This window comes from Niabella aurantiaca DSM 17617 (assembly GCF_000374125.1).
Lineage (GTDB): Bacteria > Bacteroidota > Bacteroidia > Chitinophagales > Chitinophagaceae > Niabella > Niabella aurantiaca.
Genome location: NZ_KB893645.1, coordinates 228,547 through 343,889, shown reverse-complemented (window position 1 = coordinate 343,889; position 115,343 = coordinate 228,547). Strand labels below are relative to the sequence as shown.

Sequence of the window (115,343 nt, the reverse complement as noted above, 5' to 3'; positions counted from 1 at the left end):
ACGGAAGGGGAAGACGGCGGCAGCCCCTCGGTGGCCAGTGTAGCCAGCTTCCTGGTCAATATGCTGAAACCCTCGGTAAAGGTACACGGCCAATGGGCCAGCAATGCCGGCACGCCCATTATGCACCTGCCGGGCATTGTACTGCACCTGATCCCGCTTACCAAACCCTTTACCACTTCAGAAATGTGGATGGGCAGCAGCACGGTGCTGGCAGACGGGGGCCCCTACGCTACCCAGTTCCACCCCTCCCTTTCCTGTAACCTGGTAGGGTTTCCATCCCTGCCCCGGAAGAACAAAATACCGCGGCTGAAATTTCCGCTGATGCTGCCTACATCCATCCTGCTCTGCATCTTTGCCGGCAACGGAAGGGTGCTGGCCGGCGGGCCTCCCACCATTGATCTCTTTCAGCTGATGATCAAATTAGGATTAAAAGGATTGAGCAAGGCCCGCAAAAAAAAAACCAAGGCTCCGGATACCAAAAGCCCGGAACTGGGGCATGCGCAACCCGCAAAAAAATGCGACGGGGTCAGCGAGCCGGTCGACATGGCCACGGGAAAAGTATATCATACCAATACCGATTTTGAATTGCCCGGCCCCATTCCTTTGCAGTGGAACCGCACCTATTACAGCAATGCCGAAGTAGCCGGACCTCTTGGATATAACTGGCACCACAGCTACAATATGGGATTATATGATATGGACAACGGCTATTTTACCCTCCGGTTGAGTGACGGAAGAGAAGTGGCCCTGCCCAAAATCCATCCCGGCGAAGTGCACTTCAACAGAAAAGAGCAGCTCTTCTTTCAAAACGACAAAGAAGGCTGGTTTGTAACCGATGCCGGGCAGCGGCAGTACCGGTTCAACGGTCCGGTGAACGCAGATGGTTTTCATACCTTATCCTCCGTATCGGACCCGTCGGGGTTCAGCATCAGCTTCCTCTATGATCTTAAAGGTTGCCTGAAGCGGATCATTGACAGCCGCAACCAGGTGCTGCAGGTAGAAAATGATGCGTTGGGGCATATCACCCGCATCTTTACGATCGTGGATGACCGGGAGATCAGCTTCATCCGCTATGAATATGATGCAGCAGGAAACATCGCAGGGACCTTTGATGCAACCGGTGCCGAAAAGCATTTTTATTATGAAGGGCACTTGCTGGTAAAGCTCACCAATCAAAACGGAATGAGCTTTTACTGGGAATACGAGGGCAAGGGAAACGATGCCAAATGCATCCATGTATGGGGCGATGAAGGCGTGCTGGAATACTGGACCGAGTACCAGGAGGGCATCAGCATTACCCGCAACAGCCTGGGCTATACCAGTACCTACTATCATGACAACCGGTTCCTGAACTACAAGATCGTAGATGAGAACGGAGGGATCACGCGGAGGTCATACAACGAATATGAAGAACCGGAAGTAGTGGTAAACCCGGAGGGCGGGGCAGCGCAATACCGGTATAACAAATATGGCAAACCCCTGCGCATTGTTAATGAGAACGGGAATGACACCTCCTTCAGCTACGATGATCAGCAGCGCCTCAAAAGCGTTGTAACCCCGGGAGGAAGCTCCCGTATTTTTACATATGACGAAAAGGGCCGGATCACCAGCAGCCGGAACGCAGACGGGCTTACCATCGAATACGAATACGAAGGGCTTTATTTAAGACGGATCATTGATCCCAAAAAAAGGCCGGTTACGCTTTCTTACGACCAGCAGCACAACCTGACTGCGATCCATTATGCCAACGGGTTAAAACAGCAGTGGAGCTATGATGCCCTGGGATATGTAACGAGGCATACAGACATACGGGGCAATACCACCGAATACCGGAATGATGATGGTGGCAATGTACTTTATATAAAAGAGCCCGATGGCAATGAGCACCATTTCAGCTATGACACCAGTGGCAACCTGATCCATGCCAGGGACCGTACCCGGCAGGTGCATTTTGAATATGGACCACTGGGCGTACTGCGGAAACACATCCAGAACAACCGTACCATCCAGTTCAATTACGATACCGAGCTGCAGCTCAAAAGCATTGCCAATGAAGGCGGGGAACTGTACAAGTTCGGACTGGACGGGCTGGGGAACGTAGTGAATGAATGGGGGTTTGACGGGCTGCACCGCCGCTATCTGCGGGATGCCAACGGGCGGGTAACACGGGTGCTGCGGCCGGAGGAGCGCTGGACCAGCTATGATTACGACAGTGCGGGCAATATTGTAAAAGAAGAGCACAGCGATGGCACTATGGCCGCCTATAAGTATAACCCGGACGGATTGCTGGTGGAAGCGTTCAACGAGCACAGCCATATCCAACTGCAACACGACCGGGCGGGGCGCGTTATCAAAGAGACACAGGGCGGTTACAGCGTTACAAAAAAATATGACCGGTATGGTAACTGCATACATACGGGCAGCAGCCTGGGGGCCGATATCCGGACGGAGTATGACGAAGAAGACTGGATCGCCCGGATCAGCGCCACCTCCCGTCCTCATCAGGGCCCCGATGCCGACAGCGACGGGACGCCCGGCTGGGCCGCCACCTTCCACCGCGACAGTAGCGGCCTGGAACTGCACCGGGAGCTGAGCAGCCAGGTTTCCGTAAAAACGGAACGCGACCGGCTGGGGCGCGTTACCCGTCGCAGCATCGGCGCACAAAATGTAGAACAGAGCCGCACCCGCTACGACTGGGGTACGGGCAATAAGCTTAACCGCATGGTAAACGAACTTTCCCGGACCAATAGCTTATTTGATTACGACGCATTCGACAACCTCATCAGCGCAACTTATGAGGATAAAGACGGCACCACAGAAACCATTTACCGCATTCCCGACAAAATAGGCAACCTGTTCAGGACCCGCGACCGCAGCGACCGCAAATACAGCAAGGGCGGCCGTTTGCAGGAAGACGGCCGGTATACCTATCATTACGACGGAGAAGGCAATCTCATTTTCAAGGAGTTTAAACACAACGAAAACCCTTCCGCAACGGTGCATACGGCCTATGCCAAAGAACAGGGCATCAGCTTGAAGCACAGCGGTACCGGCTGGATCTATGAATGGGCGGGCAATGGCACCCTCCGGAAAGTGATCAACCCGGGCGGCCTGGAAATCGAATTTTATTATGATCCGCTGGGCAGAAGGATCGCCAAGATGCTGCCGGATAAAAACGCGCGTTTTTTTGAGGAAGACCGCAGCACCGTAACCCGCTGGGTCTGGGATGGCAATGTGCCCCTGCACGAGTGGAGCTACCGGGGGGCCTACCCGCCTAAAAGGTCTATTGATGCGGACGGAACGATCAGCGAAGAAAAAGAACCCGTCGAAAACCTGGTTACCTGGGTGTATGAAGAAGGCATGTTTGTGCCATCTGCAAAAATTATGGAGGAAGAAAGTTACACTTTATTGTCTGACTATATAGGCCGGCCCACCCACTGTTATGATAACAAGGGAAATATCGTCTGGCAATATGAATATGATATTTATGGGAGTCCGGTAAAACTGAAAGGTAAAAAGAATTTTATACCTTTCCGGCAGCTGGGGCAATATGAAGATGAAGAACTGGAAGGATTATATTATAACAGGTTCAGATACTATGACAGCTCCGGTGGCGGGTATATCAGTCAGGATCCGGTCGGTTTAATGGCGGGTCTGAAATTGTATTCTTATGTGAAGAATCCCGCAAACTATGTTGATACGCTGGGCCTGCATGAAGCAATCGGCATTTTAAATGGAAAACCGGTTTTGACAAAGAACGGGAGCTACTCATGGATCAGCACTCCCGGATCTTCAAAAGCTCCGTTTAATGGTTATGGAGCTGCCGGGCACAGTGAAGCAAAAATGCTTGAACGCTTAGAAACCACTCTTGGGAAAAAAGGATTGCAGGGAGGTCATCTTGAGATTATTTCAATGGGACAAATGACAAAAGGAGGAAAATCGACGCTGTCAACACTGCCGCCATGCCCGAGGTGCATGCAGGGATTGGAAGCCTTTGCAACAAGAAATGAAATCAACATCACTTATAAATGGGAAGGAGGAGAACAGAAATTCCAGGGACATTAATACTATGGTAACGATAGAAACTATTCAGCAGAAAATTCAGGAAATTTCAAATAGCGGGAAATTCAGTTTTACATTTAACAAGACCATTTCAACGGATGCGTTAAAACTATTTGAAGAAAAAAACAATGTCCTTCTTCCTGATGATTACAAGTCGTTTTTAACCAACATCGGTAATGGCGGCCCGGGGCCAAACTATGGCATTTTAAGTTTTGATGAATCATTAATCGATTTCAAGCTGGATAGCAAACCCCGGATAGATATACAGCGTCCGTTTGCTTATCATCAAAAATGGAATGCGGATTGGATCTCCCGATTTGACTGGGATGATGACAGACCCGAGCTAACTATTGTTAATGAATATATGGACGTGGGGCATATATCCGGGTGCCTTCAGATTTCCCATTACGGGCATGGGTGTACAAATTTGCTGGTCGTAAACGGAGCATGCTCCGGTCAAGTCTGGTTTGATGCCCGGGCCGATTATGGAGGGATAGAACCGGAGCAGGATCCAAACGGGAACACGTATTCTTTTTTTACCTGGTATGATGCGTGGTTAAGCTCCCTGTAAAAAGGATGCCTGGAGTAACGGAACTGCACCGGTTCGCTCCTGCACATTGTCTTGCTGCAGACCTGCGCAAGGTGTGGAAATGTAAGCAGCTGCCTTTCAGGCCTCTTCCGGAAGCGTTTCTTTTGCGATCCGCTTCCAGTTATTAAATACTGGTTTCGCGCAGCTCAAACCGGAGCTTTTGTTCCGGCACCCATTCCAGGATCGTCTGCCGGATCACTCCTTTATCGGAAATGCATTCCCGGGTAGCACCAACGCCCTCACCATTACCGGCCAACCGGCATTCAACCGGCTTGGGAAGTCCAAAAAGAAAATAGCAGGGCTTCCGGTCGTCCATTCTTGAATGAAACAGCAGTGGCCATAACTGAGCCGGGGTAGCATTAAATTTCCTGTAGGTCTTCAGTTGCATTGATTAGAGCAATTTATGATATCATCGGTCATTGCCGGTGTCGGACGCAGGCCGCATTTTTTGTACTATCTATTTTGTAATTAAAATTTCTAATTACAATTTCTTAATTACAAAAATTCCGCTTCACACAGGTCCTCTTGCATCTTGCCTTGCAGCAGGCCGGTGCAAGGTGGCCGCAGGCTTCACATTGCAAATATCAAATTGCTGACTTCCGCCTAAACCTTCGCCTCCTTCTCCTTCACCACTACCAGGTCCGCCAGCTCCACCTGCATGGGCAGCAGCCCGATCTTTACCACCGCCCGTTTGCTTTTGATCTCGAGCACTTCGCCCACCTGGTGATTCCGTTTCATCTTTACCTTATCTCCCACTTTTATTTCTCCGCCAACCTCCTGGTATTTGGATTCGAGCTTTTTCTGGATCTTGCCGGCCGCCTTCTTTTCATTCTTATTAAAAAGAAGCGCATGGATCTGTTTGATCAGCTTTTGCTTGTCCTCCTCCTTCTTCCATTCGACCGTGATCTGTTTGAGCTTGCGTTCCGTATCCTTGAGGTAGGCGATCCGTTCCTCGGATATTTTATTCTGCTCCCGCAGCAGGTTCATCTGCTGGCGGTGTTTTTCCTTATCCATCACCCGTTCCATTTCCTTTTTCAGGCGTTCATTCTCTTTGATCAGCCGCTCCAGCTCCTGGTCCTTCTTCGTCAGGTCGCGCAGGTTCTGCTCCGTTTTGTTCAGCAGTTTATCCAGCCGGTACTGGTCATCGTCCACCATCTGCCGGGCCTGGTTGATCAGGCGTTTATCCAAACCGATCCGCTCTGCGATCGAAAAGGTATAAGAGCTTCCCGGCCGTCCAACTACCAGCCGAAACATCGGCAACAGGTTCTTTTCGTCAAAGGCCATAGCACCGTTTACAATACCGTGCGTTTTCCCTGCCATCACTTTCAGGTTGAGGTAATGGGTGGTTACAATACCGTAGGAATGCTTCTTCAGCAGCTCCAGCAGGATCACTTCCGCAAAAGCCCCGCCCAGGTTGGGATCACTGCCGCTTCCCAGCTCATCAATAAAGAACAGCGTTTTCCCATTGGCATGTTCCATAAAATATTTCATATGGATCAGGTGGCTGCTGTAGGTACTGAGCTCAAACTCCAGGCTTTGGGTGTCCCCGATATGGATCATCAGCTGTTTAAATACTCCAAACTCACTGTTGGGATGCACCGGCACCAGCAATCCGCTTTGCACCATCATCTGCAGCAGTCCCACCGTTTTCATGGTAACGGTCTTTCCGCCGGCGTTCGGTCCGCTCACCACCAGTATCCGCCGGCTTTCATCCAGGGCAATGGATACCGGGAAGGTTTGCTTACCGGAGCGTTTGTTATATAAGTACAATAAGGGGTGGTAGGCATTTACCAGGTGTACCTGCGCCTTGTCTGCCACCACGGGGAATTCACCGTTGATGTCGCCCGCAAATTTTGCCTTGGCCCGTATAAAATCATATTCCCCCAATACCGTATGCCATGTGTTCAGCAGGGGGGCATGGGTGGATAAGGTTGCGGTAAGCTGCCGCAGAATCCGGTCAACCTCTTTTCGTTCTTCATGCTCCAGGTCGGTCACCTCGTTATTGAGGTGCATGGTCTCCTCCGGCTCAATAAAGGCTGTTTTTCGGCTGTCGCTTTCGCCATGAAGGATGCCCTTAACTGCCCGCTTCTGCTCGGCAAATACCGCGATCACACGGCGGCCGTTCATAAAGCTTTCCTCGATCTCCGCCAGGTAGCCCTGCTTGTTGAGCTTTGCAACGATCCTGTCAAAAATACGCCGGAGCTCTATGCGTTTTCGGTACAGGCTGATCCGGATGTCCTTTAAGGCAGGCGATGCGCTGTCCTTTACCTGGCCGATCTCATCCACCACTTCGTCGATCAGGCTGATGATGGCCTTTTCATAGTACGTATCCTTTATTACCCGGTACAGGCATTCATAGGCTTCTTTGCGTTCTGCATCAAACCAGCGGAAGATCTTTTCAATGCTCTCCGCCAGTTTCCGGATCTGCAGCAGCTGCTCCCCCGTAAGCAGCGCACCGGGAATGGCTAGCAGCTTCAGCTCTTTTGCCAGGTTCAGGATATAGTCATTGGGAAAATAGACCGCGTTCTGCAGCAGCTGTTTAAACTCGTGCGACTGCTTCAGCTCCTCATCAATAAACCGCTTATGGGTGTGAATGCGCAGTTCCGCTGCCTTACGCTGCGCATAGTCCGTTTCACAATGCTTTGCCAGCAGTTCCCTGATCTTATCAAACTCTAATTGTATGTACGCCGATTCCGGGTATAATTTCATAAATGTGCATTCCGATTTTCAAGCCTGCAAAGATACGAAGAGGAAATACTAAATACTAAATTCCAAAAAACAAAAATGCCGCTGTACACGGCTTGCAGTCGCACATAATTATAACCACTCAGCGTAACTTTCAGTCTCGCATGAAGATTAAACCAGTTGCATTCCAAATTGTCGCCCTTCAAATAAATGCAAGGTCTCCCTGAACTTGTTTCAGCATCTATTCGGCATCAATGCATGGTTCAGGATGACCCAAAGCAGGCTTGTCATTGCGCCATTGATTTTGTGTTCACAAATGGAAAACTCAGCATGACTGCGGCAATTTGGAATGCTCCCCATTAAACTTTCTCCCGCCTTTCCGTGTTATTACATTGTATTTTACCACCTGAATTTGTAATTTACAGCGTGTAAATAAACTATCTCTACTTGAAAACAATCATTCCCATATTATTATTGACCGCGCTGGCGGCAACAGCCTGTGCGCAGAAAAAAAAGGAGCCCGTGGTTTTTACAGGGCCGGCAGCAAAATCTTCTACAATGACCCAACAAACAGACACAGCTACCTTTGCAAACGGGTGCTTCTGGTGCACAGAAGCGATTTTCCAGGATGTCAAAGGCGTTTCATCCGTTACCAGCGGCTATACAGACGGCCATACAAAAAACCCGACCTATAAGGAAGTATGCACCGGCAATACCGGTCATGCAGAAGCCCTGCAGATCGTTTATGACCCCTCGGTCATTTCTTTCGACGAGCTGCTGGAGATTTTCTGGAAAACCCACGACCCCACCACGCTGAACCGGCAGGGCGCGGACGTTGGCACGCAGTACCGCAGCGGGATCTATTACCACAATACCGCCCAGAGGGAAAAGGCAGCGCATTATAAAACAGCACTGGATCAAAGCGGGGCTTTTGACAACCCGATCGTTACAGAAATAAAACCATTCAGTGTGTTTTATCCCGCCGAAGATTACCACCAGGCATATTTTAACAATAATGAAGGCAAAAATCCTTATTGCTCCATGGTGATCCGCCCCAAAGTGGACAAATTCCGTAAAGTATTCAAAGACAAGCTGAAATAGCAGTTAGAAATAAGATAGGAGATTTCAGATAGGAGATCTGAGCATTGACCTGCGTATAAAGATCTCCTTGCTCGGTTCCCAACGCTCCAGACCTCAATATAAAACAAACGTTAATTGTTGTGTGATGCCGTAAAAAGCACATACCTTTGCGCCTTCCAAAAAAAGGAGACAACAATGCTGGACTTAACAAATTTTGATCAGAACTGTGTTGCCAACCCTAATAACAACATCTTTGGGCTACCCAGTACTGAAGAAAATGCCGATCTGATCATCATCAACGTTCCCTGGGAAGTAACCGTAAGTTATGGAGCCGGGACGGCAAGAGCCCCCGAAACCATCTTAAAGGCCAGCATGCAGGTGGACCTGTATGACCCGGATTTCCCCGACGCCTGGAAAAGAGGATATTACCTGTTGCCCACAGACAGGAATGTGTTGTTGAAGAGCGATTTTTTGCGCAAGGAGGCAGAACTGTACATTGACTATATCTCCAAAGGTGAAGAACTGGGTAAGAACCAGTTCATGTGCCGCACGATCAAAGAAGTGAACGAAGGCGGAACCTACCTCAATAACTGGGTATATGACCAGGCCAGGAACCTTCTGGACAACAACAAGCTGGTTGGGCTGCTGGGAGGCGATCACAGTACGCCGCTGGGCTTATTGAAAGCACTGGCAGAAAAACACGGTGAATTCGGGATCCTGCAGGTGGATGCGCATTGCGATCTGCGCAAAGCCTACGAAGGATTTGTGTATTCCCATGCCAGCATTATGTACAATGCATTGAACGAGATCCCGCAGATCAAAAATATTGTGCAGGTAGGCGTCAGGGACCTGGGACAGGATGAATGGGAATACATCCGGAACAGCAACTACCGGGTGATCACCTATTTTGACCAGGAGATCAAAGAACGGCAATTTGAAGGCGATACGTTCAAAAACATCGCCGATGAGATCATCAGCAAGCTGCCGCAAAAGGTCCATATCAGTTTCGATATCGACGGACTGGATCCTAAGCTATGCCCCGATACCGGTACGCCGGTTCCCGGCGGATTTGAACTGGACCGCATGTTTTACCTCTTCAAAAAAATTGTGGAGAGCGGCCGGCAGCTGATCGGGTTTGACCTGGTGGAAGTAGGCACCGGCGAAACCGACTGGAACGCCAATGTAGGCGCACGTGCACTGTATAAGCTGTGCAACATTCTTGCGGGAAGCAATCAATAGATCCGGCGCATTTTCTGCGGGATCAAAATCAGGCATTATTGAATCATCAGGAACCACATAACAAACCGGCTGTAACATCCGCAGAAACAGGCCCGGAGTATCACTTTGTCATTCCCAACACACGCAGGCTTATCTACCAGGTTTTTGCCTATGGCATTATTTTCCTGAACCTGCTGGGACAACTGCTGATGGATTACCGGCGCAACAGCCCCAATCTGAAGATCAGCATCCTGGTATGTGCTGCACTCTTCGTATTGCTGATCCTCTGGGATATTTACCGCTTAAGAAAAAAGAACACCCTGCAATCGCTGGGCATCATCCTGCTGATCCTCGGGTTCCGCTGGTATCAATATGCGCTGGGCTGGGGATTCGTCATTAATGTAGCGCTGTGGTTCCTCTACCTGATAGCACGCCGGAAGCTGGTGATCACGGTTTCCACACAGGAGATCCGGTACCCCTCCTACCCTGTAAAAAAGATCGCCTGGGACGAAATCAGCAACCTGGTGCTCAAGGACGATATCCTGACCATTGACCTCCGGAACAATAAAATATACCAGCATTTGGTAAAAGATGCCGATCAGGAGGTGGATGAAGCAGAATTTAACGACTTTTGCAGGAAGCAGATGGAGCGTTGAAAATTTGAAGATTTGAAAATGTGAGAGCGCCGGCTATTGAATATTAATTGTTGTATACGCTGTATCCAGGATTATACAACAGAAATCCAGTATCAGATCAGAAATGAAAAATCGGGAATTAGAAACATCGCCTTACCTGTTATACTCTGATGGCAACGGGAATATTTTTGAAGATACCAGCCTGTATGCGGTGGGCCGCAGCGGATGGGACGCCCTGCCCGTACCTGTGGAGGAATGGATCGAATTGCCGGAAGGGGGCTCACTTTACGAATTGCCCCAACGCACAGGGATCGGGATCGACGTTCACACCGGCGAACTGCGGCTATGCGAAAAAGGCTGGGCAGTAGCGGCTTTTATTCCGCCTGCGCACACGGGTTTTTATATCGCCGCCTATGAAACCCGGCCCGGAGCCCCCACCCTTCCGCTGTTTTGCTATACCGCCGTTGCGTGGCAGCACAACCGGTTTTACGTGCCCGCGGTGCGCATAGAACAGGACATCCGGCAGGAGTGTGCCGGCTTTGATGCCGACAAGGTAACAACGGGAGTGGAACATCTTACCAGGGCCTATCCGCATAACCGCCTGGTAAACCACCTTGCGCATAACTGCGCGCTGACCTATCATTGCCCCGCCGCAAGAAATTATTTTATCGGCCGCTGGGAATGCCCCGTGCCCGCCTCGCCTGCGTGCAACGCCAATTGCGTGGGATGTATCTCCCTGCAGCCGGACGAAGAGACCATTGTTTCTACCCAGGACCGCCTGCAGTTCAAGCCTACGGTCGAAGAGATCGTGGAATTTACCGTGCCGCACCTGGAAACCGCGCCTTACCCGCTGATCAGCTTCGGACAGGGCTGCGAGGGTGAGCCCCTGCTGATGTGGGAAACGCTGGAGAAAGCGATCATCGAAATCCGCAAGCATACCTCAAAGGGCAGCATCAATATCAACACCAACGGATCGAAGCCGGATGCCGTGAAGCGTCTCTGCGAAGCGGGGCTGACCTCCATCCGGGTAAGTACCAACAGCGCCCGCAGCGAGGTCTACATGCCCTACTACCGCCCCAATAATTACCAGTTCGAAGACATTGTGGAGAGCCTGAAAGTAGTGAACGGTTTTGGTGGCTGGACCTCCATCAACTATTTTGTATTTCCGGGAATGACGGACAGCGTTGCAGAATACGAAGCCCTGCGGAAACTGATCCGCGAAACGGACCTCAAAATGATCCAGTGGCGCAATTTTAACATCGACCCCGACTGGTACCTCGGAAAGATCGGGGTAAGCGAAACCGGCGAGTTCATGGGCGTAAAACAGCTGATGGAGCTGATCCGGGAAGAATTCCCCAATTTAAAATACGGGTATTACAACCCACCCATGGAGCGGATCAAAGGGAAATACGAAGCAGACTTTGCGCATTACTGATCCGTATTCATTGTTTCAAATGAGCGAGCCGGTTTCCCGCAAAGATGCAAAGGAACGCAGCGCCTGGCTGATTGCTGGTAGTTAAAGACGGAAGGCTAACAAGATCATTCATCTTCGGTTCCGGTGACCAAACAAGATCCCCATTTTCCGCAGCGATGCAAAGGAGCAGCGGACGCGGCAGTTTCCTCCAAACCTGATGGCTGATCGCTGAAAGCTCAATTCTCAACTCTAAATCCTCAATCCTGCTCAACACAGCCACTACATATAAATATCCTGATGCTTTACCAGCCAGGGAACGGCGATGGTAGCAAATACGCCGGAAATGACCACAATGCCCAGCAGAAGATGTTGAAACTGGGTGGTGACAGCAGGGTCGGGCGACCGCTGCACCTGTAAGGTACCATAAATACAAAGCGCGGTAAATAAAGCAGAGAGTACGATGTAGATCCGGTCGCCTTTTTTAAAGCACCGGTCAATTGCCGCAAACACGATCCCTGCCAGCGGAAGCGCAAAGAGGGTAGCAAAAATAATGGTTGATACATTCACCAGCTCATGCAGCGGGAATGTGGTGGACTGCCGGAACAGCACGTCATAAATAAGATTAAATACGGTGGCAATATAGCCCGCAAACAAACCTGCCATCAGCGGTCTATAAATGTGACTGTTGTAATTTTTTGTTTCCATTTTGCAAAAGTATGATATAAATCACACTTTTAAAAACCAATTCCTTTATTAAAACAGTCTGGTGCCCGGAGGCCGTGAAAGTGTTGCTGCTATTCCGTTTTTGACCGGACCAGCTTCTCCAGTTTCCTTTCATTCAGAAGGGCAATATTTTTCCCGCTTGTTTTTATCAGCTTTTCCGCTTCCAGCTCGCTGGTCATCCGGGAGATCGTTTCGTAAGTGGTTCCTACATAAGAAGCAATATCCTGCCGGGTAAGCCTGATATCAATGAACCCCTGCTCGTTAATGCCGAAGCTCTCTTTCAGCATCAGGAGGGCTTCGGCGATCCTTCCTTTCACCTCCATATGCGCCATATTGCGCACGCGTTTTTCCGTTGCCTCCAGCTCGTTTGCATAAAAGTCCATCAGCACATAGGTAAGCCGGGGATTTACCTGCAAGGTGGCTTCAAAAAAACGGATGCCGATGTACATCAGTACGGTGTCCTCCAGTGCCGTGGCCGATACGGGGTACACTTTTTCCTTTCCCAGCCCCCGGTACCCAAGCATATCCCCGCTTTTTGCAAAACGGATGATCAGCTCCTTCTCCCTCTCCCAGCGCTGATGGATCTTTATTTTCCCTGCATTGATAAAAAACACCCCTTTTACAGTATCATTCTCTGAAAAAACGGCCTGCCCTTTTTTTACAACAAGCAGTTCCCTGTTGATGTCGATCACCGTTCGCCATTCCGCTATGCAATGGCGGTAAAGAATATTATTGCCGGAATGCGGCAGCTGTTTTTCGTTCATTCTGTGCTCAAAAATAAAAAAATACCATCAAGAATATACCGGGTTGTCTCACAACACTTTCTCCCGGACCGCGGCCGTATTCCCGCGCACTGCCGGTATTTTTTGATCTTTTTTGCTTAAAATTATGATTTATGTCATAATTTTGCAGCCTCTTTTTATATAGATACAATATGAGCATTCCAATTTCGACCTCCCTGCAATCTACACTGGCATCTGAACACATGGAGCACCGGCCGTCAACAAGAAAAAACCGGCTGGTATTTATTTCCCTGCTGGCAGTGGGTATCGGCATGCTCATCAGCGTGGTTGCCAAACTGTTGATCAGCCTGATCAACCTGGTGACCAACATCTCCTTTTTTGGCAGTTTTTCGCTGGCGCACGCTACACCCCAGGAGCATCATCTGGGTCCTCTTGTCATCATTGTGCCGGTGATCGGTGGGCTTATTGTGGGGCTTATGGCGCTGTATGGCTCCCGGGCCATCAGAGGCCACGGCATTCCCGAAGCAATGGAGCAGATCCTTACCAACAACAGCAAAATAAAACCCACCATCACCTACCTGAAGCCCCTGTCCTCCGCCATCGCCATCGGCACGGGGGGGCCATTTGGAGCAGAGGGCCCCATCATTGCTACCGGCGGAGCGCTGGGATCCACACTCGGACAGCTGCTGAAGATCTCCCACCAGGAGCGGAAAGTGCTGCTGGCAGCCGGCGCCACGGCGGGCATGTCTGCCATATTCGGATGCCCCATCGCAGCCATCTTCCTGGCCATCGAGCTGCTGCTGTTCGAATTTTCAGCCGCTGCCATTTTCCCGGTTGCCCTTGCCTGCATCACCGGTGCTGCGGGTCATCATTTTTTATTCAGCAGCGCGCCCGTCTTTGCAATAGATCATGTGATCGGCACCCCCTCAAACACGGCATTGTTCCTCTATAGCGTTGAAGGGATACTGATCGGCCTGCTTTCGGTAGCCGTTACAAAGATCGTTTACTGGCTGGAAGAGCTTTTTGAGCACCTTCCCATCCACTGGATGTGGTGGCCGGCGATCGGTGGTCTGGCTGTAGGCATTATCGGTTACTTTCACCCCAATACGTTAGGAGTAGGTTATAACAATATTACCGATGTGCTTTCCGGAAGCTTATCGCTGAAGGTGATCGGCCTGCTTTTCCTGTTCAAATTCCTTTCCTGGGCCATTGCCTTATCGAGCGGAACATCCGGCGGTACCCTTGCACCGCTGCTCACGATCGGCGGAGCCGCAGGGGCCCTTACCGGCCTTGCTTTACAACATTTCTTTCCCCAGCTCGACATCTCCGTTTCCCTTTCTGCACTCATCGGCATGTCGGCCATGTTTGCGGGCGCCTCCCGGGCGCTGCTGACTTCGATCCTCTTTGCGTTGGAAACCACCGGGCAGGTGAATGCGTTACTGGCGCTGCTGGCGGCCTGTTCCATTGCTTATTTCATTTCGCTTTACCTGATGGAGCATACCATCATGACCGAAAAGATCGCGCGCCGTGGTGTAAAAACGCCTGTTACCTATACCCCCGATGTACTGGAACACTACCAGGTAAAAGAAGTCATGAGCAACGAAGCCTTGCTGATCAGCGACGAAAACCCGATCGCGGATGTTAAAAAATGGCTCGATCAGCATCAGGACGACCATGCCAACTACTTTATTGTTACGGGAACGGACAATACCCTGAAGGGGGTGGTGAGCTCCTCCAGCCTGCGCAGCGAGCACCACGACCAGGAAAAATATATCGGCTCCCTCATCAAACGGAAATCTGCATGGGTGCGTACCAATGATCCGCTGAAAACTGCCGTGGAGATCATGCTTCAGTTTGATATGGACCTGCTTCCGGTAGTGGATAACAAACAGGAAGTGGTAGGAACCATCAACTATAAGAACATTATGACCGCCTACAAAAACGTTCAGAATGCCACGGAGCATAAACAGATCCATATTTCATTAAAAAGGCAGACGTTAAAACTCCTTGCCAAAGGAAACCGGCTCATCTACAGGAGCCAGCACCGGCAAAACAGCGGCAACCAATAGCGCATTGGGGCCGTATCAGAAGTTTTTACTTTGTCATGCCGTCCCGATCGCAATCGTATGGCCATAAGCCTTTGGACTAAAAAGGTCTGCTCTTTTGATAGCAGGCCCCTATTGGATTCCCGGAACCATCCGTTTCATGATGAAATAAACGAGGCTGGCCGGCAACTGCAAACTTCCGTTCGCGGTACAGAAGGAGCACAAGGAACAGAGCACAGCAAGCCTGTCCGGCCGGGTCATCGGGCGGACTCGGACCACAAGTTGACGGCGATGGTGCGGATACTGAACGAGGCGCAGACCGTAAATTGTATCTCCGCAACCATTTGGGATGATATACATTTTAATACCGGCCCACTATGACGTTCCAGTCAGATCGCTTTCTCCAGGCACCAGGCGCTCATTCCACATTCGCACATTTCCACATTTTCACATTCGAAATTGTATTCTGTGGCATAAAGTTTGACCGGTAACTATATCTTATCCATTGATAATGCGCTCCGGCCAATACGATCCTTGCCAGCTGCACATCAAAATAAAACAGGGCTTTATGATCCGTATCTTTCTTCACACATTCCGTTTCCTTCCCGCCGCGCTTATCTGCTTCCTGGTGGCCTGCTCCGCTTCCCAAACAGCGCAGCGTACCGGTGATGGCGCTTTCAGCAGCCGGGAATTTCTGAAACAGATCAATGCAGTAAGGGCAAAAGGGTGCAATTGTGGCGGAAGGAAGTATGCAGCCGTACCGGCACTGAGCTGGAACGATAAGCTGGAAAACACTGCGGCCGCCCACAGCAGCTATATGTTGCGGACGGGCCGGCTTTCGCATACCGGGCGCAACGGGGCTTCGCCCGAAAAGAGAGTATCGGCCTCCGGTTACCGCTGGCGTTATGTGGCTGAAAACATTGCCATGGGGCCGCAAAGCATCCGGGAAGTAGTGCAAACCTGGCTCCAGAGTCCGGCACATTGCCGGAACATAATGAGCCGCAGCGCGACCGAGATCGGTGCCGCCCGCTCCGGAGCCTATTGGACATTGGTGCTGGCCACTCCTGATTAACCGGTAAACCACCAACCGCTTTACAATGCCCGGTATCCACGCAACGAATGGGCTTGTAAAGAATTACCGCCCCTTCACAGGCTGCCCTTTAGTATTTTAAAATATACCGGTCCCGGAGGTCTCGGCTCCTTCCGGTTCCTCTGCCGGCGGAGCAGCGCCGGAATACCATGTTTTATATACGTCGAAAAGGAATCGCATCCGGCGGTAAGATACGGTGCGCTTTGAACCGCAGTCCTGATAGCCGTCAGCGTACCTGCTGTATGCTGTCAGGCACAACAAAAAGCCCCGTTCTGCGTGTACAGAACGGGGCTCCGTTTCAACCCTGCCGTCAGGCAGATCTTAAACCAGCTCGGCCCTTCTTTTCCCTTTTGTGTGCGCGCTGCTGTCGCGCTCTGTTTCACAACATTTTTCAAACCGGGTAGCGGTCCACACATGATCCAGCTCCACACTATCCATCCCGGAGTAGCCCTGGTCGGTAAGCCGGCACCAGCTGCGATCCCTGTTCAAATCGGTTACGATCTTAGAAGTAGATTTCGGATGCGCCACCCAAAACTTCGTATTATCTTTCAATGAAGGCATCACCTCATTCAAAATGCCATTCAGCTGATTTTCATTCACAGCAAATACCAGTGCAAAATCAAGCTTTCTTGATTTTAACAAAGGGGTCATGTTTTTTGCGAATGATAATTTACTGAATTGTTTTTCGATGGATGAGGGAAGTCCTTGAATTAAGAGATTTTTTTCTTCTGCGTACTGCAATTTTTCGAACACTGTTTGAGTCATAAGAACTTGAAGGGGTTTATTAAAAAAATCTGACTTAAATACTCAATTAGCAAACAAGCTTCATCAATTAAAGTGCAAAAGTACGAAAAATTAGCATTGGGGACAAGCTTTTAATATAAAAGCCCCTACCTGCAACCAGGTAAGGGCCTTACACATTAATATTATATATACTTTATTTTCCTACGGGACGGTAATATTTCATTGCTTCCGGCATAAATTTCCGCAATTGCTCAATCCTTCTTTCCGGACCGGGGTGCGTGCTCAGAAACTCCGGCGGCCGGCTTCCCTGCGCCTGGGCCTGCATCCGCTGCCACAGCCCGATCGCTTCTTCCGGGTTATACCCGGCCATGGCAGCCCAGATCATTCCATAATGGTCCGCCTCCAGCTCCTGCTTGCGCGAAAAAGCCAGTATGCCTACCTGGGATCCGAGACCAACGGCCGTACCAAATACCTGCCGCATACCATTGGATGTTTTATTGGCCATAAAAGCATCCAGGATATTGGTACCATATTGAGCGGCAATGGTCTGACTCATCCGTTCATTGGTATGCCCAAACAGCGCGTGGCTTACCTCATGCCCCATTACGTTGGCCAGCGCGGCCTCGTTCTGTGTGATGGGCAACAACCCGGTATATACCACAATTTTTCCTCCCGGCATGCACCAGGCATTGGCTTCATTGCTTTGTACCAGTCTTGTTTCCCATTTATATCCGCTCAGGTCTCCGCTTAAATTATTTTGTTTGTAAAAGGTATTTACCGCATTAATGATCCGCTGGCCTACCCGGTTCACCATTTCCGCATCCCGGTTATTAGAGCTGGCAACCACCTTATTGGATGAAAGAAAGGTCTGGTACTCGGACACCGCCATCTGCTGCAGTTCAGCTTCCGGTAATAATTTCATCTGGCTGCGGCCTGTAATGGCATTGGTAGAGCAACCCGCCCCCACAGCAGCTACAACCAGCATAAAGAATAAGTTCTTGATCATAGTAATGGATTTTAATTTGCTTATAAACAATCTTTATACCAAAGTCGAAAAGTAATCAGCTGTTAGCTACCAGTTATCAGCTATTAATCATTAGTTGCTGGCTATTGGCTGTCAATGTCCTGAAATTTGGTTTCGATTTTTAGCTTTTGAAGTTTGATGATGCCCTTAGGATTTAAGTTATCAACCCGGCCGCTGATTTCCTGTCCGATTGCTGCTGACGCTGAAGGCCGACTGCTGCCGGCTACCGGTTGCGCTGTTTGCGCCGGTCCCTGTTCTTAAAAATAGGCACCTTGTTTTCCGCACCCTTAAGGATACGGCCGATGTTCTTTTGATGGGTCAGGATCACCAGCAGGGCTACTGCAACGGCAAAAACCCTGTAAAAATGATTGTCTACATTAAAGATAATCAGTATAAAAACGGGAAAGGCGAGGCTGGCCAATATAGAACTCAGCGAAACAAAACGTGTCAGGTACAATACCAGTATAAAGATACCCGAGCAGGCCAGCGCCGTCCAGGGGCTAATGCCGATCACCAGGCCAAACAGGGTAGCAACGCCCTTGCCCCCCCTGAAATTGGCCCATACCGGAAATATATGCCCCAGCACGGCGGCGATCCCGAATATGAGCTGGATATTTAGAAATGCAATATCATTATTGGCATATTCCGGAAGGAACAATGCCAGCTTTACAGCAAGAAATCCTTTCAGTGAGTCGCAGATCATCACAAACGATCCCCATCTGGGGCCCAATACCCTGAAAGTGTTGGTGGCACCGGCGTTGCCGCTGCCATAATCCCGTATATCAATTCCAAAAAAACCTTTGCTTACCCATACAGCGGTAGGAATGCTGCCTAGACAATATGCCAGTAAAAAGAGTAGTACATAATTCATGTATATCCCAACTAAATGAAGTACAAAAATAGCAATAAAAAACCAACCGTCATTTAATAAATCCTTAACGCAGCAGGCGCGCTTTTACACAAGAAACCGCAGGCATAACCAATTATCTTTCAAGAACCTGCCATCAGGGATCAGCGCACATTCCACCGCCCTGTTCACAATACCGGCTTCATCGGCCAGCAATAATCCGCTCAGGAGCAGCACGCCGCCGGGTGCCAGCTGCGCCTTCAGCTGCGGCAGGGTTTCCATCAGTACATTCCTGTTGATGTTGGCCAGGATCACATCAAAAATTTCCTCCTGCCCGGCGCTTCCCGATTGTTGCAAACGGATGCCGGGGCAATGGTTGATCTCAAAATTCTCCCGGGCGTTCTCAATGCTCCATTCATCGATATCTGTGGCGAGAACTGCGGCAGCTCCCTGTTTACAGGCCAGTATCGCCAGGATGCCGGTGCCGGTGCCAAAATCAAAAACGCGTTTGCCGGCAAAAGAGATATCCCGCATCTGCTGCATCATCAGCCAGGTGGTAGCATGATGCCCGGTACCAAAGCTCATTTTAGGATTGATCACAATTTCCTGCTCCACATTTTCAAATGGCTGGTGGAACGATGCCCGCACCGCCACAAAACCATCAACAACCACCGGATCAAAATTGGATTCCCATAAGGCATTCCAGTTCTGCGGTTCCAGCTCCTCCATTTTATACCCGACATTCAAGGGAACGGTAATGGCGTCCAGTTCTGCTGTGGTGATGCCCGTATTGCTAAAGAACGCTTTTAAAAGATGATCGCCCTCTTCAAAACCGTCTGCCCTGTCGGCAAGCCCTGCGATCAGCAATTCTGAGATGGCTTCCGTAGTATGTAAAAAGACGACTTCTGTATATTTTCCTCCCGATCCCATCTGCATTCTTTCTTTAAAGCTTAATAATCAAAGCAAGCCAAGGTATATCAAATTCACTGCATCTGCAAATTCTTTTCGTGCTCGTATGCCCGGAAACTTCTACGCCTTTACCGGTGTCTGCCCGGACAAAAAAAAGTTATTCCCGGAAATCGAACAACTCATATTATCAATATCTTTATGAACTAACGATCAATTTATCACCTATTCTGCAAGCATATGACCAATCAGGCGCACGGGTTAAAAAGAACGCTCAACTCCACGATGCTGTGGGGGCTCGGAGTGGGTTATGTTATTTCGGGAATGTATTTCGGATGGAACCTGGGTCTTGAAAAAGGCGGCACCCTGGGCATGGGGATCGCCACCCTGTTCATCGCGTTCATGTATGTTGCCTTTACGTTCAGCTACACCGAGCTTGCCTGTGCCATTCCCAAAGCCGGCGGAGCTTTTGACTATGCCGACCGTACCCTGGGAAAGGACCTCGCCTTTTTTGCCGGCATGGCACAAAATATTGAATTCATCTTTGCGCCACCCGCGATCGCCTTTGCCATCGGTGCTTATTTTAATCTGTTCTTTCCCCAGCTTCCGGTGCTGTCCATTGCCATTGCCGTGTACATTATTTTTACGGCGCTGAACATTTCCGGTGTAAAAGCGGCCGCCACTTTTGAGCTGGTGATCACCATTATGGCCGTGGCCGAGCTGCTGCTGTTTGCCGGCATTACGCTGCCGCATTTTGACGCGGACCATCTCAAAAGAAATGCGCTGCCCGCAGGATGGGCCGGCATCTTCCCCAGCATTCCTTTTGCCATCTGGTTTTTCCTGGGCATCGAGGGCATCGCCAATGTGGCCGAAGAAACCAAAAACCCGCAAAGGACCATTTTAAAAGGATTTGGTTCGGCCATCCTCACGCTCGTTGTGCTGTGCGCTTTTACCTTTATCAGCTCCGTGGGTGTTGCCGGCTGGGAAGCCGTGGTGTACACGAAGGAGGGCAGCACTTCCGACTCTCCGCTTCCGCTGGCACTGTCGCATATTGTTACCAACAATGCGTTCCTTTACCATATGCTGATCACCGTTGGACTATTCGGGCTGGTGGCTTCTTTTCACGGCATCATCCTGGCGGCAGGCCGTTCTTCATTTGAGTTTGGCAGGGCCCGTTTTGCCCCGCAATGGCTGGGTAAAGTGAACCGCCGGTTTCAGACCCCGGCCAATGCCCTGGTAGCCAATATGGTGGTGGGCATCATTGCACTGCTTACCGGCAAAACCGGCGAGATCATCATCCTCTCCGTCTTTGGCGCGCTTACGCTGTACATTATTTCCATGATCGCGGTGATCCGGCTCCGCCGGAAAGAGCCTTCGCTGGAACGCCCCTTCAAAGTACCGTTTTATCCTTTGTTCCCCTTTATCGCACTGATCCTGGCCGGCGTCTCTTTCATTGCCGTGATCATTTACAATTTTAAACTCGGGTTGGTGTACCTGGGGCTGCTGCTCATTTGTTATCTCCTGTTCAGTCTCTTCTATAAGAAAGCGCTATGACTACAAAAGAAATCTTACAGTACGTTAAGGACCACGAATCCGGAAAGGTAAAGATCGCCTATGTGGATATAGACGGCATTCTCCGGGGAAAATACATTGCAGCAAAAAAATTCCTGGGCATTGCAGAAAAAGGAACATCCTTTTGTGATGTGATCTTTGGCTGGGATTCCGGCGATGCGTCCTACACCAATTGCAGCTATACCGGCTGGCATACCGGCTACCCCGATGCGCCTGCCCGGATCGATCTCGGCACGTTCCGCAGGATCCCCTGGGAGAACGGGCTTCCTTTTTTTCTGGGAGAGATCATCGACAGCAAAGGCGCACCGGCCTGCGTATGTCCCCGGCAGCTGCTGAAAAAAGTGCTCCGGGATGCGGTGCAGCAGGGATTTACGCCCTATGCGGCCCAGGAGTTTGAATGGTACAATTTTGCAGAAACGCCGCAGACCGTTGCAGACAAAGGTTTTCAGCAACTGACGCCGCTGACGCCGGGAATGTTCGGCTACTCGATCCTGCGGAGCTCCCTGAACAACCGGTTCTTTACCGCACTGTTTGACCAGCTGCGTGACTTTGATGTTCCCATCGAGGGCATTCATACCGAAACAGGACCCGGCACCTACGAAGCCGCTATCGAATACTCCGACCTGCTTACTGCTGCAGACCGCGCCGTACTTTTTAAAACCGCGGTAAAGGAGATCGCGTATCAGCAGGGCATTATGGCTACCTTCATGGCCAAGATCCATGAAAGCCTTCCCGGCTGTGGAGGACATATCCATCAAAGCCTGCGGGATAAAACAGGCAAAAAGAATGTGTTTTACAACGGAAAAGACAAACAACAGATCAGCAATACCCTCCGGCACTATATAGCCGGGCAGCTGCATTGCCTGCCGCAGATCCTGCCCATGTTTGCCCCTACCGTCAACAGCTATAAACGGCTGGTAGAAGGCGCCTGGGCTCCTACCACCATCACCTGGGGCATCGACAACCGCACTGTAGCCCTTCGGGTGCTGCAGCAAAATGAGAGCGCCTGCCGGCTGGAAACAAGGGTTGTGGGCGCCGATGCCAATCCCTACCTGGCCATGGCGGGTGCCATTGCATCCGGTCTTTACGGGATCCGGCACAAACTGGAACTTCAGGATGCCGTAACCGGTAATGGCTATACCGATGAATCGCATGGCACGTTGCCCCGTACCCTGGAGCAGGCTACCGCAGCGATGAAAGCATCCGCTGCCGCCCGGGAACTGTTTGGAGAAGCATTCACCGGCCACTTCGTTGCCACCCGTGAGTGGGAATGGAAACAACATTTAAAAACGGTGACCGACTGGGAAATGAAACGGTATTTTGAGATCATTTAAAGAGGTTGATTACAAAAGAAAAGCGGAACATGTTTCAGAAATTGGGCGGTGGCCATTAACACTATAAAGGCATTGAGATCCATTTCAGCCGCTGGGGGCATTTCCAGGCAGCGAAAGACGCCGGGAGCAGCCCGGTTATCTGGAATTTTAATATTACACACGCCTTTCGGCTACGCTGCCAACGACAGATTACGTTCTATGTTGAAAAATAATTATGCGTCCGTCATGCAACTCGTTGCAGCATCCAACCATTATTCGCACAAATCCCAAGGCAGGAAAAGACCCTGAAATAAATTCAGGGAGACGATAAACGTGACGGTCATCGTCTTCCTTTTTTTGCTATATAAAATAAAAAAAATAGCATGCGGAAAACCTTGCCCATTCACCCATCCTTTTTAACCGTCATACAACTGATTTTATAATTAATTTTACCATATGGCATTTGACAAAATCTATCAATACAATTTCCCCACCACGATCCGGTTTGGTGCCGGATCCAGCAAGGAGCTGGGCGACTATTTAAAAAAGAATGTCCTGGCCCGTGCGCTGGTCGTAACAGACCCTGTGATCGCACAGCTGGATTTTTTTAAAAAGATCGTGGCAACCCTCCGGGCGGGGGGCGCTTCGGTGGAGGTTTTTCACGACATTCATAAGAACCCCGTAAAATCGGATGTATACAAAGGAACAGATCTGTACGATGCCACTGGTCGGGACGCCGTCATTGGCATCGGAGGCGGTGCAGCGCTGGATGTGGCCCGGGCCATCGTGCTGCGGGTACATCACCGCGAAGACCTGTTTAAATACGATGATCTTATAGGTGGCGACGTGTATGTGACCAATGAAGTACCGCATTTTATCACCATTCCTACCACCGCGGGTACCGGCAGCGAGGTAGGACGCAGCGCCATCATTGCCGACGACGAAACCCATCAAAAGAAGATCCTGTTCTCGCCCAAACTGCTGGCAAAAATGGTCTTTGCCGATCCCCTGCTGACGATGGACATTCCACCCGCCATTACTGCAGCAACGGGTATGGATGCGCTCACACATAACCTGGAAGCCTACCTCGTTAATATGGAGCATCCCATGTGCGACGGCATTGCCCTGCAGGGTATTTCGCTGATCGGCGAATCCATTGCAATCGCGGTCAACAACCCGGACCTGGAATCCAGGAGCAAAATGCTCATCGCCTCCCTGATGGGCGCCGTAGCTTTTCAGAAGGGATTGGGTGTGGTACACTCGCTGGCGCACCCACTATCATCCCTGCTGGATACCCACCATGGCCTGGCCAATGCTGTAAACCTGCCCTATGGCATGCGGTTCAATATAGAAGGACAGGAACAGAAGTTTAAAAAAATTGCCGGCGCGCTGAACCTGGCAGGAACAGATGGCGCCGGCGTGGTAGATCATTTGTTTGAGCTGAATACCGCCATTAACATCCCCCACCGCCTGTCGGCGATCGGTGTTAAGGAAGCGCATGTGGAAACACTGGCCGATCTTGCCATCGCAGATTTTGCACATCCCAATAACCCCAAACCCGTTTCCAGGGAAAATTTTAAACAGCTCTACTCAGAAGCATTGTAAACACATGAAGATCGGATTAACATATACCGGCTCGGAACCCAAACAGGCCCATTATACCCGGTGGATCAAGGGTCCGGATGCCATCGAAGTGATCACGCTTTCTGCGGAAACCGGCAACCTGGATGCGATGACGGATTGCGACGGTATCGTACTTTCCGGCGGTATCGATATTGCACCGGAATATTATTCCGGAAAAGCCGGATATCCCAACGCCCCCGACCGGTTTAACGAAGAGCGGGATGCGTTTGAAACCGCGGTTTTCCGGCAGGCGCAGGAAAAGGGCCTCCCGGTGCTGGGCATTTGCCGGGGCATGCAGCTGATCAATTGCATTTATGGCGGTACGCTGGTACAGGACCTCGGCGAAAAAAATGAAGTGCACAGGGTGGCCAATAACCTGGATAAGGTGCACGGCATCCATATTAAGCCGGACAGCATCCTGCACCAGGCCATCGGCAGCGGGCAATGCGCCGTGAACAGCGCGCACCACCAGGCCATCGGCAATATCGGCGATGGACTGCAGATCACCGCTACTGCCCCGGATGGCGTTGCTGAAGCAATTGAACGCAGCCAGGCAACCGGCCACCCGTTCCTGCTGTGTGTGCAGTGGCACCCCGAGCGGATGCACCATTTCGGATTGGAGCAAACCGCTCCTTCAAAAAGCATACGGGAAAAATTTTTGGAAGCCGTACAAAGCAAATAATACATGGATGTAATCAATCCCGCCACCGAAGAGCGGATCGCCACGCTTACAGAAGATATTGCAGCAACCCTGCAGGAGAAATGGCAGCAGCTGAAGGCCGCCCAGCCGGCCTGGCAGGCCCGCCCCCTTGAAGAACGGATCACGGTGGTAAAAAGATTCAGCGAACTGCTGGAAACAAACAAAACACAGCTGGCACAGATACTGACCAGTGAAGTGGGAAAACCGGTTACTCAATCGGCAAACGAGGTCAGCGGCGCCATCGGGCGGATCAGCTGGCTTGCAGGAAATGCGGCAAAATACCTGGCGGATGAGATCATGGGCGAAACGCCGGATCTTGAAGAGCGCATAGCCTATGAGCCCCTGGGCGTGATCGCAAATATCTCTGCCTGGAATTACCCCTACCTGGTGGGGGTAAATGTATTTGTACCCGCCCTGCTGGCAGGCAATGCCGTACTGTACAAACCTTCGGAATACGCCTCCCTTACGGGGTTGCAAATAGAGCGGTTGTGGAAAGAAGCCGGGCTGGATGCCCACCTGTTCTTAACCGCCATCGGCACGGGCAATGTAGGCGCCGCACTTTTAGAAATGCCCTTTGACGGTTATTTCTTTACCGGCAGCTACAAAACCGGCCATTTCATTTACAATAAAGTGGCGGCAAAGATGGTGCCCTGCCAGTGCGAACTGGGAGGCAAGGACCCCCTGTATGTGGCAGACGATGTTACGGATATCATCGCTGTAGCCGCAGCCACTGCAGACGGCGCCTTCTACAACAACGGCCAAAGCTGCTGCTCGGTGGAGCGGATCTATGTACATGAAAACAAATACGACGCCTATATAGAGGCATTTGTAAATGAAGTACGCTCCTGGAAAACAGGCGCGCCAACAGAAGAAGGTATTTATTTTGGCCCGCTTACCCGCAAGGAGCAGATCGGCGTACTCGAAAACCAGATCGCCGATGCCGTGCGGAAAGGGGCACAAATCCGCACCGGCGGCAACAGGGTCGATGGTAAGGGGTACTACTTTCAACCCACGGTGCTTACGGATGTCAATGCCGGTATGCTGGTCATGAAAGAAGAATCCTTCGGACCGGTTATCGGGATCATGAAGGTAAAAAACGATGCAGAAGCGATCGCGCAAATGAAGGATACCGAATATGGTCTTACTGCGTCTGTGTACAGCAGCGGCCAGGCCAGAGCCGAAAGCATCCTGCAGCAGGTGAATGCGGGAACGGGGTACTGGAACTGCTGCGACCGGGTGAGTGCCGCCCTGCCCTGGAGCGGCCGTAAGCATTCGGGCTTTGGCACCACGCTCTCCCACTCCGGGTTGCGGGCTTTTACCAAAGCCAAGGCCTATCACCTCAGGAAGCACTCATAACTGACGAAATACAACGCGTGTTCCCATGTTGTACTACCCGGGCATCAGCACTTCTTCCTGTTAAAACGGATCCAAAAAGCAAAATAAAGGCGCAGTGCTGCAGCTTTCCCATGACAAAAATGAACCGGGTACTCCTGCGATCGCTTTCAGAACGAAAAAATTTTCGATTGTTAAGTATGGAGCATTACAGGGATGCTTTCCGCTGATTATCCCGGGAACATACGCTTTAAGCAGGGGTGAGTTATTCGCAGGGGGCTTCTTTTACAAAAGCAGTTCACCATCAGCTGTCGTCTATAAGAGCCGGCTTAGGGTGTAGATCAATAACCCCACGATGCCGCCCACCAGGGTACCATTGATGCGGATGAACTGAAGGTCCTTTCCCACCTCCAGCTCCAGCTTGTTGCTCAGCTCCTTCCCTTCCCAGTTACCTACCGTATTGCTGATCAATGCGCCGGCCTGCTTCGTATTGCGCAGGATATAATAGTACGCGTTATAACGGATCCAGTTGTCGATCTTCGCACGCATCTCCGCATCCTGCTGCAGCTGAACAGCAAGCTCTTCAACCGATCTTTTAAAGTACCGGCGCAATGCCGAATCCTCCGATGAAAGATCCTGGAGCACCTGTGCCTGTAACCGCTTCCAGATATCCCCAGCATACTGTTCCAGCTTTTGTCGGGTCAGCAGGTCGTTCTTCAGCGACTCCAGGTCGCGCTGCCATTCCGGGCTTGTTTTTAAGGTTTCAGTAAAAGCCAGCAATTGTTTATTAAAATCCTTGCGGATCCGGTGCTGCGGATCTTTTCCGATCTCCTGTAAATATGCAGCGATGCCGCTGGTGAGTTTGGCTGCGATATAATTATTTACGAACCCCGGGATCAGGAAATGACTCTGCTCCTTTACCCGTTGCTTCACCAGCGCTTCGTTTTCGATCACATAGTTCCGTACTTTTTCCAGCACAAAATTCAGCACCCGCTCATGGTCGCCCCGTTCCACGATCAGCCCCAGCCCGTTCGCCACCACCTCATTCAACCGCACTCCATCCAGCAGCTCGCCCGCCTTCCGGGCAATAAACCCGGTGATCATCGGGGCATCGGAAGTTTCCACCATCCGCTTCAGCAACCGGGATGCCTCGGCAACCAGCAGCTGCACATTTTGCGGCTTCATCAGCCATGTGGCTGCAACCGCGCTCAGCTCAAGCCGGTCGATATAGGGACGCAGGGTCTTTGCATTCAAAAAATTGGATACCACAAAATTCCCCAGGTTGTCCCCGATGCTTTTCTTGCTGTTCTCGATCAGGTTCGTATGCGGAATGGGCAATCCCATCGGGTGATGGAACAACGCCGTTACGGCAAACCAGTCGGCCAGCGCGCCCACCATTGCTGCCTCCGCAAAGGCCTTCACATACCCGATCCAGGTATCCGTCCGCGTTTTCAGCAGGTACACACAACCCAGGAATACCAGCGTCATCAACAAAAAAAGGCCGGTAGCCAACGCTTTGTGTTTCTTCAACTGCACGGCTTTCACCGCATCTGCAGATCTTATTTCATTATTCATCTTTCATTTTATTGAAACGTTGAGATTTGAGATTCGAGATAAGCGATGCCAGATCCGTAACGCCGAATACTCAATTCCGGTTCTCCGAAAATATAAAAAATTATGCTGTCACTCATTTATGAATGCTAATTTTGCCCGTCTATGAATTACAAGAAAGAGGCCAGAAATACATTACTGCTCGCATTTCCCATTATCCTTGGCGAAATTGCGCAGATCTCCTTACACCTTGTAGACACCGCCATGATCGGAGCGCTGGGTTATAAAGAGCTCGCAGCTGCAGCATTGGTACTCAACGTCATCAACATTCCCTTTGTATTGGGCATCGGGGTTACGATTTCGGTGGCACAAATGGTATCACTGGCGCATGGGAAGTACGACCGGCAGCTGATCTCCCACTATCTTTACAACGGCTTCATTCTTTGCACCATTGCGGCCTTCGTCATTGCCGCAGCATTGATTGGCGGAACAGAGATCCTCTACCATCTTGACCAGGATCCGGAAGTAGTGGCTTTTGCCGCCCCGTTGATGCGGGTTATGGGGATCTCTATCATTCCCATGATCCTCTTTATGACGCTGAAACAATTTGCAGACGGCCTTCAGTACACCAAAACGGCCATGGTATTGTCCCTGGCAGCCATCCCCATCAATGCCTTTTTGAACTGGGTATTCATTTACGGGCACTGGGGCCTTCCGGAGTTTGGCCTGATCGGTGCGGGTTATGCCACGCTGATCACCCGTACCGCCATCTTCGCTGCGCTGGCCGTTGTGGTACTGAAGCACCGGGTATTCCGGCCATATATAGCAGTAGCAAGGAACCAGTGGAAACTGAGCCGCACCACTTTCCGGCAGCTGTTGAAGATCGGGATCCCCAGCAGTCTGCAGATCGGCATGGAAGCCGGCGCCTTCGCAGTTTCGGGGATATTGATGGGGACCATCCATGCCACTACCCAGGCTGCACACCAGATCGCGCTGAGCTGCGCCTCCTTCACTTTTATGATATCGATGGGGCTTTCACAGGCCGGCTCCATCCGCGTCAGCACGGCCTTCGGAGCAAAGGATATGAAGCGCATCTCCGTTATTGGTAAAAGCACCATTATGCTCGCGCTCATTTATGGCTCCTTCTGCTGCCTGCTGTTCATTTTGCTGCGCAACCAGCTGCCGCACCTGTTTAATAACAACACAGAAGTACTGTCGCTCGCCGCTACCTTCTTATTGCTGGCGGCCATTTTCCAGATCTCTGATTCCATCCAGGCCATCAGTGCGGGTTTGTTACGGGGCATCAAGGATGTAAACGTTCCTACCATTTTTATAGCCATTGCCTATTGGGTATTGGGCATTCCCGTGGGCTGCCTGCTGGCCTTTCATTTCGACCTGGGCGGTGTAGGCATCTGGCTGGGGCTGATCGTAGGCCTTACGGTTTCCGCATTGTTTTTATCCCTGCGGTTTCTGAAGAAAACAAAAGGACGGCTGACTGCTTAGCCTCCGCATGCAGGGGAAACAGGAATTTGAAAATCTGAAGATGTGGAAATCAGGGATCCGCTATCCTTCCATGGTCGTTCCTCCGGGACAACATACAGCTGTCAGTTTTCAACTTATCCGATCAGCGACTGGGAGCCCGGTAAATGGCAAAGTCAATGGTCAATAGACATATGCGTATGAAACCGGATCTAATGTGGTACATTGAACCTGGAACAAAATAACGGTTTTCAGGTGATAGCGCTAACCCGCGAGCGATGAACCGTTTTATATACCTGCAAAATTTCTTAGCAGGTCTCCCGCAGGGGACCAGGCATTCTTAATCATCATCGTCATCCCCTTTTTTCTTCTCGGGGAATTTCAGGAAAGCAGCCCGCACCGGGGAAGGTGCCGGAGTACCCTTAATGCCCATCCAGAGGATATCGTTAAATACCAGGTCGGGAACCGCATCTTCTTTCGACCAGTCAAATTGCTCGCTCCATGCGGCCAGCTTTCCTTTGGAAGGATTGCGTTCAGACAGGTTTACATTCGCCGGAAGATGATCAAATGCAGTAAGATCGGGGGCAGCTGTAAAGCAGCGCCACATGGGCGTTGCAGCGGCATCATATTGTGTCATGGGTGGCATTCCCAGGATCAGCTCGATGGTGCGCAGCATACCGGTGGTCGAATACATCGTATGGTCTACCGACCGCCGCTTTACATACGGACTGATCACGTAAGCAGTACTGCGGTGCGCATCCACATGATCCGGCCCGTTTTGCGCATCGTCTTCCAGGATAAAGATGGCGCACTCTTTCCAGATGGGACTTTTGCTGATGTAATCCACAAACATTCCCACGGCCAGGTCATTGTCTGCCACATGCGCAAAGGGCGTTTTGCGGCCGGCCCGCATTCCTTCCGTATGATCGTTTCCAAAGCGGATGGTCGTTAACTGCGGCAGCGCATCCGCGGCCAGCAGCGAATCAAAATCATGTTTCCATTGCCGGAAGCGGGTTGTGTCGGCAACGCTCAGGTCATAACCGGTATATCCCGGGGCAAAACGGCCGTTGAGCACATCCAGCTTCCCTTTACCATTATCCACAAATTCACCGTATGTACGGAAAGATACCTTGTGCCGGGCTGCATGATCCCAGATAAAGCCATCGCGGTTGTTGGCGATCTTACGTTCTCCTTCCCCGCCATAAGTACCCCCGCGGCTGCCGTAGCTCGATGGCCAGGTCTTTTCCAGGTAGTCGGTAGCATAGGCTCCCATGCTCCAGTTATGCCCGTCGGCACTCACTTCCGCATCTACATAAAAATTATCAAGCAACACAAAGTCCTTTACAATTTTGTGCTGGTTCGGCGTGATCCTTTCACCAAACAGGCACAAGCCGCTGTCGCCGTTCCCTCGCCGGATATCACCCAGCACCTGGTCATAGGTGCGGTTCTCCTTGATCACGTAAAATACATACTTGATGGGGGAAGGCGCTCCTACCTGCATGGGCACCGGGTTCCCTTTTTCTCCCTGAACCTGCAGTTCTTTATCCTTTGAATAAGGTGTATTCTGATAAACCGCCCGTGAATAGGCGGCCAGCTGCTGCGGCGTGGGGGCGCTGATAAAGCTCAGTGTACCATGAAACAACCCCGCGATGTATTGTACTTTTGCCGGGCGGCTGCTGTCGCCTGCATGCCGCAGCACTACTTCTTTTTTATTTACCGGGTTGGGACCATAAGGGTTGGCCATTGAAGACATGCCCTTGCCATTGGTAACCAGCACCTGCTTTCCGACCACTTTCACATTGGTAGGATACCAGCCTACGGGGATAAATCCCCTGGAGACGGATTTTGAAGGGACGGATACATCAAATACAGCCAGGCAATTGTTATCAGCATTGGCCACATAAAGGGTCTTTTCATCCGCTGAAAGCGCCACACCATTGCTGGTTGAGCCGCTGGGCGCATTGGGATAAAGAGCCGCATTCAGGGTTTCGATCACCTTGTTGGTTCCCGTATGGATCACCGATACGGAGTTATCATTGGCATTGGCCACATAAAGCAGCTGGCCGTTTTTACTGATACAGATCTCATTGGGATGGTCGCCGGTGGCGATGGCGGCCGTGATCTTTGCCGCGGCAACATCCCATACCAGCAGTTTACGCCCGCCCCAAACGCTTATGTACAACCGCTTCCGGTCGGGAGAAAGCTTGCAGGTATACGCTTCCGATCCCAGGCTTGTTTTGCTCTTTATTTTTTTGGTGGCCAAGTCAAACACATACAGACTGCTGTCTTCCCGGGTAACCACATACAGCTGGTTGCTGGTTTTATCATCCACATCCAAACCGGCGGTGCCGATGCGGTCGGGCCATTTCTCACCCAGTACAAACGAATCTTTTAAGGCCAGCCGGTTCTTTTGTATCGCATACCGTTTCACCACATTATCGTGCCCGCCGGAGGCATAGAGGTAGCGGTCGTTGCTGCTAAAAGCCAGCCCGTACCAGGATCTGGCGATCACGATGCTGTCCAATCTTTTCTTTGCTACAAGGTCCACCAGGTCGATCGTCTGCGTGCTCTGGCCATTATTGGTAACCGCTGCCAGGCGCCGGTTATTGCTGATCACCAGGTTCAGCGGAAGATCTCCCAGGGGCAGCTGGGTTCCGGCCGGGGTCAGCGACCAGCCATTGGGGAGTAAGATCCTGTTATGCGCAGGTCCGGGTTGCGAAAAACCGGGAATCACCGCTGTGGCCAGCAAGACCGTTGTAATGAGGCGATAAACGACGTTCATGTTGCAAAATAATCGTTTTTGCTCCTCACTGCCGAGGGGCACTTCAATAAATAAGGTAAAGTTAATATGGGAATTGAGGAATTTGAAGATATGGAAATGAAGGACCCGCTATCATTCCATGGTCGTTCTTCCGGAGCAAAATACAGTTATCAGTTTTCATCCAATCAGTGACTAAGGGACCGGTGATGGCAATGGGCAACAGATATGCGAGTATGAAACCGGATCCAACCTGGAACAAAATAACAGCTTTCAGCGACCGGGGGCAGTAAATTGTTTGCATATCTGCAAAATTCCGCTAACATCCTGTCTGCCGCGGCCGGCCCAGGGCCCTCGGTGGCCAGTGATCAGCCATCATTTGAATGCCAGCACATCAACCTTTCAACAATACTCAGTCACATCAACCACATTCAACCCGCCAGCGGCCAGTGAAAAGGATCCTTCTAAACCTGAAACCTGCTCTAACCTGACAAAATGACCTTAATACCTCCGTGGTATCGCATTTGATGTAGAAGGTAAAAATTTCTACAAACTATGATACAAGAAAAAGGCTCCATTTCCATTCATACGGAGAACATTTTCCCCATTATTAAGAAATTCCTCTATTCTGACCATGAGATCTTTCTGCGCGAACTGGTTTCCAATGCCGTAGACGCCATTCAAAAAGCAAAGCGCCTGGCATCACTGGGTCAGTTCAACGGTGAGATCGGCACACCGCTGGTGGAAGTAACTCTGGATAAAGAGGCAAAAACCATCACGATCTCAGACAACGGGATCGGAATGACCGCGGAAGAGATCAAAAAATACATCAACCAGATAGCTTTTTCCGGGGCTGAAGAGTTCATGGAAAAGTTCAAAGAAGCAAAAGATGCCTCCGAGATCATCGGCCGGTTCGGATTGGGTTTCTATTCGGCATTTATGGTGGCTGACCGGGTGGAGATCCAGACCCTGAGCTTTCAACCCGGAGCCGAGCCCGCAAAATGGTCCTGCGATGGCAGCACCGAATTTGAGATCAGTGAGGGCAGCCGCACAACCCGGGGTACCGATGTGATCCTTTATATCAATGATGAAAACCAGGAGTTCCTGGAAGATCACCGCATTGAAAATATTTTAAATAAATATGCGAAATTCCTTCCCGTGCCGGTTCAGTTCGGCACCAGAACAGAAAGTGAGCCCGATGGTGAAGACGAGGAAGGAAAACCGAAATACAAAAACGTCGAGGTACCCAATATCATCAATACCGGTGTACCTATCTGGACGAAACCACCCAGTGAATTAAAAGACGAGGACTACCTGAATTTTTACAGGGAGCTGTACCCCATGAGCGAGGATCCTTTGTTCTGGATCCACCTGAATGTGGACTACCCGTTCAACCTGACCGGTGTATTGTATTTCCCCAAGATCAAAAATGACATCGAGCTACAGCGCAATAAGATCAAGCTGTACAGCCGCCAGGTATTCATTACAGACGAGGTGAAGGATATTGTTCCTGAATTCCTGATGCTCTTGCACGGGGTGATCGATTCACCGGATATCCCGCTGAATGTATCCCGCTCCTTTCTGCAGTCCGATGGCAATGTAAAAAAGATCAATACCTACATCACCAAAAAAGTGGCCGATAAGCTGGCGGAGCTGTTTAAGAACGATCGTAAAAGCTACGAAGAAAAATGGAACGATATCGGCGTGTTTGTAAAATACGGCGCCATCAGCGAACCTAAATTCTGGGAACGTGCCAAAGATTTTGTACTGCTGGGCAATACCCAAAAAGGACTTTATACACTCAATGAATATAAAGACACGGTAACCCCCGCACAAAAGGACAAGGACGATAACCTGGTGTATCTATATACCCCGAATGCGGAAAAGCAGGACGGCTATATACAGGCTGCAAATAAAAAGGGATACGACGTACTGCTGATGGACAGTCCGTTGGACAATCACTTTATCAGTCATCTTGAAAGGGACCTTGAAAAGACCCAGATCAAACGGGTGGATGCCGATGTGCTGGAAAAGCTGATCGACAAAGGCGAGGAGATCACCAGCAACCTGTCTGAAGACCAGAGCAAAGAGATCAAAGAGGTCTTTGAAAAAGCCATTACCAAACCGGGCATGGACGTAAGCGTGGAAACCCTTTCTGCGGAGGCCATGCCGGTAACAGTGACCATGGATGAATTTATGCGCCGCATGAAGGATATGGCAGCCATGGGCGGTGGCGGCATGAACTTTTACGGGGCTATGCCCGACAAGTATAAAGTGGCCATTAATGCCAACCATCCGCTGGCCACAAGGATCCTGGCAGAGACCAACGCTGATGCAAGGCAGGCCCTGGCAAGGCAGGCTTTTGACCTGGCACTCCTGGCGCAGGGAATGCTCACCGGAGCCGATCTTACTTCCTTTGTAGAAAGAAGCGTGAAGATGATTTAGGGAAACTGCATTTTATAAAATAAAAAGCGGAGCACAAAATAGATGCTCCGCTTTTTTATTCCGGTAACGATATCATTACGAACGCCTGAACGCCTATTTTGACGGCACAATACGCAACTCATCCACCAATTTGCCCCCCAGGTCAAAAATGCGGAAACGAGCCTCCGTATCAGTAACACCCGCCCTGATAATGTTATTATTGGAGTTCACAATTACCGGAAACCGGATGGCTTCCGAAGCCTGCTGGATCCTGTGCCGGTGCTCGTGTGCGCTCAGCATTACCTGGATGGCCTCATTGAGGATGGGCACCCATTTTTTTGTGATCTCCAGGTTGCCATGCCAGCCGTTGGCGGGCGGAATATGACAGATGGCAATCTTGTAGGTGGCGTTCCTGAATGCATAAAACACGGCCGCAAGAAAAAGCAGGCAAAGCCCCATCTTCGCCGGAAAGCTCCCGGCCCGTAGTTGTACCATTTTCATAAACATCCTTTCAATTTTTCAAAAATACCACCCGCAGGGTCGCAATAAATCTGCGCTCCCAGGGCTAAAAATCCATGCATTCTCCCCGGAGGAAGCGAGGGCACAGCAGATCATAAAACAAACTTTTCGAGCAATTGCTTCGCCAGCTCATTTGTTGTTTCTGCCATACCGGGGTGTACTTTTGAACATTGAATGAGCGTGCTCCGGGTGGCCGTCAGCCAACGGAAACGCGAAGCTGCATCCAGGAGGGCGATCCCCGATCTTGAACGACGCTCGCCGGCAGCGATCTCGCAAAATGCCCGCAGGTTGTCCCTGATGCCTTCCGCATCCGCTTCGGGATTCAGGCACTTCAGTTTTTTCAGATCCAGGGAAACCGCCGTTTCCAGAAAGCGCGTTTTTTTACAAAAAACGATCACCCCCACGTTGATGAATTCTTCGCGTTCCACGCGGGGCACCACGCGGATCACCGCATACTCATATACCAGCAGCTCTTGCATCCAGTGCCGTTTTTAAGAAGGTGGAAGAATTTTTTAAACGCCAGGAGAGGAACTGCCGGTACACTTCGCGCGCCGCTTCCGGATCGCCCAGCGTTTCTTCATACATCAGCCATTCCATGGGTACCCGGTTCACCATCTCATGCAGCAGCTGATCGGTCAGTATATTTTTACAAAATGCATCCGCCTCTTCCAGCATGGAAGCACTTTTTAATAAGACATGATCTTTTATCAATGGGAAGGTGCTCTTCATCTGTGCCGGCCAGCTTTCCCAGTTGTGATGAAAATAGAGGCAGGCGCCATGATCGATCAGCCAGAGCTCCCGGTGCCATAGCAGCATGTTCGTATTCCGTACCGTACGGTCCATATTGGTGAGGAAGGCGTCCAGCCATACAATTTTAGACGCCAGCAGCGGGTCTGCTTCTGTAACCGCCGGATCAAACGTAACCGAACCACTCAGGTAATGTAAACCCAGGTTCCATCCCTGGCTGGCTTTCAGCAGATCCTGGATCTCTTCATCCCCCTCCGTACGCCCAAAGGCTTCATCCAGATATGCAAATACCAGCTCCGGCACTTTCAGCTGCAGCGCACGCGCCACCTCCCCGCCGATGAACTCGGCCACCAGCGCCTTTATACCCTGCCCGGCCCCTCTGAACTTTAACACATATAAAAAGCCATCATCTGCCTCCGCTATCGCAGGCAGCGACCCACCCTCTCTTAACGGGGTTATATACCGGGTAACTTTTACCGAACGGATCTCGGACATATCCTTATTCAATTTGGATCCAAATGTAGGCAATCTCTTCCATACGTTTGAGAACAGCAGCACATAGTTCAGCGCTGCTTCCGGGTTCAAACCGTTGCAGATGGCCGCCGGGCGATCCGGGCCGGTGCCAACCTGCGCAAAGGCGCCCGTTTATTCATACTGCGTTTCAGCAAATCGACCTGGAATATCTTTGCTGAACTGTTGCGCCCGGATCCTGCACCGCGTTATACTACTAAAAGCACGCATCTATAAATTATGAAAAAAGCATACCTGCCGGTCCTTGTCATTGCTTTTTGCTGCACCCTGATGGCCTGCAACAAAAAGAGCCATCCCTCAAGAGAAACACTTACCAAAAACAATGTGCCTACCCAATACCAGGGGCTCCTGATGCCGGGCGCATTGCATCTGAAGAACGATTCGGTATCAATGGCGCTATATCCTTCCGCTTCCCTGTATTACCTTGATCTAAGACTGAAAGGCAGCGGCGGGTATTATGTGCTGTTAAAACAAGCAGAGCAAACCAACACCCCGGTGCGTGCCTGGGTCTTTAAAGAAAATAAAAGCCCTGTAGAAGTGGCTAAGATTGAACCGGCCTCAAAGGAGGAAGTGGAGCAATGGAATAAAGCGTGGGTTCATCCATAACCCATCATTAATGTTGCTGCAGCGGCAGGGATCAGCCGTCAGAGATGAGAATTGAGATTTGAGCTATCCGTGTCTTGTGTCCGGGCTGTAAGACATTGCTGATAGCTATAAAAACTGAAGGCCGAAAACCAATGGCCTGCCGGTTCTTTCTTATATTTATAGCCCAGCAGCGCATGAAACTTCTCTTTGATCATATCGAACAATATTACCCCCTAAGCCCGGCTGCCCGGGAAGCGCTTGCCGAAAATTTTGAAGAACAGGTCCTGGCCAAAAACAAATACCTGGTTACAGAAGGCAAGGTATGCAAGCACCTTTACTTCCTGCAGCAGGGTGCACTCCGGGGATACATTCACGTGGACGGGAAGGAGATCACCAACTGGTTCGGCTTTGAGGAGAATTTCATTACTTCCTTCTACAGTTTTATAACGCAGCAGCCCAGTGTGGAAAACATCCAGTTGCTGGAGGGGAGCATTTTATGGGGCATTACCAAAGAGCAGCTCACCCGTTTGTTCAACACCCATCACGAGATCGAGCGCCTGGTGCGGATCATCTATGAAAAATACTATATCCGCCTGGAAGAGCGTTACGTGAATGCCCAGTTGCGGACCGCTACCGAACGCTATGCGCACCTGATCCGGGAGGCCCCACACATCCTTGAGCGGGTACCGCTTGGCCAGATCTCTTCCTACCTCGGCATCAGCCCGGAAACATTAAGCAGGATCCGTAGCCATTTTAACAATACCAGTGCGGCTTCTTGACAATTGTCAAAAAAAGACATCCGGGGCAACCATAGATTTGTATTCATAAAATAAAAAGTTATGAGACAAATGCAACAACCATCCAACGCTTTTATTGCCGCTTCCTGGTTTGCCTTATTCACCGGGATCACTGCCTATGTCATCGGCTTGTGGAATGCTGAAATGGAATTAAACGAGAAGGGATATTATTTTACGGTACTGATGTTTGGTCTTTTCTCCGTCATGTCGGTACAAAAGGCGGTGCGCGATCAGCTGGAGGGCATTCCCGTCACCAACCTCTACTATGGCATCGCCTGGTTCACCACCATCCTGTCGATCATTTTGCTGACGGTAGGGCTGTGGAACGCAACGCTTACAAAGAGCGAAAAGGGCTTCTATGCCATGTCGTTTACCCTGAGCCTGTTTGCGGCTATTGCTGTGCAAAAGAATACGCGTGACAGCAGGCTGGCTGCCCCGGATGAATCAAAATCCGGCAGTGTTGATACCCCTGTTTTTTCAAGGAGCGATCCTTTTTGACCTTTTTTTAAAACACCGATCACCATGCATAAAAAAGGTCGTAACCGGGGTTACGACCTTTTTCCCTACAAATTCTGTTTTTAGAAGAACACACCCAGGCGAAGCGCCCAGCGGTTCAACGCCACTTTATCATCTTTCCAGTCTTTATTTTTCGTTATATCGGTGAAGCCATTTTCGAAGCCCACCCCGAAGTACAGGTCTGTTTTTTGTGCAAGCCGGTATTCTCCACCCGCGCCTACCAGCAATCCCATATTCAGTTTGTTGGTCTTGTTCATGGCATTGATGTTTTCTTCCGAAGTATTTCCATAAGAGTAGTCCAGACGCGAGCCGATCAATGCACCCATATAGGTACCAAACTGGCCCCACCAGCGGAACCCGTTGTTCTCATTCGATTTCAGCTTTACACTCAATGGAATTTGCAGGTACTGCAGTTTAAGTTTGTAGCTCTGCTCTGCTCCTACGGCTTCATCCCTGTAAAGCCCTTTGCCCGCATCCTTATACAGCAGCGAAGAAGATGCATGCTGTACTTCCAGGCCGGTTGCAAAAGCCCCGCGGCTGTCTGAAAACTGGATATCCGCCATCAAACCATAGTTCACACCAAAGCCGGAACCGTCTTTTTCAATACCGTTTTCCAGGGGACGCAGTGTGTTTACAAAAACCGGATCAATCTTAAACCCGAGACGGACATCTCTTCCGTAGAACCCGCGCTGCGCAAAAAGGGTCGCCCCCGTTACCAGGCAGATCATCGTTAGCAATAAGGATTTTTTCATTTTAAAAAATTTGCGCAAAGGTAATCATCCCGTATAATATGAACAAATTGTTACGATATACCGGACACCCAACATTGGAATAATGTGAAAATGTGGAAATGCATATTAAACCCAGGCACATCAACCTCCATAAACAACTTTTAACCGCACTAAACCAGAAACCGGCCCTGTTCTGCAAGCAATGATACCCGCACGGATCGAATATATACTGATAACAGGGATAAACTTCAAACCTGGAACATTGCCTTTAGACAATATTCACTTCCGGATACAGCTCCACTCCATACTTTTTAAAAACGGTATCGATCACCAGCTTGCAGATCTCCAGGATCTCCGGACCCGTGGCATCTTTATAATTAACAAGCACCAGGGCCTGCTTTTCATGCACCCCCGCATCGCCGTTGCGATAACCTTTTAAACCGGCATGCTCAATCAGCCAGCCGGCTGCCAGCTTCATGGATCCATCCTCATTTTCGTAAGCTACCAGGTCCGGGAACGCCGCTTTCAGCAACATATATTTTTCTTTGTCCACAACGGGGTTCTTAAAAAAACTGCCGGCATTCCCGATCACGGCCGGATCCGGGAGTTTGGAGGACCGGATGTTGATAACCGCCCGGGCTATGGCCCGGATAGAAAGCTCCGAAATACGGAGCCGTTCCAGCTCCTGTCTGATAGCACCATATTCTATATGGAAGACCGGATTGGTACGAAGGCGGTAGGTTACATCGGTGATCACAAACTGATCCCGGTACACATTTTTAAATACACTTTCGCGGTAACCGAATGCACATTCCTCATTGGTAAACGTTCTGGTATATCCCTCATACCGGTGCACCGCGGTAAGCCCATGGAACACATCCCGGACCTCCACCCCATAGGCCCCGATATTCTGCATGGGAGACGCCCCCACACAACCCGGGATCAGCGCCAAATTTTCTATACCGGCATACTGGTGCTCCAGGCAATGCAATACAAACTGGTGCCACACCTCCCCTGCACTTACTTTTACGTTTACAAAATCTTCACCGGTTTCCAGCACCTCGTATCCCAGCAATTCATTTTTGATCACCAACCCATCATAATTCTCCCGCAACAAAATATTGCTGCCCCCACCTATGATCAGTGAGGGAGTCTCTTCCCGTTTGGCCCATGCCAATGCCTCCTGCAGCTCCGGCACCGAGGCCACCCGGGTAAAATACCGGGCGCTTGCCCGGATGCCAAAACTGTTGTATGGTTTTAAAGAAATATTATCCAGAATTTCCATAGCTTTAAAGTATTGCAAAGTAACATTATTCTTTCTATGGGAAAAAAAACCGCGGCAATCGTCGGTTCCGGCGGGCTCATTGGATCGCGATTGCTTCAATATTTATCAGAAGACCCTGAGTACGGCATCATAAAGACACTGGTGCGTTGGCCCGCAACATCCCGGCTTCCCAAACAGGAGGAAAAGCTGGTCGACTTCAGCGATGCAGAATCCATACTGCTGGCGCTTATTGATGTAGATGTTGTATTCTGCGCCATCGGCACCACCCTGAAAAAAGTAGGCGGCGATAAAAAGCGTTACTGGCAGATCGATCATGATATCCCGCTGCGGGTATGCCGGATGGCGTTGGAAATGGGTTGCAGGGAAATGGTACTGGTTTCCGCCATTGGTGCCGGCAGCAACAGCAGCAACTTTTATTTACAACTGAAAGGAAGGACCGAAGAAGACCTGATCGCTACCGGCATGCCCAGCCTGCACATCATGCAGCCCAGCCTGCTACTGGGCGACCGAAAAGAAAAACGGCGCATGGAAGCCATCAGCCAGCGAATCATGAAGCCGGCATCTGCGCTGCTTTCCGGCTCCTGGTCAAAATACAGGGCGATCGATGCCGGCGATGTTGCCAATGCCATGATCGAAGCCGTGCATACCGGCCAACCCGGCGTTTTCCGTTACACATGGAAGGAAATGATGGAACTTTCAGACCGCTACACTTCAGACCGTTAAAGCCCCCGTAGCCCGGCTTCCCATAACGGGATACAGCAACAACAGCAATACCCCGATCAAAAGGGAAAACACCATATAGCTGACTGATAAACCGCTTACATCGTAAATATTCAAAACACCTGCCAGGGCATAGCTGGCAAATGATGTAACGATATAGCTGCCGCCGCTGGTGACCCCTCCGGACATACCCGCCATCGCCGGAAACCGCGTCAGGCAATAAGTAAAATAACAATTGTAAAGATACCCTATCTGAAAATGCAACAGCGCCACAAATACCATCATAAAAATAACATGATGAAAACGGAGCGCGATGCAGTACATAGCAATGGCCATCCCCAGTTGCACCAGCAGCCCGTTCCTCAGTTTCCGGAACAGCGGTTTCCGCAACAGCCATTTGCTGAACAATCCTCCTGCGAGCAGCGCCAGGCCGGATACCAGCGCGCCGTAGCCGGTTTGTACCGCCGTATAATGGAAAACATTCTCAATAATGAACGGCGCCGCCATATTGAATACAATGACCATGGAATAACTCAGCCCCAGTACAAGAATACCGTAGCTAAAGTCCCGGGCGGCCAGCATTTGCCGGTAGCTGCCTACGAGCATCGCCAGGCGGAACGGGCGCCGTTCCTTCAAGGTTTCACCGCTGAAGCATGCCTCCAGTATCAGCAACACCAGCCCGTAAATTGCCAGGAAATAAAAATTGGCCCTCCATCCGAAAAAATGCTCCAGGTAGCCGCCTAAAAAGGGTGCCAGTATGGGCGCTGCGGACCAAACAATTGAAAGCAGGCTGGTATAGTGCTTTTGTTTTTCCCCCTCAAATACATCGATAAAAAAAGAGCGCTTGGCCACCATGATCACTGCAATCAAAAAACCCTGGATGGCCCGCAGCACAAGCAGCCAGTCCATACGGTCCAGCTGCGTGATCAAAAAACTGGTCAGCACAAAAAGTGCCAGCGCCGTCATCCCGGGCCGGTATCTTCCAAAGCTGTCCACAAGGCCTCCCACAAAAAGCTGGGAAATGCCATAGCTGACCAGGTACACCGTCATTGTTAAGCGGACGTTTGCTGCCGTGGTCTGTAATCCTTCCACCATCTGGGGAAAAGAGGGAATATAAATATCCAGCGCGAGCCCCGATATGGGGATCAATAAAAACGCCAGAACGGTGGATATGCCTGTTTGCCTATTGGTCTGCTGCATAGCTGATGCTTTTAATCGAAGCGGCAAAGCTACCGGACCAGCGCCCTTTTACGGGTACCCGATTCAAACAATTTTATACAAAAATCAAACATGAACAAAAAAAGCGCTCCGGTACCGGCCCGGGCTTTCGCCGGTATGCTTCCGGAAGAACTGCGAAAAATGCTGAACGTATTCAAAACCCAGGCTATTTCCGATTGCTGAAATATTCCAGTCGGAATTCTTCAGGAGATCCATGGCTTCTTCGAGGATGCGTTCCCGGATGATATGGCTGGTAGATTTACCGGTCAGCTTCCGCACTGTATGGTTCAGATGATTCACATGCACGTGTAGCAGCGCTGCAAAATCACCGGGATTTCTGAGGCGGAGCAGGGTATCCGGAGCGTCAACAGGGAACTGCCCGTTCAGCAGCTGAAGAAAACCGGATACCAGGCGGTCCGGCCGTTCCGATTTGTCGTCGCTCAGGGTACGCGCTTTCTGAAACCGGATCACGGTGTTGAAGATCAATCGCAAAAAACTCAGCATCAGCTCCTTTTTATACGGCAACGTGCTGCAGTACTCCCTTTCCATCAATTGAAAATAACCGAAAAGCGTATGGTATTCATCACCCGATAATAACAGGAACGGGAACAACCGGTCGCTGAGCATTGTCTGTACCTTTTTGAATTCCCGTTTCAGATCTGAAGTAAGATACTGCTCATTAAAAATGCTGAGATAGCCTCCCTGGGCTTCGCGATAGGTATCAAACCCCATTTTAATATCCGGATCCGTAAAGCAGATCACCGGCTGATCAATGGTCACTTCTCCCGCATCCGCACGGAACACCGCCCCGCCTGTTGAAAGGCAGATCTTATAATAATCCCTGCGGTGAAAGGGCAAGGAGCGCAGACTGTTCTGTCGCTTCAGCACATTAAAATGCTGCGACCTCCCATCCGACCTCAGCAGTTCCTCCGGTACCGACCGGCCGGTGGACTTATAATACTGTACAATGGTTTCCAGGAATTCCATATTACAAATGTACAAAATTCAAATATCACTGTATTCGCCAGGTGTATCCCGCTTTTCATCGGTGCGCAGGTTTTCCTGCCGATTTCCCGGGTACATACAAACGATCCGGGCTCTTCACCACGGCTTTGTCCTGATCACAAAGGGAACACTGGCACCCGGCTTATCATTTTTGCGGATCTGCGCTGGCGCATCTCCCACACTGTTAAAAAAAACAGCATATGCCCCGAATTTTGTAAATTACTGTATGAATTGGGATGTACAAACCTTTTCGGCTGCCGCTCTTGGTATCGCACTGGCCGCATGTTGCGGTTTCAGGGTCTTTGTCCCCATGCTCGTTGCGGGCCTTGCGGGCCGGTTTGAGCTGTTCCATTTTTCTGAAAGCTTTGTATGGCTTTCCTCTATGCCGGCACTGATCGCCCTGGGTATTGCCACCGTTTTTGAGATCGCGGGCTATTACATTCCTTTTATTGACAACATCCTCGACACGATCGCAGCACCGCTGGCTGCTGTTGCGGGTACCTTACTGGCCACTTCGGTGATCCCTATTGATAACGATTGGATGCGATGGATCATTGGTATTGTTGCCGGAGGCGGAGGCGCGGGGCTGATCGCCTCCGGAACCGGGCTGCTGCGGCTGCTCAGCAGTAAAACAACACTTGGAACCGGGAACAATGTAGTGGCTACCGGAGAAAATGCCGCCGCCATCGGAGGATCGGTCCTGAGCTTCCTGATACCCGTGATCATGGCGGTCTTATTTGTCCTGTTCTTTATCTGGATCATTAAAAAAATGATCCGCAAAATGCGGGGCCACCCTTCAGCCGCTCAAGGGCATTGATGCCGCTATGGCACGTACTACTTCCCGTTTTCCCGGAGGTCCCTTGAGTTTTTGTACCACAAAGCCTGCCTCCTTCAGGGTTTTGCGTACCACCGATTTGGAGCAATAGGTCACCAATACGCCGCCCTCTTTCATATGCTCCCTTATTTTTTTAAATACACCGATCGTCCAGAGCTCGGGTTGATCACCGGGTGCAAACGCATCAAAAAAGCAGATATCGTATTCGCGGCCGGGCTGATACTCCCGCAGGTCTGCCCGGATCTTTTGCAGCAGCAGCCCTTCCCCGATCCGCACTTCCGCATTCCAGGGGGCCGTCATCAATTGCTCATATAAGCCCGGGGCATGGGTAAGCGTACCATAGTTGAGCCGGCCATAAACAGCCGCCGCAAGCGGATAGCGGTCAACACCGGTATAATGCATATCCACATTCCGCCCCTTCAGTGTCAATGCAGTCAGCAGCGCATTCAACCCCGTACCAAAGCCCACTTCAAGAATACTGAGCCCTGCGGGCCGGTGCCCCTCCAGATAATATTTCAGCCCGTTTTCAATGAAGACCTGCATGGACTCTGTAAACGCGCCCCGGGTAGAATGAAAAGAGATATCTGTGCCGCTGATCCCCACACTATCCGAACCATCGTCTGAATGAATGATATGATAGTCCGGCCGCATTATTTTTTGCTGATTTGCAGCACAACCACTTTCCCGTCCATTGTGGTTACGGCTATTTTCCGGTCGCTGATGAACTGCAGGTCGTGCACCAGGCAATTGGCCACTTTATGCACCCATACCGTTGCGCCGGTCTTCCGGTCAAAGGCGGCGATCACACCTTTATCACTGAACGCATATACCCGGCCCTTCCGCTCGGTGATCTTTGAAGGGTTCAATTCATAGTTGAACACATTATCCGTTTTCCATACAATAACAGCACTGTCTGCCTTCGTATCCACACCCACCAGGTGCCCCTGCATGGTCTTGGCAAAAACAACCTTTTTATCTGCAGACAGGCCCATCGATTCCCGTACCCGGTGATCATTCCAGCGGTGTTTCCAGATCAGCCTGCCGGTAGCGGCATCCAGCGCGGTCATATACTGATCCGGTGCCACCATAAAAATACGGCCAAAAGCAGTGACCGGCAGACAGGATGCGGGTGAAAGCATCCGGTTGCCATAGCCATTGTGAAAGACCCAATCCGCTTTTCCGGTCTTACTGTTGAGCGCATACAATTCATTGCCCCAGCTGCCAAAGACCAGTTTGCCTTCTGTATAAAGGGGCATTGCTTTTACGAAATTCCTTACGCTGTCATATTCCCATATTATTTTTCCATCCGCCAACCGGAGCGCCCTGAATTTTCCTTCTGAAGATCCTACAAAGACCGTCCCGTTCCTGATAACGGGCGTGGCCACGATCGATTTTGCAGTAGGTGTTGACCAGAGCAGGGCCCCGCTGCCGGCATCCAGGCAATAGATGGTGCCGTCTGTTGAAGGGATCACCACCCGGTCCTTTTCGATGGCGGGCGCCGCATAGATCTTGCCGCCCGTCTCAAACTGCCATACCACCCGGTTTGCATCGGGATCAAGGGCAAGCACCCTGCCGCGGCTATCGGGCGTGATGATCCGGTTCCGATACAACACAAAGCCATTACCAATATCCGAGGAGTCCTGGTAGCGCCAGATCTCTTTTACCTGCGGATAGCTTTGGTTGATGGTATAAGAAGGGCGGGGCCAGCTCCGGGTATCTGCATCCAGGTGATGATCTTTTAATACCACGGTTACCCACTCTTTTTTTGTTTGCACACCAGGTTTGCGTTCCCGGTAAACAGCACGTCCATTGTCGATGGTGATCACATTATATCCACCGATGCTGTCCTTCGCTCTCAGATTGGAGCGCCCCATTACACCGGGAATGCCTTCAAAATCATACTGCCGGTTCTGATGCCCGTGGCCGCACATATACAATTGGATATTGTGTTTCTTTAGCCGGTCGGCGATCTCATACCAGTTATTCAATCCCGAATCCAGCGGGTAATGATCTACAAATACGATCGGCTCCCTTTCGGGGATGGTGGCCAGCACGGAATCCAGCCATACGATATTTCCATAAGGCACCTGGCCCGGGCTCATCTTCATATTGGGTCCGCAATTGGCGCCCAGGAAATGGATGCCGCCGTAATTAAAGGCAAATACTTCATTGCCAAATATGCGGTTAAAGGTATTGGTACCGCTTTCTGACCAGTTGTCATCATGGTTGCCGGGTATGATGTACCAGGGTTTGTTCAGCGAATCGAGGAGCTGCTTTGCCAGCTTTATCTCCGCATCGGACCCAAACTCGGTAATATCCCCGGAAGCGATCACAAACCGGATATCCGGATTGGCGTTGATATCCCGTATGGTCCTCCGCAGATCCTCATCAGCATTATGGGAACCAATGTGCAGGTCGGAGATCTGGGCAAATTGAAAAGAAGATTGGGCTAAAGTCAGTTTTGCAAAAAAGCAGAGCAAGCCGATATAAAGAATCCGTTTCATGGGGGAAAGATAGACAAGATATCTTTACCGGCAAATCCATCCTTCAAAAACCGGCATCAATTTTTAGTTAAGGGGAAGAAAGATTTCAACGCTGTTGCGTAACATTCTCTTGTGGTTTTTGGGCAACAGAGCCACCTGGGAAGTGGAGCTGCATGCGCATAAAAAACAGGTTCAGGCAACTGAATTTCAGCAACCGGAACCTGTTCGTGGAGGCGAGGGGAGTCGAACCCCTGTCCAAACATATCCTCCAAAAGTCTTCTACATGCTTATTCCCTGTATTATTTGTCGGCGCAGCACCGGAAAAGGACAAACCAATGAAACGCTTAGCTGAATGAGTCTTTTGCTGCCGGCACAGCCTGAGGCAACAGCATCCTGTTTTTGTTTGATGAGTCGGCGGCGGAGCGTGGTAACAGAACAACCGGCTCAACGCGGCCCTAATGACTACTTAATCACTGATTAGGCAGCCATGGCATACTGAGTATTGCCATTTAAAATTTGAGTATTCAGATTAACGGGCTAATTACACAACGCCCGGCATGCTTCTACCCTCAAAGATCTACGCTGTCAAAACCAAGCGCCCCCTTATAGTTTTAAGCTATCTGGCTTCAGCCCTCAGCTGCCAGGCCTGGTTACCTGCTTCCGGTTTCCCGGAAATAAAAATCAGCATACAAAGATACGGATTAAATCGGAGACTTGTAGTGCCGGATCGGGAGGTCGGGAGGGCACGGAGCCCGGTACGACCTGCACCAATACGGTGATCCCTCAAAAGCGGAACCGGCCCCTATTTAAACAGCCGGAAAATATCCAGCCCCAGCGCATAAGCCATCAACCCGAGCAAGAGCACCATACCTGCCATCTGCGCATACTCCATAAACTTATCGCCTGGCTTCCGCCCGGTGATCATCTCGTAAAGCGTAAACAACGCATGACCGCCATCCAGGGCCGGTATGGGCAGCACATTCATAAAGGCGAGGATAATGGAAAACAGCCCGGTCATGGTCCAGAACCGCTCCCAGTCCCAGGATCCGCCAAATGTTTTACCAATGCTGATGACACTGCCCAGGTTATCGCTTACTGCATGCTCCTTGGAAGTGAACAGCAGCTTGATGCCGTCAATATATTCCAGCAGCCGGTTGACACCGTATTTCACACCCGCGGGGATGGACTCCAGGAAGCCGTATTCTTTCTTTTCAAATGTGATAAACTTTAAGGCCGATTGGATGCTATATCCCACTTTCCCGGCATCATTAAGTTTGGCTCCCACCTGTACTGTGTCTGTATGATTGCGAAGCACGGTAAGGGTAACAGCCTGATTTTTGTAGTTTCTTACCTGTTTTGCAAAGTCACTATAGTACAATGCCGGCGTACCGTTAATACCGATGATACGGTCGCCTTTGAGTAACCGGCCGGAAGTAAATTTAGCAACGGACCCGTCTACACTGTCTACCACATTCGGGAACCGAACAGAAACAAAGTTCTTCAGCTGGTTCCGGCTGAGCTCTTTTAAAAACCCCGGAGGAAAATTGATAACGGTATCCCTGCCATCCCGTTTTACGCTTAATGCATTCTTTTCATTTAACAGCAGCCGCTTTGGAAGATCGTAAAAATCGGTCAGTTCCTGGTTGTTCACTTTGGTGATCAGATCTCCATCCCGCAGGCCAACCTTCAACGCCATGGAATCGGCGGCAATACCATATTTCATATTGGCCACCGGCAGCTTCTCTTCTCCCCATACAAAAAGGATCATGGCAAAGATGATGAGCGCCAGTACAAAGTTGATGATCACCCCTGCCAGCATGATGATCAGACGCTGCCAGGCTGGCTTTGAACGGAACTCCCAGGGCTGGGCGGGCTGCTTCATGGCCTCTTTATCCATGCTCTCATCGATCATCCCGCTGATTTTTACATACCCCCCCAACGGTACCCAGCCGACCCCGTATTCGGTTTCTCCTATTTTCTTTTTCCAGAGCGAGAACCAGGGATTGAAGAAGAGATAAAATTTTTCAACGCGGCATCCAAACCATTTGGCAGTAATAAAATGCCCGAACTCGTGCAAAGCAATCAGGATGGAGAAAGATAAAATAAACTGACCTACGTTCGCACCAAAGGCTGACCAGTTAAATGCTAATAAAACCATGTATTAATAAGATATATATTTTATCAAGATGACAAAGATAGGAGGATAAAGTTCTAAATTCTAAGTCCAAAATTCTAAATCCTAAATTCCAGATATTCCTCGGACAATCCGCAGCGGCCTATAACCGGATGATATCAGCGGCCAGCGTGCGTGCTTCCGCATCGCTTTCAAAATAGTCAGACAATGCCGGTTTCTGCACATAGGCTACCTGGCTCATCACTTTTTCGATGACATCCGTCATCTCCAGGAAACCGATCCTGTTTTTCAGGAATGCATATACGGCAATTTCATTTGCGGCATTCATGACACAGGGAAGATTTCCTCCCGCTTCCAGTGCTTCCATGGCAAGTGCCAGGTTACGGAATGTTTTCAGGTCCGGTTCTTCAAAGGAGAACGTATTCATCCGTTTAAAATCAAACCGTGGATGGTCATTCAGGATGCGGGACGGAAATCCCAGCGCATACTGAATGGGCAACCGCATATCCGGCAACCCGAGCTGGGCTTTAATGCTGCCGTCTTCAAACTGTACCATGCTGTGGATGGCACTCTGCGGATGGATCAGCACATCGATCTGGTCCGGCTTTAAATTGAACAGCCATTTTGCCTCGATCATTTCAAGGCCTTTGTTCATGAGCGTGGCGGAGTCTATTGAAATTTTGGCTCCCATCTCCCAGTTGGGATGCTGCAGGGCGTGCTCCCGCTTAACATTTACCAGGTAATTTGGTTTACGCCCTATGAATGGCCCCCCGGATGCCGTGAGGTACACTTTTTCAATTTTATTACGGGTTTCCCCGATCAGGCACTGAAAGATCGCTGAATGCTCAGAGTCTACCGGTATAATGGGCACCCGGTTCTCCACCGCCATATTCATTACAATATCACCCGCTACCACCAGTGTCTCTTTATTGGCCAGGGCGATCGCCTTGCTGTTTTCGATGGCTTTGATGGTAGGTTTAAACCCGGCAAAACCCACAATGGCTGCCAGCATCAGGTCATACACATCCATGCCTGCCACCTCTTCGAGCGCATCTTCCCCTGCAAATACCTTTATATCCGTTTTAGCCAGCGCGTCTTTTACAAGGCCATATTTGCGCTCATCACCGATCACAACTATATTCGGATTGAACGTCAATGCCTGTTCAATCAGCAACTGGTCATTCGAAAACGCCGTTAATACCTCAACAGAAAACAGATCCGGGTTCTTTTCAATCACTTCGAGCGCCTGCTTTCCGATAGAGCCGGTTGAGCCAAAAATGGCGATTCGTTTTATCATACGTTCATCTCCCATTACTTTGTAGTGTTCCTGTCTAAAAAGGGGCTAAGATAGGGGCTGTTTCAGGAATAAAAAAATGCTTAATTCTTCACCCATTGTGTAAGGCCTTCTGCGATTTTCCGGTCGTTGCTCAGACGGGGTACTTTATTTTGCCCGCCCAGCTTCCCGATCGAACGCATATAGTCGATAAAGCCATTTTTCCGGACGGGGGTAATGATCAGCTGCTGCAGGATATTCCCCGAAACCAGGTCGTCATAATAGGCGTTCTTCTCCCGGAGGTACTGATCTACCTTTTCCGAAAAGCGGTGCATATCCTCCGGCTCATGCTCAAATTCAACAAACCACTGATGGTACGATTGTCCGGCATCGGTGCTTACATAAGGGGCCACGGTAAATTCTGTGATGTTTACATTGTCTTCCTTTGCCGCCTTTAACAGGCTGTATTCCACCTCTTCCCCGATCACATGCTCTCCAAAGGCCGAGATAAAGTGCTTGGTGCGGCCGGTCACCACCAGGCGATAAGGGTCCACCGACACAAACTTCACCATATCCCCGATGTCATATCCCCACAGGCCGGCATTATTGTTGATGATCAGTGCATAATTCACCCCGGTGGTCACTTCTCCAAGCGACAGCCGCTTCGGATTTTCTTTGCCGATCTCCTCCGCCGGGATGAACTCAAAAAAGATCCCGCTATCGGTATTGAGCAGCAGCCCCGGTTCGGTTTGAGTATCCTGGAAGGCAAAAAAGCCCTCTGATGCCGGGAAGGTCTCAATGCCATCTACCTTTCGCCCGATGCTTTGAAACAGCTTTGCCTGGTAGGGCTCAAAATTAACGCCTCCGTAGACCATCACCGAAAAATTCGGGAACAGCTCCCCTACGGGCTTACCCGACCGCCGGATCAGTTCATCAAAATACATCTGCATCCAGGGTGGAATTCCGCTGATGAGCGTCATATTCTGCTGGATGGTTTCCTCAACAATTTTCCCCAATTTGGTTTCCCAGTCTTCAATACAATTGGTTTCGTATTCCGGAAGCTGGTTTTTGCGCAAATAACGGGGCACATGGTGGTTCACGATCCCGCTGAGACGGCCGGTAGGAATGCCTCCCACCCGCTCAAGAACCGGCGAACCGCTTAAAAAGATCAGTTTGCCATCTGCAAAGGCCGTATTACCGGTCTCCGCCATATAGCATAACAGGGCATTCCGGGCTCCGTTAATGTGGTTACTGATCGATTCTTTGGAGATGGGGATGTATTTGGTACCGCTGACCGTTCCCGAGGTTTTGGCAAAATAAAGGGGTTGCCCCTTCCACAAAACATTGTGTTTGCCTGCCTTTATTTCTTCTATGTAATTTTTCAGCTGCTCATAGTTCCTGACCGGAACCGATTGTATAAATTGCTTATAATCATTAACTTCCGAAAAATAATGCTCCTTTCCAAACTGGGTGATCCGCGCCGTCTTAATCAGGTATTTCAGTGTATTTTCCTGATCCTCAACTGCCGTTTGCATTCCTTTTTTTATATTTTTGGATACAATTGATGCAAAGGGCTTGGCCAGGAATGATTTGAATTTCATTGCATTAATGAGTTTTTTCTATGCTTCCGGGAAACCGGAACTACAAATATAACGCTTGTTGAGGCAGAAGGGATATACAAAGGAATATATATTTAAATGTTCTGTTTGCAAAATTAAAAAATCTCCTTACCTTTGCCGTCCTAATTTTTAGACAATGATAGCAATTATTAAGGTGGCCGGCCAGCAATTCAAGGTTGAAAAAGATCAAACCCTGTTTGTGCCACATATTGAAGGCAAATCCGGTGATGCAATAAACCTTGAGGTTTTGTTAGCGCACATCGATGGAAAGTTATCTGTTGGCGGTGACGTTGCCACAAAAGTAAGCGCAGAAATTGTAGACCACGTAAAGGGGGATACCGTTATTGCTTACAAAACAAAAAGAAGAAAAGGCTTTCACAAAAAGAAAGGGCACCGTACTGCCTACACAAAAATTAAAGTAACCAATATCGCTTAATTAAGGTTCACAAGTTGAAATGTTGACAAGTTGATAAGAAACATTTTAACTTTAAACTTTTAAACTCATAAAAAATGGCACATAAGAAAGGAGAAGGTAGCGTTAAAAACGGCCGCGATTCAGAAAGCAAGCGCCTTGGCGTTAAAATTTTTGGTGGCCAGCCTGCTATTGCCGGTAATGTCATCATTCGTCAGCGGGGTACCGTTTATCATCCTGGTAAAAATGTAGGAGTTGGAAAAGACTTTACATTATTTGCTTTGTCTGATGGTATTGTTGAGTTCAGAAAAGGACGCAAGAACAGAACTTTTGTTTCTGTAAGCGAAGCCCAGGCTTAATGCTTTTTGCTGTGACTGAATAAATTGTGGAAAAAAAATTTGGCGGCATTAAATAATTGTATAATTTTACCGCCGATAATCCATTATTTACTAATCATTAAATTCAAAAAAAATGGCAGTTAAAAAAGCAGCAGCAAAAAAAGCAGCTCCTAAGAAAGCAGCAGCAAAAAAAGCAGCTCCTAAAAAAGCAGCAGCAAAAAAAGCAGCTCCTAAGAAAGCAGCAGCAAAAAAAGCAGCTCCTAAAAAAGCAGCAGCAAAGAAAGCAGCTCCTAAGAAAGCAGCAGCAAAAAAAGCAGCTCCTAAAAAAGCGGCTCCTAAAAAGGCAGCAGCAAAAAAAGCAGCTCCTAAAAAAGCGGCTCCTAAAAAGGCAGCAGCAAAAAAAGCGGCTCCTAAAAAAGCAGCAGCAAAGAAAGCAGCTCCTAAAAAAGCAGCAGCAAAGAAAAAATAAGAATCTCTTTCTGAAAGAAATTCAAAAGCCTTCCTCCCGGAAGGCTTTTTTTATTGCCCCCTCTTTCCTACTTTGCACTTATGAACAACAGTACCATTGCCGATCACTTCGCATTGCTTTCCAAGTTAATGGACATTCATGGGGAAAACTCTTTTAAGACAAAGACCTATTCCATTGCCGCCTTCCATATTGAACGGCTGGAGGAGCAGCTGACCGATACCGACCGTAATACCTACGGCTCCATCAAAGGGCTTGGGGCATCGGTGGCCGCCAAGATCATTGAACTGATCGACACGGGAAAAATGAAGGCCCTCGATGATCTTCTGGCCGATACACCGGCTGGGATCCTCGAAATGCTGGAATTAAAAGGGGTCGGCCCCAAAAAGATCCATGTTATCTGGAAAGAAATGGGGATTGCATCGGTAGGAGAACTGGAATATGCCTGTATCGAGAACCGGCTGACACGGTATAAAGGCTTTGGAGAAAAGACACAGGTAAAGATCCTGGAGTCCATCAACTTTTATAACCAGAACAAGGGACACTTCCTTTATGCGCAGATCCATGAGCTCTTTCCTTCTATTCAAAATTATCTCGAAAAGATCTTTGGAACGGATAAGGTCTGGAATACCGGCAATTATTACCGGCAGCTGCCCACACTGCATGAACTGGAATTTATTGTGGCTGAAAAGCTGGAGTTCATCAAGCAAAAATTTCAAACAGCTTATCCGCCCGAGCTCCTGGAAGAAACGGCCAACAGCGTGCTTTACAAACTGAACAACGGGCTTCGCCTGCGGGTGTATGCCATTTTGGAGGGGATCCCCCAGTTTTTGTTCAGCACCTCATCGGCACCGGAATTTTCAAAGGCCTTTCAGCAACGGTTCTATGACGGAAATTTTGAATCAACCACATTCAGCAGTGAATCCGAGATCTTCGAAAAAGCAAACCTTCCCTATATTCCCGCCTGTTTGCGCGAATCCGTTTCCATCATCGACCGCGCCGGGCAGAACGATATGCCCACACTGATCCAGGTAAGCGATATAAAGGGGATCGTGCATAACCACAGCACCTGGTCCGACGGGCTCTTTACCATTGAGGATATGGCCCGGGCGCTGATCGATAAAAAAATGGAATACCTCGTCATCTCCGACCATTCCCGGTCTGCAGCCTACGCCAACGGGCTTACCGAAGAACGGATCATACAACAGCAGCAGGTCATTGACGAACTGAATAAAAAACTGGCACCGTTCCGGATCTATAAAAGCATTGAGTGCGATATCCTCGGAGACGGCAGCCTGGATTACAGTAATGAAGTGCTGGCCACATTTGACCTGGTGATCGCATCCGTGCACAGCAACCTGTATATGAGCGAAACAAAGGCCATGGAGCGGCTGATGAAAGCCATAGAAAATCCTTATACGACCATCCTGGGGCATCTTACCGGCCGGCTGCTGCTGAGCCGCAATGGCTACCCCATCGATCATAAGAAGATCATTGAGGCCTGCGTGGCGCACAATGTTGTGATCGAGATCAACGCCAACCCGCACCGGCTCGACCTGGACTGGAGCTGGATCGAATATGCAATGAACAAGGGCGCCCTCCTGTCCATAAACCCCGACGCGCATACCATTGAAGGATTTGATGATATCCGGTATGGTGTCATCGCTGCCCAAAAAGGCGGACTTACGCCATCATGCAACCTGAGCAGTTTTTCACTGGCTGCATTCGAAGATTTTATCAGCAAAAGGAAGGCTGCAATCATTAGCAATACTTAAGCTTTTTCAGCATCCATAGTATGGTTGCCCACGGATGCCATAAAATCACACAGACATCGGTGGAGGTCTGTGCCGCCTGTGAGCCTTATCAGTGCATCGGGCATCCCATCACTTATCCCCGGTAGCAAACCATCTAATGCTCCGGCACCACCGGTAATTTTACAAAGAAGGTCGTTCCCACGCCAAGCTGGGTTTCAAACCAGATCATCCCGTTGGCTTTTTCAACAATACCCTTACACATGGCCAGACCCAGGCCGGTTCCGGAACTTTTGGTAGTAAAATTGGGTGTAAAGATCTTGCTTCGCATGGCATCACTGATCCCCGAACCATTGTCCGCCACGCTGATGACCACCGCGCCGTTCTGCAGGGTTTCTGTAACCGTAATGAGGCCCTGTAAATTTTTATCGCAGGCATCGATGGCATTTACCAGGAGGTTGGTAAACAGCCGGTTCATCTGCGTCTTGTCGGCCCTGACCGTTACCTCTTCCGGCAGCATCTGCCAGCGAAAGGCAACATCAGGATTTTTGCTGTAGATGCTCTCCAGCGGCTGCAATACTTCGTGCAGGTCAAAAACCATTTCCTTGACATGATTGATATTGGCAAACTGCGAAAAATCTGCCGCGATCTTCGAAAGATAGTCGATCTGCTCCACCAGGGTCCTTGCCACGCTTGAGGTCAGCTGCTGCACATTGGAGCTGTTTTCAGCTATTGCTTTCTGAAGATACTGAAGGCTGAGCTTCATGGGCGTCAGGGGGTTCTTGATCTCATGCGCCACCTGTCTTGCCATTTCCCGCCAGGCCTCCTCCCGTTCCGATCTTGCCAGCCGGTCGGCACTCTCCTGCAGCTGGGAAACCATTTTGTTATACTCTTTTACCAGCTGACCGATCTCATCGTTCCGTTCCCATACAATCTCTTCATTGACGTGCGAAAGACTCACTTGTTTCATTTTATTGCTGATCACCGTAAATGATACGGTGATACGGTTGGTGATCAGTAGCGCCAGCAGGCCGGTCAGCAGAAAGATGAACGCATAAAGATTGATCAGCGTAATGAGGAAGTTGGATATTTCCTGGTTGAGCTCCTGCTGTGAGGTAAAATAGGGAATGCTGAGATATGCATACGGCGCAGCCGTATTTGCTCCTACCGGGGCATAGATGGTATTATAAGAAAGCTCGGAGACCTGCTCTTTTTGTATATACTGGGCTCTCCGGAGTCTTAATAAGCTATAAAATGCGCGGGGCGACATCCGGGTGCTCAATACCCCCCGGCTATAAACATCCGCCTGGCTGGTGGCCCTCAATTCGCCCGTAAAATCATATACATTCACGTCGAGACCATGAATATCCGAAACCCTTTTTACAACCGCGTTAAATGCATTGGCCTGGAACAGATCCTCATTAAAACGTCCTCCCTGCAACAGCAGCCGCAGGCTGTCATGCAGGTTGATCTCATTTAGCATGATGTTCATCGTCCTGCTCAGCCGGTCGTTGTTAGAGTCCTCAAACCGGTTGATAAAAAACGAGATGGTGGCGGCGCCTACAACCACAAATGCCAGTATATTGATCAGAATAAAGGTACCATGGATCTGGCTGCGGATCGTGGGAAAAAAAACAGAGTTCCGGAGCAGCTTTTTATTCATAAATGCTCCTAGCACCGTCATCAAAACATTGATCACCGCTACCAGGAACAGGAATGAGCAAAAAATATAGGAAAACAGCGTGGTCGCCTCCAGGAACATCTCGCTTTTACGCGCCATGATGATCACTTTGGAAGCGCTGGCACGGTACCACACCTCGTTGTAGCCCGCACGTTCCCTCAGCTCCACCTTCTTTTGGGGAAACTGACTGCTGGTAAGCGTGGTGGTAAAGGGATATTTTTTTGAGGCCGAGGACGACGTAAGCTGGTTGTTATGATAGATCGCAAACTGGTAAACCGCAGAGTTTGAGAACTCTCCCTGCTTGAATTGCTTGAACAGTTCCGGCTTAATATTGGCAACCGCAAACCTGCGGGGGTTGGACACGATATAAACCGTTCCGATAAGCCGGCCGCTTTCGGCACTTTTAATGATCCGCCGCGTGATGTATGCAAAATTATCGAACTCCTCCGATTCATAAAAGTACATATCGGGCAGGGATGTTGACCGCGACCGGTTGGCAATGGTAGTATTTAAGGAAGCCACCGTTTGCGGAAAGGGGTTGTACAAGGGATTGTCCAGGCTGTCAAAAATATACAGGTTGGTAACATAATTATTCAGATAGCCGATATAATTACGCTGCCGCATGCTGTCTCTCAGGTAGGTATTCTGCTCCTCATCATACAAGCGGTAAAAATTATTCCTGAAATAATTGCTGTCCATGTATTTATTGGCAATGCTGATCAGCCGTTCGCTCGCCGGGTCCGTTTGCGTGGCCAGCTTCTGACAATAAAGCGTGCGCAGGTTCAATTCAGCTTTGGTGATCTCGTTGAGCATGAGTAAACAGAGGCTGATCGAAAAGATAAAGATCCAGAGCACGGTTCCGGAAACGCTGAACTTTATAAACCGGTTGATGGTTTCTTCTTTTGTAAAAACAAAGGTATAGGCCAGCAGCCACACCAGAACCGGCAGGCAGAAGCTTACCTCGCTACCCGCTACAAATCCGGAGATGAACAGCAGGCCCAATACGGCCATCCAGAAATACACCTGCCAGATCTTGGTTGTAAATGCAGCAAGAATGTATTTATAAAGCGTTCTGCTGAGGTAGTAAAATCCTAAACAGAGACAGGCAAGTATCAGGAATCCTACGATGGTATATACACTGAGGCTGTCGATATTGGTAACATCGAACGAGATCTTCGATTTTGCTATAATGCCCTTTATCACCCCTGCAATGCTGAAGGTAGCTGCGATCAGGGTCACCAGGCAGCTGACGCCGGCAACCCTGACCGTTCTTTTTGAATACCGCCCTATAACAAACGGACGTACAGAAAGTCGGTTCCAGACAAATACACAGATCCAGCAAAAAATCAGGCTGTTGATCAGCAGGTCGCCGAATGTGGGAAGCAGGAAACCTGCCCGGTACAGATCGGGATCAAACAATCTAAATTCCGAAAAATTCCAGGCGTCGCCCATGAAGTACACTCCTACACGAAATGAAAGCAAACAGGCCAGCAGCAGCCAGATCTGAAGCTTGTAATTGGCAGGAGCAAACCGCTTGGCCAGCAGCAGGTACCCGGACAGGAAGATCAGGAAAAAACCGATGATCTTAAATAGCACGGCAAATTCCGAGTCGCGCGCCGAATTGACCTGCGGTCGCTTTTTTTGAGCACTGACGGTTGCATCTGCAGCTCCATCCATTTTCCGGGCAAACTTTACTTCCGGTTTCTTTTTGAGATAAAAGACCGGTTCCCCATTCATTCCCCTGATCGCGTTCTTTGTGGGGCTGGTGGTGATGTCCATGATGCGATCCATCTCCTGATCAAACGGGTAAGAGTCCCGCAGGTAATCGGTTTCCACAAAAAAGGATGATTTCATCAGGATCAGGCAGAACGCTGTAAAATCCGGGTGACCGGGCACCGGTCTCCGGAGCGCGTAATAATACCCATTGGCCAGCCGAATGCCCTGTTCTTCCTGATCGCTGTACAAAAGCTCGTCCGAGGGAACCACGATCCCGGTATTCCAAAATCTAAGGAAAAATTTATCGCGGTCGCTTTTATACAGGTAAAAATAAAAACGGCTGTCGGGTATATTTGCCAGGTCGCGGAGCGATTCCCGCGATTGGGTCAGCCGGTCCATCAGGTCCGGCCTGGCCAGGATCTGTTCAAACTGATGCACCCGTGTTCTGATCTCCCTTTCAAAAAGCTTCGATTGGGCATCCAAAGAGGTATTTTTCAGATAGCTGGAACTCAACAAAAATGCGCCGGCAAAAATAACCAGCGCTGCCGATAAAAGCAGCAGCTCCCACAGATACTTATTCCTGCTGCGTTTTTTCATGTTAATGCTGCTCCGATTTTATCTGATTCCATAAAGCATCCATTTCTTCCAACGTCAGCGCCGCAAGGTTATTGCCGTTGGCCGCGGCCAATTGTTCCATACCGGTAAACCGGCGGATGAATTTTTTATTGGTACGTTCCAGCGCCGCCTCTGCGTCTATCTTCAAAAACCGTGCGTAGTTGATCAGGGAAAACAACAGATCCCCAAATTCTTCTTCCATTGCTTCCGCTTTGCCGGTTGCTACCGCTTCCCGGAGCTCCCCGGTTTCTTCCGTTACTTTTTCCCATACCTGTGGCGCCGATTCCCATTCAAACCCTACCTGCCGGGCCTTTTCCTGGAGCCGCATGGCTTTTACCACTGCAGGCAGTGACCGGGGCACCCCGCTCAATACTGAGGTCTTCCCTTCTTTCAGTTTCAGCTGTTCCCAGTTTTTCTTAACATCCTCTTCAGACCGCACTTCCTTCAGGCCGCTGATCTCCGCATCCGGGGGATAGATATGCGGGTGCCTTTTGATCAGCTTTGCGGTGATGCCGGACAATACATCGGTTATGGAAAACTGTGCCTGCTCCTGCGCGATCCTGGAATAAAAGACAATATGCAGCAACAGATCACCAAGCTCTTCTTTGATACCGCCCCAGCTTTCCTCGATAATGGCATCGCCCAGTTCATATGTTTCTTCAATGGTCATCTGCCGCAATGTATGAATGGTCTGTTTGCGGTCCCAGGGACATTTCTCCCGGAGCTCGTCCATTACCTGTACCAACCTGTTAAATGCATCCTGGCTCATTTACTTTTTTTTACGGTTTATTATTTTGCCCCGGCATCTGATGCCGAAAAAAAGCGATCCATAAACAAAAGCTGGTAATAGATCGCATTTTGCCAGTAGGCAGATGTGTGACCGCCCGGCCGGGTGATATAATCGTGTGGAATATTGCGCAGGAGCAGCTCCTGGTGCAGCTTTTCATTTACCTTATAAAAGAAATCTTCCGTTCCGCAGTCGATGATGATCTTTAATGTTTTGGGCTCAATAAGGTGCAGCATATTGATGACAGTATTTTTCTCCCACCGTTCCGGGAACTCAGAATATTTACCCAGGCGTTTTGCCATGTCCCAGTTATTGGGAAACGGCCGGATGTCCACCCCCCCGCTCATGCTTCCCGTGGCTCCAAAAACATCGGGATGCTTTATCGCCAGGTATAAGGCGCCGTGCCCGCCCATGCTCAGCCCGGCGATGCCCCTGCCTTTGGCTGCAGCAATGGTAGCATAGTGCTTATCGACCCAGGCTACCAGTTCTTTTGCCACAAAGGTCTCGTACTGGAAGGCAGGATCCACAGGGCTGTCCCAGTACCAGCTTCCATAGCCGCCATCAGGGCAAACCAGGATCATTTGATACCGGTCCGCTCCGTCAACCGCGCCCTTCACAGCAGGCCAGTAGGCATAACTGCCGCTGTACCCGTGCAGCAGGTACACAACGGGGTATTTTTTTGTTTTGGCATATCCATCGGGCAATATGACCACAGTCTTGATATTCTTTTTCATTTTCGCACTGTACACCTCCAGCGTATCTGCGGTAGATGCCAGCAGGTTCAGGTGCAGCAGCAGGAACGCCGCTACCGCAAAAAACTTCGTCATTTTTGTGAACATTGTTTGGATCATACCGACGAATTTATACAAAAAAAAGGAAGCTTCCTGTACTTATCCTGAATATGGACAAACAAACAACGCTCCGATATGAGATACCGGATCGCTGATTTGAAAACGCGGAATGCGGAAACGTGGAAAATGTTTTGAACCCGGAACCGGAACCATGAAACTTTAAGCTGATACAACAGCAAGCGCTCTTAAAAGCGCTTCTGATTCGCCAGCGCCTCTTTTACCCCGGGATACTCGGTGATCAATGCCAGCTCGTATCCGGTCCGGGTCTTCAGTTTGCGGATAAACTCATGAAGCTTCAGGGAGTCCGTTGGCGTCCTCCACATTTGATCGTGTGCCAGGATCACGAGGTTATCGGGTTTGAGTGTTTTATTGGCGGCAAATAAATGATCCACCTGAGCGATCAGCTGATCCGGGGTCTGAACTGCCTGCGCGTTCTTATGATTGAACCGCCATTCAAGATCCCATCCGATCAATACATAACCGCCTTTTTTCTGTAGAGAATCGATCACCGACTTATTCTTTACCATATCCGTGCGGCTGGTGCTGTCGATCCGCCAGGCATTGCGTCCCGGCGTACGGGCGATCGGCTCTTTGATCATCATCAGTGCCTGTGCCCGGTTAAAGTCGGAGATAACCGAATCCGGATTTTTGTAAAAACCCGTAAAACGGTTCTTCCAGGCATGGGAATAGCTGTGATTGAATAATTCAATGCCCGGGGAGCGCTGCAGGTCCTCCCACATTAATTTTTGTTCGGTGCTGGATTTTGTATGCAGCCCCACCAGGAACAGCGTCGCCGGCACTTTTTCTTCCTTCAGGATGGTCAGTAAATTCCTCGTTCCCTGATTGGGCCCGTCGTCAAAGGTCATAAAGATCCGCTTTTTCTGCTGTGGCTCCGGGTGCAGCTCTTTCAGGTTAATGGATACCGAGTCCGGGATCTGCAGGTCGGCCCCGAGTTTTTGCCCCTTTTTGCCAGAGCCAGGGCCGTTACAGGAAATCAGCAGTAAAAAAAGCACAGCGCCCGCTAAGCCCTGCCCTTGCCTCATAAACGCAGGGCATGCCGGCCGGAATACCCTTTCCATGAATAGTTTCATATTTTTCTCAAATCAAAAAGAGTGGTAAAACACGCAGACGAACGGAGCCTGCAGATGATCTGTATCATCCATCCGAGAGCAGCAGCAGTGCCTGGAAGGGAGCAGGCGCACTTATTGTTCAATGTGCAGAAGCTACATATAGCTTCCGGATCCCGCAGACCTTCACTGATATCCTGTGACATCCGTGCGCAATAAAAACACCCTGCTCCTGCCTTCAATACCGGTGATTGATCTTTTTTGATGTCCCTTCAAAAGATCCGTTTTCCTATTTTCCTAACTCACTGCCTGATCCGTAAAACAACGGTGCCCGCATAAGGTCAGCCATAAAACAAAAGCCTCCCGAGCATTTCCGACAGACTTTCCTGATGTGCATCCCTAATATTTTACCATCCAACTGTAAAACTAACCAATAGGCAGATGATTTCAAAAAAATCCCTGGTGATCCGGATCAAGATATTTTACCGGGCCGGAACCGGTATGGCTGCTCTTTGCTTTAACTGAAAAATGATGCCGTGCAACGGGCATTTTTTGATAAAACAGCACCTCACTTTAAGGCGCCCTGCTTTTGCAGCCGGGCCATGCGCCCAAGTATTTCCAGCATTCCTCCCTGGGGAACCAGATTCTGTGCTTTCCCATTTTTCCCAAAAAGCCCCTGGTCATTTTTATGTGCCACTGCATGATCTACCGCTTTCCGGAAACCATCGAGCCACGCAGTGTTTTTATCATAAGCCCATAGCTGCTGAAAGCCTCTCAGCAATACGGCATTGAACCAGTAGTTGTCGTGGAACTGTCCCTTTTCAAAAAAACGACGGTCGGCCGCGGCGGCTATTTTTTGTGCCTCTTTAAGATAGGCACCCTCCCCCGTCAGCTTATAAAAAAGCACATTGGCTTCCAGCATGGTTCCTGCATTATACGAATAGATCCGCTTATCAACATGGTTATCTTTCAGGTTCAGATTGTCGTAATACAAGCCCTCCGGAGTGCGCAGCCTGCTGTTTACCCATTGATACAGCCCGGTGGCGGTCTTCAGATACATGCTGTCGGCCGTAGCCCTGTACAATTGCAGCGCCAGCAGGATCCCCGGCCCGTTGCTGCAGGTATTCTTTGTGGTCTTCTTCCCTTCTTCCCAATAGAGCCCTCCCCCGGAAACCGTATCAAAGCCGCTCATCATAAAGCGATAGATCTCCTCCCCGTGGTGCAGCCATCGCTGGTCACCGGTCTTTTCATATTGGTGCATTACCGCGATCCCGATCCACTGGTTGTCGTCATAAAACCGGCTGCCGCCACCCAGCTCCGGCGGAAAGGAAGCATACCCCGCTGCCGGTTGTCTTTGATCATAATACTTCCGGATGATGCCAAAGGTCTGCTCAAAGTCTTTTGCATCCGGCTCTCCTGCCTGGTACGCCTCCAGCAACGCGCACAATGGCCACAGGTAAGAGGATGGCCGGTCGTCTGCACGGGCAGGCGCATGTTCCCGGTAGTAGTTCAGCCGGGGGTTATAATACTGCCGGAGGATCTGCTCCTTGAGCAGCCGGTATTCTTTTGCATAATCCGGCCCCTGTGCCCTTCCGCTGTTTGCCATGGCCAAAAGCATCAGCAGAAAAAAAAGAAGCCGGTATGCGGGTTTCATTGCCATCATTACGAAAGTTGTTGTCCGGCAGGCGGTTTTGAGCAGAGCTCCGTCAGCACACCGTAGGTGGATTTGGGGTGAAGAAATGCGATCTCCAGTCCCTCCGCGCCCGGCCGGGGCTGCGTATCGATCAACGCTATTCCCTTTTCTTCAACCGACCGGAGGGCTGTGCCCACATCCGCTACTGCAAAAGCAATATGATGCACGCCCTCTCCCTTTTTTTCGATGAACCGGGCTACCGGACCATCCGGCGCCGTCGCCTCCAGGAGCTCTATTTTTGTATCCCCGATCTTAAAAAAAGCGGTCTTTACTTTTTGATCCGCGATCTCCTCCACTCGGTAACATTGCAGGCCGAACACCTCTTCCCAATAACGGATGCTTTCCTCCAGGTTCCGGACTGCCAGGCCGATGTGCTCGATATGCGTTGGTTTCATGTTTTACTCTTTTCGAGGTTGAAGTTATTTATTTTTACCGGGCAGCCCGTTTCATTTTACACTGAGCTCCCGTTTGTCGAAGGTATTGGCACTGAAATAGCCGAGGGCGCCTCCGCGGATGTTGGTTGCCGGGTTTCCTGGAGAAGCGCTTTGATTTTGTCCCAATGCACTTTGTGTTACACCATACCAGAACTCATAATTATCCATATTGATGCACCGCATGTCTACCTGCAGGTTATCGCCCGCTTTAAGATCCGATGCTTCATCACTGGAAAAGATCAGCAGCTCATATATTACATTACGGCCATTGATCAGCTTGTCATTGGTGATAAAAATAGTGTTTTCTTTTTCCCCGTTCACTATCTGTGTAAACCGGTACGCATTTCCCGGTGGCGGCGGATCCCTGAACTCCACAGTAGCGATGCCCTGCTGTCTTCCCACAAACAGGCGGCTGGTGGTGTATAGCGTATCGAACGCTACTTTTTCCGGCATAACAGAAGTGGCGGTAAATGTTTCATTCCCTACCCGCACAGACAGGTAATAGGTCTTGCCGGGCTTTCCGGAAGCATTCGCCCGGTAAAGCCCGTTGCCCCTGTGCTCCAGGGCCACGGGCGGCTGGCCTTCCTCCGCAACGGTCACCGCCGCATCCTCTACCCCTTTAAAAAGATTGAGATCCGAAACGTCCAGCGTCTGCGATACGATCACACTGTAAGAATCCTCCTGATCCGTAACCGTGCCTTCGATCACATATTTTTTACGGGTATCCTGAATATCCACATGGATCACTTTCTGGCAGCCGGTTGCTGTCAGCAGCAGGAAGAAAAAAAAGCAGCGAAAAGCACCGTTTCTCTTTTTCATGTCTGCTTAAAATTTAAAATGCCATGAAATGGAGGGAACAAAACGGAACAGCGAGGTTTGCATCGCTTCCGTGATATCGGGATTGTCTTCATTCTGCTGAAAGGTGATCAGGTAGGCATTTTCGCGCCCATAGGCGTTAAACAGGCTAAATGCCAGTTCCGATGACGTATTCTTTCGCCGGGTCTTCAGCTGCCGGGTAGCACCCAGGTCCAGGCGATGGTAGGCCGGCATCCGGTAGGCATTGCGCCGGGTGTAATAAAACACAATTTGTTTGTCAATGACATATTTGCCACTGGGGAAGGTTACCGCGTCCCCGGTATAATATACCCAATTGGCGGAGAGGTTCCATTTTTTGTTCAGCTGGTAGTTGGTCACAATGGCAATATCATGGGTGCGGTCCTGCCGGGCATTGTACCATTGCCCGTCATTGATGCCTTCGATCTTCCGCTCCGTTTTTGAAAGGGTATAACCGATCCAGCCGGTAAACCGGCCCTGTTTTTTCTTCAGCAACAGCTCCAGGCCATAAGCCCGCCCGATGCCCGACAGCAATTGCGTTTCAATGGCGTCATTGGTATATACATCCGCGCCTGTCCGGTAATCGATCTGGTTTTGAAAAGACTTGTAATAGGCTTCCGTTGTAAGCTCGTAGCGGCTACCCGCAAGATTTTTATACCAGCCAACCGAATAGATATCCACGAGCTCAGGTTTGATGACATTGGTACTGGCGATCCATTTGTCCGTAGGAAAATTGGCTGCAGAATTGGATACAAGATGCAGGTTTTGTGTATTGCGCGCGTAGGAGGCCTTAACCGAGGTGCTGTTATTTAAAATAAAGCTGGCGGCAATCCTCGGCTCCAGGTTCCAGTAGTTCTTTACCAATGCCCCTTTGGCATATCGCAGGGTATCGGTAACCGTTCCCGCGTCATCGACCTCATAAAAATCACCGGGGCCAAAAATAGCAAAGGACGAGAGGCGGAGCCCAAAAGCCAGGTTGAGCCATTTTGCGGCTTTCCAGGTGTCGGACGCAAAAGCAGAGGTTTCCCACGAATACCGGTCCTGCAGGTAAAGATTGTTATAGCTGGTCTTTCCGGAACTGGTGATTTCGCCCGGTGTAATGGTATGATAAATGGAATTGAACCCAAACCGCAGGGCATGGCTGGAGCCGGCGTACCATTGCACTTCCTCCTTCAGGTTCAGATCCCTTATCTGCGAAAAAATATTCAGATCATTATTGGAGTTATTGATAGCGATGTTATAGTTAAAATCGCTGTAAATAAAGGAGGTATTGGAAAAAAGGCGGTCGTTGAAGATATGGTTCCAACGCAATGTTCCGGTCTTGTTACCCCAGTCCATTCCGAATTGTTTTTCCAGCTTCAATACATCGCGCCCCAGGTATCCGGACAGGTATAAGCGATCCTTTTTCCCCAATGTGTAGTTCATTTTTGCATTTACATCGTAAAAGAACAGGCGGGTGTTCCGGTTGGATGAATCGCCGAAGACCGGCAAAAACAGATCTGCATAGGTGCGCCTGCCGGAAACAAGGAAGGAGGACCGGTCCCGCTGGATAGGCCCTTCTACATTGAGCTTTGCCGAGATCAAGCCTACCCCGCCACTCACGGCATAGCGCTGGTTATTACCTTCGTTCATTTTTACATCAAGAACGGAGGAGAGCCTGCCGCCGTACTGGGCGGGCATTCCGCCTTTATAAACGGTTACATCTTTTACAATATCAGAATTAAACGTGGAGAAGAAACCCATCAGGTGTGAGGCATTGTACACATTTGCCTCATCCAGCAGGATCAGGTTCTGGTCGGTAGAACCGCCTCTTACATAGAAGCCGCTGTTGCCGTCGCCCGCTGATTTTATCCCCGGCAGGAGCTGGATCGCTTTTAGAATATCCCGTTCCCCCAATAACATGGGGATGGTGTTGATCTCTTTCATGGTAAGCCGTTCCACCCCCATCTGTGTGCCCCGGATGGTACGGCCGGTTGTATTAGCGGTTACCTTAACACTGTCGAGGTCTGTTGCCAGTTCCGGCAAAGAAACGTTCCGGACCTGATCTCCGGTCAGGCGGATGGTGGTGCTCAGCGGTTCAAATCCTACCGCAGAATAGGTAATGTCATAATCGCCCCGGGGAAGGGTAAGGGAATAGAACCCATACTCATTCGACACCGTGCCGGCCGCTTTCCCTGTTACCTCTACGCTGGCATTGATCAGTGTTTCGCCGCTGGCTGCCGACTTAACGGTGCCGCTCAGCGTAAATTTTTCCTGTGCAAAGGAAGTAAGCGTCAATAAGAGCCCAATAAAAAAAGTGCCGGTCTTCTTTATCATATTCCTGAGTCTAAACAACCTCAATGCAACAAAAATAGCTGAACTGGGGCAGATTATTGTCATCCGCCTCTTTTGGGTGATATGACAACAGAAAGCGGTTCTTTTGCAATGCGGGGGACCATGACCCGGGGTACCGCTACCCCAGATTTTGCTGCCACAGAATGCCCGCGAAAAGCTTGCCAGAAAGCGGAGTCCCTGCCCCCAAACGCAGGGAAGCCGGTGACCAGTCATCCCGCCGGGACCCGGAAAAAAACACCGGCCGCGGCTATGAAATGATGGTTACGGACCAGGTCCTTTGAAAGACCTGCCCCGGATCGAGTACATTGATCCCTTCTTTTTTTGTAAGATCCTGACTTGCGTCCACAGCATCGGCAATGCCGCACCAGGGCTCCAGGCACACAAAGTCGGCCCCGGGCGCCGCCCATATGCCCAGGTATGGGAACCCCTCCCAGGTAAACTCAAACCCTTTGTGTGTACGATCGGATAAAAGCGACAATTTTCTTGACTTCAGATTCTTAAAAACAAGCGCATCTTTTGCAAACAATCCCTTATTTAAACGAAGCTTCCGGGTTCCTGTAAAAAAAGGAACCGGTTCTTTTGCGATAAGCCCGCCTGCCTCGATCGGCCATTTCCCCGCATCTTCCTTTTCTTCAAATTCCAGCGCATATTCCACATAGGCATCCCCCTGGAACAGGGGCAGCTTAAAGGCGGGATGGCCTCCTATCGAAAACCACATTTTCTGATCTCCGGTATTGGCCACCTCATAGGTAACCCGCAATGTTTTATGATTCAGCTGATATTTTAGTTTCAGGTCGAACTCAAAAGGATAGACCTTTAAGGTTTCCCCGGAGCTCTTCAAAGAAAAGACAAGCTCATCGGCCATCCGGCCGGCAAGGGCAAAATCCATCTCCCGGGCAAAGCCATGGCGATTCAGCTGATAATCCTGCCCGCCAAATTGATACCGGTTCTCTTTTAGCGCACCCACAACCGGGAACAGTACCGGAGAATGTTTTCCCCATACAGCAGGATCGCCACCCCACATATAGTCCAGGCCGCTGCTTCGATCCACTAGGCTCTGCAGTTCGGCGCCTTTTTCAGAAACAGCCACTTTTAACGCTCCGCTTTCAATCTGGTATATTTTAGTCATACTTCTCCGTTTTGAACAATATAAAAACGGAAAATAGATACTTTTAGTATGCCACTGAGTAACAATCGCGGCCGGGGCCCGCCCAAACGATGCATCACTCAGTGATGTTCCAGTTGCGCGGAGCCCTGAAGGTCTTTCTTCCCTGGCTGTATGGCGGCACTTTTTCAGCGGGTACAATGGCTTCGTATTGCCTCACCTCGGCAAGCATGCTCTTTACGATATCCGGATGCTGAGCGCTCAGATCCCGCTGTTCGTAAGGATCTGTGCCGATCGCAAACAGCTGTGGGGTACCTGTACCGGACTTATCTGCCATTTTTGCGGCTACGAGTTTCCAGCCATGGCGGATAAGGGTGCCGTTTCCGAGGTAAAAGCTTCTTGCCACCGGTTTGCCTTTTGCAAGCGATTCCAGAACAGAGATGCCGTCATAGGGCTGCGCCGGTTGGGTCTTTATGCCCGCTACCTGCCGGAGTGTGGGCGCTATATCAATATACCCCATTACCTGCTCGGATACGCGGCCGCCTTTTAACCCGCCGGGCCACCGGATCACCGCGGGCACCCGCACGCCACCTTCCCATTCCTGGAATTTAAACCCGCGCAAGGGCTTATTAAGCCCTCCTTCCCTGGGGGCTCCATTGTCGCTCTGGAACAACACCAATGTATTTTCGGCGATCCCCGCGCGATCCAGCGCGTTCAGCACGCGCCCGATGCCCTCGTCCATTGTGCTGACCATCGCCGCGTAGGTCTGCCTGCGGGTATTGCCGTGTCCGCGGCTGCCTTCGCCTTCTGTCTTGCCGTTGCCAAAGACGGGCTTTGAAGGATCAAAACCATATTGCGCAAGCGCTGCTGCTTTTGCCTGCAGCGGGCCGTGGGGCGCATTGTAAGCAATGTATAAAAAGAAGGGACCTTCATCTTTGTAACGGTTGATGCATTTAACTGCTTCATCGGAGATCAGGTCCGTTGAATAGCCGGTATCATAGGCGGTTTCCCAGTCGTTATGCCAGTCCAGCTCCCCTTCCCGTTTGTGGGTGAAATAGTCGATGGCGCCATTATAATGCCCGTAAAAATGAGTGAACCCGCGACGCAGCGGCAGGTATTTTCTTTTTGAATGCCCCAGGTGCCATTTGCCGATTGCTGCACGATTCCGGTAGCCCGCTGCTGCCAGCATCCGCGGAAGGAACTCCGCAGCGGTATCTACGCCAAAGTTGAGCCAGGGCGCGATCACATTTTCACGTAGGCCATACCGCTCCGGCAGGCGCCCCGTCATCAGTCCCGCGCGCGTGGGTGAGCAGATGGGGCTGACATAGTACCGGTTGAGCACAACGCCTTCGCGGGCCAGACCGTCCAGATGCGGGGTCCGGATCTCACTTCCGTGAAATCCCACATCGCCCCAGCCCATATCATCGGCCACGATGATCACGATATTGGGTGGTATGGATTGCGCGTGCAGCCGGGGCATGGCCAGCAAAAACAGGGCGAGCAACCAGGTACTACGCCTGGTCCTTCCGGATAACTGTATCTTTCTTGTATGCATGATCGGATAAATATTTTTCAATAAACTCACTGGGCGTTGCTCCAAACTGAAGCGTAAAACATTTTGTAAAATAGGAAGGTGAACTGAATCCCGTCCGGTACCCGGCTTCTGAAACATTGCATCCACCGGACAACAGCAATTTTGCGGCTTCCTTTAAACGGATCACCCGTATAAATTCATTTGGACTGTGCCCGGAGATGGCCTTTAGTTTTTTATGAAGCGTAGAGCGGCTCATGGCCAGCTCCCGGCTCAGCTCTTCCACCGATAACTGATGATCATCCAGGCGCTCTTCAATAACCGCAGTGATCTGGTCAATAAAGATCTTGTCATTCGGGTTATTGTACAGCGTATTGGCCTCCACAAACGGGTGCGCACTGAATTTTTCTTTCAGACGGGCCCGGGTCTCCAACAGGTTCCGGATAGTGGCGGTGATCTGTTTCCATTTAAACGGCTTCATGATATAAGCATCGGCGCCGCTCTCCAGGCCCTGCAGTTCTGCATCGGTGGTGCCTTTTGCCGTAAGCAGGATCACCGGTATATGGCTGCTGCTGATCTGTTCTTTGATCTGCCGGCAGAGCGCAATACCATCCATTTCCGGCATCATTACATCCGACAATACCAGATCGATCTGCCGGGTTTGAAGGATGCTGAGCGCTTCCCGGCCATTGATCCCACAGCAGGTGTTGTATCCCTCGGCCTTCAGGTTGGCCGATATAAAGTCCAGCATATTCAGATCGTCTTCCACGATGAGCACATGGGGCCGCCCCGTGTCCTGCTCCGTATCCTCGTCCTCATCTTCCTCCCCTGCTGCAGCCTGCTCTTTTTCAACGGTTCCTTCAAAAGGCAGCGCGAGGGTGAAAGTGGTGAACCCATCCTTTGCATTTTCTGCGGTCAGGACCCCCGAGTGCTTTTCCGCCAGCGCCTTTGCCAGGGAAAGACCAATGCCGGTGCCTCCTACATTTTTTAATTGCCAGGCTTCCCCCGTTACTTTAAAAAACGGTTTAAATACGTCTTCCAGTTGTGCCGGCGGTATTCCCATACCATCATCCTTAACGGCGATGGTGGCAAAACGGCGGCCCTTTGCATCCGGCTCCGGCTGGCTCACTTTCAGCTCCACAACAGAAGCCGCAAACTTGAATGCGTTGATCAGCAGGTTGTTGATAATTTTTTGCAGGGCCTCCGGATCCGCGTCCAGGGTAAGCCGGTCCACATCAGTTGTCAGCAAAAACCGCAACTGCTTTTGCGCGGCAATGGTACCAAAGCGCGCGTAGAGTGCCTGTACAAACGAGATCAGCTCCACAGGCTCTTTCCGGATGGTGTAAATATCGCTTTCGATCCGGCGGAAATCGAGCAGCTGGTTCACGAGCGACTGAAGGCGCCGGCTGTTCTCTTCCATTACCACCAGTTGCTTGTGCTGTTCAGGATGCACAAGGGTGTCTTTCAAATGATCGAGCGGTGCCATGATCAATGACAGCGGGGTCCGTATCTCATGGGCCATGGTGGTAAAGAAATCCATCTTTTGCTGGTAAAACTCTTTCTCGCGCTGCACATTCAGTTTTTCCAGCCGTACTGTGTTCTTCCGGGCTTCCCGGCGCTTGTAATAATTGCGCAGGGCAAACACACCGGCAACCAGCAGCGCGGCATAAAAGATATACGCAACGGTGGTCCGGTAAAGTGGCGGGCGTACTTTTATGACCACGGAGGTCATCTTGCCGGCCCAGTTCCCATAGATATCCGTAGCCTTCACTTTAAAAAGATACTCACCGGGCGGCAGGTTGGTGTACGTAGCCACACGCTGGGTGCCCACATTGTTCCACTGCTTATCAAAGCCGTCCATTTTATAGGCATATTTTATCTTATTGGGATCCTTAAAATCCAGGAGCGCATACTCAAAACTGATCACCGACTGATGATAGGACAGATCGATCCGGCGGGTAAAGCCGATCAGCTGCTGCAATGCGCTTTTCTGATCATCCAGGTCGGGCTCATGATCAAATATCTTAAAACTGGTCAGGATGATATTGCTGCCCGAAGCCGTAGTACTGATCCTTTCCGGGTAAAATGCATTAAAGCCGTTGATCCCGCCGAGCAAGATCCGGCCATCGCGGGAACGGTAATAGGCATTGTAATTATAGAGCTTTCCCTGAAGATTGTTGAGGCCGGTATAAGACCAGATCCGGCCATTTTTTCCGGAAAATTTAAGAATGCCGTTGTTGGTCGACAGCCACAGGTATCCCGAGTCATCCGGCACAATACCAAACACCACATTGCTCAGTCCCTGCGCAGGTCCATACCGGGTAAACATCCCCGTTTTTTTGTCCAGCCGGTTCAGTCCGCCGCCATCGGTTCCCAGCCACAATGCTCCTTTTGAGTCGTCATACAGGGAAATGATCTTGTTGGAGCTGATCGTTGCGTTGCCTGCGCCGGCACGGTAGTGCTCCCATTTTCCGGTGCGCTGGTCCTTTTTTATCAGCCCGTTCTCGTAAGTGGCGATCCACAGGCATTGCGCGTCATCTTCATATATTTTATAGATGCAGCTATTCTGCAGATCCCGGTCGGTTACTTTTTTAAAACAATTCTTTACCGGATCAAAAACATTCAATCCCTTTACCGTACCCAGCCAAATGGTACCGCTGCGATCCTCATAAATACAGTAGATACTGTTGGAGCTGATGCTTCCGGCATCGGAAGGGTCATGATGGTATTGTGCTACCCGGCCCGTTTTCAGATCAATCACGTTCAGCCCTCCGGAGTAGGTACCTACCCAAAGCCGGTCGTTCCGGTCTTTATACAATGCATGAATGTTGTGGTATGAAAGCCCCTGGGTAAACGGTAAGAACGGGTATTTAAGAAAATGCCCGGTAGCAGCCTCAAAATAATTCAGACCGCCGTTTTCCGTGCCCACCCAAAAACACCCCGGTTTGTCTTCCAGAAAACAGCTTACTGCGCTGCCGGAAAGTCCGTAGGCGCTGCCATTGGGATAATACAGCTCAAAGGAGGCGTCTCCCGGTGAAAAATAATTCACTCCTCCAAAATAGGTTCCTACCCAGATCCCGCCCTGGCGGTCTTCATAAATGGAATAAACCGCATTGTCGCTAATGCTGTACGGATCGCCGCGGTTGTTCTTATAGGTTGTAAAAACACCCGTAGCGGTATTCAAGACATTCAATCCTTTTTCTGTTGCTACATAGACCTGCCCCGGAATGGGCTGATAGATGGCCCGCACAATATTGTCGCTGATGGCGTGGGCACCGCCCGTCCGGAACACTTTAAATTGCTGCCGCTGCACTTCCCACCGGTTCAGTCCCCCTGATAACGTACCCACCCAAATGTCGCCTCCGGGATCCCGGTAAAGGGAAAGGATAAAGTTGCTGGACAGCGCCCCGTTCTGCTTCCCTGCCTTATGATGTTCAAACCGGTTCGTTACCGGGTCCAGCACATCGATGCCTTCGCCAAAAGTGCCCATCCATATCTTTCCCCGGCCGTCTTCCACCAGCTTCCGTACCTGGTTCAGCGAGAGGCCACCCCTGGTGGCCCGGTAATTCCATACTTTGCCGCTGTGCAGCGCTACCCGGAACACACCATTATTACGGGTTGCAACCCATGCCTCGTTCTTTGTTGATCTGAGGATGTCAAAGACCAGGTCCTTTTTTGCAAAGGCGATACGGGCAAACTTTTCCCGGGTCAGATCAAATGCATACAACCCTTCCTCCGTTCCTACCCAAAAGGTGGTGCTGTTGATCCTGCATACGGAATGGATCAGGCTGTTATCTGCATGGTCCTTATCCGCACGTACCTGGTAGATCTTAAAATTATACCCGTCAAAGCGGTTGAGCCCGTTCTTGGTCCCAAACCAAAGATATCCCTGATCATCCTGTAAGATATTCCAGACCGTATTGGACGACATGCCATCCTGAACACTGAAATTCTTAAAGAGCATCTGCTGCCCTTGCAATAGCGAGGGCAACAATATTCCCAGTAAACAGACGACCTTTATTCCTCCGCTCCGGATCCGTTTCCACCTTTTAACCATGCACGTAAGCCGTTGCGGGTTTTTATAATGTTCTATATGTACCGCAATGTTCAATTGGTTTATTTTTTCTTTTTCTTCCGGGCATTCACATCCGGAGTTTCTGCATGTACCGCTTTCAGCCACTGATCCAGCTTCTTTTTCAATTCACCCCGCTTTGCCGGCATCCTGTCTGCAAGATCCGACTGTTCGGACGGATCGTTTTTCAGATCGTATAATTCGGTGCGTTGGGCTTTATAAAAATACAACAACTTATAATCACCATCCCGTACCGCGCTGCACATCCGGTTCACCCATTTACCCGTTTCGGAAGGGTAATGCCAGAAGAAGGGTTCGCGTGCTTCCATTTTTTGTCCGCGCATCAGGGGCAGGATACTTTTGCCATCCAGGATATTCCCTTTGCGGTTCTTTGTTCGCGCCAGCTCCAGGAAGGTCGGATAAAAGTCCGTAGCCATCACCCGGGTGTCAATATCCGTACCGGGACGGATAGCGGCCGGCCAGCGCATCAGCAGATTTTCTCTTACACCACCTTCGTAAAGCCAGGATTTTCCGGCGCGGAGGATGCCGTTATTTCCAAGGTGCCAAACGCCCCCGTTGTCGGAAAAAAAGATCACCAGGGTGTTCCGGTCAATCCCCGCTTTTTTCAATGTTTCCATAATGGTTCCCACTCCTGCATCGATCCGTTCGATCATTGCGGCGAGATATGGATTATCCAGATGATCGGCTTCATGTCGGGTCCCCTCAAACAGTGCATCGGCTTTCCCGGCACCGTACTTCGCATCAAACTTCGCTTTGTACTTTTTTACCAGGGCCACCGGAGCATCCAGCCGGGTATGCACACTGTAGAACGTAAGATAGAGAAAGAAAGGCGATTGCCGGTTGCGCATGATGAAATCAGAAGCTTCGCTGCATTGCCGGTCGGTCAGATATTCTCCTTCCTTCCCTGTGGTGAATGTATTTATTTTATCATACGGATAAAAATAATCGCCGTCGGCAATGTATTTTGTTTCGGAACCGATGACCTCATCAAAGCCATGCTGTCTGGGATTGCCTTTGGGTGCATCAAATTTTGTGTCGAGGTGCCATTTGCCAACAATCCCCGTATGATACCCTGCCGCCGCCAATGCGCGGTTCACAGTATACGAATGCGCAGGATCCAGGTAACGGTCCGCGTTGTTGTCCAGGAAATCGGTGATGCGTATTCTTGCCGGGTACTGTCCCGTCATGATGCCCACACGGGAAGGTGAGCAGATCGGTGCAGCGGAATAGGCCTGTGTAAACTGCGCGCCCTCCCGGGCCAGCTGGTCCAGGTGGGGCGTTTCGTTAAAAGTATTACCATAGCATCCTAACTCGGCAGAGCCCAGGTCGTCTGCCATAATAAAAATAATGTTGGGCCGCTGCTGTGCTGCTACAGTCATGCTCCACAGGCTTGCAGCCGTCAAAACGAATAATCTTATTTTTTTCATCTGTTGTATTCAGGGTTTATTTTTTAATTCCAGTTACAGGTTGTTCCTTTTCCAACGCCCGTCATTTCCGCTCAAAGGGAATGTCCAGCGCCGCACCCGGATCGCCCTGTTGTTGCATCCAATCCTCCAGTTTAGCCCGGTAGGCAGCGATTTGCCGCGCATATTTTTTATCGCCGGCTAAATTGTGCAATTCATACGGATCTTTCTCCAGGTCATAAAACTCCACAGCAGGCCGGTTGACATTCCGTTCTACCAATACCTTGTCCTTCGGGGAATTTTCCGCTTTTACTTTCCAGCTCACCCAATAGGCATTTTTTGGGTTCATCATATACCTGATATGGTATTTTTTTTGGGGTGTCAGGTTCAGCAGCAGTTTATACCTGCTGCCCCGGATGCTGCGGATGGGATATGGCGGCCCTTCGGGAAAATTATTATGAATGCCGTAGGCCACATCCCGCGCCTGTATTGTCGTTCCCCTGAGCACGCCCAAAAAACTCCGGCCATCCAGCCGGTCAGCCGGCCTTCCTCCGGCGATGTCGATAAGGGTGGGGGTAATGTCTTCATATTGCACAATGGCATTGGTGACGGCCGCCGGTTTTACCATACCCGGCCAGCGCACGATCATGGAGCTCTTTTGCCCCGCATCCCATAATGTCCATTTAGCGCCGGGAAACTGGGGCCCTTGTTCGCCCAGGAAAATAAATACTGTATTGTGCTCTTTCCCCGTTTCTTTTACCGCCTGCATCAACTCCCCTACCTGGTTATCCAGGCGCCGCACTTCTGCCAGGTATTTTTGAAATTGTCTTCTCGTTGGTTCCGTATCCACCCAATGCGGTGGCAGGATCAGTTTTTCCGGGTCAAATTCGGTCGTATCGCCCATGGTCCAGGGAGCATGCGGATTGATGCTCATCACAAAAAGACAAAAAGGTTTTTGTTGACCGCTCATAAACGCTTTTACATCGGTGAGCGAGTAATCATCCGTGCGCGACACGCAATTGGGCTCAAATCCCTTGATGATCTCAAAAGGAAAAACGGTGCGGGGTTTTGTGCTGTGATTCTTCCCGGTAAGGGCTACGGTATATCCCAGGCCGGAAAGATAATGACCGATGCTTTTTAAGGTATCATATACGGGCTTATGATTCTGGTAAGAACCATGCCGTACGGGATACAGACCTGTGAACAGGGAAGCCCGTGTGGGTATGCACATGGCTTCCGAGGCGATCATCTGGTTGAACTTCATTCCCTGGTCGGCCAGCCGGTCAATGTTTACCGTTTTTAAATTCTGCCCGCCGTAACAACTCAACTGCCGCGAATCCAGGTCATCCGCCATGATCACTACGATATTTGGTGGTCCTTTCTTTTCCTGTGCCCGGGCCTCCGACAGCCAACCCTTTGTCAGCAGTATACCTAAAAGCAACAGCACATATTGTCCTTTCATAATCGTCCTTTAATCTTTTGAAAAAATGGGCGGCAGCTCTTTTGCCTCCCCGGTTAAAGAGGGAATCCCCAGCAGCCGGCAAACCATCGGTGCAACGTCCAGCATGCTTAACTGCGCAACTGAAGTGCCGGATCTTATACCCTGCCCCGATGCGATAAACCCCGTATAGATCTCATTAAAATCCGGATAATATCCATGCGCGCCGCTCAGCTTTTTTTTGCGTACCAGTGGCCCTTCGATTGCGTTGTTTGCCACCACTCCTTTTTTCATGGCCAGCGCCAGCACCACTTCGGGGTTCGCACCGATAGCCTCCAGTTCTTTCTTTGTTACAATGCGGAACAATTGCTGCTGATCTTCCGGAAGGGCGCGCAGCAGTTGTGTTACCCGTTGCATGGCCGCGAGGTCACCCGGCTTTTTTGTATGCAGGTAAGCGGAGCCGCCCACGGTATAAAAACGTGCGGTCCAGTCCTCACCGGTGATCAGGTCATTTTTTTTGAGCAGCACATTGGGGCTAAAGCTCCGGGTGGCATTCACAAACCCATGGTCGCCGGTTACGATGACCGTCGTTTGCCCTTCGCGGCCCGTTTCCCTGATGCTATGCAGCAGCAGGCCGATCATGCTGTCGATGGCGGCAACCGCCTGTTTTACTTCCGGTGCATCCCGTCCATGCTCATGCTGCTCATGATCGGCGCGGATAAAATGCACGGCCAGCAGGCCCGGCTGATATTGCCGGAAAATGAACGCAGCCATGCGGCCGATTGTATGATCGATCTCAGCGTACTTAAAATCCCCTGCGGTAAGGGCGGTTCCCGTAGCTGCCGCCATCTGATCGAGCAGCCCGGCTGGTGTGATAAAAGGTCTTGTCACAGAAAGCTGGTCTGTTTTTTCATCACCGTCTGCGCGGCGCACCGGAAAATTATAATCGATGGGAGCGCCCACGGTCACCGGCCACATCACCGCTCCGGAGCGGATACCTGCTTTTCTTGCCGCAGTCCAGAGCGTAGGCGTCTTTATGGCGCTGTCTTCCCAGTACCAGTGCCCTTTGGGCGCCTGGAACGGCGCATTGTAATATACCCCATGCCGGCCCGGGGGCAGGCCGGTAACGATGGACGTATGCGAGGGATAGGTAACTGTGGGAAAAACACCCACTACCTGCCGGGCATAAGCCCCCTGTTCTTTTAGCTGTCTCAGATGGGGCGCAGGCCAGGAGGGATCCAGGTAAAACTCCGGGCGCAGACCGTCAATACTGATCAGCACCACATGTCTGGATGTCTGGGCCATTGCCGTTGCCCACGAAAGAAAGGCAACCATAAAAAAAAGGATCTGCTTCATATCATTCGTCTTTTACCGGTACTAACGCCACATCATCGATCCACAATTCGGATCCGGCTGCTGCTGTTCCAAAATAAAGCCCGATGCGGTACATGCCATTCTGCGGTACTTTGTCCGAGGTAAACTCAAGGCTCTCTGTTTCCGGCTTCAGCGCTACCTGCTCATCGATGATCTTTGGAGCACCCGGCCCAACGCTTTCCAGGCGGACAAAAAAGCGGGTGTCTTTATTGGCTCTTGTTTTTAGCCGCAGCAGGAAGCGCTCGCCCTTTTGCGCTTTAAACGGCCACAGCATGGAGAGCGCTGCCGGTTTCTGTGCGGGCTGCTCCAGAAACACGCGCGCCGATCTTTCTCCCGAAATACGGCTGCCTTTATCAATCGTGATCGTTCCTTTCAGATCACCGGCGCGATGGATATTCCATCCGCCAAGATTATCGTCGAAGCTCCCGTTCACATTCCGGCGATATGCCTGCATGCGCACATTGTATTCGCGGGTATCCAGCGGAAATGCTCCGATCTTGCGGGCCCATTGCTCCCAGTCGGCATACATTGCCCGGGCGCGTTCAGGGTCCTGCCGGCTGAGGTCGTTCATTTCGGAAGGGTCGGCTTCCATGTCATACAGCTGTACCGAGTCCATGGAAAACGAAGCTCCTTCCGGTGTTTTGGCCACCAGCTTCCATTTTCCATCGCGCAGGGCAATATTGGCTTCGTGCTCCCAGTAGATCTTTCCCCGGTCATTGGGCTTTCCGGAAAAATGCGGCAACAGGCTTTTCCCCTCCATCGGGTGGATGATATTGCCGTGAAACTCCGAAGGGTACCGGGCGCCTGATACGGCAACGCAGGTGGCCATAATATCCGTTATATGGCCATAGTCTGAAATAAATGTATTGCTGAGGCGGGAGGCAATGCCCCGGGGCCAGTGAACGATCAGCGGTGTGGCAATGCCTCCCTCGTGGGTAAAATGCTTGTATTGCTTAAAGGGCGTGCTGCTCACATTTGCCCAGGGTAACCGGTAGCTCTCGAACGTCTCTGCCGTTCCGTCCACTGCTTTGCTTTTCCCGCTGCTGATGAATTCGGCACAGGCGCCATTGTCGCTGAGAAAGAAGATCAGCGTATTTTCCAATGCCTTGTTCTGCCGGAGCGTTTCGATGATCTTCCCGATCCCCGCATCCATTATATCGATCTGCGCCGCATAGATCGCCATCCGGGCACTCATCTCTTCTTTTTCTTTAGCCGACAGCCGGTCCCAGTCCGGAACGGCCGCATCCCGCGGCGTCAGTTTTGTTGTGCTCGTAAACAGCCCCAGCTCCTTTTGTTTTTTGAACCTTGCCGCCCGGATTGCATCCCATCCTTTTTTGTATTCTGCCCTGTATTTGTCGATCGTTTCTTTAAACGCATGCAGGGGCCAGTGCGGCGCTGTGTATGCCACATACATAAAAAAGGGATTGGTGGCCGCCCGGCTAAAATGATCTTTAAGAAAGCGGACGCTGGTGTCGGAAATGGCATTGGTCAGGTAAAAATTGTCCGGTGCCTTGTACCGCCGGTTGTCGCTGTAGATCATAGGTGTAAAATAATTGGCGCCCCCGGGTATGATCCCGAAATAGCGGTCAAATCCCCGTTGCCGGGGCCAGTTATCCGTTACGGCTCCGTCTATTTTGCGTTCGTTCGTAACGTGCCATTTACCCGTCATATAAGTGCTGTATCCCGCGGTCTTCAATACTTCGGCAATGGTTACACATTCCGTATTCAGATTATCCTGGTAAGCGGGACCGGTACCCAGATCGGCGGCGGCCATCCAGCCCATACCGGCCTGATGCGGGTATAGCCCTGTCAATAAAGAAGCCCGGGTAGGACAGCAGCGGGCGGCATTGTAAAACTGACGGTAGCGGATGCCTTCTGTGGCAAGGCGATCCAGGTTGGGCGTTCTTACTTCACCCCCATAACATCCGAGATCCGAAAACCCCATATCATCTGCCAGGATCAATATGATATTGGGTTTGTTCGGCGCTGCCCCGGCAGACTGCGCATACAACTGTGCATGCAGGGTTGCTATACAAAAAAGGAATACCGTACTTTTCAGGAATGTGTTCATGCTTAAATTCATAAGAAGGTCCTACTTATCTTTTACCGTTTTCTTTTATTCTTTTTCCTGCCGGCATCCGTTTGCGCCGCCAGGGGTTTGGGAAACACGAAATGTCTGTCTGCCCATTTCTGCCAGCGCCCCGTTAATTCCCCGAGCCGGTCCGGATACGCGTCGCTCAGGTCCTTTGTTTCGCCCCGGTCTGTTTTCAGGTTGTACAGGGCCCATGCTTTTTCCCCACTCAGCTTCACCGCTTTCCAGCTGCCGTTCCGGACGCCGTAGTTGTTATCATGTTCCCAAAAGAACCAACGGGACGCTGTATCACGACCGGATGTAAGGACCGGCAGCAGGCTGCGCCCCTCCAACGGATGGATCTGATGCTGCCCCACTGTTGCAGGATAGGCTGCTTTCGTAATATCCAGTATCGTGGGCATCACATCGATGATATCAGCGGGAACCTGTGTGATTTTCCCTTTCTGTGCGATGATCCGCTGCGGCCATGAAACGATCGCGTGGGTCGCAATACCTCCTTCCAGCGTTTGCCGTTTGCGGCCGGAAAACGGAGCATTGCACAGGTTCCAGAAATCCGTATGAAAAGTGGCCCCGTTGTCTGAAAGATAAATGATCAGGGTATTTTCCGCCTTCCCGGATTGCTTCAGGTAATCCATCACCCGGCCGATATTGCGATCCATAACATGGACCATCGCTGCATAGGTGGTCATCTTCTTTATTTCTTCCGTTCGCTTTTCCGCACCCAGTGTTGTCCAGGGCTTCAAACGGCTGCTTGCCACAGGCATCTGTTCGGGGATCAGCCCCAGCTGCTTTATCCGTTCCATCCGCTTTTGGCGGACCACATCCCAACCTTCGATATACAGACTCTTCATCTTTTCAATATCTGCGGCAGGCGCCAATAAAGGCATGTGCGCCGCATTAAAAGCAAGATACAAAAAGAACGGCCGGTCATCGTTCTGCTCTTTCAGAAAGCGCAGAGCCTGATCTGTAAAAGCATTGGTCGTATAAAAATCAGGATCGTCCGTTGTGACGATTTCGTTGCCCGAATAAATGCTGCTGTTGCCCTTTGGACTGAAATAATTGGTAGCACCTGCAATGATGCCGTAATAGCGGTCGAACCCGCGCCGGAGGGGGTATTGCGCCCGTACCCGCCCACCGGGCCCGGCCACATGCCATTTTCCGGTCATATAGGTATGATAACCGGCGGTCCTCAATACCTCCGCGATGGTGACACAGTCGTTATTGAGCACGCCGGTATAGCCATAAAGTCCCGGATCGCTTTCTTTTTCGCCGGTCATATTGCCGATGCCGGTCTGATGATTGTCGAGCCCCGTTAAAAGGCTTGCCCGGGTAGGACAGCAACGCGCATGATTGTAGAACTGGGCAAGCCGGATCCCGCTCTGCGCCAGGGCATCCAGGCTGGGCGTAGGGATCTCACCGCCAAAACTGCCGATATCCGAATAACCCAGGTCATCCGCCAGGATCAGCAGGATATTGGGCTTTTCCTGGGCGGCACCATTCCATGCCATACAACCAAAAAGCAAAGACAGGATCAACCGGTATTTCATCATCATTTTATTAGACACTGTAAAAGCCAAAGAGTTTAAATCATTGCAGCCATTCCGGCGACCGATCAGGGCAGTATTGTTTTTGTAGTAATTGCCGCTTCATAATACCGGGTACCAGGCACCCAGCTTCCATCCGTTTGCTCAATCGTTCCTGTTTTCGGATCCAGTGCCGATACGTAGATCAATCCCTTTTTCCCGTTTGCCGTTTTAAATATATATACCCGATCCTTTTTGAGCACTACTGCATCATTTTGCGGATCGGCCAGCGACCGGATCGGCTGGGCATCTGCGCGGGTAATGGCATCATACTGATCCTTTGTCAATGTTGTTGTATCAAACCGCGTTTCCTGAAGCCCGGTCATTGTCAGCAGGCTATAACTGCTTCTTCCTGCCGGATTCACAAAAGCCGGCACCGGGTCGGGGCCTTCAGACGCCAGGACCACATCCCCCAGGGAAAAATCGATCGCCGTTTTATACTGCTCATCCTTGCGCATGTACACGCGCCCCGAAAGCCAGGTTGCAAAATACGGTCCGTAATAATTTTCAACCGTTTCCATGCGCACAGGCTGTGTAAAGATCACAACAGGCGTGATGCGTACAAAGAGGTTTTTTTCATATACGCGGCCCAGCGTGTCGGTGACCACCACTTTGATACATTTGTTGTCCACCAGGTCCGGAACGGTATAGCTGGTTGAATAATTGCGCACCGCGTTCTCAAAAAACCGGGCCGTTCCGTCGATCAGGGCCCCTTTAGCCCCGGTTCTGGTATCTGCCGTATAGATCTCAAAGTTACTGATTCCGGTTCCTGTCGACTGCACATCGATCTTTGCCGTGTACTCCGATACTCCCATTCCCTGATATACAATATTGCTGTCGCCAACCCCCTGAAAAAGGATCGTTACTTCCGGGGAGAAGTCTACTTTTTCGATGCTCTTTTTACAGGAAAAGATGAGCGGCAGTACAGCGAATGTGAGCAACAGGTAAATATTGTTTCCCATTTTATGCATATTTAATTATTATTATTTATTTAGTAAGTAAACCCAGGCATCGCAGCCTGAGATTCTGTTAGAACCGTGCGTAACAGTCTCCCGTTACACGGCTCCGATTTTCCAACCGTTGGTTTCGAGTTCAGTAGTTCCCAATGTGCAAACATCTTGGGTCTGCGCACTGAGATCTGATGAAGCCATCTTACTGTCTTCATCCCTCCTGTTCGAAGTCGTTTGTATTTGCGTCTTGCCCACGCTTCGAGTTTTACATTTAATAGGTGCATAAACTCTTTCATTTTTGTTCTGTAAAATGTTCCGTAATAATTGATCCAGCCCCTTACTATAGGGTTGATTTCATTTGCTATTTCCTGCAACGTATTTGTTGTCCTTCTTAATGCTCCCCACTTTCTCATTTTCTCGTTCATCGCTTTCATTGCTTTAGCACTGACGGCAGGCAGAAAATTAGTGAATGACCCGTCTTTTCTACCGTTCTGTGCTTGCCTTGGTTTAAACGTAAACCCAAGAAAGTCGAACGAGATAACTGGATAGTCTTTGTAAAACTTTCTGTTACTGTCCTTACAATACACCAGCTTTGTTTTTGATGCATGCATTTCAAGACCACAAGCCGTTAACCTCTTTTCCAACGATTTCATCGCTGTCTGACTTTCATTCTGTGACCTGCACATGATGATGGCATCATCAGCATAACGAACCAGCGTACACTCCGGGTGCGCTATACTCAACCATTTGTCCATTGTGTAATGGAGGTATAGGTTGGCAAGTAGTGGCCCGATAACAGAACCTTGCGGAACCCCTTTGGTTCTTGCTACCTGTGTCCCATCAGCCAACTGTAGTGGCGCTGTCAGCCATCTTTCGATGTATAACAGTATCCACCTTGTTTCGCAATGCCTTCTGACTGCTTTCATCAGTAGATCATGTGGAATGTTGTCAAAGAACCCTTTAATGTCAAGATCTATCACCCACGACTGTTTCCAGCATAGTTGTCTTACTCTTTCAACAGCTTGCCTGGCNGACTTNCCNGGNCNNTAANCATANGAGTCTTTAANAAACAGNGNNTCNANCGTTGGTTCCAATAGCCCTCTTACTACAGATTGGGCAATCCGGTCGGCGATAGTAGGTATGCCCAGAGGTCTTAGTCCACCTCCTTTCTTCGGTATCTCAATCAGTTTCACCGGTGGTGGNATNTANCTGCCNGANCTCATNCGATTCCAAAGNNTGTACAGNTTGTNCCTGTANTCTTTGTCAAANTCNNTCATGCTNACTTCNTCCACNCCTGCNCTACCTCTGTTGGATCTNACCTTNTGNNANGCNNNCATCANNAATCGCNNACNNATACTAAACGGTTTTGCTTTGCTCATCTTCATACCTCCTGATCCACTCGTCGGTGAATTAGTTTTTGTTAATGAATAAAAACCGGAAAACAACTCCCCTTCGCTACTGCTATCTTTCGATAGCTGTCATCACTACTACGGAAGTTTCTGCCCCAGTGCTGCTCATTGATACTTTCCTTCTTACAGTGTCTCTTGCTTGAAGTTTTCTCTTAACATCGCAACGACTGGTTCTCACGTTCCATGTAAATGCCTGTGTTAAGCTCACGCTGTCTATACGCCGGATGCCGCAAGAACAATAAACAGGTAACCTCCTTGCTTGTCCCAATGATGCTACTGGACATTGGTTTTGACATCGTCTAATCCTTTCGACGCCTCTGACGACAGTTCACTTATGTTCGCCTTCATTAACACTCACCTGACACCTTTATCGATGCCTTTTCCTTTGACGCTCACCACCACAACTCTTAATCGCAGCAGCTAAAGGTGGTTTGATAGCTACTCCTGTAAGTCGCTACCGATGGGCCTGCCATCATCATCTACATAGCATTAAATAATAAAATCAAAGAACTAATTTGAAATCCTTATTTATTCGTGACACTCAATACCCCGGATTCTGATAGATTAACGGGGTATTGTTGGTTTCATTGTTGGGTAAGGGTGCCAGGTTCATTCTTTCGTTATAACTCCGCTGGTCCAGTATTTTGCGGACGTATTTCCCGGACACGATGCTGATCCCCGTAGCAGGGCGGTTCATCAATTCTTTGGCGATCTTCCATCGCCGGATATCAAAAAAACGATGCTCTTCAAAACATAATTCCACACGCCGCTCCTTCCGGATCCGCTGCCGCAGGGTACTTTGCGTAAAATCAGCGGCATTCAACGGCTGGGTGATCCCCGCCCTTTCGCGGATGCGGTTCAGTTGCGCTACCGCCTTTTCTCTTGCCCCTGCGTCATCGCTGGCTTCATTTATTGCTTCTGCATAGTTCAAAAGCACTTCCGCATAACGCATCATTATAAAATTCATAGAAGTGGTGCCCCCGCTTCGGTGGTCGATGCGGTCGTCCAGGTACTTCACCAGAAAATAGCCGCTGCCCCAGTTATTCGGCGTTCTGATATCTACGGTAGCCGGGCCTTTATTTACATTTGGCCAGGTCGTTCCATGATGCAGTATCGACTGGTTCAGCCGGGGATCCCGGTTTGCATACGGGTCCTGTTCATCATAGCCTGAAGCAGGGTTAATGACAGGGCTGTAGTCCGCATTGTAGCCGAGGATCGGCTCGGTACCATCCTTCATATCATAGCAGTCTACCAGCCATTGTGTAGGAACGGTGGTCAGCTCCTTGTTCACATTCCAGGGATTAAACGCCGGGAACAGGTTATACAGATCATTATCCGGAGCCCGCAGATAGACCAGTATATTCTCCGGGTTGTTGCGCTCGTTAAAGAGCCGTGTATAGCTCTTCTCCGGTTCTCCCGGTGCTTCGTACAGGTGATGCACCCCATTGGCATCTGCATAATGGATCAGATCCATTGCCGCCGCCGCCGCCTCCTCCCACTTTACGCCTGAAGCCTGGAACAAAGGACTGGCTGCGTATAGCAGGGTACGCGCCTTATAGGCCATGGCCGCCGTTCTGGTGGCACGTCCGTAATCCGATCCTGACCAGCTGTCCGGCAAAACGCCGTCGCGCGCCAAAGCGTCAAATTCGCCCACAATGAACTGTACGGTGGTGTGCAGGTCTTCCCTTTTTGTTGTATCAAATGCAAACGGGTCTATGGGCTTTGTGGTGATCACCAGTGGTCCGAACCAGCGGAACAGCTCATGATAAAAATAAGCTCTTAAAAAGCGGGCCTGGTTGGTGCTGCTGGTTTTTTCGGCGACCGTCATCGGGCAGCGGTCAATATTTGCCAGGAAGATGTTGGCATTGCGTATGGCCATATAGTAGAACCGCCACGGATGTGTATTCACGACGGGGTTGGAGGTAGCAGTGATAGCGCCGGTAATGTATTTCTGGATGCCCGGCGAAGTGCCGGCATTACGGGTCGTATTGCCCGCCCCATCATCCGTTGCATTATCCAGCATGGCTACGGTCACGTTCATATCAAACAGTCTTGAAAAACTGCCGCTGTTATTGGCCGTTACCTCCCGCATGCGGCCATACAGATCATACAGCGCCCTGCGCGTATACCCCACGTCGGTAAATACCTTTTCATCTGTAAGCTCATCCAGGTCGGTACTGTCCAGCCCATCTTTATTACAGCTCATCAAAAGCAGAACGGAGACAAAAAAACAGATCCTTTTCATAATCCTACCTTTAGAAATTAACGTTTAAGCCAAAATTCACAATACGCTGCTGCGGATAAAACTGTCCTGTGTTCCGTTCGGGACTCGATTCCGGATCTACCCGCTTTACTTTATCCCAGGTAAATAAGTTGAAGGCATTGGCATACAACCGCACGGAGCTGACCGGTGTTCTGCTCAGCAGCTTTTTGCCGACCGTATAACCGATCTGAAGATTCTTCACCCGGAGGTAGTCCCCGTTCCGCAACCAGAAATCAGAAAGAAAATAATTCTGATGGCTCGCTTCCGCTTTTTGCAGGAAGCGGGGATAAGTAGCTGCCGCAGCCGTTTCGGGTGTCCACCGGTTCGCATGCTCCGCGTAATAATTCCCCCAGCTATTATCCCATCCCAGGTCGCCGGCCATGTAAACGGAGCTCCGGGCAGCACCCTGGAACAGCACATTCAGATCAAATCCTTTGTACCCGATACCGCCAGACAGGGAGTAGGTAATCTCCGGAACCGTGCTGTAACCGATCGGAGCCTGATCGTTCTGATCCACAATCCCATCTTTATTAATATCCTGGTACTTCATATCACCGGGCTTCAGCCCCGTAAGGCCAAATTGCTGGGGCGACGCAGCAATCTCATCATACGATGCAAAAAAACCATCAAAGTAGTACCCGATAAACTGGTCAATGGGATGACCGGTTGCATACATATAATCATAAGGTTGTGTCGTCTCCCTCATATACTCGATGGTGTTGCGGGCGTTCGAATAGATGGCTTTGATAAAATAAGATAAATGGCCCTTTGTTTTGTCCTGCCATCCCAGCTCCAGCTCATATCCTTTATTATCCACAATACCAATATTCTCCGGAGCCAGACTGTTTACGCCGGACGCCAGTATATAACGCGTGGGGATCGTCAGTATATCGGTCCGGTGCTCTTTAAATACATCCGCATTCAATGTCAATCTCGAATCCAGCCATCTGGTATCCACACCGATATTGTATTTTGATGCCGTTTCCCAGCGTATGTTCTCGTTGGCCATTCTTCCTTCTGTTAATCCTTTCACCAGCGGGTTGTGCACCTCGCCAAAAGAATAAGGCACCCCGTCTATATAGCTCGATTTATAGTAATAAGAAAACCCGCCCAGCTTGTCGTTGCCCACCTGCCCGAAGGATGCCCGCAGCTTGGCAAAATCCAGGATCCCGCGGTCTCCCATAAACTGCTCGTTGGTAAGGATCCATCCCGCAGAAACAGATGGGAACAACTGGTAACGATGCCCTTTGGCAAACCTGTTGGATCCGTTATACCCCATATTTGCTTCCAGCAGGTAGCGGTTGTCATAGTCATAATTGATACGGGCGATCAGGGCCTGGTAGATATGGGGCACATATGAATAGAGTCCCCCGGGTGAAGATTTTGAACTGTAGTTGGCCAGCAGTACGCCCGAAAGATGGTGCTTCGCACCGAACGTCTCTTTGTAGCGCATGGCCAGCTCTATGTACTGATCATATATGGCCGGATTCTTTCCGGATCCCTGGCTGGGCAGCACGCCGCTCAGGCCTTGTAAATAGGAGCTATCCTTCGGGTTGAACGCATACAGGTACGGTCTCCGGATCATCCCCCGCCAGTTTCCCCAGTCCACATCAAAGGCATAGCGTCCGTCGAAAGAAAGTCCGCTCAATAATTTCCGAAGATTGTATTTGAAGGAAAATGCGGTCTGCAATTCGTTGTCATAGCCCGAACGGAAACCGGTCTGTGTGATCGTTACCAATGGGTTTTGCCTCCATACCCCTATTGCCCCGGCAAAACTTCCATTGGGATTCATGAGCGGGAAGGCCTGGGGGGCGTTCCGGTAAAAGGAAGCGAAAAGCCGGAGGTTTTCGGGGCCACTGGCATTGAGGCCGTTATCGTAGGTTGCCGGCCGGTTATCTTTCCGGAAAAGATACGAGGCATCGATCCCCAGCTTCAGGTCCTCGCTCAGGCGGATATCGATATTGGACCGGGTGGTGATCCGGTTGTAATAATAAGCAGGGTCATAGTTTTGATTTTTTAACGCCTCATCCACTTCGGGTGAAAGCCGGATCAGCTGCTGAAGTGTGGGCTTTTCACGAAGCTTATCGATATCGGTCTCAAACATCCCTTGCTGGCTGAAATAGCCTACAGAAACAAAATAAAGCACGATCCTGTTGCCACCGGAAATATTGATATTGTACTTCTGCTGGGAGCCGGGTTTGGTAAACAGCTCTACAAAATTGTTATCGGGGTGCGTGAAGGGGCTTTGATGCGTCCGGTACAGATAGCGATCGTATTCCGATACGGGAAAATTACTTGTATTGGAAGTGATCGATGGGTCGAGCCCCACATTGATGGTACCCTCGCGCTGGAACAAGGCCGTTGTTTCCGCATTCAACGCTGTTGTGAGCCTGTTAAAATGGGTAACGCCATATTCCGAAACAAACGATACCCGGGATTTTCCTTCGGCTCCCCGCCGTGTGGTGACCAGTACTACGCCGTTTGCGCCCCTTACTCCGTAAACAGCTGTAGCGGATGCATCTTTCAGAATGGAAATGCTTTCAATATCCTCGGCATTGATCTGGGTAAAATCACGTTCCACCCCATCCACCAGCACCAGCGGATCTGAGTTATTCAACGTGGCCCGCCCTCTTATAAAAAGTTTGGCATCATCCCCGCCGGGACGCCCGCTCGACTGGCGGGTGATGAGCCCCGGAACACGGCCGGTTAAAGCATTGGTCACACTTGAGACCGGAACGCTCCTGATCTCTGTTGCCTTCACATTGGCAATGGCTCCCGTAACCGATACTTTTCTTTGGGTGCCGTAGCCTACCACCACCACCTCGTCCAGTCCTGCTGCCTCCTGGTGCAGCACAACCGTTCTGCGGTCATTCCCCTCAATCAGCAGTTCTTCATTCCGGTAACCGATCATCGAAAAATGAAGCACCTGTTCCTTTGCGCCATCAAGGAGGATATTAAATCCGCCGTCCTGGTCGGTAATCACCCCCTGCCCTGTTCCTTTTTGCGAAACAGAGACACCCTTTAACCCTTTTCCTGCTTCATTGGTAACCACGCCTGTTACCCTTTGCTGGGAAAAAACCTGCACCAGAAAAAATGAAAGCAATCCTGTTAAAATTAATTTCTTCATAAAGTGATCATTTATCCTTTACCAACCGGGGTTTTGAACGATTCCGGGTAATATCATCGTCTCATTTAAGGGGATCGGGTGCAGGTACATTTTTGTTTCAAACCTGCGCAGCGCGTCTACGGTAAAATACTCCGCTGTCAGCGTACCATTCTTTTGCTCTATTTGTATCCCGTTAACCGGCTGGTTCAATTTGTCACCTTCCATCCAGCGCCGGAGATCAAAGTACCGCTGCTCTTCAAAGGCCAGCTCGATCCTGCGTTCATTTTTTATTTTTATTCGCATTTCACTGGTTGCCACCACATCCTGTAAATATTTATCTGCAGCGGTAAACCCGGCCCTGCTGCGCACCTTTTGGACGGCAGCCCTGGCAGTAAGCCCGAAATCATGTGGGTCTGTATCGGGACCATAGGCTTCATTCATGGCCTCGGCATACAGCAGGAGGATATCTGCCAGCCGGATCATGGGAAAAACGTGAAAAGCGGTTCCCGGGCTGGCTTTGGTAAAATTGATATTAAGGTCCAGGAATTTCCGGAGGTAATACCCCGTATTGGTCGACCGGTCCACCACAGCGTTTAAGGCATCCATCGTAGCGTCTTCGCCACGTTTGGTAAAAATGGTCCCCAGGCCTGCATACGTAGCACCATTGAATCCCATAACCATATTGAAACGGGGGTCCCTGTTCCTGTACTGTGCCGCCAGGTCGGCTCGTGTGTAATCACTGCCATCAGCTTTTGTAAACGCATCTGCAAACTCCTGCGACGGAACCGTGCCTCCTCCTGAATTTTTTGAAAGTGATGGCGGGTATTGCCGGTTCTCAAGATCTGTGGATTTGGGGGCCGTTACGGAAACGATGTACTCATTATTGGGAACCGTTACAAACAACTTTTCATAATTGGCATGCAGGGCATAAACGGCCTTGCCTGCAGTATTTTTCAGATTGATCACGGCAGCACAGGCCTCAGCGGCATCCTGCCACCGCTCTGTTATGGCGGCGCTGCCGGGGCTCACATAGCCCGCGAGCGGATTGCTGTTGCTGTTTTGATTGAACAGGGGACTTGCCGCAAACACCAGTGTTTTTGCCTTTATGGCCAGGGCTGCGCCTTTCGTCATGCGGCCATACCCGCCGTTGCCTCCTACCGGTGTTACATCCAGGTATTTTGCAGCCGAATCGCACAACCGGGTGATATTGCTGACGCAATCAGCAAATGAGCCGCGTTTTTTATCGTTCAACTCCGGATCGCCCAGCATGTAGTATTTATCAAGAATGGGATAGCCGCCATAATGCCTCAAAAGATCAAATTCAAACAATGCCCTCAGACAATACATTTCTCCGGAGTATCTGTTCTTAATGGCCCATACTTCATCGGAGGTCTTATTATTCAGCACCAGGTCAATTTCGCTCAGGCCCTTCTGTACAAACAGCGCCTGCCGTATACCCTTGTAAGCGGATGACCAACAGTTGACCACCGGGTTACTGGAGGTGATGTAGCCCCTGGACAATCGATGGATGGCGGAGGCATCAACGGTGCACATGCCGTCGTCTGTCGCAGCGTCCAGAAAAGCCCCGGATATCCGGTTGAAACCACCCTGCAGATAGGAATAGGCCTGGTTAACCGGCTTCTCATAATTGGCTTCCATCGAAAAAACATCAACCGGTTGCGCCCAGTCGTAGGGCTTCTCATCCAGGTAATGACAGGCCGGAAGCACCATTGCGATGATCATTGTTACAACAATACGGGTAAGCATTTTCATGTTGATGATTTTAAAATCTGAAGGAGCACCCCACGCTCATATTCCGGGTCAATGGCATCGTATCCGAATTGCCGCTGTCTTCCGGATCGAGGAGGCTGTCGCCCGGAGTCCACACATATAAATTATAGCCGTTGGCAAACAGCCGTATATTTTTTATGAACGATCTTTTCAGGATCGATTCCGGCAGCTCGTAAGAAAGCTCTACGTTCTTAAGCCTTAAATAGCGAGCATCCATGAGCCAGAAGCTGGAGGGCTGCGTGTTGTTCACACCGGAGTTAAGCGTAGAAAGCACCGGCCACCGGGCGCTTTTATTTTCGGGGGTCCAGTAATCCAGCTGGTGCTCGTACATATTGCCATCCGCAAAAAAGGGATAGGCAACTTTACCCGTGAGCATACGGGACACCCTGCCGGCACCCTGGAATAAAATGCTGAAGCCGATTCCTTTGTAAGTGAGCCCTGCATTCAATCCATAAAATACCTGGGGGGTATTTCCATAGCCGATGGGAACGATGTCGTTCCGGTCGATGATACCATCGCCATTGATGTCTTTATAACGGATATCCCCCGGGCGTACCGTTGAAAAGGTTTGCCTGGGCGCCGCTGCGATCTCATCATAGGAGTCAAACAAGCCCAGCGCCACATATCCTCGCTGGAGGCCCCGTGCATACCCGGTCTCCTGCAGCCAGGGATAGGGTTCGGGCACCTCTCCTGTCTTTAGGTTTTCATTCCGGGCGAATGAATACGTAGCGCCCAGCGTATATCCGAGCGCGCCGATAGCAGCATTCCAGGAAGCCCCTATATCATAACCCTGGGAGCGCATACTGCCGATGTTCTGGCGAATGGTAGCAACCGTTCCAAAAAGGGCGGTTATATTGTTGTTCACCAGGTACAGGTCTTCCCTGTTGTCGCTGAAATAATCAAAAACAAAACGGAACCGGTCGCGGAACAGATTGAGGTTAACGCCCACATTGGCCTGTGTGGCCTTTTCCCAGGTCAGGCCGGGATTGGCGATGATGTCTTCCACATAGCCGCCCACACCGCCCATATTGTTCCCAAAATTATAAACGCCGCCTGCGGCATTGAGCCGGCCCATATACTGAAATTCAGAGACACCCCGCTGATTGCCGGCAACGCCATAGGATCCGCGCAGCTTAAAATAAGAAACATACTTCCGTATCCCTGAAAAGAATTTTTCATTGGAGACCGCCCACCCCGCGGCTACAGCGGGAAACAGCCCGAAACGTTTTCCGGGCGCAAACTTATATATCCCCTGGTAGGAACCGGTAATGTCCAGATAGTACTTCCTGTTGTAGTTGTATCCCAGCCAGGAACCGATGGTCTGGAACCGGGAAGGCACCGAGGTCTGATCGGTGAACTCATATTGATTGTAAAATACCAGCGCCGAAATATTGTGCTTTTTTAACGCCCGCTGATAATTTAATTGCACTTCAAGCGCATTGCGGCCCTCGCTCTTCTGGTCGGTCACGTCATTGTTCATCTGTTCGTCGGTATTGGTCCTCCGGAGCACATCCGGATTCTTTACATCCGCCAGCTGATAATAGGCATACGTTTTCTGACGGTCCGTAACGGAGGCCGTGTAGGTATCCATCGATAAAAGCGCCGACGCTTTCAATCCCGGTGTTATAAAAGCCAGGTCCTGGGTAAGTTTGGTACGAAAGGAGCCATATACCCTGTTCAATACACTGTACCCGTTCCTGTTCAGCAGCGCCCAGGGATTCGGCCGGATCCCGTCGCCTGCCGTGATCCGGCCATTGATGCCCGCAACCTTATTGCCATCCTGGTCCATGTACCCGCCATCGTCCAGGTAATAGGGCGGAAAGGCATTGGACGGAGTAGTGACCAAAGCATTATAGGCTCCGTACGAATCGCCGCCCGGCCGGTTCTGTTTGTCATACCAACCATACAGGTCCACATTCAGCAGGGTCGTTTTTGTTACGTCCACTTCCAGGTTTGACCGCAGGTTGTACCGCCGGGTGCGGTTATTGGTGCTGTAGTTCGACTCCTGATCTGTATGAAACATACCGTCCTGGTCCAGGAAATTTCCATTCACGAAGTACCGGGTACGATCTGAGCCTCCGGATATACTTAAATTATATGCCTGCACCCAGCTTTGCTTCCTGAAATAATCATCCAGCCAGTTCACATCAGGATAGTGTTCCGGGTTTACGCCCTCCCGGGCGCGATACTGCTGCAGATATTGTTGCGCATACATCTCGGAAGCGCTCATACCATCATACTGCAATGCCTTATTATGCTGTATTGCATAATCGAGCGCATTTAACGGCTTCAACAGACTGAGGGGTTTCTGGCGGATCAGCTGCGCCGTCAATTCTATGGCCGGTTTCCCTTTCTTTCCTTTCCGGGTAGTTACAAGAATGGCCCCGTTTGCGGCCCTGGTACCATACAATACAGTAGCCAGTGCATCCTTCAGCACGGTTATGCTTTCTATTTCGTAGGAAGACAGGACACCAAATGCCCTTTCCTGCCCGTCAACCAGCACCAGCACCCCTTCTGCAGTGGTACGGATACCCCGGATCCAATAATCAGCTCCTTCATCTGCTGTTCCGCCCGACCGCTGGATCGAAAAGAAACCCGGCACGATACCGGTGAGCAGGTTGGTCAAATTCGTAACCGGAAGGTTCTTGAACTGGTCCATCGTAATGGTATAGGCGGCACCATTGAAATCTTCCGGGGCTATTTCTTTATAGGACAGATCGAGCGTATCGGCTGCCTGCTGTGCCTTCAACAGGAACGGGCAGGTAATAAAAATAAGCAAGGACACCCCATAAGAAAGAAAGTTTTTCACATACTTCATTTTATGCCTTTAATTTTATCGAACTACAAAAACAGCCGTACCACAGCGGTCACCCGCCGGTTGGAAAAAGAGAAAGAATGCAAGCCTCCGGTACCATGGCCGGATCTCGTTTTTATCCAAACCATGGGTTCATTTAAGTTCCGGTTTCAGAACCACAATATAGATCGTGATGCCGCCCGCCCCTTTAACTTTTGTAGTAAAATGTATAAATTTTGTACGATGCCCGCTTAAAACGGAGATTTCACACCCGCGGGGCTTCGTTGCTACTGTATCAACACATAGATGCGCTTTTTTATCCTACAAACTTAGTAGACTTTAATTAGTCTACCAAATAGATAGACTTAAAAGTGATTAATTTTTTTGCCTGCAGATCAAAAACACAATATTTCCATATCTTTCCACAATTGTTTTAGCCCCTCCGGTTTTGAACGGGTAATTTGCGGCTACAGTAAAGGTTTGTCAGATGAACAAGTATTTTAAGGATACCCCCGATGGCTTGGGGTCATTTTTCCGGGTCATAAAAAGAATGACGGGCTTCATCTGCCTTCTGCTCATCGCAGTGGCAACAGCCGCACAAGAGCAGCAGCCCAATATCATTTATATCCTGGCAGACGACTTGGGATACAGCGAGCTGGGCAGCTATGGCAATACGTTTAACGAAACACCTGCACTGGACCGGTTGGCCAGGGAGGGGATGCGGTTCTCCTGCTTTTATGCAGCAGCCCCCGTTTGTTCGCCCTACCGCGCCGCATTGATGACGGGGCAGTACCCCGCCCGGATCGGCATTACCGATTACCTCCGCCCCCGGGCCGCGCAACACCTGGATACCGGCTATGTTACACTGCCTGAACTTTTAAAGGCAAGAGGATATCACACCGGCATTGTCGGCAAATGGCATCTTTCCGGTTACATAAAAGAAGGCGCACCGGAGGAAACCCTGCCAGACCGGCACGGCTTTGACGAAGTACTGGTCAGTGAGAACCGAGGTATTGGAGAAGGTACTTATTTTTATCCCTACGATTTTAACCACGAGATCAAAAAACGGTTGCCGGGCGCACATGAATACATTACCGACCGGCAGAATCTGGAAGCGCTCGATTTTATCAAACGGAACCGGCAGCGGCCTTTCTTCCTATTCCTCAGCCACTATGCCGTTCATACAACCGTGCACGGCAAGCCGGAGCTGGTCCGCCATTTTCAGCAAAAAAAAAGCGCAGGCACCAGCCCCCCTACCCGTAAGAACCCGGAAAATGATCCCTACAAAAAATGGCCGGCCGGATCAAAGGCCCCGCAAAACAACCCTCACCTGGCAGCGCAGCTGAAAGTAATTGACGAGGGTGTTGGCGCTGTCGTGCACCTGCTCCGGGAACTGGGGCTTGACCAGAACACACTTTTGATCTTTACCAGTGATAACGGCGGGGAAACCACGATCACCACCAACGCTCCGTTCCGCGGCGGCAAAAGTACCTTATACGAAGGCGGTGTCCGCGAGCCGTTTATTGCCTGGTGGCCAGGGAAAGTAAAGAGCGGCAGCGTTTGCACCCAGCCGCTTGCCAACTATGATATTTACCCCACGCTGATGGAGCTGACGGGTGCAGCAGGGAATCATCAACCGCTGGACGGGGTTTCCTTTGCGCCATTGTTCCGGGATCCGCAGACGGCTTTGTCCGCCCGCGGCTTTTACTGGCATTACCCGCTGGACAAGCCGCATTTCCTGGGCGGGCGATCCGCAGGCAGCATCCGCAGCGGGGCCTGGAAGCTGATCTCCTTTTTTGACGACGGACATAAAGAACTATACAACCTGGATCAGGACCCTGGTGAGCATACCGATCTGTCGGCTGCCTACCCGGACAAAGTGAGCACCCTGGATACTGAACTCCGCAGCTGGCAAAAAAAGGTACACGCGATCCATTAAATTTTACACATGAAACGAATCATTCCGGTACTCCTCTTTATCGCATACCTGCACCAGGGCCTGGCGCAGGACGCGCTGCAGAAAACATCGCACAACCCCTTGCCGGTTCAGTTTGGCGACCCCTATGTATTGCACGTAAAGGGAGACCGATACTATATGTACGGGACCGGTGGCGGGGCGAAGAAAGGTTTCAGCGCCTACTCCTCAACCGACCTGGTAAACTGGAAGCCGGAGGGGCAGGTCTACTCCGGCAACAATAAGAACGGATGGGGCATCCATTCCTTCTGGGCGCCGGAAGTATATGAGCGGAATGGAAAGTTCTATTTGTTTTACAGTGCCCAATGGAAGGAAAACCCAACCAACGAGCTGGAGAATTTTAAAATAGGCGTAGCCGTTGCAGACCGGCCCACGGGACCTTTTACCGACCTGCATGATCGCCCGGTCTTTGATCCGGGTTACCCGGTCATTGACGCCAACGTATTATTTGAGCCCGGCGGAAAAGTGTATCTCTACTATTCCCGCTGCTGTTATAAACACCCTGTCAAGAGCGAGATCGCCGACTGGGCCCGCAAAAAAGGTTGGTTCAATGAGATCGAAGAAAGCTGGGTATATGGTGTGGAGCTGAAACCGGACTTCAGCGGCGTTATCGGCGAGCCGGTTCTTTTGCTGCGCCCGCCGGTAAAGATGAGCGACCGGCAATCAGAATGGGAAAGCCGTTCCGTTACTTCAAAGGAAGTGAACCGGCGCTGGACCGAAGGCTCTTTTATTTTTAAACACCGGGATCTTTATTATATGATGTACTCCGCCAATTATTTTGGCGGAAAGAACTATGCGGTGGGATATGCCACTTCCAAGAGTCCGTTGGGCCCATTTAAAAAAGCAGCCAATAATCCCGTGCTGCAAAAGAATGTTGAAGCGGGCGGAATCGTTACGGGAACGGGGCATAACAGCATCACTTTTTCGCCGGATGGTAAACAGATGTATTGTGTCTACCACGGCCGCACCAGCAAGACGGGCGATGAACGGGTGGTATTCATTGATCCGATGGAGATCGATCAAAACGGTGTATTAAAGGTAGCCGGCCCCACAACCAGGTGAAGGGAGTTATCCGCTGGTCTATACTGAACCGGCATCAAAATTATTTTTATCCATTTATGGGCCGGGCAATGAGGACACTGCCCCAGGGCGCGGACCAAGGTTTGTGTCTCCACAAACCCTTTAACAGGAAAGCCATTTTAATAAAATAGATACCGGTCTATTATCAAAGGTTGATTGATGCTACATTTTATGGAGATAGACCTATGTTTAACCTGACGGCCATGGTGTCTTCACAAACAGATACCTATATCAATACCCGTCCATTATTCATTTTCCGCTGCTCCAGGCCGGTTGTTTCGCTGATATACGCAGCAGCATCATTGTTCATATAAAGGTCTGTATCCCCTGCAAAAAAATTGTCAGGGTCATTCAGCCCTGGCATCATTTTTTTGCTCCAATTGTTTGCGGTCATTTAACGGCTGCGGCAGGGGTGCTTTTGTTTGCTGTATCCACTGCAACAATTCTTTCAGCAGCTCATCGCGTTTGGGTTTATTATGCAATGCAAGATTGTTACGCTCGCCTTCGTCTGTTGCCAGATCGTACAATTCGACGGCGTTATTGCGATCGATGGCAGCCGCACCGCCATCCAGCAACCATTCTTCATGATAGAGGTGTAGTTTCCAGTTGTCCCTGCGCATTACGGAAACAGGTCTTGAGCGGAACAGGGAATCCCGGCCCCGGATCACCGGCTTATCCAGATAGCCCGGGAAATGCCAGTATAAGGCCGACCGCCGGGTTTGGACCGCCTTCCCCCTAAGCAATGGCATCAGGTTTTCCCCGTCCAGCTTCGGACCGGCGGCGCCTGCAAGAGCCAGAAAGGTCGGGTACAGATCAATATTGATCACCGGCATATGGCTTACACTGCCCGGCCGTATCACTCCGGGCCAGTATGCCACAAACGGCTCGCGGATGCCGCCTTCATAATAACATCCTTTATTTCCACGCAGGGGCTCCTGTGAAGATTCCTGCGTAGCCCCGTTGTCGCTGGTAAAAATCACTAAAGTATTTGATGCCTGTTTTTCATCACCCAGGTAGTGCAGCACCTTGCCAATACTTTCATCCAGATCATAAATGCAGGCCGCATACAACGCCTCGCGCCCTGTCAATCCCCGTTTCCGGAACCGCGCCAGCGTTGCAGGCCTTGCTTCCTGGGCGCTATGGATGGCATGATGCGACAGGAAAACAAAAAACGGCTGGCGTTTGTTCTGTTTCATAAAATCCAGCGCCGCTTCGGTCAGCGAAAAGATCCCTTTGGGGTCGTCAGGTTCATTTCGCCTTTTATTCGGGTTGGGCAGCCGTGTGTCTACATAAGTATCAAAGCCCTGTGCCTGCGGGCTGGTCGTTGCACCTTTTCCAAGATGCCATTTGCCAAAAAGGCCGGTTGCATACCCCTTCGCCTTCAGCGCCTCTGCCATGGTAACAATATCCGGCCGCAGGCTGGCGGTATTGGGAACCGGAAGCAGCCGCATCCGGTCTTTTGGGCCCCGTGTGGTACTTCCTACCGCATATACACCATGCCGGGGCGTATAAAGCCCGCTCATTAAACAGGCCCGGGAAGGCGCGCAATTTCCTGCAGCAGCATATGCCTGCGTAAAGACCATACCCTGCCGGGATAAGCCGTCAATGACCGGCGTTTCAAACTTCCTGCTTCCTGTAAAGCCGCAATCCATATACCCGAGATCATCGGCAAGAATGAGCACGATGTTCGGTCTTGTTTGCGCCGGCGCCCAAAAACAGGCGCCGGCAAAAAGCAGCACCCCAATGATCCTGTAAAATATATATTGACGAATGATCATCAAACCACGAACGGCGGCCGCAGCCGGGCGTCTTTACCCAGGCCGCGGATCAGTAAAGATCCTGTGCCTGCACCAACCGTTTTTCAAATCCCGGACCGCTCCAGTAAAGACCGGTTGTCGGACCGGCTCCTTTTGAGATAAGGGTGAACGGATGCAGGCCCGCTTTCAGAAACAGCCGGCCGGTCACTTCCCTGCCCGGTGTATATCCATAATCGGCATCTGCAACAGCAATGTCGTGTATCCGTAAGAATGCCTTTCCGCCGGTGCTTACCTCAAACGTGTACAAACCATCCTTTGCGATCTTCAGATACCCTGTTGCCTCTGTAACCCATGTTATTTTTGTAGCCGTTCCTTTCAGGTCCTTGCCGGTTACCGTTCTTACCGGCTTTAACATGGCCGTTTGCGGCACCCACGGGGAATTATCCTTATAGAACCGGTACTGCACTCCCTTCCGGGCATTATTTTCCGGAACCGGGGGAACCAGGGCGGTATCGTATGGTCGGGGCGCCGCAGCCGATGCCCGGCGCATCTGCAATACCCCGGCCTTAAATTTTTGCTGCAGTTCCGGAAGTCCGGCGGCCCGGTTCTGCTTCTCTTTCGGATCGCTGACCACGTTATAGATCTCAAAATCATCATTGCTGTTCTTGATGTCATAACGCACGCCCACATAATCACCTTCGCGGATGAACTGCATCTGGTTCCGCATCCGGTTGCGGTGACCTTGTTCAAAATCGGCATAACCGGGCGTTTTGCCTTCGAAGAAATATTCCGAATACAATGTTTGCTTTTGCTGTATCCCTTTACCCGTAAGTACCGGCAGCAATGATACGCCGTCTGTTCTTGCCGGCGCTGCCATGCCGGCCGCATCGAGGAAGGTAGGCATCCAGTCTGAGAGAAAAGAAGGCAGGCCCACGGTCTTTCCCGGCGTTATGGTTCCTTTCCACTGTACGATGGCAGGCGTGCGCATTCCGCCCTCCCATTGATCCCGCTTGATGCCGTCAAAGGGACCATAGCCCTGGAAAAATTCAGGCGTATAATCTTCTTTCAGGTAAGATTCCTGTGAGGGACCATTGTCGGAGGCAAAAACCACGATTGTATTTTCATCGATCTTCAGGTCCTTCAGCAGCTGCAGCAGATCGCCCACCTGGGCATCGAGCCGCTGTACCACCGTAGCATACCGCTTGTTGACATCTTTCCATGGCGTCATTTTCCCGGTGGTCTTATCCAGGTACTGCGCCTGCCTAAACTCGGGGGCCATCCAGGAATCGATCGCTCCCGAAGCCGTATTGATCATATGTCCGGGTTTACCAATCCATTTCAGCCCTCCTGTAAGGCCGCCTCCTGCAGGATACGCCTGGGTGGGCAGTTCGATGACCGCATGCGGTGTATCATAAGCCAGATACATAAAGAACGGGGTTCTTTTTTTTGCTTTCCCGTGCTCAATGATCCACTGTTTGGCACGCGCGGTCCAGAGATCACCGGTATAGCACTTATCCAGCCCGCTGGTAACATTCACGGTATCATCATAGACCTCTTTGGTCTTCCGGTACAGTCCTTCTTTGGGATAATGCTCATGTCCGTCGCTGTGCCGTATGTATCCGTAGTAATCATCAAAGCCTCTTTTCAGCGGGTGGCCCGGCCAGTCTTTTTTACCGGCTCCCTGCAATCCCCATTTCCCAATAGCCACCGTACGATATCCCGCCGCCTTCAGGGTGGATGCAATGGTATAATTGTCCTCCAGCGCCTTATCAAACTGGTTGTTGCGTACAACCGCATGCCCCTGTGTAACGCCCGTCAGTAGGGAAGATCTTGATGATACACATACCGGTGCGTTGGCGTATTGTTGTGTAAATACCGCACCGCCGGAAGCCATCCGGTCCAGTGAGGGGGTTACCATAAACGGTACGGCCGGGTCATTCAGGGCCTTCCGTGCGTTCTGATGAAAGACACCCACATCGCCGTATCCCAGGTCATCCACCAGGATAAAAATGATATTGGGCGCATGGCCTGCCGCCGTCCGCTGCCCGGCAGCGTGAACGGAAATTCCCAGAAAAAGGATCCATAATAATTTATTCATGAAACTTTCAAATTTACAACATTCTCAGACCCGTATTTATAAAAAGGGTTTAACGCCGAAGCAATAAAACGGCGCGTCACTTTTTTTTCTCCATTTTTGTACTGAGCAGTTCTTCTTCCGGCGACAGGGGGGCCGGCTCGTTATATACAAACTCGTTCATATAAATATCATACAGCACAATGATATAATTGATCAGCAGCGGCCCGAATATCAGCCCGATGAATCCAAAAAGCCCCAGCCCAACCAGCACGCCCAGTATCGTTATCACAGGGTGCACATTCGCCATCTTCTTTAACAACGTAACACGCGCCACATAATCAATATTACCTGTTGCAATAATACTGTATATTCCCAGTAAAACAGCGTTCATCACATCGCCGCTCGCATACATATACAATACAAGGGGCACCCAAACGATCATCGTGCCCACTACCGGGAAAAATGCACAAACGCCGGTTATAAAACCATACAGCCCCCAGTCCTTTACACCAAATAAAAAATAGCCCAGTGTGGCTACCAGCCCCTGTATAATGGATATAAAAGGGACCCCCAGCGCATTGGAGATCACCAGTTTCTTCGTTTCAACAGAAAGCAGATGGATGTTGTTGCGCTTTAACGGGATCACATTGCTCAGGTACCGTTCTATTTCACTGCCCCGTACCAGCATGTAGTACAGGATAAACAACATAATGGCAAGGTTAGAGATAATGTTTATAGTGCTGTTTAACAATTTGGGAATGGCGGCCGTGGCCCGTTTCACCATATCAGATAATGCGTTTTCCGATAAAAGCCGCAGACCGATCTTATTTTGAATGGTCGTGATCACGTGCTTTCCTGTTTCGATGATCGCCTCCGGGTTCTGAAGCGCTTTGTTGATCTTGGGGCTGATCAATGTTACCGCAACGGTAAAGGGGATCAGGAAAATAATGAGGTAAAAAAATATATACCCGATCGCTACCCATGCCTTGCTCCACTTTTTTTGAAAGACCATAGTAAAGTAAAGCCTGCGGCTGATAATATACAGGGTAACGGCCCCCAGCAACCCGGGCAAAAAGGGCACCAGCTCCTTCCCCGCCAGGAAGATCAATCCCAGGAGGATCAGCAATGTAAGCATCTGTTTTATCCTAACGTTGAAATCAGGCATAGGGTTCTGTTTACAGGAACAACTGTTCCTGCGATCATTTACATTGTTGTTAAAGGGCCGCGGTCTTCATATCTTAAACCCCGTTGTAAAGTCTATACAAAGATAACACGTACAACAAGAGCATCCGTTCCGCAACGGATAATATATACCGGCCAGTGCCTTTATTAAAAATTTATTTTTAGAACCGCCTGTACCGGCCGGTGATCGGACGCATAATCTTCATCCACTACCCGGTGCAAAAGCACCGAAAATGCGCTGCCGGGTTTGTAGGCGATAAAGTCGATGGCCTGCTTTTCCTTGCCTTCTGCGATTGTGAATGCACAGTTTTTGCAGGTGCGGGTAAAGGCCTGATCCAGCAGTTGGATGGTCGCGCTCTTTTCGGTCGCATTAAAGTCGCCTCCAATGATCACCGGCAACTTTTCATCTGCAAGGATCCTGTTCACTTCGGTCATCTGCAATTTGCTGTTGGTTTTTCCATGAAAATCCAGGTGTGTGGATGCAATCCTTATTTTTTTTCCGCCAGGCAGTGTCACGGTAGCCAACGACAATACCCGGGGCTCTCCACCGGTGGCCGGGTCGGTGGGCAGTTTATGCGTTTCCGCATCCGACAACGGATATTTCGAAAGGATCATGATGCCGTAATCGCCGCCATCGTGGTCGATGGACTTTGAAAAATGAAAAGAATGATAGCCGGTCTTTTCCGATAATAAGGCGGCCTGGTTGATCTTTCCGGAGCGGCCGGTGTTCACATCGATCTCCTGTAAGGCTACCACATCCGGGTGCTCCCGTTTAATCACATTCACCACCGCATCTACATCGATAACACCCGGTTTGGAAGGCGGGTTACAGTGATGCACGTTGTACGACATGAAAGTAAGGACATCCATGCCGGAATGGCTCTTTGCGGGCGTGCTTTTGCGGGCACAGGAGACCATGGCTAACACGATCAGGAATACGACTGCGCTGAATTTTCTCATAAACTTTTTAATCTTTTTTAATCGCCCTGTATTTCAATGGGGGCATCCCGATCACCTGTTTGAACCGCTTCGAAAAATAATAAGGATCGTCAAAACCCATGGTGATGGCCACATCTTTAATGGCCTTATCTGTAAAATCGAGCAGCTGGCAGGCCTGCTGGATCTTCATCTGCATGAAGTAATCCATCGGGGCATAACCGGTCTTTTGCTTGAACAGATTGGAAAAGCGCGACACCGAATAGTTGGAATGCCGACTCAGGTCCTTTAATGTAATGCTTTCCTGCAAACGCTCCTGCATGTATAAAATGGCGCTGTCCACTGCGTCCAGCTCCTTCTTTTCAACAATGGGATAATGCCTGCTGTTGTAGATAAAATAGGAAAAGAACTGCCGCAATCCCAGGTTGGCAAAATACAGGTTATCCGCGCTGTAACCCAACTCCAGTGCCGCATACATTTTATTAAAAAGCGCCGGGATCTCCCCGTTGTCCTTTACGCGGGTAGGTTTAAAACTGTCCTTTACCGCGTTCATCTCGTTAAAATACGGAAGGTTCATACCTCCAAAGTGGATCCAGTAAATGCTCCAGGGATCCCTCTCGATAGACCCGTATGCATGCGCTTCATTACAGGGCAGTATAAAGAACTCATTGGGGCCCACATCAAACCGCTCTCCCTTATACTCAAAAAAACCGTGGCCATCCACACAATAAAACAGCATATCACCGGGAAGCCCTTTTTTCCGCTTGGTAAAGTGCGCTTTTGCATTGGGATAGAACCCCAGGCTGGAAATATACAGGCTCGTCAGCAGCGGGTCCTTCAGGATCTTATCCCGCAGCACCGGGTAGGGGATCTCGATCCGCTTACGCCCGATGCCATACCAGATATTTTTAAAGGACCCTTGTTTATTTTCTGTTTGTTCCATACAGCTGCGACAAAAACCAGATCAATAATAATAAACTTTTGGCTTTCCGTCAAGTTTAGGGGCATATTTGTGATCACCGGCGGCAGCAATACCTTTGAGCGGGCGGCCTGCACCCTGTTTTCCCGTATGGCCGGCCACGGGGAAAACAGCGCTCCCGCATTCGCCGCAATCCTTTTGCAGGGCCGGCCCCTGCCCCTCCGCCGTTTCCCGGTAAATTCCGGTAATTTGTGAAAATCAAGCCATCTGCATGGCCCGAAAGACATTTCTCTTTAATTTTATAATTGTAAAAACAACAATTATATAGTATGCTCCGGTTCCTTATCTGTACTGTTTTTCTTTTTTTCTTCCCGCACAGGAGTGTCGCGCAGCCTGCTATAAAAGACTATAACATCACCTGGAACAGCCAGAGTAAAAACGCCTCGGGATCCATGCCCGTAGGCGGTGGTTCCATCGGCACCAACCTATGGGTGGAAAACAACGAGGTGCTGCTCTATTTTTCCCGCAGCGGCGCCTTTGATGAGAACAATACCCTGTTAAAAGGGGGGCGCCTCCGGATCCGGTTATATCCTGATCTTTTTGCAAACGGCTCTTTCCGGCAGGAACTGGACCTCCAAAAGGGAGTTGCCGTCATCCGGACAAAAAACAAAAACGGGGCCGCAGAGCTGCGGGTTTGGGTTTCCGTTTCCCAGCCGGTAATCCATATAGAGATCAACGGTTCCGTTCCGGTTACTGCCGAAGCCATCTATGAGAACTGGCGGTTTGCCGACCGGCCGCAGAAGGGCAAAGAAAACAATGCCAATTCCTGGAAATGGGCCGGCCATGTAAAAGTGATGACCAAAAAAGATTCCGTTCGCTTCGATGACAACCGCATCCTTTTTTTTCACCGCAATACGGACTCCACAGTATTTGATGCCGCTGTAACACAACAAAAGCTGGCCACCGTCAAACAACAGCTGTTCAATCCGCTCAGACGGCTTACATCCGGAGGCATTGTTGAAGGAGCAGGCTTTATCAAAGAAAGGACGGGTAACGGCGTTTATACGGCCACGCCTTTTAAGAGCTGGTACCTGAAAAGCCGCAAGGCCCAAAAGTACCATGAGCTGCGGGTTGTTTTACACAACAACCAAACCGGCAGCCTGAATACCTGGCTGAAGGAGCTGCAACACCTGGCTCTGAAAAGCCGGGCAGCAAAAGCAGACCGGGCGGCTACGGAGCAGTGGTGGCGGCAATTCTGGAACCGGAGCTATATCTGTATCCGTCCGGATAAAAAAACTCCTGCAGACACCGCCTGGCAGGTAGGGCGCAATTACCAGCTCTTCCGGTATCTCCTCGCGGCCAATGCCTACGGCGCTTACCCTACAAAATTCAATGGCGGCCTCTTCACAGTTGATCCCCTGTTTACCGACAGCAGTATCAACGGCACACCGGATCATCGCAACTGGGGTGGTGGCACTTTTACCGCTCAGAACCAGCGCCTGGTGTACTGGCCTATGCTCAAAAGCGGGGACGCGGATATGATGAAGCCGCAGTTTGATTTTTATAACCGGTTATTGCAAACGGCAACATTGCGCAGCAGCCTTTACTGGAATCATAAGGGTGCCAATTTTAACGAGCAGATCGAAAATTTCGGATTACCCAACCCTACCGAATATGGCTGGAAACGCCCCGGGGGATTTGACCCGGGCATGGAATACAATGCCTGGCTGGAATATGAATGGGACACGGTACTCGAATTTTGTATGATGATCCTCGAAACCCGCAACTATGAAGGAGCGAACATAGACCCCTATCTTCCGCTGATCAAGAGCTGTCTTATTTTCTTTGATGAGCACTACCGGTACCTGGCCCAAAAAAGAGGCAATAAAGTACTGGACCAGGACGGTCACCTGGTATTATACCCGGGGTCTGGCGCCGAAACGTTCAAAATGGCGTACAACGCCAGCTCTACCATTGCCGCTTTAAAAACGGTGATCCGGAAATTATTGTCGGCCCCGGTTTATTTAACCGCTGAAGAAAGAAATTATTTCGGGGAGTTCCTGAAACGGATCCCGCCGATCCCCTATATGCAGTATCACGGCAAAACCACCATCGCGCCGGCCCGGGTTTGGGCGCGGGTGAACAATACCGAATCGGCGATGCTTTATCCTGTTTTCCCCTGGGGTATTTTCGGCGTGGGCAGGCCCGGGTTGGATACGGCCATCAATACCTACCAGCTGGACAGTTTCGCCCTGAAGTTCAGAAGTCATGTGGGTTGGAAGCAGGACAATATTTTTGCCGCCCGGCTTGGATTAACGAAGGAGGCCAAACGGCTGACGATCTTAAAACTGCAGGACAGCGGCCGTCGCTTTCCTGCCTTCTGGGGGCCGGGCTATGATTGGGTACCCGATCATAACTGGGGCGGCTCCGGTATGATCGGCCTGCAGGAAATGCTGTTGCAGGCCGTTGATGACAAGCTCTACCTCTTTCCGGCCTGGCCAAAGGAATGGGATGTATCCTTTAAGCTGCACGCACCCGGACAAACAACGGTAGCTGGTATTTTAAAGAACGGCAAACTGACGGCGCTTAAAGTCGTTCCACAAAGCCGGGAGAAAGATATCGTGAATATGCTGCAATGATTTTTTGCCAGCAGCCTTTACATTGCCGCCGGTGTTTCAAGCAGGCCCGCTCCCTATCCCGCAACGGCACTCATTGCCCCGGCCGGTATTCTTCAAAACAATCGCTTCGGGATCTTTTTTAAAGCCGTTGGGCTGCGGGTCATTAACCGGCAAGGCAGGAAGCCGGCCGGGTTCATGTGGTGCCGGAAATCCGGGATCATTTTCAGCATCCAATGCGGCACCGGATTGCCAATAGATGCTGAAACACCTGTCTGACCGCTCGTCCCGGGAGTTCGGAACGACAATCTTCTATGAACAGATTTCAGGGTCAGCCCCGGCAGTGAAAATAATTCACATTGATGGGTGCGGATCGCACCCGCCAATGAGCATTCATGGATCGTTATAACGCCTCCACGCTTTTAAGATCAAGGGCAATTTTATAGCTTTTCCCTTTTTTAAATGCAAAAGGCAGCACCACACCATTGTAGCGCAGGGTGACTTTGCCATCCGCAACGGCCTTTATGGTAAGTGCTGTCAGCTGTTTGTTTTCCCATTTCAGATCCAGTATCAGTCCTCCGCGTGCATGAATGCCATTGATCCGGCCACCGGGCAATGCATCCGGCAAGGCCGGGAGAATATCGATAAAACCGGTATGGGACTGCAGCAGCATTTCGCCAATACCGGCGGCTCCGCCGAAATTGCCATCGATCTGGAACGGTGGATGCGCATCAAATAAATTGGGATAGCTGCCGGCGCCTCTCCCCGCCGGGCTCAGCAACATCTGGATCAGTTTGTAGGTATGATTGCCGTCTTTGAAGCGCGCCCACAGGTTGATCTTCCAGCCCAGGCTCCAGCCCGTGGCGGCATCGCCGCGATAGATCAGCGACTGGCGGGCGGCTTTCATCAGGTCCGGCGTTTTTTCCCAGTTGATCTCATTTCCGGGATAAACACCCCAAAGATGCGATACATGACGGTGCTTGTTGGTGGTATCATCCACATCCTGCATCCATTCCTGCAACTGGCCATAACGCCCGATCTTATTGGGTACGATCCGGGAATATTTATCTTCAAGCTCTTTCCTGAATGCAGCATCCCTGCCCAGGATCTTGGATGCTTCGATGGTATTTTGGAACAGGGCACGGATGATCTGGTGGTCCATCGTGGGGCCCGCTACCAGTCCGCCCTGTTCGGGCGAGTTGGAAGGGGTGCTGATGAGGTAACCGCTCACCGGGTCTTTGATCAGGAAGGTATTAAAGAACAACGCTGCGTCCTTCATAATGGGATAAGCAGTGTCTTTTAAAAAGCGTTCGTCTTTTGTAAACAGGTAATGTTCCCAAAGATGCTCGCAGAACCAGGCGCCCCCCGTAACCCAGATGCCGTGATTGGAGGCATTGATGGGTGCGGTGCCCCGCCAGAGATCAGTATTGTGGTGCAATACCCAGCCGGGAGCATTGTAATATTCTTTTGCCGTTTTGCGCCCGGACGCAGCCACTTCCTGCGTCATCTTAAAAAATGCGCTGTGCAGGGGCGACAGTCCCAGCAATTCTGCCGGCCAGTAGTTCATCTCCGCATTGATATTCGTTGTGTACTTGCTGCCCCAGGGTGGGGACAACAGGTCGTTCCAGATGCCCTGCAAATTCGCCGGATAGGTTCCCGGCCGCGAACTGCTGATAAGCAGGTATCGCCCGTACTGGAGGTACAGTGCTACAAACCCCGGATCCCCGGAACGGGAGAACTGCGCCAGCCGCTGGTCCGTGGACAACTGTGTGTTATCCGTCGGTATCGACTTGTTGTAAAAATCCAGGGAAAGCGTATGAAAATATTGCTGGTATTCTTTTATATGATCGTGCAGTACCGCGGCAAAAGCCTTTTGCCCTATTTTTTGCAATGCCGCTTTACAAAGCGCAGCAGGTTGCCCGGACACATCTTTATAGTTGCGGTAATTGGTCGCTGCCGTTATCCATACGGTTGCTTCATCGGCATTGCGTACCACAAGCCGGTTGTCTTTTACAGCAATATTTCCGTTCTTCGTTGTCACCCGCACATAGCTGTCTCCAAACAAGGCCCCGTCCTTTACCTGTACATGAAGCGCCACGGTATGGGGGTCCGTTTGTTTCAGAGTATAACTCCGGTGCGGACTGGAAAGTGCCGTTTCAAAGCTGATCGCCCCGGCTTTGTCGGCCGTAAGGTTTACCGCGATCACCTGATCGGGTACACTGGCAATATATGTGCGCTTAAACCTTGTGCCGCCGCTCTTATAAGAGGTGGTCAACTCCGCATCTTCCAGGTTCAGTGTGCGCCGGTATTCCGTAACTGATGACGCATCCACATCAAAATAAAAATGCACATCGCCAAAAGGCTGATAACGGGCCTGGTACTCTCCTACCGCGGGCACTTTGTCAGATTGGATCCAATACTTCCACTGACCGTTCAGTGATAATTTTTCTTCCGGTTTTCCGGCGGGATAAATACCAATGGGCCTACTGGTATCCTTATACCCAAGGATCCCGCCTTTTCCGGCAACATTCAGCACCAGGATGGCAATATTGTTTTTACCCGCCTTTAATGCGGTGGCCGGCACGTTGTATATGCGCGCCTCTCCGTTGTTCTGTGCGCCTACCTTAACGCCGTTTACAAAAGTGATATCCTGCTCAGCGATCTTGTTCAGATCCAGCTCCAACGACTTACCCTTCCAACCTGCGGGCAGCTCAAAGCCGGTGCGGAACCATACGGCACCATCCAGTTCTCCAATCCCTTCTTTTTCCCAGCCGTCATAGTTGGGCACATGAATCCGTTTCCAATCGCGGTCGTTATAGCTTGCCCCGGAGGGATTATTCTTTTGTTTCAGAATAGCCTTCATCTTTGTGGTCCAGGCGGCGCGGTCGCCTTCGGCTGATTTCAGTCCCAAAAATTCCCGGCCGGCCAGATCTTCGGCTTGTCTTTGTTTACCGGCAAACAATAAACCTCTTATCGAATCGAGGTATTTATACGCTCCCTTCCGGTTATAATCGCGCGGTCCTCCGGACCACAGTGTTTCTTCATTGAACTGGATCCGGTCATCGGCCACGCCTCCGAAAACCATGGCTCCCAAACGACCATTCCCGATGGGCAATGCTTCTACCCATTCGGCCGCGGGCCGGTCGTACCAAAGTTTCAGATCCTGTGACCGGGTTACTGATATTCCCAAAAAGAGCGCCGTCAACAATAAAATACCCTTATACTTCTTCATTTGCTTATATTAAATAAATAATGATCCGGTAAAAGCCGATCTGTAGCGTCGCGTAAAATTTTCACCCGCTGGTCTCTGAGGCAATCCGCGCTATCTGCGGAAAATACTAATCCATCTTTACCGCCTCTTTTTTCACTTCACTACCCAGCCTGATCTGCTCATTGGTTACCACGTTATCCTCAAACAGAAGATGCTCCGTTTCCGCTCCCGTGATCTCGGCAAATTGCTGTGCCCTGTCAAACGGCCAGCAATCCTGGATGCGTGCGCCTTTCACATCATTTAACCGCAGCAGCGGAACGTCCGCCGGAAGCCGGGCCGCCTCAAAATTAAGGATCGTGAGCCGTTCTGTGGCATCTGCTTTTAATGCCGGCCCGGTTTGCGTATTCACCCGCACATTACTGAATGAAATATCCGCAGCATTTTTCAGGGTAATGCCCCGCTCGGCCTCAAAGACCACATCATTCAGACTGATCTCTGACACCGGCATTTCCTTTAGTCCGTTCACATACATTGCTTCTTTGGTATAAGCAGTGATATTGCTCAACCGGATGTTCCGGAAACGGGGCGTCCGCTCAGACACCGGTTCTTCCGGAGCCTTTGCATACTCCATATCCAGCACAATGGCCTGCTGCCCTATATTCTTCATCACAATATTGCTTACCCGTATATCTTCCACCACGCCGCCCCTGCCACGGGTCGTTTTAATGCGGATGCCACGGTCGGTACCATCAAAAATACAGTTACTGATCGCGATCTTTTTAACGCCGCCGCTCATCTCGCTGCCGATCACCACCCCCCCATGCCCGCTGAGCATGGTACAATTCGTGATCGTATAATTCTCGGCCGGCCGGGCTTTTGCACGCCCGGGGGCATCTTTTCCCGATTTAATAGTAATGCAGTCATCACCCACGCTGATATGGCAATCGCTGATGTGCACATTGCGGCAGCTTTCGGGATTGATACCGTCGGTATTGGGTGCATTCCGGCCGGGGTTGATGATGGTAACAGCGTGCACCGTTACATTATCGCAAAACTGCGGGTTGATGGTCCAGAACGGTGAATTGCGTATCGTGATCCCCTGGATCAGGATATTCTTACTATGCATGAACTGGATAAAGGGTGGTCGCAAAAATCCGCGTTTCATTTGCTTCGGATCATCCGGCAAAAGAATATTCTTGTTCAACCGGTCAAACTCCAGCTGCCATTTGGAACGCGGTTGCCCTTCTTTATATCCTTCAACAAAATCCCACCATTTCTTACCATGACCATAAAGGGTGCCTCTCCCGGTTATGGCAATATTCTCCACCCCGTTGGCATAAAACAACGGGGAAAAACTGGTCACATCCACCCCTTCGTACCGGCTTTCCACCATGGGCAGGTAATCATCGAAGTCATCACTGAAATGCAGTTCGGCGCCGGCATCGATCAGCAGGGTGATGTTGCTTTTTAAATGAATGGGACCGGTAAGGTATTTTCCTGCAGGAAAGTACACCGTTCCCCCTCCGGCCGCAGATGCCGCCTTAATGGCTTTTGCGATCGCTGCCGTTGCTTTGGCGCTGCTGTCCTTTTTGGCGCCGAAGCGGGTTATGTCAAAATAGGACTGCGCCGATATCCAGCTTCCGGCAACAGCCAGGCAGCACAGTAAAAAAGCTTTTTTCATATAGAATTTAATATTGTTCATGGTCTTTATTTTATCATCCGGCCCGTGCGGACACCAGCCGGAGGTATCATTTTACTCAAACAGCCAGTCCACCTGCTTTCTATTGCCACTTTCATACAAGCCTGCATCGTAAACTTTTATGGGTTGACTGCCTTCTATAAATCCCAATACGATGGCTACTCCTTTGCCGAGCTTAAGCGTATTGATGCCCGGCTTAAATTCGTACATATGCACATTTAATTGCGGCATACCGGGTATCACCAGCGCATTGGCGATCTTGGTTTCTGCCTGGCCATAATCGTTGGCCAGCGCATTCGTTTCCAGTTCGGGCGCCTTCAGGTAAAGCGTATCTTTCGAAAAGGCCGCCTTCTGCGGTTGGAAAAAGCCTACCAGCACTTTTACGGGGCGGGTATTGCTGAACGTATAGAATGTTCCATTTTGCAGCTGTGCTTTATAAGAAAGCTTCAGCCCCTTCAACCCCTTCAGTTCGGGCGCGTAGGACCTGATGGCCCAGGCGGTATCCGAAAAAGGTTGCACCAGGCTGTCGATCACAAATGCCGCTACCGGCTTGTCCTTGTTCATTATTTTGGCAGCCGTGTAGGCCTTTACCTGCACGGCATTTTCCTGCGGGTTCTTTTTTAAGGAATCCAGCCTGTGTTGAAACACTTTCAGCTCCTGCTCAAACGGGACCAGCACTTCCTCCCATGTTTTAAAAGTGCCGTCCACCCCACGGATGGGGATCTTCCGCTGTTTGGTTTGCATACTGTTGGCATAGAGATAAGTACCCTTCGTAAGGTCCACCAGCTTCCGGTACCAGTTCATACTCTCCTTTAATAAAGGCAATGCTTTTTCAAGGTCGTTTATATCGTCCGAATATTTATACCGCAACACCCATAGGGCCGCTTCAGCTTTTGCCGCATAATGATAGGCAAGGGCCCGGTAGCAGGCCGCATCGTTTTCAATGCGCGCAAACTCGTCCTTGTTTTTTGTCACCCGCCCGATCGTCTTCAAAGCCGCTACTGCAGCATCGCCATGCGCCCGCACTTCATGTGCCACCTGTACCGGTGTTTCTCCATGATGGGCAATGCCCTTCCATTCCTTATCGGCATAATCGATCAGCATTTCGCCTTCCGGACTCTCCCCTTCATACAACAGGGTAAACAGGCCATATCGGTAGGGATTGATCAGCTGCGTCATCAGCATCCCCAAGGTCAGCGTTTGGCGGTTGCCATCTGTAATGCCAAAGCGTCGCAACAGCTTGGGAGCGATCTGGCCCATTGCTTCGTAAGCCTGCAAAATGGCGGCACCTTCTTCTTTGCCAACTCCGAACTGGTCGCCCATCAACCTGCTCCAGTAACGGATCTCCTCCCTGCGGCTGCGTTTCGATTGCCACGCATACCGGCCCCAGGCCTTATACCAGATCCAGTCGCGCTCTATCTGCAACAGGCGCTTTCCTCCATTGATACGGTCGGCGCTATAGGGCCAGTCCCAATACGATGATTCCGGGTACAGATGCAATCCGTGGGCACCCAGCACTTCATTCATTCCCGCTACACTTTGCTGAATAAAATCCGGCGATCCGTAACGGAATGGCTCCAGGTTGGCCAGGATATGTACATTGGCAATGTGCACACTCCCCAGCCGGCTCAATGTCTGGTGGAGCCTTGCCCATTCACCTCTTGGTCTGGGCATCGTCAATGCTTCACCATTGAACTTTGCTTCGGTATATAAATTCTTATACAGGGGTAGCGCTGCTTTCATTACAGAAGGGGCGTCGGTATCATGCGCACGCAATACGATCGGCGGTTCTTCTTTGATGCCCAGCGCCTTCATACCATCCCGTACACCGGGAATGATGGTTTTTGTAAACCACTCGATATCGTCATTGCCCACTCCTTCCATCGCTTCACCCAGGCAAACCATCAGCCCTACATTGGGATACTTTTCTACAAAGGCCGCGATCGACTTACGGGTATAATCCGCAATCAGGGGAATGATCGGCCGCTCGCGTTCCTGTGTTTTCAGGTGGTTCTTTTCTGCAAAAGGCTTTGATACAATAATATTGTAAAACATCTGTATCACCCAGATGCCACGCTTATCTGCTTCCGTGGTCAGGAAGCGGTACATTTCTTCGTTTTTTTTAAAAGTAGCTTCATCCACCTCCACTGCATAAGGATAATCCTTCAGCCTTACCAGCGATGCAAAGGGATGCCCGTTCCAGAGGTATAATGAATTCATCCGGTTGTGCACCATCGAATCCAGCACCTGCATCCATAATTTTTTGTCATACAGCCAGGGGAAGGTCTGGGGCGTATAGGGATATTCATACACATTGTGCCCGGGCAGGTAATAGGGCTTCTGAATACCGATGCATTCCCCGCGCAGCACCATTTCAGGAGCATCGGAGAATGACAGCGTTCCCGGAAGGGTACCGTTCGTTTTAATACGGTCCGCCAACTCCAGACATCCATACAGGGTTCCGGTGGCATCAGCTCCTGTTATCAGTACCTGGTTGTCCTTTGCTTCAATGGAAAAGCTTTCCTTTTTGCCTTTGCCGGAAGTAGACAGGCGGATCCAGGTGCCGCTTACCGGTTCTGCGGATGCAGTAAGCCTTGTTTCATAGCCTGCCGCTATAAGCCCGCTTTTCAATTGCGCTGCGCCATACTTCACCCGTTCCGTCGCATTTGACGAAATCCCGATGGTGACTTTTTCCTTTGCGGCCAGGGCAGATAACGGCACGGTGGCCACCAGCAAAATAATCGTTAATACCCCTCTCATCCGTTTATGCATTCTGTACTTCATCGCTTATATGATTTCCCCGGGTTTTTGGTCAGTTCCATCACCACCGCCTGTGTCCGGTTTATGAGGACTGCCCCGGGGCAGATGGCTCATCCGCAGCTGCTGCAGGGTTTCGGCTGGCAAAGACCCGCCGGACAGGTGCACAGGAGCCCGTACAATAAGATTGACTGCGGGTTTATTATACAGAGGACAATAAAACCCCTCCCCGTTCGCTGCTGATGTAAGCAGCTTCCACGCATCTCATCGTATCGAAAGCATCATCAATATTGTTTTCAGGCATTTCGATGAGCCCTTTCTTTGCCCGGATCATCTGCTCCATGGTACCAATGAAGGCATGGGGAAACCAGGAGCCGTCTATTTTCTTTGACCGCCATTCGGGGACTTCCCCCGGAACGGCTGTTATATATTCAAATGTATCGGGAATGCCATGCGGGTAATTGATCAGCACACCCAGGCTCATTTTAACAGCGCCCCCGGTACCCTCTATTTTTATATAGGATTCCTGGTGCTGATACCCAAAATCATGATGGTGATTGGTATGGATAGTGGCCCTGATGAAGTTGCCGTAATCCATAATGATGGTACTTTTAACAGAAGCCAGTTGTAAAGAATCGGGGTGCTTGTATGTTTTGGCATATACACCAGCCGGATTTCCAAGAAAGGACCGTATCAGATCTATATAATGAACGCTATGGTAATTGATCTCCATGCGCGGCTTTTCAAACAGGAACGACCAGAGGTTCCAGGGTGTATACACATTCACATAAATCTCTATATCGGTAAGCGTACCGATCTGTCCCGCGCTGATCATTTTTTTTGCTTCGAGGACAAAGGGTGCAAAACGAAGCTGGAAGTTGACACCTGCCAGCATTTTTTTTGCGTGTGCCGTTTCCCGTATGGCCCTCGCTTCTTCAATGCTTTCGCCCAGGGGTTTTTGGATCAGCACGGCCGCGCCATCGGGCAGCTGCCGCAATACCCCCACCGTTTCCGAGGCGGGCAGCGCATAATCATAGATCACCTGTTCATCCTGATCTGCTACCATTGCTTCCAGCGAATCGTATACCCGCGGGATGGAAAATTTTGCAGCAAGCGCCTCCGCCTTTTGTTTGTTGCGGTTTACAATGCCTTTTACATGAAAACCCGCCATCCGGTACGCCGGCAGGTGCGCATCATTTACAATACCCCCCGCTCCAATTATACATATACCAATCGCCTGGTCATTCATATCAGGATCCTCCTTTATAATTACCATAGGTTAACAGTATTACGGAAAGCAGCAAGACCAGCAGCGCCCCTGCCAACACCCGCCTGGTGCGTGCTTTTGTAAACTTCCATTCCTTCAGTACCATTCCGACTATCGCGCTGAACAGCACCAGCAGGATCATGTGTATGGCCCAGCTGGAAAACTCGTACCTGCCCAGGTTTACATGCCCGAGCCCATAGAAAAAAAACTGTCCGTACCAAAAAAAACCGGTAAGTGTGGCCATCAAATAATTGGTGGTTAGTGCTCCCGGCACCGCTGCACGTCTGTATTCCCCGAATGTGCGGTTTTTCCGATGCAGGTACAATGAGTAAACCAGTGTGGTTAGAAAAGCACCTGAATTGGAGAAAATATATACCGCATTCACCTGGAAATTTCCTGCTC

The 115,343-nt window shown here is 50.5% G+C and carries 82 protein-coding genes and 1 other RNA gene (2 of these 83 only partly in view); 27 read left to right on the top strand and 56 right to left on the bottom strand.

Annotated features, from left to right (window positions below; genetic code table 11):
• On the top strand, window positions 1-4,065 hold the 3' portion of the coding sequence (locus tag B160_RS0122700; protein ID WP_018630246.1) for a DUF6531 domain-containing protein. Its footprint begins 285 nt before the window's first position; 4,065 of the gene's 4,350 nt are visible here — the last part of the coding sequence; its start codon lies off the left edge, out of view; the stop codon is at window positions 4,063-4,065.
• Between the two features lie 4 nt (window positions 4,066-4,069).
• Window positions 4,070-4,633 (top strand): SMI1/KNR4 family protein, encoded by a 564-nt coding sequence (locus tag B160_RS0122695; RefSeq protein ID WP_018630245.1) that lies wholly within the window; start codon window positions 4,070-4,072, stop codon window positions 4,631-4,633.
• Between the two features lie 142 nt (window positions 4,634-4,775).
• Here the strand turns inward: B160_RS0122695 and B160_RS0122690 are convergent, their stop codons facing one another.
• Both B160_RS0122690 and B160_RS0122685 read right to left on the bottom strand, forming a co-directional pair.
• Entirely contained in the window at window positions 4,776-5,039 is a 264-nt protein-coding gene (locus B160_RS0122690) for an SRPBCC family protein (RefSeq protein ID WP_018630244.1), read from the bottom strand.
• Window positions 5,040-5,254: 215 nt separating this feature from the next.
• The gene (locus tag B160_RS0122685; RefSeq protein WP_018630243.1) at window positions 5,255-7,360 is read right to left on the bottom strand and encodes an endonuclease MutS2; all 2,106 of its coding nucleotides are present in this window, start codon (window positions 7,358-7,360) and stop codon (window positions 5,255-5,257) included.
• Between the two features lie 423 nt (window positions 7,361-7,783).
• Here B160_RS0122685 and msrA point away from each other — a divergent pair, with 423 nt between their 5' ends.
• The 4 genes from msrA (at window position 7,784) to B160_RS0122665 (ending at window position 11,704) form a co-directional block, all read left to right on the top strand.
• On the top strand, window positions 7,784-8,437 hold the full coding sequence (msrA, locus tag B160_RS0122680; RefSeq protein WP_018630242.1) for a peptide-methionine (S)-S-oxide reductase MsrA: 654 nt from the start codon (window positions 7,784-7,786) through the stop codon (window positions 8,435-8,437).
• Between the two features lie 174 nt (window positions 8,438-8,611).
• Entirely contained in the window at window positions 8,612-9,655 is a 1,044-nt protein-coding gene (locus tag B160_RS0122675) for an agmatinase family protein (RefSeq protein ID WP_018630241.1), read from the top strand.
• A 38-nt stretch (window positions 9,656-9,693) separates the two neighbouring features.
• Window positions 9,694-10,290, top strand: coding sequence for a hypothetical protein (locus tag B160_RS0122670; protein ID WP_018630240.1), 597 nt, complete (start codon window positions 9,694-9,696; stop codon window positions 10,288-10,290).
• A 103-nt stretch (window positions 10,291-10,393) separates the two neighbouring features.
• Complete coding sequence (locus tag B160_RS0122665; protein ID WP_018630239.1) at window positions 10,394-11,704, top strand: radical SAM family protein; 1,311 nt, start codon at window positions 10,394-10,396, stop codon at window positions 11,702-11,704.
• Window positions 11,705-11,962: 258 nt separating this feature from the next.
• Here the strand turns inward: B160_RS0122665 and B160_RS0122660 are convergent, their stop codons facing one another.
• Window positions 11,963-12,388 (bottom strand): DUF6069 family protein, encoded by a 426-nt coding sequence (locus B160_RS0122660; RefSeq protein WP_018630238.1) that lies wholly within the window; start codon window positions 12,386-12,388, stop codon window positions 11,963-11,965.
• Window positions 12,389-12,477: 89 nt separating this feature from the next.
• A complete protein-coding gene (locus tag B160_RS0122655; protein WP_018630237.1) occupies window positions 12,478-13,170 on the bottom strand; it encodes a Crp/Fnr family transcriptional regulator in 693 nt (230 codons plus the stop codon).
• Window positions 13,171-13,340: 170 nt separating this feature from the next.
• Here B160_RS0122655 and B160_RS0122645 point away from each other — a divergent pair, with 170 nt between their 5' ends.
• Window positions 13,341-15,218: a chloride channel protein gene (locus tag B160_RS0122645; RefSeq protein WP_071597065.1), complete on the top strand. Its 1,878-nt coding sequence runs from the start codon at window positions 13,341-13,343 to the stop codon at window positions 15,216-15,218.
• 544 nt (window positions 15,219-15,762) lie between these two features.
• Complete coding sequence (locus tag B160_RS0122630; RefSeq protein ID WP_018630232.1) at window positions 15,763-16,266, top strand: CAP domain-containing protein; 504 nt, start codon at window positions 15,763-15,765, stop codon at window positions 16,264-16,266.
• Window positions 16,267-16,605: 339 nt separating this feature from the next.
• Here the strand turns inward: B160_RS0122630 and B160_RS0122620 are convergent, their stop codons facing one another.
• From B160_RS0122620 to prmA, 4 genes are all read right to left on the bottom strand, one after another.
• Window positions 16,606-16,935 carry a hypothetical protein gene (locus B160_RS0122620; RefSeq protein ID WP_157558181.1) on the bottom strand — a complete coding sequence of 110 codons (330 nt, stop codon included), beginning with the start codon at window positions 16,933-16,935 and terminating at the stop codon, window positions 16,606-16,608.
• Window positions 16,936-17,221: 286 nt separating this feature from the next.
• Window positions 17,222-18,034 carry a M48 family metallopeptidase gene (locus tag B160_RS0122615; protein ID WP_018630229.1) on the bottom strand — a complete coding sequence of 271 codons (813 nt, stop codon included), beginning with the start codon at window positions 18,032-18,034 and terminating at the stop codon, window positions 17,222-17,224.
• A 241-nt stretch (window positions 18,035-18,275) separates the two neighbouring features.
• Window positions 18,276-18,923: a glycerol-3-phosphate 1-O-acyltransferase PlsY gene (plsY, locus tag B160_RS0122610; RefSeq protein ID WP_018630228.1), complete on the bottom strand. Its 648-nt coding sequence runs from the start codon at window positions 18,921-18,923 to the stop codon at window positions 18,276-18,278.
• Window positions 18,924-19,007: 84 nt separating this feature from the next.
• Complete coding sequence (prmA, locus tag B160_RS0122605; RefSeq protein ID WP_018630227.1) at window positions 19,008-19,835, bottom strand: 50S ribosomal protein L11 methyltransferase; 828 nt, start codon at window positions 19,833-19,835, stop codon at window positions 19,008-19,010.
• 210 nt (window positions 19,836-20,045) lie between these two features.
• Between prmA and eat the strand changes: the two genes are divergently transcribed.
• The 5 genes from eat (at window position 20,046) to B160_RS0122580 (ending at window position 26,369) form a co-directional block, all read left to right on the top strand.
• On the top strand, window positions 20,046-21,359 hold the full coding sequence (gene eat, locus B160_RS0122600) for an ethanolamine permease (protein WP_040680297.1): 1,314 nt from the start codon (window positions 20,046-20,048) through the stop codon (window positions 21,357-21,359).
• Window positions 21,356-22,711 carry a glutamine synthetase family protein gene (locus tag B160_RS0122595; RefSeq protein WP_018630225.1) on the top strand — a complete coding sequence of 452 codons (1,356 nt, stop codon included), beginning with the start codon at window positions 21,356-21,358 and terminating at the stop codon, window positions 22,709-22,711. Before eat ends, B160_RS0122595 begins: the two co-directional genes overlap by 4 nt.
• Before the next feature lie 435 nt (window positions 22,712-23,146).
• On the top strand, window positions 23,147-24,295 hold the full coding sequence (locus B160_RS0122590) for an iron-containing alcohol dehydrogenase (protein ID WP_018630224.1): 1,149 nt from the start codon (window positions 23,147-23,149) through the stop codon (window positions 24,293-24,295).
• A 4-nt stretch (window positions 24,296-24,299) separates the two neighbouring features.
• The gene (locus tag B160_RS29930; RefSeq protein ID WP_018630223.1) at window positions 24,300-24,995 is read left to right on the top strand and encodes a gamma-glutamyl-gamma-aminobutyrate hydrolase family protein; all 696 of its coding nucleotides are present in this window, start codon (window positions 24,300-24,302) and stop codon (window positions 24,993-24,995) included.
• 3 nt (window positions 24,996-24,998) lie between these two features.
• Window positions 24,999-26,369 carry an aldehyde dehydrogenase family protein gene (locus B160_RS0122580; protein WP_018630222.1) on the top strand — a complete coding sequence of 457 codons (1,371 nt, stop codon included), beginning with the start codon at window positions 24,999-25,001 and terminating at the stop codon, window positions 26,367-26,369.
• A 291-nt stretch (window positions 26,370-26,660) separates the two neighbouring features.
• On the opposite strand, the gene B160_RS0122575 is transcribed toward B160_RS0122580, so the two are convergent.
• A complete protein-coding gene (locus B160_RS0122575) occupies window positions 26,661-27,920 on the bottom strand; it encodes a DUF445 domain-containing protein (protein WP_018630221.1) in 1,260 nt (419 codons plus the stop codon).
• Window positions 27,921-28,061: 141 nt separating this feature from the next.
• On the opposite strand from B160_RS0122575, the gene B160_RS0122570 reads away from it, so the two are divergent.
• The gene (locus B160_RS0122570; protein ID WP_018630220.1) at window positions 28,062-29,399 is read left to right on the top strand and encodes an MATE family efflux transporter; all 1,338 of its coding nucleotides are present in this window, start codon (window positions 28,062-28,064) and stop codon (window positions 29,397-29,399) included.
• A 316-nt stretch (window positions 29,400-29,715) separates the two neighbouring features.
• Here the strand turns inward: B160_RS0122570 and B160_RS0122560 are convergent, their stop codons facing one another.
• A complete protein-coding gene (locus B160_RS0122560; RefSeq protein WP_018630218.1) occupies window positions 29,716-32,157 on the bottom strand; it encodes a bifunctional YncE family protein/alkaline phosphatase family protein in 2,442 nt (813 codons plus the stop codon).
• A 531-nt stretch (window positions 32,158-32,688) separates the two neighbouring features.
• Here B160_RS0122560 and htpG point away from each other — a divergent pair.
• Window positions 32,689-34,578, top strand: a complete 1,890-nt coding sequence (htpG, locus tag B160_RS0122555) for a molecular chaperone HtpG (RefSeq protein WP_018630217.1) — start codon at window positions 32,689-32,691, stop codon at window positions 34,576-34,578.
• Between the two features lie 93 nt (window positions 34,579-34,671).
• Here the strand turns inward: htpG and B160_RS0122550 are convergent, their stop codons facing one another.
• The 3 genes from B160_RS0122550 to B160_RS0122540 form a co-directional block, all read right to left on the bottom strand.
• Complete coding sequence (locus B160_RS0122550) at window positions 34,672-35,058, bottom strand: hypothetical protein (protein ID WP_211218100.1); 387 nt, start codon at window positions 35,056-35,058, stop codon at window positions 34,672-34,674.
• Window positions 35,059-35,168: 110 nt separating this feature from the next.
• Window positions 35,169-35,555 (bottom strand): DUF3037 domain-containing protein, encoded by a 387-nt coding sequence (locus tag B160_RS0122545; protein WP_018630215.1) that lies wholly within the window; start codon window positions 35,553-35,555, stop codon window positions 35,169-35,171.
• Window positions 35,533-36,408 carry a HipA family kinase gene (locus tag B160_RS0122540; protein ID WP_018630214.1) on the bottom strand — a complete coding sequence of 292 codons (876 nt, stop codon included), beginning with the start codon at window positions 36,406-36,408 and terminating at the stop codon, window positions 35,533-35,535. The genes B160_RS0122545 and B160_RS0122540 overlap by 23 nt, the downstream gene beginning before the upstream one ends.
• 165 nt (window positions 36,409-36,573) lie before the next feature.
• On the opposite strand from B160_RS0122540, the gene B160_RS0122535 reads away from it, so the two are divergent.
• The 3 genes from B160_RS0122535 (at window position 36,574) to yiaA (ending at window position 38,234) form a co-directional block, all read left to right on the top strand.
• Entirely contained in the window at window positions 36,574-36,960 is a 387-nt protein-coding gene (locus B160_RS0122535; protein ID WP_018630213.1) for a hypothetical protein, read from the top strand.
• Between the two features lie 173 nt (window positions 36,961-37,133).
• Window positions 37,134-37,718 (top strand): Crp/Fnr family transcriptional regulator, encoded by a 585-nt coding sequence (locus B160_RS0122530; RefSeq protein ID WP_026309952.1) that lies wholly within the window; start codon window positions 37,134-37,136, stop codon window positions 37,716-37,718.
• A gap of 60 nt (window positions 37,719-37,778) precedes the next feature.
• Window positions 37,779-38,234 carry an inner membrane protein YiaA gene (yiaA, locus tag B160_RS0122525; protein WP_245562266.1) on the top strand — a complete coding sequence of 152 codons (456 nt, stop codon included), beginning with the start codon at window positions 37,779-37,781 and terminating at the stop codon, window positions 38,232-38,234.
• Window positions 38,235-38,314: 80 nt separating this feature from the next.
• Here yiaA and B160_RS0122520 read toward each other — a convergent pair whose 3' ends face one another.
• Window positions 38,315-39,004, bottom strand: coding sequence for a porin family protein (locus B160_RS0122520; RefSeq protein ID WP_018630210.1), 690 nt, complete (start codon window positions 39,002-39,004; stop codon window positions 38,315-38,317).
• A 247-nt stretch (window positions 39,005-39,251) separates the two neighbouring features.
• Window positions 39,252-40,268, bottom strand: coding sequence for a UDP-N-acetylmuramate dehydrogenase (gene murB / locus B160_RS0122515; protein WP_018630209.1), 1,017 nt, complete (start codon window positions 40,266-40,268; stop codon window positions 39,252-39,254).
• Between the two features lie 36 nt (window positions 40,269-40,304).
• Here murB and B160_RS0122510 point away from each other — a divergent pair, with 36 nt between their 5' ends.
• Window positions 40,305-40,991 (top strand): NAD(P)H-binding protein, encoded by a 687-nt coding sequence (locus tag B160_RS0122510; RefSeq protein WP_018630208.1) that lies wholly within the window; start codon window positions 40,305-40,307, stop codon window positions 40,989-40,991.
• Here the strand turns inward: B160_RS0122510 and B160_RS0122505 are convergent.
• A complete protein-coding gene (locus tag B160_RS0122505) occupies window positions 40,980-42,188 on the bottom strand; it encodes an MFS transporter (protein WP_018630207.1) in 1,209 nt (402 codons plus the stop codon). The genes B160_RS0122510 and B160_RS0122505 overlap by 12 nt on opposite strands.
• Window positions 42,189-42,272: 84 nt before the next feature.
• Window positions 42,273-43,193 (bottom strand): helix-turn-helix domain-containing protein, encoded by a 921-nt coding sequence (locus tag B160_RS0122500; protein ID WP_018630206.1) that lies wholly within the window; start codon window positions 43,191-43,193, stop codon window positions 42,273-42,275.
• A gap of 244 nt (window positions 43,194-43,437) precedes the next feature.
• On the opposite strand from B160_RS0122500, the gene B160_RS0122495 reads away from it, so the two are divergent.
• Window positions 43,438-44,028 (top strand): DUF4126 domain-containing protein, encoded by a 591-nt coding sequence (locus B160_RS0122495; RefSeq protein ID WP_026309951.1) that lies wholly within the window; start codon window positions 43,438-43,440, stop codon window positions 44,026-44,028.
• On the opposite strand, the gene mnmC2 is transcribed toward B160_RS0122495, so the two are convergent.
• The 6 genes from mnmC2 to B160_RS0122470 form a co-directional block, all read right to left on the bottom strand.
• On the bottom strand, window positions 44,008-44,697 hold the full coding sequence (gene mnmC2 / locus B160_RS0122490) for a tRNA (5-methylaminomethyl-2-thiouridine)(34)-methyltransferase MnmC2 (RefSeq protein WP_018630204.1): 690 nt from the start codon (window positions 44,695-44,697) through the stop codon (window positions 44,008-44,010). The two genes, B160_RS0122495 and mnmC2, sit on opposite strands and share 21 nt — an antisense overlap.
• Entirely contained in the window at window positions 44,697-46,550 is a 1,854-nt protein-coding gene (locus tag B160_RS0122485) for an outer membrane protein assembly factor BamB family protein (protein WP_018630203.1), read from the bottom strand. Before B160_RS0122485 ends, mnmC2 begins: the two co-directional genes overlap by 1 nt.
• A gap of 204 nt (window positions 46,551-46,754) precedes the next feature.
• Window positions 46,755-47,132: a transfer-messenger RNA gene (ssrA, locus tag B160_RS31225) on the bottom strand.
• A 199-nt stretch (window positions 47,133-47,331) separates the two neighbouring features.
• Window positions 47,332-48,687 (bottom strand): RIP metalloprotease RseP, encoded by a 1,356-nt coding sequence (gene rseP / locus B160_RS0122480; RefSeq protein ID WP_018630202.1) that lies wholly within the window; start codon window positions 48,685-48,687, stop codon window positions 47,332-47,334.
• Window positions 48,688-48,805: 118 nt separating this feature from the next.
• Complete coding sequence (locus B160_RS0122475) at window positions 48,806-49,960, bottom strand: 1-deoxy-D-xylulose-5-phosphate reductoisomerase (RefSeq protein WP_281163382.1); 1,155 nt, start codon at window positions 49,958-49,960, stop codon at window positions 48,806-48,808.
• 80 nt (window positions 49,961-50,040) lie between these two features.
• Window positions 50,041-51,537: a GH3 family acyl-acid amido synthetase gene (locus B160_RS0122470; RefSeq protein WP_018630200.1), complete on the bottom strand. Its 1,497-nt coding sequence runs from the start codon at window positions 51,535-51,537 to the stop codon at window positions 50,041-50,043.
• 154 nt (window positions 51,538-51,691) lie between these two features.
• Between B160_RS0122470 and rplU the strand changes: the two genes are divergently transcribed.
• The 4 genes from rplU to B160_RS0122450 all read left to right on the top strand — a co-directional run bounded on the left by rplU (window position 51,692) and on the right by B160_RS0122450 (window position 54,546).
• The gene (rplU, locus tag B160_RS0122465) at window positions 51,692-51,991 is read left to right on the top strand and encodes a 50S ribosomal protein L21 (protein WP_018630199.1); all 300 of its coding nucleotides are present in this window, start codon (window positions 51,692-51,694) and stop codon (window positions 51,989-51,991) included.
• Between the two features lie 74 nt (window positions 51,992-52,065).
• A complete protein-coding gene (rpmA, locus tag B160_RS0122460) occupies window positions 52,066-52,326 on the top strand; it encodes a 50S ribosomal protein L27 (protein WP_018630198.1) in 261 nt (86 codons plus the stop codon).
• Window positions 52,327-52,438: 112 nt separating this feature from the next.
• Entirely contained in the window at window positions 52,439-52,774 is a 336-nt protein-coding gene (locus B160_RS29920; RefSeq protein ID WP_018630197.1) for a hypothetical protein, read from the top strand.
• An 80-nt stretch (window positions 52,775-52,854) separates the two neighbouring features.
• The gene (locus tag B160_RS0122450) at window positions 52,855-54,546 is read left to right on the top strand and encodes a helix-hairpin-helix domain-containing protein (protein WP_040680289.1); all 1,692 of its coding nucleotides are present in this window, start codon (window positions 52,855-52,857) and stop codon (window positions 54,544-54,546) included.
• A gap of 133 nt (window positions 54,547-54,679) precedes the next feature.
• On the opposite strand, the gene B160_RS0122445 is transcribed toward B160_RS0122450, so the two are convergent.
• From B160_RS0122445 to B160_RS0122330, 22 genes are all read right to left on the bottom strand, one after another.
• On the bottom strand, window positions 54,680-58,516 hold the full coding sequence (locus B160_RS0122445) for a sensor histidine kinase (RefSeq protein ID WP_018630194.1): 3,837 nt from the start codon (window positions 58,514-58,516) through the stop codon (window positions 54,680-54,682).
• A gap of 1 nt (window position 58,517) precedes the next feature.
• Window positions 58,518-59,303 carry a nucleoside triphosphate pyrophosphohydrolase gene (mazG, locus tag B160_RS0122440; protein ID WP_018630192.1) on the bottom strand — a complete coding sequence of 262 codons (786 nt, stop codon included), beginning with the start codon at window positions 59,301-59,303 and terminating at the stop codon, window positions 58,518-58,520.
• A 20-nt stretch (window positions 59,304-59,323) separates the two neighbouring features.
• Window positions 59,324-60,172 carry an alpha/beta hydrolase gene (locus tag B160_RS0122435; protein WP_018630191.1) on the bottom strand — a complete coding sequence of 283 codons (849 nt, stop codon included), beginning with the start codon at window positions 60,170-60,172 and terminating at the stop codon, window positions 59,324-59,326.
• A gap of 185 nt (window positions 60,173-60,357) precedes the next feature.
• Entirely contained in the window at window positions 60,358-61,263 is a 906-nt protein-coding gene (locus B160_RS0122430; protein WP_245562265.1) for a polysaccharide deacetylase family protein, read from the bottom strand.
• 544 nt (window positions 61,264-61,807) lie between these two features.
• Window positions 61,808-62,893 (bottom strand): glycoside hydrolase family 76 protein, encoded by a 1,086-nt coding sequence (locus B160_RS0122420; RefSeq protein WP_245562264.1) that lies wholly within the window; start codon window positions 62,891-62,893, stop codon window positions 61,808-61,810.
• Window positions 62,894-62,901: 8 nt separating this feature from the next.
• Window positions 62,902-63,327 carry a methylmalonyl-CoA epimerase gene (mce, locus tag B160_RS0122415; RefSeq protein WP_018630187.1) on the bottom strand — a complete coding sequence of 142 codons (426 nt, stop codon included), beginning with the start codon at window positions 63,325-63,327 and terminating at the stop codon, window positions 62,902-62,904.
• A gap of 51 nt (window positions 63,328-63,378) precedes the next feature.
• Window positions 63,379-64,185 carry a DUF4249 family protein gene (locus B160_RS0122410; protein WP_018630186.1) on the bottom strand — a complete coding sequence of 269 codons (807 nt, stop codon included), beginning with the start codon at window positions 64,183-64,185 and terminating at the stop codon, window positions 63,379-63,381.
• A gap of 6 nt (window positions 64,186-64,191) precedes the next feature.
• Window positions 64,192-66,516, bottom strand: coding sequence for a TonB-dependent receptor (locus B160_RS0122405; protein WP_018630185.1), 2,325 nt, complete (start codon window positions 66,514-66,516; stop codon window positions 64,192-64,194).
• A 265-nt stretch (window positions 66,517-66,781) separates the two neighbouring features.
• The gene (locus B160_RS0122395; protein WP_018630183.1) at window positions 66,782-67,663 is read right to left on the bottom strand and encodes an aldose 1-epimerase family protein; all 882 of its coding nucleotides are present in this window, start codon (window positions 67,661-67,663) and stop codon (window positions 66,782-66,784) included.
• Between the two features lie 94 nt (window positions 67,664-67,757).
• Window positions 67,758-69,194: an arylsulfatase B gene (locus B160_RS0122390; protein WP_018630182.1), complete on the bottom strand. Its 1,437-nt coding sequence runs from the start codon at window positions 69,192-69,194 to the stop codon at window positions 67,758-67,760.
• Window positions 69,151-73,281 (bottom strand): hybrid sensor histidine kinase/response regulator transcription factor, encoded by a 4,131-nt coding sequence (locus B160_RS0122385; RefSeq protein WP_018630181.1) that lies wholly within the window; start codon window positions 73,279-73,281, stop codon window positions 69,151-69,153. Before B160_RS0122385 ends, B160_RS0122390 begins: the two co-directional genes overlap by 44 nt.
• Window positions 73,282-73,286: 5 nt before the next feature.
• A complete protein-coding gene (locus tag B160_RS0122380) occupies window positions 73,287-74,690 on the bottom strand; it encodes a sulfatase (protein WP_018630180.1) in 1,404 nt (467 codons plus the stop codon).
• A 61-nt stretch (window positions 74,691-74,751) separates the two neighbouring features.
• The gene (locus tag B160_RS0122375) at window positions 74,752-76,128 is read right to left on the bottom strand and encodes a sulfatase family protein (protein WP_018630179.1); all 1,377 of its coding nucleotides are present in this window, start codon (window positions 76,126-76,128) and stop codon (window positions 74,752-74,754) included.
• Between the two features lie 9 nt (window positions 76,129-76,137).
• Entirely contained in the window at window positions 76,138-77,460 is a 1,323-nt protein-coding gene (locus B160_RS29910) for an alkaline phosphatase family protein (protein ID WP_018630178.1), read from the bottom strand.
• Window position 77,461: 1 nt separating this feature from the next.
• The gene (locus B160_RS0122365; RefSeq protein WP_157558180.1) at window positions 77,462-79,549 is read right to left on the bottom strand and encodes an arylsulfatase; all 2,088 of its coding nucleotides are present in this window, start codon (window positions 79,547-79,549) and stop codon (window positions 77,462-77,464) included.
• A gap of 32 nt (window positions 79,550-79,581) precedes the next feature.
• Entirely contained in the window at window positions 79,582-81,135 is a 1,554-nt protein-coding gene (locus B160_RS29905; RefSeq protein WP_211218099.1) for an arylsulfatase, read from the bottom strand.
• Between the two features lie 47 nt (window positions 81,136-81,182).
• Window positions 81,183-82,115 (bottom strand): hypothetical protein, encoded by a 933-nt coding sequence (locus tag B160_RS32145; protein WP_018630175.1) that lies wholly within the window; start codon window positions 82,113-82,115, stop codon window positions 81,183-81,185.
• Window positions 82,116-82,144: 29 nt separating this feature from the next.
• Window positions 82,145-83,440 (bottom strand): group II intron reverse transcriptase/maturase, encoded by a 1,296-nt coding sequence (ltrA, locus tag B160_RS29900; protein WP_018630174.1) that lies wholly within the window; start codon window positions 83,438-83,440, stop codon window positions 82,145-82,147.
• A 613-nt stretch (window positions 83,441-84,053) separates the two neighbouring features.
• Window positions 84,054-85,757 carry a RagB/SusD family nutrient uptake outer membrane protein gene (locus B160_RS0122345; protein WP_018630173.1) on the bottom strand — a complete coding sequence of 568 codons (1,704 nt, stop codon included), beginning with the start codon at window positions 85,755-85,757 and terminating at the stop codon, window positions 84,054-84,056.
• 10 nt (window positions 85,758-85,767) lie between these two features.
• Window positions 85,768-88,902, bottom strand: coding sequence for a SusC/RagA family TonB-linked outer membrane protein (locus B160_RS0122340; protein WP_018630172.1), 3,135 nt, complete (start codon window positions 88,900-88,902; stop codon window positions 85,768-85,770).
• Between the two features lie 18 nt (window positions 88,903-88,920).
• Window positions 88,921-90,654 carry a RagB/SusD family nutrient uptake outer membrane protein gene (locus tag B160_RS0122335; RefSeq protein WP_018630171.1) on the bottom strand — a complete coding sequence of 578 codons (1,734 nt, stop codon included), beginning with the start codon at window positions 90,652-90,654 and terminating at the stop codon, window positions 88,921-88,923.
• Between the two features lie 10 nt (window positions 90,655-90,664).
• Window positions 90,665-93,490 (bottom strand): SusC/RagA family TonB-linked outer membrane protein, encoded by a 2,826-nt coding sequence (locus B160_RS0122330; RefSeq protein ID WP_018630170.1) that lies wholly within the window; start codon window positions 93,488-93,490, stop codon window positions 90,665-90,667.
• 463 nt (window positions 93,491-93,953) lie between these two features.
• Here B160_RS0122330 and B160_RS0122320 point away from each other — a divergent pair, with 463 nt between their 5' ends.
• Together B160_RS0122320 and B160_RS0122315 are read left to right on the top strand one after the other, a co-directional pair.
• Window positions 93,954-95,405: a sulfatase gene (locus tag B160_RS0122320; RefSeq protein WP_018630168.1), complete on the top strand. Its 1,452-nt coding sequence runs from the start codon at window positions 93,954-93,956 to the stop codon at window positions 95,403-95,405.
• Between the two features lie 9 nt (window positions 95,406-95,414).
• Window positions 95,415-96,503, top strand: coding sequence for a glycoside hydrolase family 43 protein (locus B160_RS0122315; protein ID WP_018630167.1), 1,089 nt, complete (start codon window positions 95,415-95,417; stop codon window positions 96,501-96,503).
• Between the two features lie 244 nt (window positions 96,504-96,747).
• On the opposite strand, the gene B160_RS31835 is transcribed toward B160_RS0122315, so the two are convergent.
• The 6 genes from B160_RS31835 to B160_RS0122285 form a co-directional block, all read right to left on the bottom strand.
• Window positions 96,748-96,888 (bottom strand): hypothetical protein, encoded by a 141-nt coding sequence (locus B160_RS31835; protein ID WP_157558178.1) that lies wholly within the window; start codon window positions 96,886-96,888, stop codon window positions 96,748-96,750.
• Window positions 96,869-98,299, bottom strand: a complete 1,431-nt coding sequence (locus B160_RS0122305) for a sulfatase (RefSeq protein WP_018630165.1) — start codon at window positions 98,297-98,299, stop codon at window positions 96,869-96,871. The genes B160_RS31835 and B160_RS0122305 overlap by 20 nt, the downstream gene beginning before the upstream one ends.
• A gap of 49 nt (window positions 98,300-98,348) precedes the next feature.
• Window positions 98,349-100,376 (bottom strand): sulfatase-like hydrolase/transferase, encoded by a 2,028-nt coding sequence (locus B160_RS29890; RefSeq protein WP_018630164.1) that lies wholly within the window; start codon window positions 100,374-100,376, stop codon window positions 98,349-98,351.
• Window positions 100,377-100,452: 76 nt separating this feature from the next.
• Complete coding sequence (locus B160_RS29885) at window positions 100,453-101,520, bottom strand: AI-2E family transporter (RefSeq protein WP_018630163.1); 1,068 nt, start codon at window positions 101,518-101,520, stop codon at window positions 100,453-100,455.
• A 164-nt stretch (window positions 101,521-101,684) separates the two neighbouring features.
• A complete protein-coding gene (locus tag B160_RS0122290; RefSeq protein ID WP_018630162.1) occupies window positions 101,685-102,497 on the bottom strand; it encodes an endonuclease/exonuclease/phosphatase family protein in 813 nt (270 codons plus the stop codon).
• A gap of 7 nt (window positions 102,498-102,504) precedes the next feature.
• Window positions 102,505-103,416 carry an AraC family transcriptional regulator gene (locus B160_RS0122285; RefSeq protein WP_018630161.1) on the bottom strand — a complete coding sequence of 304 codons (912 nt, stop codon included), beginning with the start codon at window positions 103,414-103,416 and terminating at the stop codon, window positions 102,505-102,507.
• A 305-nt stretch (window positions 103,417-103,721) separates the two neighbouring features.
• On the opposite strand from B160_RS0122285, the gene B160_RS0122275 reads away from it, so the two are divergent.
• Complete coding sequence (locus B160_RS0122275) at window positions 103,722-106,031, top strand: DUF5703 domain-containing protein (protein WP_018630159.1); 2,310 nt, start codon at window positions 103,722-103,724, stop codon at window positions 106,029-106,031.
• A 379-nt stretch (window positions 106,032-106,410) separates the two neighbouring features.
• Here the strand turns inward: B160_RS0122275 and B160_RS0122265 are convergent, their stop codons facing one another.
• From B160_RS0122265 to B160_RS0122240, 5 genes are all read right to left on the bottom strand, one after another.
• Window positions 106,411-109,239, bottom strand: a complete 2,829-nt coding sequence (locus tag B160_RS0122265) for a glycoside hydrolase family 95 protein (RefSeq protein WP_018630157.1) — start codon at window positions 109,237-109,239, stop codon at window positions 106,411-106,413.
• A gap of 106 nt (window positions 109,240-109,345) precedes the next feature.
• Complete coding sequence (locus B160_RS0122260) at window positions 109,346-110,920, bottom strand: glycoside hydrolase family 28 protein (RefSeq protein ID WP_018630156.1); 1,575 nt, start codon at window positions 110,918-110,920, stop codon at window positions 109,346-109,348.
• A 51-nt stretch (window positions 110,921-110,971) separates the two neighbouring features.
• Window positions 110,972-113,701, bottom strand: a complete 2,730-nt coding sequence (locus tag B160_RS0122255; protein WP_245562262.1) for an alpha-d-galacturonidase — start codon at window positions 113,699-113,701, stop codon at window positions 110,972-110,974.
• 175 nt (window positions 113,702-113,876) lie between these two features.
• Window positions 113,877-114,950 carry a Gfo/Idh/MocA family protein gene (locus tag B160_RS0122245; protein ID WP_026309947.1) on the bottom strand — a complete coding sequence of 358 codons (1,074 nt, stop codon included), beginning with the start codon at window positions 114,948-114,950 and terminating at the stop codon, window positions 113,877-113,879.
• Window positions 114,925-115,343, bottom strand: the final stretch of a protein-coding gene (locus B160_RS0122240) for an L-rhamnose/proton symporter RhaT (RefSeq protein WP_018630152.1). 610 nt of this gene lie beyond the right edge of the window; 419 of the gene's 1,029 nt are visible here — the last part of the coding sequence; its start codon lies beyond the right edge, outside the window; the stop codon is at window positions 114,925-114,927. Before B160_RS0122240 ends, B160_RS0122245 begins: the two co-directional genes overlap by 26 nt.

Excerpts from the sequence above, each read along its gene's own strand:
- B160_RS0122695 (WP_018630245.1), top strand. The coding sequence starts at position 4,070 with ATGGTAACGATAGAAACTATTCAGCAGAAAATTCAGGAAATTTCAAAT.
- B160_RS0122690 (WP_018630244.1), bottom strand. The coding sequence starts at position 5,039 with ATGCAACTGAAGACCTACAGGAAATTTAATGCTACCCCGGCTCAGTTA.
- B160_RS0122685 (WP_018630243.1), bottom strand. The coding sequence starts at position 7,360 with ATGAAATTATACCCGGAATCGGCGTACATACAATTAGAGTTTGATAAG.
- B160_RS0122675 (WP_018630241.1), top strand. The coding sequence starts at position 8,612 with ATGCTGGACTTAACAAATTTTGATCAGAACTGTGTTGCCAACCCTAAT.
- B160_RS0122665 (WP_018630239.1), top strand. The coding sequence starts at position 10,394 with ATGAAAAATCGGGAATTAGAAACATCGCCTTACCTGTTATACTCTGAT.
- B160_RS0122660 (WP_018630238.1), bottom strand. The coding sequence starts at position 12,388 with ATGGAAACAAAAAATTACAACAGTCACATTTATAGACCGCTGATGGCA.
- B160_RS0122655 (WP_018630237.1), bottom strand. The coding sequence starts at position 13,170 with ATGAACGAAAAACAGCTGCCGCATTCCGGCAATAATATTCTTTACCGC.
- B160_RS0122645 (WP_071597065.1), top strand. The coding sequence starts at position 13,341 with ATGAGCATTCCAATTTCGACCTCCCTGCAATCTACACTGGCATCTGAA.
- B160_RS0122630 (WP_018630232.1), top strand. The coding sequence starts at position 15,763 with ATGATCCGTATCTTTCTTCACACATTCCGTTTCCTTCCCGCCGCGCTT.
- B160_RS0122620 (WP_157558181.1), bottom strand. The coding sequence starts at position 16,935 with ATGACCCCTTTGTTAAAATCAAGAAAGCTTGATTTTGCACTGGTATTT.
- B160_RS0122615 (WP_018630229.1), bottom strand. The coding sequence starts at position 18,034 with ATGATCAAGAACTTATTCTTTATGCTGGTTGTAGCTGCTGTGGGGGCG.
- plsY (WP_018630228.1), bottom strand. The coding sequence starts at position 18,923 with ATGAATTATGTACTACTCTTTTTACTGGCATATTGTCTAGGCAGCATT.
- prmA (WP_018630227.1), bottom strand. The coding sequence starts at position 19,835 with ATGCAGATGGGATCGGGAGGAAAATATACAGAAGTCGTCTTTTTACAT.
- eat (WP_040680297.1), top strand. The coding sequence starts at position 20,046 with ATGACCAATCAGGCGCACGGGTTAAAAAGAACGCTCAACTCCACGATG.
- B160_RS0122595 (WP_018630225.1), top strand. The coding sequence starts at position 21,356 with ATGACTACAAAAGAAATCTTACAGTACGTTAAGGACCACGAATCCGGA.
- B160_RS0122590 (WP_018630224.1), top strand. The coding sequence starts at position 23,147 with ATGGCATTTGACAAAATCTATCAATACAATTTCCCCACCACGATCCGG.
- B160_RS29930 (WP_018630223.1), top strand. The coding sequence starts at position 24,300 with ATGAAGATCGGATTAACATATACCGGCTCGGAACCCAAACAGGCCCAT.
- B160_RS0122580 (WP_018630222.1), top strand. The coding sequence starts at position 24,999 with ATGGATGTAATCAATCCCGCCACCGAAGAGCGGATCGCCACGCTTACA.
- B160_RS0122575 (WP_018630221.1), bottom strand. The coding sequence starts at position 27,920 with ATGAATAATGAAATAAGATCTGCAGATGCGGTGAAAGCCGTGCAGTTG.
- B160_RS0122570 (WP_018630220.1), top strand. The coding sequence starts at position 28,062 with ATGAATTACAAGAAAGAGGCCAGAAATACATTACTGCTCGCATTTCCC.
- B160_RS0122560 (WP_018630218.1), bottom strand. The coding sequence starts at position 32,157 with ATGAACGTCGTTTATCGCCTCATTACAACGGTCTTGCTGGCCACAGCG.
- htpG (WP_018630217.1), top strand. The coding sequence starts at position 32,689 with ATGATACAAGAAAAAGGCTCCATTTCCATTCATACGGAGAACATTTTC.
- B160_RS0122550 (WP_211218100.1), bottom strand. The coding sequence starts at position 35,058 with ATGAAAATGGTACAACTACGGGCCGGGAGCTTTCCGGCGAAGATGGGG.
- B160_RS0122545 (WP_018630215.1), bottom strand. The coding sequence starts at position 35,555 with ATGCAAGAGCTGCTGGTATATGAGTATGCGGTGATCCGCGTGGTGCCC.
- B160_RS0122535 (WP_018630213.1), top strand. The coding sequence starts at position 36,574 with ATGAAAAAAGCATACCTGCCGGTCCTTGTCATTGCTTTTTGCTGCACC.
- B160_RS0122530 (WP_026309952.1), top strand. The coding sequence starts at position 37,134 with ATGAAACTTCTCTTTGATCATATCGAACAATATTACCCCCTAAGCCCG.
- yiaA (WP_245562266.1), top strand. The coding sequence starts at position 37,779 with ATGAGACAAATGCAACAACCATCCAACGCTTTTATTGCCGCTTCCTGG.
- B160_RS0122520 (WP_018630210.1), bottom strand. The coding sequence starts at position 39,004 with ATGAAAAAATCCTTATTGCTAACGATGATCTGCCTGGTAACGGGGGCG.
- murB (WP_018630209.1), bottom strand. The coding sequence starts at position 40,268 with ATGGAAATTCTGGATAATATTTCTTTAAAACCATACAACAGTTTTGGC.
- B160_RS0122510 (WP_018630208.1), top strand. The coding sequence starts at position 40,305 with ATGGGAAAAAAAACCGCGGCAATCGTCGGTTCCGGCGGGCTCATTGGA.
- B160_RS0122505 (WP_018630207.1), bottom strand. The coding sequence starts at position 42,188 with ATGCAGCAGACCAATAGGCAAACAGGCATATCCACCGTTCTGGCGTTT.
- B160_RS0122500 (WP_018630206.1), bottom strand. The coding sequence starts at position 43,193 with ATGGAATTCCTGGAAACCATTGTACAGTATTATAAGTCCACCGGCCGG.
- B160_RS0122495 (WP_026309951.1), top strand. The coding sequence starts at position 43,438 with ATGAATTGGGATGTACAAACCTTTTCGGCTGCCGCTCTTGGTATCGCA.
- mnmC2 (WP_018630204.1), bottom strand. The coding sequence starts at position 44,697 with ATGCGGCCGGACTATCATATCATTCATTCAGACGATGGTTCGGATAGT.
- B160_RS0122485 (WP_018630203.1), bottom strand. The coding sequence starts at position 46,550 with ATGAAACGGATTCTTTATATCGGCTTGCTCTGCTTTTTTGCAAAACTG.
- rseP (WP_018630202.1), bottom strand. The coding sequence starts at position 48,687 with ATGGTTTTATTAGCATTTAACTGGTCAGCCTTTGGTGCGAACGTAGGT.
- B160_RS0122475 (WP_281163382.1), bottom strand. The coding sequence starts at position 49,960 with ATGATAAAACGAATCGCCATTTTTGGCTCAACCGGCTCTATCGGAAAG.
- B160_RS0122470 (WP_018630200.1), bottom strand. The coding sequence starts at position 51,537 with ATGAAATTCAAATCATTCCTGGCCAAGCCCTTTGCATCAATTGTATCC.
- rplU (WP_018630199.1), top strand. The coding sequence starts at position 51,692 with ATGATAGCAATTATTAAGGTGGCCGGCCAGCAATTCAAGGTTGAAAAA.
- rpmA (WP_018630198.1), top strand. The coding sequence starts at position 52,066 with ATGGCACATAAGAAAGGAGAAGGTAGCGTTAAAAACGGCCGCGATTCA.
- B160_RS29920 (WP_018630197.1), top strand. The coding sequence starts at position 52,439 with ATGGCAGTTAAAAAAGCAGCAGCAAAAAAAGCAGCTCCTAAGAAAGCA.
- B160_RS0122450 (WP_040680289.1), top strand. The coding sequence starts at position 52,855 with ATGAACAACAGTACCATTGCCGATCACTTCGCATTGCTTTCCAAGTTA.
- B160_RS0122445 (WP_018630194.1), bottom strand. The coding sequence starts at position 58,516 with ATGAAAAAACGCAGCAGGAATAAGTATCTGTGGGAGCTGCTGCTTTTA.
- mazG (WP_018630192.1), bottom strand. The coding sequence starts at position 59,303 with ATGAGCCAGGATGCATTTAACAGGTTGGTACAGGTAATGGACGAGCTC.
- B160_RS0122435 (WP_018630191.1), bottom strand. The coding sequence starts at position 60,172 with ATGATCCAAACAATGTTCACAAAAATGACGAAGTTTTTTGCGGTAGCG.
- B160_RS0122430 (WP_245562265.1), bottom strand. The coding sequence starts at position 61,263 with ATGAAACTATTCATGGAAAGGGTATTCCGGCCGGCATGCCCTGCGTTT.
- B160_RS0122420 (WP_245562264.1), bottom strand. The coding sequence starts at position 62,893 with ATGAAACCCGCATACCGGCTTCTTTTTTTTCTGCTGATGCTTTTGGCC.
- mce (WP_018630187.1), bottom strand. The coding sequence starts at position 63,327 with ATGAAACCAACGCATATCGAGCACATCGGCCTGGCAGTCCGGAACCTG.
- B160_RS0122410 (WP_018630186.1), bottom strand. The coding sequence starts at position 64,185 with ATGAAAAAGAGAAACGGTGCTTTTCGCTGCTTTTTTTTCTTCCTGCTG.
- B160_RS0122405 (WP_018630185.1), bottom strand. The coding sequence starts at position 66,516 with ATGATAAAGAAGACCGGCACTTTTTTTATTGGGCTCTTATTGACGCTT.
- B160_RS0122395 (WP_018630183.1), bottom strand. The coding sequence starts at position 67,663 with ATGACTAAAATATACCAGATTGAAAGCGGAGCGTTAAAAGTGGCTGTT.
- B160_RS0122390 (WP_018630182.1), bottom strand. The coding sequence starts at position 69,194 with ATGCATACAAGAAAGATACAGTTATCCGGAAGGACCAGGCGTAGTACC.
- B160_RS0122380 (WP_018630180.1), bottom strand. The coding sequence starts at position 74,690 with ATGAAAAAAATAAGATTATTCGTTTTGACGGCTGCAAGCCTGTGGAGC.
- B160_RS0122375 (WP_018630179.1), bottom strand. The coding sequence starts at position 76,128 with ATGAAAGGACAATATGTGCTGTTGCTTTTAGGTATACTGCTGACAAAG.
- B160_RS29910 (WP_018630178.1), bottom strand. The coding sequence starts at position 77,460 with ATGAAGCAGATCCTTTTTTTTATGGTTGCCTTTCTTTCGTGGGCAACG.
- B160_RS0122365 (WP_157558180.1), bottom strand. The coding sequence starts at position 79,549 with ATGAACACATTCCTGAAAAGTACGGTATTCCTTTTTTGTATAGCAACC.
- B160_RS32145 (WP_018630175.1), bottom strand. The coding sequence starts at position 82,115 with ATGGGAAACAATATTTACCTGTTGCTCACATTCGCTGTACTGCCGCTC.
- B160_RS0122345 (WP_018630173.1), bottom strand. The coding sequence starts at position 85,757 with ATGAAAAGGATCTGTTTTTTTGTCTCCGTTCTGCTTTTGATGAGCTGT.
- B160_RS0122340 (WP_018630172.1), bottom strand. The coding sequence starts at position 88,902 with ATGAAGAAATTAATTTTAACAGGATTGCTTTCATTTTTTCTGGTGCAG.
- B160_RS0122335 (WP_018630171.1), bottom strand. The coding sequence starts at position 90,654 with ATGAAAATGCTTACCCGTATTGTTGTAACAATGATCATCGCAATGGTG.
- B160_RS0122330 (WP_018630170.1), bottom strand. The coding sequence starts at position 93,490 with ATGAAGTATGTGAAAAACTTTCTTTCTTATGGGGTGTCCTTGCTTATT.
- B160_RS0122320 (WP_018630168.1), top strand. The coding sequence starts at position 93,954 with ATGAACAAGTATTTTAAGGATACCCCCGATGGCTTGGGGTCATTTTTC.
- B160_RS0122315 (WP_018630167.1), top strand. The coding sequence starts at position 95,415 with ATGAAACGAATCATTCCGGTACTCCTCTTTATCGCATACCTGCACCAG.
- B160_RS31835 (WP_157558178.1), bottom strand. The coding sequence starts at position 96,888 with ATGATGCCAGGGCTGAATGACCCTGACAATTTTTTTGCAGGGGATACA.
- B160_RS0122305 (WP_018630165.1), bottom strand. The coding sequence starts at position 98,299 with ATGATCATTCGTCAATATATATTTTACAGGATCATTGGGGTGCTGCTT.
- B160_RS29890 (WP_018630164.1), bottom strand. The coding sequence starts at position 100,376 with ATGAATAAATTATTATGGATCCTTTTTCTGGGAATTTCCGTTCACGCT.
- B160_RS29885 (WP_018630163.1), bottom strand. The coding sequence starts at position 101,520 with ATGCCTGATTTCAACGTTAGGATAAAACAGATGCTTACATTGCTGATC.
- B160_RS0122290 (WP_018630162.1), bottom strand. The coding sequence starts at position 102,497 with ATGAGAAAATTCAGCGCAGTCGTATTCCTGATCGTGTTAGCCATGGTC.
- B160_RS0122285 (WP_018630161.1), bottom strand. The coding sequence starts at position 103,416 with ATGGAACAAACAGAAAATAAACAAGGGTCCTTTAAAAATATCTGGTAT.
- B160_RS0122275 (WP_018630159.1), top strand. The coding sequence starts at position 103,722 with ATGCTCCGGTTCCTTATCTGTACTGTTTTTCTTTTTTTCTTCCCGCAC.
- B160_RS0122265 (WP_018630157.1), bottom strand. The coding sequence starts at position 109,239 with ATGAAGAAGTATAAGGGTATTTTATTGTTGACGGCGCTCTTTTTGGGA.
- B160_RS0122260 (WP_018630156.1), bottom strand. The coding sequence starts at position 110,920 with ATGAACAATATTAAATTCTATATGAAAAAAGCTTTTTTACTGTGCTGC.
- B160_RS0122255 (WP_245562262.1), bottom strand. The coding sequence starts at position 113,701 with ATGAAGTACAGAATGCATAAACGGATGAGAGGGGTATTAACGATTATT.
- B160_RS0122245 (WP_026309947.1), bottom strand. The coding sequence starts at position 114,950 with ATGGTAATTATAAAGGAGGATCCTGATATGAATGACCAGGCGATTGGT.